The sequence below is a fragment of the Bdellovibrio reynosensis genome (assembly GCF_022814725.1).
Lineage (GTDB): Bacteria > Bdellovibrionota > Bdellovibrionia > Bdellovibrionales > Bdellovibrionaceae > Bdellovibrio > Bdellovibrio reynosensis.
This window is the reverse complement of the sequence record NZ_CP093442.1, coordinates 1,092,872-1,208,214: the sequence shown is the minus strand read 5'-3', so window position 1 is coordinate 1,208,214 and position 115,343 is coordinate 1,092,872. Positions and strand designations below refer to the sequence as shown.

106 protein-coding genes and 1 tRNA gene (2 of these 107 running past the window's edge) are annotated in these 115,343 nt (G+C 43.5%); 59 read left to right on the top strand and 48 right to left on the bottom strand.

The genetic code is table 11. From position 1 onward, the window contains the following. The 8 genes from MNR06_RS05620 to mazG all read right to left on the bottom strand — a co-directional run. A protein-coding gene (locus MNR06_RS05620) for a tetratricopeptide repeat protein (RefSeq protein WP_243539861.1) crosses the window boundary here: on the bottom strand, window positions 1-1,580 show its beginning. The gene continues 2,128 nt to the left of window position 1, outside the view; 1,580 of the gene's 3,708 nt are visible here — the first part of the coding sequence; the start codon lies at window positions 1,578-1,580; its stop codon lies off the left edge, out of view. A gap of 4 nt (window positions 1,581-1,584) precedes the next feature. Next, the gene (locus tag MNR06_RS05615; protein WP_243539859.1) at window positions 1,585-2,079 is read right to left on the bottom strand and encodes an ExbD/TolR family protein; all 495 of its coding nucleotides are present in this window, start codon (window positions 2,077-2,079) and stop codon (window positions 1,585-1,587) included. 4 nt (window positions 2,080-2,083) lie between these two features. Further along, complete coding sequence (locus MNR06_RS05610) at window positions 2,084-2,629, bottom strand: ExbD/TolR family protein (protein WP_243539857.1); 546 nt, start codon at window positions 2,627-2,629, stop codon at window positions 2,084-2,086. Window positions 2,630-2,702: 73 nt separating this feature from the next. Continuing rightward, window positions 2,703-3,407 carry a MotA/TolQ/ExbB proton channel family protein gene (locus MNR06_RS05605; RefSeq protein ID WP_243539855.1) on the bottom strand — a complete coding sequence of 235 codons (705 nt, stop codon included), beginning with the start codon at window positions 3,405-3,407 and terminating at the stop codon, window positions 2,703-2,705. Continuing rightward, the gene (locus MNR06_RS05600) at window positions 3,382-3,999 is read right to left on the bottom strand and encodes a PilZ domain-containing protein (protein ID WP_243539853.1); all 618 of its coding nucleotides are present in this window, start codon (window positions 3,997-3,999) and stop codon (window positions 3,382-3,384) included. The genes MNR06_RS05605 and MNR06_RS05600 overlap by 26 nt, the downstream gene beginning before the upstream one ends. An 11-nt stretch (window positions 4,000-4,010) precedes the next feature. Continuing rightward, window positions 4,011-5,084: a hypothetical protein gene (locus MNR06_RS05595; RefSeq protein WP_243539838.1), complete on the bottom strand. Its 1,074-nt coding sequence runs from the start codon at window positions 5,082-5,084 to the stop codon at window positions 4,011-4,013. A 363-nt stretch (window positions 5,085-5,447) separates the two neighbouring features. Then, window positions 5,448-7,568: a zinc-dependent metalloprotease gene (locus MNR06_RS05590; protein WP_243539836.1), complete on the bottom strand. Its 2,121-nt coding sequence runs from the start codon at window positions 7,566-7,568 to the stop codon at window positions 5,448-5,450. Between the two features lie 135 nt (window positions 7,569-7,703). Beyond that, window positions 7,704-8,522, bottom strand: a complete 819-nt coding sequence (mazG, locus tag MNR06_RS05585; RefSeq protein WP_243539822.1) for a nucleoside triphosphate pyrophosphohydrolase — start codon at window positions 8,520-8,522, stop codon at window positions 7,704-7,706. 98 nt (window positions 8,523-8,620) lie between these two features. On the opposite strand from mazG, the gene MNR06_RS05580 reads away from it, so the two are divergent. From MNR06_RS05580 to MNR06_RS05515, 14 genes are all read left to right on the top strand, one after another. Then, window positions 8,621-11,026 carry an HD family phosphohydrolase gene (locus tag MNR06_RS05580; RefSeq protein WP_243539820.1) on the top strand — a complete coding sequence of 802 codons (2,406 nt, stop codon included), beginning with the start codon at window positions 8,621-8,623 and terminating at the stop codon, window positions 11,024-11,026. Between the two features lie 9 nt (window positions 11,027-11,035). Further along, the gene (gene ybeY / locus MNR06_RS05575; RefSeq protein WP_243539817.1) at window positions 11,036-11,473 is read left to right on the top strand and encodes an rRNA maturation RNase YbeY; all 438 of its coding nucleotides are present in this window, start codon (window positions 11,036-11,038) and stop codon (window positions 11,471-11,473) included. Window positions 11,474-11,814: 341 nt separating this feature from the next. Then, a complete protein-coding gene (locus MNR06_RS05570) occupies window positions 11,815-12,792 on the top strand; it encodes an HNH endonuclease (RefSeq protein WP_243539809.1) in 978 nt (325 codons plus the stop codon). 215 nt (window positions 12,793-13,007) lie between these two features. Further along, a protein-coding gene (gene prfB / locus MNR06_RS05565; protein ID WP_243539808.1) for a peptide chain release factor 2 occupies window positions 13,008-14,139 on the top strand; the annotation gives its coding sequence in 2 pieces (ribosomal slippage) (window positions 13,008-13,088 and window positions 13,090-14,139; 1,131 coding nt in all). Next, window positions 14,136-15,365 (top strand): ABC transporter permease, encoded by a 1,230-nt coding sequence (locus MNR06_RS05560; RefSeq protein ID WP_243539806.1) that lies wholly within the window; start codon window positions 14,136-14,138, stop codon window positions 15,363-15,365. The genes prfB and MNR06_RS05560 overlap by 4 nt, the downstream gene beginning before the upstream one ends. After that, the gene (locus MNR06_RS05555) at window positions 15,358-16,038 is read left to right on the top strand and encodes an ABC transporter ATP-binding protein (protein ID WP_243539804.1); all 681 of its coding nucleotides are present in this window, start codon (window positions 15,358-15,360) and stop codon (window positions 16,036-16,038) included. The genes MNR06_RS05560 and MNR06_RS05555 overlap by 8 nt, the downstream gene beginning before the upstream one ends. A 273-nt stretch (window positions 16,039-16,311) precedes the next feature. Next, a complete protein-coding gene (gene bamA / locus MNR06_RS05550; RefSeq protein ID WP_243539802.1) occupies window positions 16,312-18,717 on the top strand; it encodes an outer membrane protein assembly factor BamA in 2,406 nt (801 codons plus the stop codon). Between the two features lie 78 nt (window positions 18,718-18,795). Next, entirely contained in the window at window positions 18,796-19,299 is a 504-nt protein-coding gene (locus MNR06_RS05545; protein WP_243539799.1) for an OmpH family outer membrane protein, read from the top strand. 91 nt (window positions 19,300-19,390) lie between these two features. Continuing rightward, complete coding sequence (lpxA, locus tag MNR06_RS05540) at window positions 19,391-20,215, top strand: acyl-ACP--UDP-N-acetylglucosamine O-acyltransferase (RefSeq protein WP_243539797.1); 825 nt, start codon at window positions 19,391-19,393, stop codon at window positions 20,213-20,215. Beyond that, the gene (locus MNR06_RS05535) at window positions 20,208-21,134 is read left to right on the top strand and encodes a Gfo/Idh/MocA family protein (RefSeq protein ID WP_243539790.1); all 927 of its coding nucleotides are present in this window, start codon (window positions 20,208-20,210) and stop codon (window positions 21,132-21,134) included. The genes lpxA and MNR06_RS05535 overlap by 8 nt, the downstream gene beginning before the upstream one ends. After that, window positions 21,134-22,279, top strand: a complete 1,146-nt coding sequence (lpxB, locus tag MNR06_RS05530; protein ID WP_243539788.1) for a lipid-A-disaccharide synthase — start codon at window positions 21,134-21,136, stop codon at window positions 22,277-22,279. Before MNR06_RS05535 ends, lpxB begins: the two co-directional genes overlap by 1 nt. Then, a complete protein-coding gene (lpxK, locus tag MNR06_RS05525; protein ID WP_243539774.1) occupies window positions 22,276-23,295 on the top strand; it encodes a tetraacyldisaccharide 4'-kinase in 1,020 nt (339 codons plus the stop codon). Before lpxB ends, lpxK begins: the two co-directional genes overlap by 4 nt. Continuing rightward, on the top strand, window positions 23,267-24,148 hold the full coding sequence (locus MNR06_RS05520) for a lysophospholipid acyltransferase family protein (RefSeq protein WP_243539772.1): 882 nt from the start codon (window positions 23,267-23,269) through the stop codon (window positions 24,146-24,148). The genes lpxK and MNR06_RS05520 overlap by 29 nt, the downstream gene beginning before the upstream one ends. Further along, a complete protein-coding gene (locus MNR06_RS05515; RefSeq protein WP_243539769.1) occupies window positions 24,133-25,242 on the top strand; it encodes a DUF3108 domain-containing protein in 1,110 nt (369 codons plus the stop codon). The genes MNR06_RS05520 and MNR06_RS05515 overlap by 16 nt, the downstream gene beginning before the upstream one ends. On the opposite strand, the gene MNR06_RS05510 is transcribed toward MNR06_RS05515, so the two are convergent. After that, a complete protein-coding gene (locus MNR06_RS05510; protein WP_243539767.1) occupies window positions 25,239-26,366 on the bottom strand; it encodes a cyclic nucleotide-binding domain-containing protein in 1,128 nt (375 codons plus the stop codon). The two genes, MNR06_RS05515 and MNR06_RS05510, sit on opposite strands and share 4 nt — an antisense overlap. A gap of 105 nt (window positions 26,367-26,471) precedes the next feature. Between MNR06_RS05510 and MNR06_RS05505 the strand changes: the two genes are divergently transcribed. Together MNR06_RS05505 and MNR06_RS05500 are read left to right on the top strand one after the other, a co-directional pair. Continuing rightward, entirely contained in the window at window positions 26,472-27,629 is a 1,158-nt protein-coding gene (locus MNR06_RS05505; protein ID WP_243539764.1) for a glycosyltransferase family 9 protein, read from the top strand. Then, the gene (locus tag MNR06_RS05500) at window positions 27,550-28,641 is read left to right on the top strand and encodes a glycosyltransferase family 9 protein (RefSeq protein ID WP_243539756.1); all 1,092 of its coding nucleotides are present in this window, start codon (window positions 27,550-27,552) and stop codon (window positions 28,639-28,641) included. Before MNR06_RS05505 ends, MNR06_RS05500 begins: the two co-directional genes overlap by 80 nt. On the opposite strand, the gene MNR06_RS05495 is transcribed toward MNR06_RS05500, so the two are convergent. Both MNR06_RS05495 and MNR06_RS05490 read right to left on the bottom strand, forming a co-directional pair. Continuing rightward, window positions 28,628-30,040 (bottom strand): sigma-54-dependent transcriptional regulator, encoded by a 1,413-nt coding sequence (locus MNR06_RS05495; RefSeq protein WP_243539754.1) that lies wholly within the window; start codon window positions 30,038-30,040, stop codon window positions 28,628-28,630. The genes MNR06_RS05500 and MNR06_RS05495 overlap by 14 nt on opposite strands. After that, window positions 30,037-31,911, bottom strand: coding sequence for a CHASE2 and HATPase_c domain-containing protein (locus tag MNR06_RS05490; protein WP_243539752.1), 1,875 nt, complete (start codon window positions 31,909-31,911; stop codon window positions 30,037-30,039). The genes MNR06_RS05495 and MNR06_RS05490 overlap by 4 nt, the downstream gene beginning before the upstream one ends. A 72-nt stretch (window positions 31,912-31,983) precedes the next feature. Between MNR06_RS05490 and MNR06_RS05485 the strand changes: the two genes are divergently transcribed. The 8 genes from MNR06_RS05485 to MNR06_RS05450 all read left to right on the top strand — a co-directional run bounded on the left by MNR06_RS05485 (window position 31,984) and on the right by MNR06_RS05450 (window position 41,470). Next, window positions 31,984-32,931, top strand: a complete 948-nt coding sequence (locus MNR06_RS05485) for a bifunctional riboflavin kinase/FAD synthetase (RefSeq protein ID WP_243540780.1) — start codon at window positions 31,984-31,986, stop codon at window positions 32,929-32,931. Next, complete coding sequence (locus MNR06_RS05480) at window positions 32,909-33,742, top strand: Rossmann-fold NAD(P)-binding domain-containing protein (RefSeq protein WP_243539750.1); 834 nt, start codon at window positions 32,909-32,911, stop codon at window positions 33,740-33,742. Before MNR06_RS05485 ends, MNR06_RS05480 begins: the two co-directional genes overlap by 23 nt. A 47-nt stretch (window positions 33,743-33,789) precedes the next feature. Next, complete coding sequence (gene pilB / locus MNR06_RS05475; protein WP_243539748.1) at window positions 33,790-35,490, top strand: type IV-A pilus assembly ATPase PilB; 1,701 nt, start codon at window positions 33,790-33,792, stop codon at window positions 35,488-35,490. Then, the gene (locus MNR06_RS05470) at window positions 35,490-36,533 is read left to right on the top strand and encodes a type IV pilus twitching motility protein PilT (RefSeq protein ID WP_243539746.1); all 1,044 of its coding nucleotides are present in this window, start codon (window positions 35,490-35,492) and stop codon (window positions 36,531-36,533) included. Before pilB ends, MNR06_RS05470 begins: the two co-directional genes overlap by 1 nt. 1 nt (window position 36,534) lies before the next feature. Then, the gene (locus MNR06_RS05465) at window positions 36,535-37,752 is read left to right on the top strand and encodes a type II secretion system F family protein (protein WP_243539743.1); all 1,218 of its coding nucleotides are present in this window, start codon (window positions 36,535-36,537) and stop codon (window positions 37,750-37,752) included. After that, window positions 37,753-39,321, top strand: a complete 1,569-nt coding sequence (locus tag MNR06_RS05460) for a two-component system sensor histidine kinase NtrB (RefSeq protein WP_243539741.1) — start codon at window positions 37,753-37,755, stop codon at window positions 39,319-39,321. 35 nt (window positions 39,322-39,356) lie between these two features. Then, window positions 39,357-40,763, top strand: a complete 1,407-nt coding sequence (locus tag MNR06_RS05455; RefSeq protein WP_243539733.1) for a sigma-54-dependent transcriptional regulator — start codon at window positions 39,357-39,359, stop codon at window positions 40,761-40,763. 278 nt (window positions 40,764-41,041) lie between these two features. Further along, on the top strand, window positions 41,042-41,470 hold the full coding sequence (locus tag MNR06_RS05450) for a ferritin-like domain-containing protein (RefSeq protein ID WP_243539731.1): 429 nt from the start codon (window positions 41,042-41,044) through the stop codon (window positions 41,468-41,470). 124 nt (window positions 41,471-41,594) lie between these two features. On the opposite strand, the gene MNR06_RS05445 is transcribed toward MNR06_RS05450, so the two are convergent. The 4 genes from MNR06_RS05445 to MNR06_RS05430 all read right to left on the bottom strand — a co-directional run bounded on the left by MNR06_RS05445 (window position 41,595) and on the right by MNR06_RS05430 (window position 46,083). Further along, the gene (locus MNR06_RS05445; RefSeq protein WP_243539729.1) at window positions 41,595-41,987 is read right to left on the bottom strand and encodes a hypothetical protein; all 393 of its coding nucleotides are present in this window, start codon (window positions 41,985-41,987) and stop codon (window positions 41,595-41,597) included. A 105-nt stretch (window positions 41,988-42,092) separates the two neighbouring features. Beyond that, window positions 42,093-43,523, bottom strand: a complete 1,431-nt coding sequence (hflX, locus tag MNR06_RS05440; protein ID WP_243539727.1) for a GTPase HflX — start codon at window positions 43,521-43,523, stop codon at window positions 42,093-42,095. After that, window positions 43,523-45,130 (bottom strand): ABC-F family ATP-binding cassette domain-containing protein, encoded by a 1,608-nt coding sequence (locus tag MNR06_RS05435; protein ID WP_243539725.1) that lies wholly within the window; start codon window positions 45,128-45,130, stop codon window positions 43,523-43,525. Before MNR06_RS05435 ends, hflX begins: the two co-directional genes overlap by 1 nt. A 116-nt stretch (window positions 45,131-45,246) precedes the next feature. Continuing rightward, on the bottom strand, window positions 45,247-46,083 hold the full coding sequence (locus tag MNR06_RS05430; RefSeq protein ID WP_243539717.1) for an SdiA-regulated domain-containing protein: 837 nt from the start codon (window positions 46,081-46,083) through the stop codon (window positions 45,247-45,249). Window positions 46,084-46,302: 219 nt separating this feature from the next. On the opposite strand from MNR06_RS05430, the gene MNR06_RS05425 reads away from it, so the two are divergent. Then, window positions 46,303-48,174: a lipoprotein N-acyltransferase Lnb domain-containing protein gene (locus tag MNR06_RS05425; RefSeq protein WP_243539708.1), complete on the top strand. Its 1,872-nt coding sequence runs from the start codon at window positions 46,303-46,305 to the stop codon at window positions 48,172-48,174. Further along, complete coding sequence (locus MNR06_RS05420) at window positions 48,174-48,554, top strand: hypothetical protein (RefSeq protein WP_243539706.1); 381 nt, start codon at window positions 48,174-48,176, stop codon at window positions 48,552-48,554. Before MNR06_RS05425 ends, MNR06_RS05420 begins: the two co-directional genes overlap by 1 nt. Before the next feature lie 214 nt (window positions 48,555-48,768). Here MNR06_RS05420 and MNR06_RS05415 read toward each other — a convergent pair whose 3' ends face one another. The 5 genes from MNR06_RS05415 to MNR06_RS05395 form a co-directional block, all read right to left on the bottom strand. Then, a complete protein-coding gene (locus MNR06_RS05415) occupies window positions 48,769-49,227 on the bottom strand; it encodes a hypothetical protein (RefSeq protein WP_243539703.1) in 459 nt (152 codons plus the stop codon). A gap of 530 nt (window positions 49,228-49,757) precedes the next feature. Further along, window positions 49,758-51,830, bottom strand: a complete 2,073-nt coding sequence (locus MNR06_RS05410) for a M1 family metallopeptidase (RefSeq protein WP_243539702.1) — start codon at window positions 51,828-51,830, stop codon at window positions 49,758-49,760. Window positions 51,831-51,878: 48 nt separating this feature from the next. Next, window positions 51,879-52,568 (bottom strand): pseudouridine synthase, encoded by a 690-nt coding sequence (locus MNR06_RS05405; RefSeq protein ID WP_243539700.1) that lies wholly within the window; start codon window positions 52,566-52,568, stop codon window positions 51,879-51,881. Between the two features lie 39 nt (window positions 52,569-52,607). Further along, window positions 52,608-53,228 (bottom strand): murein L,D-transpeptidase catalytic domain family protein, encoded by a 621-nt coding sequence (locus MNR06_RS05400; protein WP_243539698.1) that lies wholly within the window; start codon window positions 53,226-53,228, stop codon window positions 52,608-52,610. 197 nt (window positions 53,229-53,425) lie between these two features. Continuing rightward, the gene (locus MNR06_RS05395; protein ID WP_243539696.1) at window positions 53,426-54,175 is read right to left on the bottom strand and encodes a class I SAM-dependent methyltransferase; all 750 of its coding nucleotides are present in this window, start codon (window positions 54,173-54,175) and stop codon (window positions 53,426-53,428) included. Window positions 54,176-54,286: 111 nt separating this feature from the next. Between MNR06_RS05395 and MNR06_RS05390 the strand changes: the two genes are divergently transcribed. Together MNR06_RS05390 and MNR06_RS05385 are read left to right on the top strand one after the other, a co-directional pair. Beyond that, window positions 54,287-55,039: a type 1 glutamine amidotransferase domain-containing protein gene (locus tag MNR06_RS05390; protein WP_243539694.1), complete on the top strand. Its 753-nt coding sequence runs from the start codon at window positions 54,287-54,289 to the stop codon at window positions 55,037-55,039. Then, window positions 55,040-55,990, top strand: coding sequence for a sigma-54 interaction domain-containing protein (locus MNR06_RS05385; RefSeq protein ID WP_243539692.1), 951 nt, complete (start codon window positions 55,040-55,042; stop codon window positions 55,988-55,990). On the opposite strand, the gene MNR06_RS05380 is transcribed toward MNR06_RS05385, so the two are convergent. Then, complete coding sequence (locus MNR06_RS05380) at window positions 55,984-56,577, bottom strand: hypothetical protein (protein WP_243539690.1); 594 nt, start codon at window positions 56,575-56,577, stop codon at window positions 55,984-55,986. The genes MNR06_RS05385 and MNR06_RS05380 overlap by 7 nt on opposite strands. 90 nt (window positions 56,578-56,667) lie before the next feature. After that, entirely contained in the window at window positions 56,668-56,946 is a 279-nt protein-coding gene (locus MNR06_RS05375; protein WP_243539688.1) for a DUF883 family protein, read from the bottom strand. A 185-nt stretch (window positions 56,947-57,131) separates the two neighbouring features. Between MNR06_RS05375 and MNR06_RS05370 the strand changes: the two genes are divergently transcribed. Further along, on the top strand, window positions 57,132-57,671 hold the full coding sequence (locus MNR06_RS05370) for an NAD(P)H-dependent oxidoreductase (protein ID WP_243539686.1): 540 nt from the start codon (window positions 57,132-57,134) through the stop codon (window positions 57,669-57,671). Beyond that, complete coding sequence (locus tag MNR06_RS05365) at window positions 57,668-59,485, top strand: monovalent cation:proton antiporter-2 (CPA2) family protein (RefSeq protein WP_243539683.1); 1,818 nt, start codon at window positions 57,668-57,670, stop codon at window positions 59,483-59,485. The genes MNR06_RS05370 and MNR06_RS05365 overlap by 4 nt, the downstream gene beginning before the upstream one ends. Here MNR06_RS05365 and MNR06_RS05360 read toward each other — a convergent pair. After that, a complete protein-coding gene (locus MNR06_RS05360) occupies window positions 59,479-60,624 on the bottom strand; it encodes a baeRF3 domain-containing protein (RefSeq protein ID WP_243539674.1) in 1,146 nt (381 codons plus the stop codon). The two genes, MNR06_RS05365 and MNR06_RS05360, sit on opposite strands and share 7 nt — an antisense overlap. A 153-nt stretch (window positions 60,625-60,777) precedes the next feature. On the opposite strand from MNR06_RS05360, the gene MNR06_RS05355 reads away from it, so the two are divergent. Continuing rightward, on the top strand, window positions 60,778-61,251 hold the full coding sequence (locus MNR06_RS05355) for a host attachment protein (protein WP_243539673.1): 474 nt from the start codon (window positions 60,778-60,780) through the stop codon (window positions 61,249-61,251). Between the two features lie 58 nt (window positions 61,252-61,309). On the opposite strand, the gene MNR06_RS05350 is transcribed toward MNR06_RS05355, so the two are convergent. Beyond that, window positions 61,310-61,531, bottom strand: a complete 222-nt coding sequence (locus MNR06_RS05350; protein ID WP_243539671.1) for a hypothetical protein — start codon at window positions 61,529-61,531, stop codon at window positions 61,310-61,312. 394 nt (window positions 61,532-61,925) lie between these two features. On the opposite strand from MNR06_RS05350, the gene MNR06_RS05345 reads away from it, so the two are divergent. Then, entirely contained in the window at window positions 61,926-62,417 is a 492-nt protein-coding gene (locus tag MNR06_RS05345) for a hypothetical protein (protein WP_243539669.1), read from the top strand. A gap of 72 nt (window positions 62,418-62,489) precedes the next feature. Here the strand turns inward: MNR06_RS05345 and MNR06_RS05340 are convergent, their stop codons facing one another. Further along, entirely contained in the window at window positions 62,490-62,930 is a 441-nt protein-coding gene (locus tag MNR06_RS05340) for a hypothetical protein (protein WP_243539667.1), read from the bottom strand. Window positions 62,931-62,932: 2 nt separating this feature from the next. Then, on the bottom strand, window positions 62,933-63,721 hold the full coding sequence (locus MNR06_RS05335) for an extensin family protein (RefSeq protein ID WP_243539665.1): 789 nt from the start codon (window positions 63,719-63,721) through the stop codon (window positions 62,933-62,935). A 274-nt stretch (window positions 63,722-63,995) separates the two neighbouring features. On the opposite strand from MNR06_RS05335, the gene MNR06_RS05330 reads away from it, so the two are divergent. Then, window positions 63,996-65,828 carry an NHL repeat-containing protein gene (locus tag MNR06_RS05330; protein WP_243539663.1) on the top strand — a complete coding sequence of 611 codons (1,833 nt, stop codon included), beginning with the start codon at window positions 63,996-63,998 and terminating at the stop codon, window positions 65,826-65,828. 38 nt (window positions 65,829-65,866) lie between these two features. Continuing rightward, on the top strand, window positions 65,867-67,120 hold the full coding sequence (locus MNR06_RS05325) for a hemoblobin-interacting domain-containing protein (protein ID WP_243539654.1): 1,254 nt from the start codon (window positions 65,867-65,869) through the stop codon (window positions 67,118-67,120). A gap of 53 nt (window positions 67,121-67,173) precedes the next feature. Here MNR06_RS05325 and MNR06_RS05320 read toward each other — a convergent pair whose 3' ends face one another. From MNR06_RS05320 to MNR06_RS05310, 3 genes are all read right to left on the bottom strand, one after another. After that, complete coding sequence (locus MNR06_RS05320; protein ID WP_243539652.1) at window positions 67,174-67,536, bottom strand: hypothetical protein; 363 nt, start codon at window positions 67,534-67,536, stop codon at window positions 67,174-67,176. Window positions 67,537-67,834: 298 nt separating this feature from the next. Further along, window positions 67,835-67,920 (bottom strand) — tRNA-Leu (locus MNR06_RS05315). An 82-nt stretch (window positions 67,921-68,002) separates the two neighbouring features. Continuing rightward, window positions 68,003-68,896 carry a S1 family peptidase gene (locus MNR06_RS05310; protein WP_243539650.1) on the bottom strand — a complete coding sequence of 298 codons (894 nt, stop codon included), beginning with the start codon at window positions 68,894-68,896 and terminating at the stop codon, window positions 68,003-68,005. Between the two features lie 278 nt (window positions 68,897-69,174). On the opposite strand from MNR06_RS05310, the gene MNR06_RS05305 reads away from it, so the two are divergent. From MNR06_RS05305 to dut, 12 genes are all read left to right on the top strand, one after another. Next, window positions 69,175-70,368, top strand: a complete 1,194-nt coding sequence (locus MNR06_RS05305) for a hypothetical protein (protein ID WP_243539642.1) — start codon at window positions 69,175-69,177, stop codon at window positions 70,366-70,368. A 274-nt stretch (window positions 70,369-70,642) separates the two neighbouring features. Continuing rightward, window positions 70,643-71,266, top strand: coding sequence for a hypothetical protein (locus MNR06_RS05300; protein WP_243539639.1), 624 nt, complete (start codon window positions 70,643-70,645; stop codon window positions 71,264-71,266). Then, window positions 71,266-71,703 carry a GNAT family N-acetyltransferase gene (locus MNR06_RS05295; RefSeq protein ID WP_243539637.1) on the top strand — a complete coding sequence of 146 codons (438 nt, stop codon included), beginning with the start codon at window positions 71,266-71,268 and terminating at the stop codon, window positions 71,701-71,703. The genes MNR06_RS05300 and MNR06_RS05295 overlap by 1 nt, the downstream gene beginning before the upstream one ends. A gap of 216 nt (window positions 71,704-71,919) precedes the next feature. Next, the gene (locus tag MNR06_RS05290; RefSeq protein WP_243539629.1) at window positions 71,920-72,441 is read left to right on the top strand and encodes a ribosome maturation factor RimP; all 522 of its coding nucleotides are present in this window, start codon (window positions 71,920-71,922) and stop codon (window positions 72,439-72,441) included. A gap of 13 nt (window positions 72,442-72,454) precedes the next feature. Beyond that, complete coding sequence (gene nusA, locus MNR06_RS05285) at window positions 72,455-73,852, top strand: transcription termination factor NusA (RefSeq protein WP_243539628.1); 1,398 nt, start codon at window positions 72,455-72,457, stop codon at window positions 73,850-73,852. A gap of 14 nt (window positions 73,853-73,866) precedes the next feature. Beyond that, window positions 73,867-76,818, top strand: coding sequence for a translation initiation factor IF-2 (infB, locus tag MNR06_RS05280; protein ID WP_243539627.1), 2,952 nt, complete (start codon window positions 73,867-73,869; stop codon window positions 76,816-76,818). After that, window positions 76,818-77,219 carry a 30S ribosome-binding factor RbfA gene (gene rbfA, locus MNR06_RS05275; protein ID WP_243539626.1) on the top strand — a complete coding sequence of 134 codons (402 nt, stop codon included), beginning with the start codon at window positions 76,818-76,820 and terminating at the stop codon, window positions 77,217-77,219. The genes infB and rbfA overlap by 1 nt, the downstream gene beginning before the upstream one ends. Next, window positions 77,167-78,129, top strand: a complete 963-nt coding sequence (gene truB, locus MNR06_RS05270; protein ID WP_243539621.1) for a tRNA pseudouridine(55) synthase TruB — start codon at window positions 77,167-77,169, stop codon at window positions 78,127-78,129. Before rbfA ends, truB begins: the two co-directional genes overlap by 53 nt. Window positions 78,130-78,302: 173 nt before the next feature. Further along, window positions 78,303-78,572, top strand: a complete 270-nt coding sequence (gene rpsO / locus MNR06_RS05265) for a 30S ribosomal protein S15 (RefSeq protein WP_243539613.1) — start codon at window positions 78,303-78,305, stop codon at window positions 78,570-78,572. A gap of 152 nt (window positions 78,573-78,724) precedes the next feature. Further along, window positions 78,725-80,818: a polyribonucleotide nucleotidyltransferase gene (gene pnp / locus MNR06_RS05260; RefSeq protein ID WP_243539610.1), complete on the top strand. Its 2,094-nt coding sequence runs from the start codon at window positions 78,725-78,727 to the stop codon at window positions 80,816-80,818. A gap of 59 nt (window positions 80,819-80,877) precedes the next feature. Next, window positions 80,878-82,146 (top strand): M16 family metallopeptidase, encoded by a 1,269-nt coding sequence (locus MNR06_RS05255; protein WP_243539608.1) that lies wholly within the window; start codon window positions 80,878-80,880, stop codon window positions 82,144-82,146. A 22-nt stretch (window positions 82,147-82,168) separates the two neighbouring features. After that, window positions 82,169-82,618 (top strand): dUTP diphosphatase, encoded by a 450-nt coding sequence (gene dut / locus MNR06_RS05250; protein ID WP_243539606.1) that lies wholly within the window; start codon window positions 82,169-82,171, stop codon window positions 82,616-82,618. A 191-nt stretch (window positions 82,619-82,809) separates the two neighbouring features. On the opposite strand, the gene MNR06_RS05245 is transcribed toward dut, so the two are convergent. The 3 genes from MNR06_RS05245 to MNR06_RS05235 form a co-directional block, all read right to left on the bottom strand. After that, a complete protein-coding gene (locus tag MNR06_RS05245) occupies window positions 82,810-83,385 on the bottom strand; it encodes a Yip1 family protein (protein WP_243539604.1) in 576 nt (191 codons plus the stop codon). Window positions 83,386-83,462: 77 nt separating this feature from the next. Continuing rightward, a complete protein-coding gene (locus MNR06_RS05240; RefSeq protein ID WP_243539602.1) occupies window positions 83,463-84,131 on the bottom strand; it encodes a hypothetical protein in 669 nt (222 codons plus the stop codon). A 7-nt stretch (window positions 84,132-84,138) separates the two neighbouring features. After that, entirely contained in the window at window positions 84,139-84,804 is a 666-nt protein-coding gene (locus MNR06_RS05235; RefSeq protein ID WP_243539600.1) for a hypothetical protein, read from the bottom strand. A gap of 169 nt (window positions 84,805-84,973) precedes the next feature. Here MNR06_RS05235 and MNR06_RS05230 point away from each other — a divergent pair, with 169 nt between their 5' ends. From MNR06_RS05230 to MNR06_RS05180, 11 genes are all read left to right on the top strand, one after another. Further along, entirely contained in the window at window positions 84,974-85,324 is a 351-nt protein-coding gene (locus MNR06_RS05230; RefSeq protein ID WP_243539598.1) for a hypothetical protein, read from the top strand. A 68-nt stretch (window positions 85,325-85,392) separates the two neighbouring features. After that, window positions 85,393-86,088 (top strand): polyprenol monophosphomannose synthase, encoded by a 696-nt coding sequence (locus MNR06_RS05225; protein WP_243539596.1) that lies wholly within the window; start codon window positions 85,393-85,395, stop codon window positions 86,086-86,088. Then, window positions 86,063-86,905 (top strand): SH3 domain-containing protein, encoded by an 843-nt coding sequence (locus MNR06_RS05220; RefSeq protein WP_243539589.1) that lies wholly within the window; start codon window positions 86,063-86,065, stop codon window positions 86,903-86,905. The genes MNR06_RS05225 and MNR06_RS05220 overlap by 26 nt, the downstream gene beginning before the upstream one ends. Before the next feature lie 67 nt (window positions 86,906-86,972). Continuing rightward, window positions 86,973-87,548, top strand: coding sequence for a hypothetical protein (locus MNR06_RS05215; RefSeq protein WP_243539587.1), 576 nt, complete (start codon window positions 86,973-86,975; stop codon window positions 87,546-87,548). A gap of 38 nt (window positions 87,549-87,586) precedes the next feature. After that, the gene (gene mutL / locus MNR06_RS05210) at window positions 87,587-89,467 is read left to right on the top strand and encodes a DNA mismatch repair endonuclease MutL (protein ID WP_243539585.1); all 1,881 of its coding nucleotides are present in this window, start codon (window positions 87,587-87,589) and stop codon (window positions 89,465-89,467) included. Beyond that, window positions 89,467-90,396 carry a tRNA (adenosine(37)-N6)-dimethylallyltransferase MiaA gene (gene miaA, locus MNR06_RS05205; protein WP_243540779.1) on the top strand — a complete coding sequence of 310 codons (930 nt, stop codon included), beginning with the start codon at window positions 89,467-89,469 and terminating at the stop codon, window positions 90,394-90,396. The genes mutL and miaA overlap by 1 nt, the downstream gene beginning before the upstream one ends. A 35-nt stretch (window positions 90,397-90,431) precedes the next feature. Next, a complete protein-coding gene (locus MNR06_RS05200) occupies window positions 90,432-91,310 on the top strand; it encodes a YicC/YloC family endoribonuclease (RefSeq protein WP_243539583.1) in 879 nt (292 codons plus the stop codon). Beyond that, entirely contained in the window at window positions 91,307-91,867 is a 561-nt protein-coding gene (gene gmk, locus MNR06_RS05195) for a guanylate kinase (protein ID WP_243539581.1), read from the top strand. The genes MNR06_RS05200 and gmk overlap by 4 nt, the downstream gene beginning before the upstream one ends. Window positions 91,868-91,906: 39 nt before the next feature. Continuing rightward, the gene (rpoZ, locus tag MNR06_RS05190; RefSeq protein WP_243539579.1) at window positions 91,907-92,146 is read left to right on the top strand and encodes a DNA-directed RNA polymerase subunit omega; all 240 of its coding nucleotides are present in this window, start codon (window positions 91,907-91,909) and stop codon (window positions 92,144-92,146) included. A 241-nt stretch (window positions 92,147-92,387) separates the two neighbouring features. Further along, complete coding sequence (locus MNR06_RS05185) at window positions 92,388-94,601, top strand: RelA/SpoT family protein (protein WP_243539577.1); 2,214 nt, start codon at window positions 92,388-92,390, stop codon at window positions 94,599-94,601. Continuing rightward, window positions 94,588-97,200, top strand: a complete 2,613-nt coding sequence (locus MNR06_RS05180) for an ATP-binding protein (RefSeq protein WP_243539575.1) — start codon at window positions 94,588-94,590, stop codon at window positions 97,198-97,200. The genes MNR06_RS05185 and MNR06_RS05180 overlap by 14 nt, the downstream gene beginning before the upstream one ends. Before the next feature lies 1 nt (window position 97,201). On the opposite strand, the gene MNR06_RS05175 is transcribed toward MNR06_RS05180, so the two are convergent. The 15 genes from MNR06_RS05175 to gspC form a co-directional block, all read right to left on the bottom strand. Next, the gene (locus MNR06_RS05175; RefSeq protein ID WP_243539566.1) at window positions 97,202-98,101 is read right to left on the bottom strand and encodes a hypothetical protein; all 900 of its coding nucleotides are present in this window, start codon (window positions 98,099-98,101) and stop codon (window positions 97,202-97,204) included. A 7-nt stretch (window positions 98,102-98,108) separates the two neighbouring features. Further along, window positions 98,109-98,498: a hypothetical protein gene (locus MNR06_RS05170; protein WP_243539558.1), complete on the bottom strand. Its 390-nt coding sequence runs from the start codon at window positions 98,496-98,498 to the stop codon at window positions 98,109-98,111. A 138-nt stretch (window positions 98,499-98,636) separates the two neighbouring features. After that, the gene (locus tag MNR06_RS05165; RefSeq protein ID WP_243539556.1) at window positions 98,637-99,077 is read right to left on the bottom strand and encodes a single-stranded DNA-binding protein; all 441 of its coding nucleotides are present in this window, start codon (window positions 99,075-99,077) and stop codon (window positions 98,637-98,639) included. A gap of 183 nt (window positions 99,078-99,260) precedes the next feature. Continuing rightward, complete coding sequence (gspN, locus tag MNR06_RS05160; protein ID WP_243539554.1) at window positions 99,261-100,226, bottom strand: type II secretion system protein GspN; 966 nt, start codon at window positions 100,224-100,226, stop codon at window positions 99,261-99,263. Continuing rightward, window positions 100,226-100,930, bottom strand: coding sequence for a hypothetical protein (locus MNR06_RS05155; protein ID WP_243539552.1), 705 nt, complete (start codon window positions 100,928-100,930; stop codon window positions 100,226-100,228). Before MNR06_RS05155 ends, gspN begins: the two co-directional genes overlap by 1 nt. Then, window positions 100,927-102,597, bottom strand: coding sequence for a pilus assembly protein PilM (pilM, locus tag MNR06_RS05150; RefSeq protein ID WP_243539544.1), 1,671 nt, complete (start codon window positions 102,595-102,597; stop codon window positions 100,927-100,929). The genes MNR06_RS05155 and pilM overlap by 4 nt, the downstream gene beginning before the upstream one ends. Window positions 102,598-102,708: 111 nt before the next feature. Next, window positions 102,709-103,962, bottom strand: coding sequence for a type II secretion system minor pseudopilin (locus MNR06_RS05145; protein ID WP_243539543.1), 1,254 nt, complete (start codon window positions 103,960-103,962; stop codon window positions 102,709-102,711). Beyond that, complete coding sequence (locus MNR06_RS05140) at window positions 103,928-104,770, bottom strand: type II secretion system protein GspJ (RefSeq protein ID WP_243539541.1); 843 nt, start codon at window positions 104,768-104,770, stop codon at window positions 103,928-103,930. The genes MNR06_RS05145 and MNR06_RS05140 overlap by 35 nt, the downstream gene beginning before the upstream one ends. After that, window positions 104,767-105,282, bottom strand: coding sequence for a type II secretion system protein (locus MNR06_RS05135; protein WP_243539538.1), 516 nt, complete (start codon window positions 105,280-105,282; stop codon window positions 104,767-104,769). The genes MNR06_RS05140 and MNR06_RS05135 overlap by 4 nt, the downstream gene beginning before the upstream one ends. After that, on the bottom strand, window positions 105,279-105,866 hold the full coding sequence (locus MNR06_RS05130; protein WP_243539537.1) for a pilus assembly FimT family protein: 588 nt from the start codon (window positions 105,864-105,866) through the stop codon (window positions 105,279-105,281). The genes MNR06_RS05135 and MNR06_RS05130 overlap by 4 nt, the downstream gene beginning before the upstream one ends. Before the next feature lie 6 nt (window positions 105,867-105,872). After that, entirely contained in the window at window positions 105,873-106,283 is a 411-nt protein-coding gene (gene gspG, locus MNR06_RS05125; RefSeq protein ID WP_243539535.1) for a type II secretion system major pseudopilin GspG, read from the bottom strand. Window positions 106,284-106,450: 167 nt separating this feature from the next. Further along, window positions 106,451-107,671 carry a type II secretion system inner membrane protein GspF gene (gene gspF / locus MNR06_RS05120; RefSeq protein ID WP_243539533.1) on the bottom strand — a complete coding sequence of 407 codons (1,221 nt, stop codon included), beginning with the start codon at window positions 107,669-107,671 and terminating at the stop codon, window positions 106,451-106,453. A gap of 14 nt (window positions 107,672-107,685) precedes the next feature. Further along, window positions 107,686-109,377 carry a type II secretion system ATPase GspE gene (gspE, locus tag MNR06_RS05115; RefSeq protein ID WP_243539531.1) on the bottom strand — a complete coding sequence of 564 codons (1,692 nt, stop codon included), beginning with the start codon at window positions 109,375-109,377 and terminating at the stop codon, window positions 107,686-107,688. 4 nt (window positions 109,378-109,381) lie between these two features. Beyond that, a complete protein-coding gene (gene gspD / locus MNR06_RS05110) occupies window positions 109,382-111,718 on the bottom strand; it encodes a type II secretion system secretin GspD (RefSeq protein ID WP_243539529.1) in 2,337 nt (778 codons plus the stop codon). A 91-nt stretch (window positions 111,719-111,809) separates the two neighbouring features. Continuing rightward, on the bottom strand, window positions 111,810-112,730 hold the full coding sequence (gene gspC, locus MNR06_RS05105; RefSeq protein ID WP_243539527.1) for a type II secretion system protein GspC: 921 nt from the start codon (window positions 112,728-112,730) through the stop codon (window positions 111,810-111,812). A 178-nt stretch (window positions 112,731-112,908) separates the two neighbouring features. Between gspC and MNR06_RS05100 the strand changes: the two genes are divergently transcribed. After that, the gene (locus MNR06_RS05100) at window positions 112,909-113,478 is read left to right on the top strand and encodes a hypothetical protein (protein WP_243539525.1); all 570 of its coding nucleotides are present in this window, start codon (window positions 112,909-112,911) and stop codon (window positions 113,476-113,478) included. Here the strand turns inward: MNR06_RS05100 and MNR06_RS05095 are convergent. After that, window positions 113,471-114,922 (bottom strand): hypothetical protein, encoded by a 1,452-nt coding sequence (locus MNR06_RS05095; RefSeq protein WP_243539524.1) that lies wholly within the window; start codon window positions 114,920-114,922, stop codon window positions 113,471-113,473. The genes MNR06_RS05100 and MNR06_RS05095 overlap by 8 nt on opposite strands. A gap of 172 nt (window positions 114,923-115,094) precedes the next feature. On the opposite strand from MNR06_RS05095, the gene MNR06_RS05090 reads away from it, so the two are divergent. Further along, window positions 115,095-115,343: the start of a hypothetical protein gene (locus MNR06_RS05090; RefSeq protein WP_243539522.1), read on the top strand. 321 nt of this gene lie beyond the right edge of the window; 249 of the gene's 570 nt are visible here — the first part of the coding sequence; it begins with the start codon at window positions 115,095-115,097; its stop codon lies off the right edge, out of view.

The window sequence follows — 115,343 nt, the reverse complement described above, 5'->3', positions numbered from 1 at the left end:
TCTTCGTAAGCGATATGGCCCATTTTAAATTTAACCAATGTCGCAAACTTACCAGTAGGGTGCAAAGTCAAGTAACGAGTTGCAAGTTCCTTACGTTCAGCTTCTTTCAATGGAGTTTTAGCTTTTTCTAAGCTTTTCTCTTTTGAATAAAGGGAAGCGTAGTTTGAATCATGGCGCATTGTCGGTTCAGAAGCTTTATCGCCCACCATTTTGTATTGAACGCTGGCTTCGTCATACTTTTGCAATTGGAATAAAAGCTCTGCATAAGCATAACGGGTTTTTAAGTCCGGTTTTGATGCATCTTCGTTAGCAAGGATCAATCCGAATAACTGTTGAGTTAGATCAGAGAACTCCATGTTTTGTTTGTTCTTAAGCCAGATCTCCCACCATTTTTTAGCCATATCAAGGCTGACACGGCGGAAATCTTCTTCACAGGCAACTTTTGCTTCAACAGGTTTTTGCAAAGTTCTCCAAGTAGAGTCTTTGCGGCACAGGTCGCTAGCTGTTTGCATGTGGGAAATGACCTTGTCTCTTTTCTTTAGGCTTTCATTGGCGCTAACCAATAGCAGGTGAGACTTAACAACATCAGATCCAGTAGGACGTCTTTCAAGGTAGTCACCCAAGAAAATATTCATTTCTTTATATTTACTGTGGGAATCATAAAGTTTCGCTAGATCAGTCATCGCCTGACCAAGTTCTTCTTCATTAGTGATTTCTTCAAAGAAAGAATACAATTTATCAGCTTCGTAAGTGTCGCCAAGGAACACAGTCAAATCGCGAAGTGCTTCGCGGCGTAGGTTGTGGCGATTATTTGGAACTTCACCATCTTGAAGAGGCGGGTTTGATTTTACGACCGTAACTAATTTGCGGATCCCGTTTTCAGAGTCGCGCATGTTGTAATAACTCCAAGCGGCTTTATACATACCGTAAGAGTAAACGCGGCTGTGGGGGAATTTTTCTACTTTTAGGAAATGTTCCAAGGCTTCTTTAAATTTACCTTGGTCATAAAGAAGTTCACCCACTGCCAAAGTACCATCGGCAATCAATGGTGACTTAGGAAAGCGGTTTAGAAGTTTGTAGTAAAGAACTTCAGAGGCTTTGTATTGAGAGATTTGTTGATTCGCGAAGGCGTTATTAAATAAAACGGCATCCATTTGTCTGAAAGACGGGAATTCCATTTCAATCTTAGTATAGATTTTAATAGCGCGTTTTACCGCGTCAGATCCTCTTTCGTTAGGAACTGGAAACGGCGAAAGCTTCATCAGCTTTGTATCCTGATGAAGGTCAAAGAAGCGGCCTGATTTTGAGCGGCGCATGTAAAGCTCCGCCAAACGGTACCAAAGATCCACTTCTTCAGGGGATCCTTTTTTCTTTTTTAAGATCCCTTGCAGTGATTCGATAGCCTTGTTTTCAGAGCGAGTGATCATAATCTCACTGCTGAAAGCTTTCTTTTCATTATCCTGTTCGCTACCTGAGTTCATGCGCACTTCAGGTAAAAGTCCTTTGGCATTTTTATCAGCAGCAAGACAGTAAATGGAAAAAAGATGAAATGCTAGAAGCAGAATCACTGTTCTGATCATAAACTTATTCTCCGACCATGGTGACAAGTTTCAACTGCGGGAAGCCGGCCATTGATGCTGTGTACATCACTTTACGTAAAGTCGCATAAGGAAGATCCTTATCCGCTTGAAGTAAGATTTTTCCATCCTTCACATGTTTTTCTGTGGAGGTTTTAGCAAGCTTATCGAGTTCGTCAAATAACGGCTTAATGAAGTTAGTGTCTGAAGACTCTAGATCTTGTGGAAGGAAGTCTGCGTTTTTAACGTCAGCAATCTTCGTTTGATCGATCTTTAAAGCATCTTCGGACAATGAAAGTTTAATTGATTCCGTCGGATTCGTCATCGAAGCCGAAGTAGGCAATCTTACTTTGTCTGCAGGAATGATTTGTACATCTGCAGTAGAGTAGGTTTGTAATAGGAACACCAACATGATCGTAAACATGTCCGTCATTGACGTGATGTTTAAGGTGAAGGTTGAGTTCTTATTTAAGTTCGGTTCAAAGCGTGTACGGCGTGACATAGAACTAACCTTCCATAGTGTTGGTGAAAATAATTTCCGGGAACATGTAGTTTGTTTCCACGTTCTTACCTTGTTTGGTATCAAACACTGGGAACTTCACTTTCATGTCGCGGGCCTGGCGGGCTTCATCCATGATTTTTACGATCTCGTTGTAAGGAACCTTGCCATCCGGATTAAGCTCAAGCTTAAAAATTTCAGGATGTGCTGATTTTACCGCCACCAATTTCTGGTGAAGAGTTTCAAAATCAAATGCGCCATTTTTTAGTGGAATAGTTTCCACTTTTTCCTGACCTTTTTCAGTGATCACGATGCGAATGCCGTCTTTAGCATCAACTTCTAAAGCCACATTGGTCGGAAGTGGAGTTTGTTCCTGGCGTTGGATAGCTTCGTTCACAACTTGAGGTAATTCAGTTTCGATCACCATCATTTGCACGAAGGCCGAAGATACAAGTAGTACTGGTACTAGTTTAACCATAACCGCAAGTAACGGAGCTAAATCGAGCTCGAACTCACTGTGATGATTAATTTTAATTTTTTTTGCGCGTCTCATAGTCCCACCCATCCATTTGGTGAACACTCCGGTTTTGCAGTCCGGAGTGTCTTCAATCAATTCCTGCTTAAGATTAAGAAACCTTAGAGCCTGGAGTTGGAGGCGTCATTGGCGCCTTTGCTTGATCAGGGAATACGTTTTGACGAGTCAAGTTCGGGATATGTGCGCTAGTTAGAAGCTCTGTTAATTTAGAGCACTTCTCTTGCAATTGCTCGATCAATTGGTTTTGACGGGCAGTCAAGAAAGAGAAGAACACCATCGCAGGGATTGCCACCGCAAGACCCAATGCTGTTGTATACATCGATACCGAGATACCATGCGCAAGCAAAGCTTGTTTTTGTGCAGGATCGGCAGTCGCCACCGCTTGGAACGAAAGGATAAGACCGTGGATCGTACCAAGAAGACCTAACAACGTTGCTACGTTCGCAAGCATTGAAAGATAGTGAAGACGTTTAGTATAGAACGGCACGTTTTCGCTTAACGCGATATCGTGAGCTTGGAAAATCGTATCGTCATCGCGATCCGCTTTTTCAATGATAGTTTTGAAAGCGCGAGCCAAAGGCTTGCTTTCTAACTGAGCGCAAAGCAAAAGAGCTTCATCTGTTTTCTTAGCAAGGATCAAGTTTTGAACTTTGCTAGTGAACTCTTCCACATTCATTCCGTAAAGCTTATAAAGAGCGCGTGCGCGTTCCCCAATAAGCACTAGCGAGCCGATCCCTACCATAAGGATCAACCAACCGACGAACCCGGAATCATTCATGAAGTTTAAGAATGCCATTTTTTGTTTCCTCCTTGGAAACGCCACCGCGTGTCCATTTTGTTAACTGAGTGATGCCATGGTCTTGCACTTGGAGGAAACGAACAGCATAGTGCAGCCCTGATTTTACATTGAGTCTTTGCTTAGAGAAATTCTTACGAATAACCTCGCAAAGAACATTGAATCCTTGAGGATTAACCTCAGAGGCTCTGAAATGAAGAAGAATTTTTTGACCTGGTTGAAGCAAAGGATCATTTAAAAGAACCAAAGCTCCGTTTTCACTCACGCTGAGTGTGTGGCCGTCAAAACAAGCCTGCTCATTATGAGCATAAACCGGTGTTTCAAGATTCACGCGTGGGTGTTTTCTTTCTAGAAAAGCACCAGACAAGTGGTCTTGAGTTTCGATCAAACGGCACAAACGGTCTTTAGAGAACTCTTGAAGATCTCCCACCTGTGTCCAATTTTCTAAATGAGCAGCCCAGACATAGTTGTAGTCTTGCAGCTCACTCATCTGAATCATGCGGATCAGGGCACTGTATTCGTAGGGACCGTATTTCATTTCCCCACGAAGAATGTACCATTGCTCCGAATTGACTGTTTGTACCCCACCCATACTAAGTCCCTTTAGAGTTTGACCGACGTCGGATAGTAGTCGATCTGAATGTTTGAGTTAGCTCCCGGCACCGAACTTCCATGGAAGGTGATCGTCAGGTCGCTAGCGTTGTAAGTCCATCCATTGGTAGCATCGTTAGGAATTTCAGCTCCATCGACGATAACTTTGATTGTATCTACTTGTGGTTCACGAGCTAATTTGAAGACTGCAGAAAGTTGGATGATAGAATCAGAGATCAACTCTAAAGTATCACCGAAGTTACTGCACAAAGATCCTTTTACACCCGAAGTTAGATCCGCCAATTGTGGCAGACGGGTAGAGATCTTACGTTGGAAACCATCAGAAGAAAGCGCATCACGACAAGCTGTATCCGGAACAGTGATAACACTGACTGAATAGTTTTTACCGTTAACTGCTGCATTTGTATAAGTATCCAAGAAGTCTACATAGCTTTGAACTGTGTAAAGGTTTGGATTGTTATAATCTTCCTTGAAGCTTGAAGTAGAGTGAGAGAAATCTTCTTCGTCACTCACCAAGATAACAGCTAAGAAAGCGTCATCACGACGGAATGCCACATTCCATGGTTCTTTCAAGGCTTGCTTGAAGCTTTCAAAAGCTCTTTCGTCACCATTACCAAGCGTTCCTTGCTTAATATTAGTAGCGAATACGTTGTTCAAATCAGGAGTGTTCTTATCCATAACAAACACGCCTGAATGAGTTTCGATTCTTGGACTGTTTTGAAGAACCGCACCATCCTTGATACGGGCCTTTAAACTATTAGCATTAAATTGTTTTTCCCAAGCTTCAGTTGTCGTAACCGCCATATGGAAGTCGTAATTCTGTTGATTGAAGCGAGAGATAAAAGACTGGAAATTAGATACTAAGTTATTTTGCGAAGTATCCATTGAGCCTGAATTATCGATCACCCAGAGAATATCAATCTTCTTAGGAATGAAGACAGCTTGTTGCTTATAATCAGAGCCATCTTTTAAGAGCGTGAAAGAATCCGTGCTCTTCTGGCATCCTGCTAGAAGCGTTACCGCGGAAGCGAATGTAACTGCTTTGCGTGCAACATGATTAAACATACGGTTTGCCCTCCCTGAGCCCCACCAGCTTTGTGTGAAGTCAGTTTCGTTCAAACTGTGTGAAAAATGAAATTTGGGGTAAGTACCTAAAATTGCTTTTTTATTTCAAACGAGTCTTAAAATGAAGCAATGTAAGTGGCTGAAAGTACTGATGTTTGCTAAATCACACTATTTTTTAAAAAAATTCTTCTGGCAAGACTTTTGACAATATTTTCGAACTTGGATCTCAAAAAACTCGCTAACTATGCGCAACTCTGAGAACTTGCTCGATTGCGAAAAACTTTTTGTCATCTCAAAGTTAATCTTTTGTCGAGTTGAGACAGGTCTTCGCAGTCAATTTGAATCAACTGCGAAGTTTGATTTTTATTTAAAAGAAGAGCGAAGTTCATCGCGCTTAATAAGCTTTTCTATTTTTTCCTGCGCTTCATTTTCTAAATTCGCTGCAGCTTCAAGAAGGTTTTCAACCACAAGCGCCTTTTCAAATCCCGTCAAATTCTCTAGCTGTTCGCTACTTACGATTTCCATCGTGAGTTTCGTAAAATCGGGTTTTAACGAATTCAGATATCCTGAAAGTCCACCCAATTCATTAAGCTGAGAAAGATATAAATTGTCCGTCAATTCAGGACTGTATTCTGTAAATGAAGGACCGTCTCTTCTCCACAGCATGTAGGAGCTAAGATAGTTGTCGATGATAAAGTCTATGGTTACAGGAATTTTTTCTTCTTTATTTTTATACAGAATTTCAATGAATGAAAATTCTGGATTCCAAGTTAGTTGCACTTGCTCTTTGTACTTAAGTGGAAAACCTGTGCCTTTATAAGCAAGAAAGACCTCTACTGAACTCAGTAATTGTGCCTTGGCTGCTTCTAAAAACTCTTTTCGGGGAGCAAAAAAGATATTGCCGTAAAGATCAAAACGATTGCAGCCCACAATTTCTCTACCTTCTGAGTGGGCTTCAAGCCAATGTTCATCAGAGCAATAACTATGTTCTGTTCGAGGACTGTCGATATTAGCATAGCCCCATTCAATAGCTTTTTTGTCGTAAGATAGCAGAGCATTTTTAATAGCACCGCCCGAAACCATTGTCGGTTCAGCAGTCATATAATCCATCACAGAGCTTGAGACTGGAACAGGTTTTGAGTTGTCACCTTTTGCAGCTCTTTCAACGGCAGCATGAATTTCTTCATCCGTGGCTTCGGCATTAAAGCTTCCTGCAAAATTATGGCGTAGCCCCATAATGTGTCCCATTTCGTGGGCGATCACTTCGCGCACATAATCTTCTTGTTCAATCAAAGGGCGATCTACAATCAACCCACATAGATTTCCAGCTGCGAAGCCGCTGTTTTTTTGCCAATCATCTGACACTTCTTTTTTAGTAAAAGAGGATGTCATGTAAACGTAACCGCGAATGGCTTCCCCAGTCAGAGGGTCCGTTTGAACATTGGCGTAGGCGCTAAATGAATCATCCCACTTAATCCAATTAATGACGATGGTTCGATCCTGCTGGGGCTCTTTGATATCATGGTTGAAAGTGACTTTAAGAACATCGCGGCCTAAAGCGCGATTCCAGTAGTGAACTCCATCAGCTACGGCTGTTTTCATTTTCTCTGGGACATTCTTATCGACCAAGACTCGAATGTCTCCGTCTTTAGGATCGACACTCCAGCGTGTGATCACGGCCTTCATGTCAGATTCGCCGACGCCACCGAAAGTGTTGTTCACGAAAAATCCAAAACGATTTTCTGCATCATAGGTCTTAGATTTAAAATTTTTATTGGGCACGTAGGGTTTAATTTCGAAAAAGACCGTTTTGCTGCTTTCGACTTTTTCAGGTCTGCGGATAGCCATTTTTTCTAATTTTTCTTTTTCTTCCTTCGTAATTTCGACCATGGGATTTACAAAGTCTTCAACAACGCGAATGACTTGTTTCATGCGAATTGCATTACCGGCAACCGACAAAGTGCTAATATAGGCGTCTTTCAGCACCAGATGGGATTCTTTTCTATTTTGATTGTTAAATTCGATATCAGTATAGATCTGAGGAATCAAAATTTCTAAACCCGCTTCATAGTTCATTGATAAAAAGCCTTGGGCCATATCAAAAACGATTTTGTCAGAGGTTTCTTGAACTACTGCAAACGTTTGCAATAGTTGATCTGCTGTGACTGAGTCGACATTGTTTTGAATTGTCTGGTTGAAGACGGCGACGCGATCGCCATTTTTTTCGAAAGTAATCAGTTGGGGCTTGTGCAGATTAGGCGCTGCAGATCGAGAGTTATCAATCACCGTCGGGATCAGCATAAAAAGCTTTCCTAAAGAGGCTTTTTCAAAGGTCACGAGGTTCTTATTGACAGTGGCTGAAGCTTCGATTTTAGCCGGCGGAAGGGCTTCTTTTATAACGATAGTCTCTTTTTCCTGGGTGCAGGAAATAAGGAATAAAGAGCTTAAAATCACGTATGCAGAGGTACGATTCCAGATACTCACGTTTTCTCCTAAATAGGGGCAACTGTCTAAAATTAGAGATTTTAGGCGAAAACGGGATCCGATTTACGGCTCAAATCCAGCCTATTGCCTCTCAGTTTCAGGAGAGTTTTAAGAGCAAGGGGCGTACCAGGAATCTTAGGTTTTGGCTTTAAGCAATTCCTTCGCTTTTTGCCAGTATTGCTCTTTTTCTTCGAGCTTTAGTTGCGACCAGTCTTTTTGATCTTGGGTGGCAAGTTCGACCATTTTTGCGAAGCGGGATTCAAAACGGGAGTTGGCTTTTCTTAAGACTTGTTCGGGTTCCATTTCTAAGTGACGTCCCAGTTGCGCTAAAGAAAAAAGAACATCCCCCAGTTCGTGTTCAATTTCTTTTTCACTGCCTTCTTCCAAGGCTTCTCTCAGTTCTTCGAATTCTTCTTCGACTTTAACCATGACTCCTTCAGCATCGTCCCAATCGAATTGCAATTTCTCTGTTCGCTTACCGATTTTATAGGCGCGCTGCAAGGCCGGCAGAGGAGGAACATCAAGCGAATAGGGGGAAGATTGCGAAAGAGCTTTTTCTTGTTTTTTAATGACGTCGTAGTTTTTGATAACTTCGGCAGTATCTGCAACCTTCGTATCACCGAAGACATGGGGATGACGGCGAATTAATTTTTCTGAAATAGATTCGATCACGTCTTCAATGCCAAAAGCGCCACGTTCTTTTGAAAGTTGTGAGTGCAAGATCACTTGGAAAAGCACGTCCCCAAGCTCTTCCTTAATTTTTTGGTCTTTATTGCTTTGGCTTTGCGGTAATTCTAAGGCTTCTACAAGTTCGTGGGTTTCTTCAATTGCGTACTGAGTCAAACTTTCGTGGGTTTGCTCTTTGTCCCAAGGGCATCCGTCAGGGCCGCGTAATCGCGATACGATCTCGACTAAGGACTCAATTTGACGTAAGTTGCTTGGAGTTTGTGCCATGCGGAGCCTCGACTTTCTGATGGAAACTCTTTATTGCTAGCACAATTGCAGAGTGATTTCGACAACTTTTGCAAAACTTGATACGGTAGATAACTGATATGCAGCGAGGAAAAAACACAAAAAAAGGCGAGAGTCCCGCGACTCGCGTTAACTATGAAGATCACAGTTTAAAATTCTTGGACTGGGTTGATTCCATTGGTTTGGAAAAGACTTTTTTCGGGCGTGCTGTGCAGTTCATGGAAGAAAAGTTTTTCATCCGTCGCGCTGCTTTGATCTTTCTTTATTGCGTTCTTTTATCCTACACAATTTTCTATGAATTAGATGTTCCTTATAACTTCGCCGTTGGGGATGTGGCGCAATTTGATGTCAGCTCTCCGTTGGCATTTGAAATGATCGATGAAGTTACTACGGAAGAAAAGCGTCTTAAGTCAGAGTTTTCTGTTCCGGTGGTTTACGACTATGACACTGGTGTGTTTGAGCGTGTGTCGACAAACTTAATGCATGCTTTCCGTTCAATGCGCGCCTATTACCGTGAAACTCAGTGGCCTAAAAATGCGGCTGAACATCGCGCGAAGGTGAAAGACTTCTTTCAGCATAAAAAGCAGTTTGAAAAAGAACTGGGTGTAGGCGTTTCTGATTTCATGTTTGAGTGGCTGATTGATCTTAAGTTCAGTCCCAAGGTTGAATTCATAGTGATGCGCAATCTAGAAAACTGGTACAACGGCAAAATTGCTGAGGCTCCGGATCGTTTTATTCCAATAAACCAAATGAATGTCCTGGGCCGAGTTGTCCATAAGAACAATCTGGGTCGAGAGTTTCCCATTTCTCGCAGCGAGATTTTAGATCTACAAGTTCCAGAGAATTTTGAATTCACTGATAAGAAAGATCTAAATCGTTTTTCTGAAAGCGATCAAGCGAACTTATTATATTTTGCTCGTTCGTTGATGGTTCCTAATTTAACTTTAAATAAGCAAGAAACAGCTTCCCGTCGTCAAGCGGCTAGGGATGCGGTTATCCCTGTGACGATCACGATTAAGAAGAATCAGAGCATTATTTCTCAAGGGTCTGTGGTTCAGCCCTTTCAGATGGCCGTGATTCGCGAGATCGAGAATATTCGTACAGACAAGCGTAAGGACCTGATGGCTTTATCGATGGCTCTGATGTTGTCGGTGGCGATTATGGTGTTCTTTTCGTACTTGAAGCGTTTTACTATCAACAAAGTGCGTATCGAGTTTAAAGACGTTTCAGTCATGATGTTGATCGCCTTTGGGGTTGTCTTCTTCACGAAGATTTATCTTTTCATGATTGATGCCGCTTTTGCTTCTAAGCTAGGGCATTTGATTCCGCCGACGGCATTCTTGTTTGCGGCTCCGGTAGCGGCGGCTCCGATGCTGGTGGGTCTTTTAATTTCTTACGGCGAAATCGTGTGGCTTTTCACGGCCTTTATGTCGGTGTGCCTAGGGATCATGGTTGATTATAATTTCAGTTTTATGTTTATCAGTCTTGTGGGCGGTATCGCTGCAGCCCGCGGGGTTTATAACTGCAAAACGCGTAATGATCTTTATTTTGCTGGGGTAAGAACGGGTGCGATCAATGCTTTAATGATTGCATTTATTCTGACTATGACGAAGTACGATCAGGCGGGTGGGTTAAAAGAGATTTTGTTCTCGATTCCGCTGGGTTTCTTGGGTGGTATTTTCAGCGCTTTGGTAGCAATGATGTTTATTCCTTTATTGGAAACAGTATTTAACTATACGACGGACGTTAAGCTTCTTGAGCTAAGTAATTTGAACCATCCTTTACTGAAAGAAATGATTGTGAAGGCGCCGGGGACTTATCATCACTCAATGATGGTCGGTTCGATGGTGGAAGCTGCCGCGGAAGAGATCGGTGCAAATCCATTGCTTGGTAAAGTAATGTGCTATTATCACGACATCGGTAAAATGGAGCACGCGAATTACTTTATCGAGAATCAAAAACCAGGCCAGAATCCTCATGATCATATTTCGCCGTTCATGAGTAAAACGTTGCTTGTTGCCCACGTTAAAGATGGGGTGGAAATGGGTACGACGTTTAAGCTGGGTAAGCCGATCATTGATGGGATCATTCAGCATCACGGGACCACGTTGATTTCTTATTTCTATAACAAGGCATTAGATCTTAAAAAAGAAGACGATCCAGAGATTGCCGACGATGACTTCCGTTATCCAGGCCCGAAACCTCAGTTCCGTGAATCTGCTTTATGTATGTTGGCCGATAGTATCGAGGCGGCTGCCCGTTCGTTAGATGAACCAACACCAGCGCGTTTGCAAAATATCGTTCGTAACATCATTCAGCGTAAGTTTTCAGATGCTCAGCTGGATGAGTGTAATTTAACTCTGAAAGACATTTCAAAAGTAGAAGCGGCCTTCGTGCGCATTTTACTTGGTATTTACCATCAACGCATCGACTATCCACGCAGTGCCGGCGGTGGTTTGGGCGATGTGGGTCACACTCCTTCGTAGTAGGTTTCTATGTTGCAGCTGCAGATTGTGAATGAAGCAAAAGTTCCTGTGCCTCGTAAGTTTATTGCGGGGTTCTGTGATGCTGTGGTTAAGGAGCTGAAGAAGAAGAAGATCTTTAAGTCTTCGGCGCAAGAATTAACTTTGGTGTTCTTAGAACCCAAAGCTGCGAAGAAACTGAATAAAGAATTCCGTGATAAGGATTATGCCACTGACGTTTTGAGTTTTGCTTCAATGGATCCCAGCTCTTTAGGAGAGTTGGTGATGTGTCCGGCTGTGCTGAAACGCCAGTCAAAAGAACACGGACTTACTTATCAGCTGGAGCTTGGGTATATGCTCCTTCATGGGATCTTGCACTTACTTGGTTATGATCATGAAACGAGTGAGAAAGATGCCGCGGAGATGTTTGGAATTCAAGATGCGGTGTTTGAGAAGTTGGTAGGGAAGTAGGGGGGGCCAGGTTACCTCCTGCTCACATTTTTTTTAAAGCATGATCTATCTTTTGTCTGGTGATAATCGTTCTTCACTTTAAACTACCACCGCATCGGTTTCTCATGGTGTCATATCTTTTTTGTCATGCGTGAAAAGCTTGACGGGTTTTTCTAATCAACGGAATGGCGCTGTTTCTTTTAATTTCATTCTAAATTTTCAAAATTCGTTTTGAGCGAGATCACTAAATGTAGGCTGGATTAGAGCGTTTAGTGCTTAATTAAGTCTACATTCGTAGAGCTTCGAAAATTTCACTCTGAAAACTCATGATATACCTTCCTTACTTCTTGAGGAGGTTTCTTATGGATTCACTTTCACGATTATCAAATATGGAACTTGAAGTTCGTCTTAAGGATCTTGTTCATAAAGAGCGTAAGCTTTTGCATGTGATTCTTGAGCACATTCGTGAATTTGATGCTCGTAAGCTTTACCTTGGGAAAGCGTATTCTTCTATTTATGAGTATCTGACAAAAGAACTTGGCTATTCTGGTTCGGCTGCAATGCGCAGACTTGAAGCAGCTCGTTTGCTTCGTGATGTTCCTCAGGTTGCAGAGCTTATTCAGGAAGGGTCGTTGAATCTTTCGCAGATCGGTGAGTTGTCTCGTTCTATCAAAGAAAAAGAAAAAATTTCCGGCGAAAAAGTGTGCGCGTCGCAAAAGCAGGAATTAATAGAAGTAGTTATTGGCAAAACCACGCAAGAAACTCAGCATGAACTTGCTAGAGTTCTGGATTTGCCACTTAAAGAATATGATTTTCAGCGCATGCAAAAAGATGAGTCCGTCCGTTTGGAAGTTACGCCTTCTAAAGCACAATATGAAAAGCTTCTTCAATGTAAAGACCTTGCTGCTCATATTCTTTTGCAAGGAGGTGGAACTGCATCTATGACGGATGTAATTGAGTTCCTAGCTGATCAATACTTAAATGAAAAGTTCAAGCCGACTAAAATTAAAGATAAATCTCAGGCGATCTCAAAAGATCAGAGTTTAATTAAAACAAAAGATTCAAAACCAGCAATGATTACCACCGATGCGGTGGTGGATAGAAAATCAGTTACTCCGAAGCTTCGCGGTTTAATTTTAAAAAGGGATAAGTGTTGTCAGTTCATTAATTATAAAACCGGGAGGAAATGTGGAAGTACGTTTGCTCTGCAAATAGACCATAAAATGCCTAAGTGGGTTGGAGGCATGAACTCAATGTCTAATCTCCAGGTTCTATGCGGCGAGCATAATCGATACAAATATAAAACTGAGAAAAATTTAAAATCTTTCGGTGTAAATTAGCGTTAACGGCAAGCTCCAACCAGATTGTAGTGATCAAAAAATAAGCGTTTTGGGAATCAGACCGATGAAATTTGCTGCTGACTAAGACGCTAATCTTTACTTCGATATTTCATACCGCAAATAGTCGAAAGAAATCCCAAGCTCTCTTTCATTGAGCCGAATCCCCCTAAGGCGTTTTCCTTGACAGCCCGACACTCCCAGCTAAACTAACCCCCATGTCGATCATTACGGAATCTTCCGAAGTTAAAAGCCGCATTAATGCCCTAGAAAGTTTCTCAAAGGAACTTCGGGGGTATCTTTGACCTTGATAAAAAGAAAAAACGCTTAGACGAGCTTGCTATCCAAGCCGAAAACCCGGCGCTGTGGGAAAAGCCCGCAGAGATGCAGAAAATCAATAAAGAAAAAACCCTGCTTGAAAGAGCCGTGGGAGAGTTTGATGGTTTCGCAAACCGCCTAAGTGACGCCAATGTTCTTCTTGAAATGGCGATGGAAGCCCAAGACGAACAAAGCTTCACCGAAGTAAAATCCGAAGTCGCAGGTCTTGAAAAACTTGGACAAGAGTTAGAACTTAAAAGAGTCCTTGCCGGTGAGCTTGATGCTAACAGCGCCTATGTTTCCATCAACTCCGGAGCCGGCGGAACAGAATCCTGCGACTGGGCGCAAATGCTTCTGCGCATGTACACGCGCTACGCTGATAAACAAGGATACAAGGTTTCTGTGGTCGAGATGACCGAGGGCGAAGGTGCTGGAATCAAATCCTGTACACTGTTAGTTGAAGGCCCTTATGCTTACGGTTACCTGAAAGCTGAATCCGGGGTACATAGACTGGTGCGCATTTCACCATTTGATTCCAATGCCCGAAGGCACACTTCATTTGCATCTGTGTTCGCATGGGCCGAAGTCGACGATGACATCAATATCGAAGTTAGAACCGAAGACATCCGCGTAGAAACTTTCCGCTCCAGCGGAGCCGGCGGTCAGCACGTCAATAAAACGGACTCTGCCGTGCGCATGTATCACATCCCCACTGGCGTGGTTGTATCCTGCCAAATGGAACGCTCGCAGATTCAAAACCGTGAAAAGGCGATGAAGATGCTTAAGGCCCGTCTTTATGAGATGGAAATCGAAAAGCGCAACGCCGAAAAAGACGCCATGAATGCCTCTAAGAAAGCCAACGAGTGGGGATCGCAAATCCGCTCGTATGTCATGCATCCGTATCAAATGGTGAAAGACCATCGAACTGATTTTGAAACCAATCAAGTCGATGACGTCATGGATGGGGACTTAAACGGCTTCATCATGGCCTACCTAAAATCGCAAATCACCACCGAAGGTCAACCTTCATGAATAAATCCCTAGCATGGATAGCATGGAGACTTCTGATTTCCCGAAAAACTCTTTTCGGGGGATCTGCTCCGTTGTCTATGCTGGGCTTAATTCTTGGTGTGGCGGCTCTGGTGGCTTCAATGGCCGTGATGAGTGGTTTTGAATCTACACTTAAGCACGCCATGGCCGATGTTTCAGGCCACGCCCAGGTTGTTAAACGTTCAAGATTCGTCGATGACTGGAAAGAACTTGAAGACCGCATCAAAGTCGCAGAGCCGACGTTAGAAAGCAGCACAAGATTTGTTTTCATCGAAGCAGTCCTAGCGCATTCAGGAAAGATCTCTGGCGTATTAATTCAAGGTGTGGATAAAGACCGCGTAAACCGAGTTCTTAATTTCAAAAGCCGGATTGTGAGTGGTACAGACAATCTGCAAGTAGAAAGCGAAACGCCATTAGCCTTGATCGGCAAAGGCCTGGCAAATAAAATGGGACTGAAAGTGGGCGATCATTTCCGTGTCGTAGTCCCAGTCGCCGATGCAGTAGACCCATCAAAATTCCAACGCCGCTTAGGCGAATTCAAAGTTCAAGGGATTCTTGATTTAGGCAAATACGACTGGAATGAAAGATTCATCATCAGCGATCTGAAAGCCAGTCAAACCATCGCCGATATCGGTGATAGATACTCTGGCCTTATCCTAAAATTCCAAGACGTCGATTACGCAAGAACTGCAGCCTTCAATCTAAGCGCAGTTTTAGGAACCCCATACTGGATCCGCGACTGGCGCGATGCGAACGAAAATCTTTTTGAAGCCGTCAGTGTAGAACGCCCCGGCATTTTCATGGTCGTGCTAGTGATCACTTTCGTAGCAGCCTTCAACGTTTCATCAACACTTTTTGTTAACGTCGTTAGAAGATATAAAGACATCGCAATTCTAAAAACCGTGGGGCTTTCCCGTAAAGACATTATCAAGATCTTCGCCCTTCAAGGCCTCTTCATGGGCGTGATCGGCATCGTCTTCGGCTTCGTCCTTGGCCTTATTCTTTGTGTCGCTTTCAGTTTTGCGCAAAGTCGCTTAGGTCTTATTTCAGGTGAGGTTTATCGCATCGATTCTATCGAAGTGAACGTGCGATTGATCGACTCCATCGCGATTATGATTGCGACTTTATTGATTTGTTTCATCGCCACTTTGGCTCCAGCGCGCCGAGGTGGAAAGCTTAACCCCGTAGAAGGTCTTCGCAATGAGTGATAGCAATGTTTTTTTAAAAGCGGTTGATATCCATAAATCCTACACCCAGGGAACAGGCGAGTTAGAAATCCTTCGTGGAATCAGTATGGAAATCAAAGAAGGCGAAGCTCTTGCGATCTTAGGATCTAGCGGAGCAGGCAAAAGTACGCTTCTGCACATCATGGGAACTTTGGATCGCCCCGATCGTGGAGAGCTCTTCTGCGAAGGCCGAAATATTTTAGCCATGGACGACGAAGAACTGTCGCGTTTTCGCAACAGCGAAATGGGTTTCGTGTTTCAGTTCCATCATTTGTTAAGTGAATTTTCAGCAGTTGAAAACGTAATGATTCCTTGCCGCGTTGCTGGGGAGTCAACCAAGGCGGCTCAAGAAAAAGCCATGCACTTGTTAAATTTTATGGGGCTTGCTGAGCGCGCAAACCATTACCCAAGTCAGCTTTCAGGTGGGGAGTTGCAGCGCGTGGCCATTGCCCGTGCCCTGGTGCGACATCCAAAAGTTCTTTTCGCCGATGAGCCCACAGGAAATTTGGATTCACATACGAGTTTGAAAATTCAGGATCTCTTTTTCCGACTGAAAGAAGAGATGAAATTAGCCCTGGTGATCGTCACCCATGACTTAACTTTTGCGACAAGATTTCCAAAAGTATACCGAATGAAAGACGGTCAGTGGGCTTAACCCGAACACTTGCAAATCCGCCAGCTCTTCGTTGGACTTATCCAAAAATCGCTCCGACGTACTTTTAGTACGCCTGCGCGCTTTTTGGACAAGTCCGCCTTGATCTGACGAATTTTCAAGCGTTCTAGAAGTTGGGTTTGCGGCGTACGCAGCGCGTCTCCTTTGACAGGACCTTAGTCTTAAGTTACGATTCCCCAATAAAATTGTAAGTATTGAGAAATCTTATAGATTTTTAAAAATCCGGGCGCTGCCTGATGATGGGGAATCAAAACTTTGAGTAAGCTTCTTTGTGCCTTGTTAATTACCTCTTTAAGTTCGTCGCTTTGTTTTGCCCAAGCAAAAAAGAAATCACCTCGTCGCAATCAAAAAGCGCCAACGGTTCAAGCGGCTTCAGTTGAAACAGCAACTTCTTCTTTGATTGTTAAAAAAATCGAAGTCGTCGGAAATCGCAAAATTGAACGTGATGCAATTCTTAGTAAGATCACGACAAAAGTGGGCGAGGCTTATTCGTCGGATCATATCCGCGAAGACGTTGAAGCCCTTTTTAGACTTGGATTTTTTAATAACATCGAAGTGGATCGCGAAGTTTCAGGTAAAGACGCGACGTTAACTTATAAAGTTCTAGAAAAACCTTCGATTACTGAAATCACTTATGAAGGTAACAGCGAAGTTAAGTCTGAAGACATTGCCGATGCAACCGGTTTAAAAGCCTATCAGTTGCTGAACATGACGAAAGTTAAAGAAGCGGTTGAAAAAGTTCAAAAGCTTTATGAAGACAAAGGTTTTTTCTTAGCGAAAGTCGAAGCTGAAGTTCAGAACCTGACTAAAGATGAAACGGTTCGCTTGGTTTTTAAAATCCGCGAAAACGATAAGGTCAAAGTTAAGAAGATCACGTTCCTAGGAAATAAAAATCTTGGTGACAGCTCCCTAAAATCAAAGATGCTGACTCAAGAGGGTGGCTTTTTCTCGGGCCTGAGCGGTTCTGGTCAGTACAAACAAGAGATGTTTGAACGGGACGTGCAAATTCTAAGATTCCTGTACTGGAATCAAGGTTACGTTCAAGCCAAGGTCGATCGTCCGCAAGTGACGGTGACTCCAGATAAGAAAAATATTTATATCACCATCCGCATCGAGGAAGGTGAGCAGTATCACGTTGGCGAAGTTGATTTTGCTGGTGATATCTTGTTTCCAAAGCAAGAACTTCATGAAGCCATCAAAATTGATGATAACGACGTTTTTGCGTATGATATTTTGCAGAAAGATATCAGTGAGCTGACAGCAAAGTACGGCGACCTTGGATACGCTTATGCCAACGTAATCCCAAGAACCGCCTTTAATGCCAAAGAGAAAAAAGTCAGTTTGGTTTTTGAATTCGACAAGGGTTCAAAAGTTTACTTCGGTAAAATTAACGTGATCGGGAACTCTAAAACCCGTGATAAGGTTTTGCGTCGTGAACTGAAGGTTCGCGAAGGCGAACTTTACAATGAAACTCGCCGCCGTCAGTCCTTAGAAAACATCCAGCGTCTGGGCTTCTTTGAAGAAGTGAATTTCAAAACTTCCATCGATCCAGAAAATACCGAAATCATGAATGTGGATATTGCGGTTAAAGAGCGTAACACGGGTCAGATTCAGTTGGGTGCGGGTTACGGAACATCTCAAGGATTCACGTTGCAAGGTTCTGTGAACCAAGCAAACTTCCTGGGGCGCGGGCAAAACTTAGGTGCCTCGTTGAATCTAAGTAATACCGGAAGTTACTACAGTCTTTCTTTCACCGAGCCTTATTTCAGAGACACGTTGTGGTCAGTAGGTGCGGACGTTTATCAAAGTGCGAACTCGGCCCGTGCGGACTATAATGAAAACCATCAGGGTGGAGCTATTCGTTTCGGTCATCCTTTGGCAGAGTACACTCGCGGTTACATTCGCTATAAATACGATGATACAGAATTAGCGACCAAATACGACAGTGCAGGTCAGCCGATCACGGACACGGACTTGTTCCCATTGAACACAGCTTCGGGAGTAACAAGCTCTGTGACGGGAACTGTTGATTACGATACTCGTAACGACCGTCAAATGCCGATCAAAGGTATCTACACCAGTGCGTCTTTTGAATACGCAGGTTTGGGTGGAGATCTTAAGTACACTCGCATGAACGGGTCCTTCCGTTTTTATAAAAATATTTTCTGGGATGTGGTGTGGAGAAATAACCTGCAGTACGCGCGCATCGATTCCTTAGAGGGTCAAGATGTTCCGTTTAGTGAGCTTTACTTGCTTGGTGGACCTTATTCTTTACGTGGGTATCGTTCTTATCGCGTAGGTAAGATGAAATTTTCTCAAAAGATTTTCAATGAGATCAAAGCTGAAACGCCGACGATTTCAGATGAAGAAGCTCGTCGCAGATCTATGCGTTTCTATGGCGGAACTCAACAGGCCATGTATCAAACAGAATTACAGTTCCCTTTGGTAAAAGAAGCTGGCATCATGGGTGCTGGATTCTTTGACGTCGGTGCGGCTGAAGATGAATTATCGGAAACAGATTTCTTTGCCGATATCGGATTTGGAATTCGCTGGTATTCGCCAATCGGTGTATTGCGCTTTGAATGGGGATTCCCTTTAAACCGCGATCCGCTTTACCAAGATGCGACTGTCTTCGAATTCTCGATCGGTCCTAGCTTCTAGCGGCGGATGCCGAGGAGGCCGAAGCGGCTGGACTTATTTTGTTCGATTGAATTTTAAAACCTTTAAGGAGGATTATTAATGAAGAACCTATTAATCGTGCTAAGCATGCTCATGACGGCATCATTCGCACACGCTGCTGACGCTAAAGTTGGATACGTTGATATGCAAAAAGCTATTCAGTCTACTTCTGCTGGTAAAAAAGCAAAGACTGAACTTGAAGGCGAATTCAACAAAAAGAAAAAAGAGCTAGAAAAGAAAGAAGCTGATTTGAAAAAAATGGGCGAAGACTTAGAAAAGAAAAAGTCTGTTCTTTCTGAAGAAGCTCTTGGTAAAAAACAAGCTGAATTCCAAGAAGAAATGCTTCGCTACCGTGACGTCGTTGGTAAAAGCCAACTTGAAATCCAAAAGAAAGAGCGTGAACTCACTGCTCCGATCTTGGAAAAAATGAAAAAAGTGATCGCTAAACTTGCAAAAGACAAAGGCTACACAATGGTCATCGAAAATTCGCAAATGGTGCTTTATGCAACACCAGATGCTGATTTGACAGAGCAAGTGATCAAGGCCTATGAAAGCGAAAAGTAAGAATCTCTAGGGGCCTTCAAAGGCCCCTTGTTGTTTCAGTCCCGACAAAGTTCAAAAGTATTCTCATAATATCCGTTAAGGTAAATCAAAAATGGCAAAATATATTATCCATCCAAGCAGTGTTATCTCTCCAGACGTAGAAATCGCCGATGACGTAGAAATCGGTCCTTATTGCTTGATTCAAGGTAAAGTAAAGATTGGCAAAGGTACTTTCATCGAAGGTCACGTGACCCTCGGCTCTCGCTACGGCATCGTAGAAATCGGGGAAAATAATCGTTTCTCTCCTGGCGCTGTTATCGGCGGCCCCCCGCAAGATCACTCTTATAAAACAGAACCTACAAAACTTATCATTGGTAACAACAACACTTTTCGTGAATTTTCGACAGCGAACTTGGCAACTAGCAAAGCGGATATGATCACTGAAATCAAAGATAACTGCTATTTCATGGCGTACACTCACGTGGGTCATGATTGCAAAATCGGTAACAACGTGACGATTGCCAATGACTCCCATTTAGGTGGTCACTGTGAAATCGAAGATGGTGTAACCATTGGTGGTGTGTGCGCCTTTAACCAGTTCACAAAAGTGGGCCGTGGCGCTTTCATCGCGGGTTCTTCTGTAGTTAATAAAGACATTCTGCCGTTCTCTCGTGCCCAAGGTACCTACGCAACGATTCGTGCGACTAACAAAATCGGACTTGCCCGTAAAGGTTTCCCGCGCGAAGAGATTGTGAACGTGCATAAAGCAATTCGCATCATCATCATGGGTTCACACACGGTGGACGAGGGTATTGAGCGCATCAAAGCCGAATGCACTATGAGCCCTAACATCGAGTACTTTATTAATTTCATTAAGAGCTCAAAACGCGGTATCGCTGTCGACAGAAGCCCGAAAGGTTGGCAGGACGATGACTAAGCTTAGAGGTGCGGTAATCGGGGTGGGTTACCTAGGTAATTTCCACGCGCAAAAATATAAAAACAACCCGAACGTAGAATTAGTCGGGGTGTGTGACCACTTTCCAGCGCAAGCTGATAAAATCGCAGCGGACTTAGGGGTTAAGAGCTTCCACAAGCCAGAAGATCTTATCGGCCAAGTGGATCTAGTTACCATTGCGGCAAGCACATTAAGCCACTACGAACTGGCGAAAATGTTTTTGCAAAACGGCGTTCACGTAAACGTTGAAAAGCCAATCACAGCCACTGTTCCTCAAGCTGAAGAGCTTGTGGCGTTTGCACAAAAAAACAATCTAAAACTAGCCGTGGGCCATATCGAAAGATTCAACCCATCAGTTTTAGAAGTAAAAAAGCATCTTAAAAATCCAAAAGTGATCGAACTTAATCGCATGGCGACTTATAAAACTCGCGGTGCGGATGTCAGCGTTTTGCATGATCTTATGATCCACGACATCGATATGTTATTCTTCCTTTCTGGCAGCGAAATTGAAAGCATGATTGGAACTGGTTCTAAACTTGTTTCTAAAGAACTTGATACAGCGTCTGTGACTTTCAAAATGAAAAACGGCGTGGTTGGGATTATTAACGTTTCTCGCGTCTCTTCAGGCATGCAGCGCTCGGTGCGCGTAATTCAAGAAGACAACACGATCTTTGCGCTGACAGGTACCCATGAACTTGAAAAAGTGGAAAAGGGTAACGGCACACCAGACGAACTAGTGAAAATCACAAAATGGACCGTGAATAAAGAAGACGCTCTTCAAAAAGAGACAGACGCCTTTATCGATGCCGTTTTAAATAATAAAAATCCAGTAGTGACTGGCCTTGATGGTTTAAAAGCATTGAAAGCCATCGAAGACGTGGAAAAATTGATTGAGGGTTGATGGATCAAGTTTTGATGATCGCCGCAGAGGCATCTAGTGTTACCTATGCACAAAGAATCCTAGAGCTTTGGAAAAAACAAGGCCGCAAGATTCATGCTTTCGGTGTCGGCAGCCAAGAAATGGAAGACCTGGGCTTTGAACGCTTTGGTAAATCTGAAGAAATGGCTGTGGTCGGTGCAGCTGAGGTGATCTCTCACTACAGTGATCTTAAAAAAGTATTTAACCGCATCGTTGATGAGTGCGAAAAGCGCCGTCCTAAAGTGGCGGTGGTGATGGACTATCCTGGTTTTAATCTGATGCTTGCTAAAAAGCTGCATGAGATGAAAATTCCGGTGGTTTATTATATTTCTCCGCAAGTATGGGCCTGGAAAAAGGGGCGCGTAAAAACGATTAAACAATACTGCGAAAAAGTTCTGGTTCTTTTTCCATTTGAAACAAAATTCTATGAAGAACACCAAGTTCCCGTAGAATTTGTTGGTCATCCCTTATTAGATGAAATGGATGAAAAGCTTTTAGATCCAACGTACTTAAAAACTCACCGTAACCAATGCGGTATCCGTGACGACGAAATCGTTTTAGGCCTTATGCCAGGCAGTCGTCGTCAGGAATTAAAGCAACACTTTCAAGTGCAGCTGGATACCGCAAGAATCCTGGCAAAAAAGCACAAGAACCTTAAAGTTGTCATCTTAACAGCGCCGAATTTTAGCAAAGATAAAATGCTAGATTACCTAGAAGATTTCCGTCTGCCATACATCCTACTTAAGGATGAACCATTCCGCATGATTCATCTTGTGGACATGATGCTTGTGGCATCTGGGACTGCGACATTACAAGTGGGCTTGCTGCATAAACCGATGGTTATCATGTACCGCGTGAACTGGTTAACAGCTTTGATCGCGCGTATGATTGTGACTTCTAAATTCTTTGGTCTTGTGAATTTGATTTTAAATAAATTCGCAGTGCCAGAAAATTTCCAAGGTCAGGCCAATCCTGAAAACTTAGCAAAACAACTGGATCGCTACATTACGGATTCTCAGCATAAGGCCAGTGTCGTTAATGACCTTGCTCAACTTCGCCAGCACTTAGGTGACAAAGGTGTTACTGAACGCGTGGTGAAGTCCTTGGATGAGTATCTGACGAAATGAAGTTTTACCTAAAGCCTCTTTCATTTCTCTATGATCGATTGGTAGAGACAAAGAATCATCTCTATGACAGAGGCATTATTAAATCCTATCAAGCTCCGGTGCCGGTGGTAAGCATTGGCAATTTGACAGTGGGCGGGACGGGGAAAACTCCGATCACCGATTTGTGCTTAAAACATTTAAGTTCTAACGGCAAAAAAGTGGCCGTGATCAGTCGGTCATATCGTGCTGACGCTGAAAGCGCCTGCCAAGTGGATGTCTCCCACCCTTTTGCTGCAAGATATTTCGGCGATGAACCCGTGTTATTAGCCCAAGCCAATCCTGCCGTGTCTGTTTTCGTAGGGCCCAAAAAATGGGCGACAGCGCAATACGCGGTGGCGAAAGATGAATTTGATCTTTTGATTGTCGATGATGGTTTTCAACATCGTAAACTTCACCGCGATTTAAATATCGTGATTTTAGATGCTACGGAAAACATCGAAAACTACCACGTCCTTCCTGAAGGCAGAGCCCGTGAATCCTGGGACCGTTTAGATCGCTCTGATCTTATTATTGTGTCAAAAGCAAACTTAGCCTCACAAGCGGATCTTAAAAATTTAGAAGCTCGCCTGCCAAAAAATAAAGAAGTGCTTTATTGCGGATACGGCATTCATAAGATTCACAATCTGCAAACGGCAGAAGTGAAAGAAACGGCATCCTTGGCTGGCAAAAAGTTATTCCTAGTTTCCGCCATCGCCAGACCTGATGTGTTTGAAAAGATGATGGGCGAAATGGGCGAGGTCAGCGAAGACAGTCTTCATTACCGCGACCATCATCAGTACACAGAATCCGATATTAAAAATATTCTAACCCAGTTCAAAAAATCCCAGGCTGACTTTTTAATTACAACAGAAAAGGATGCAGTGAAATTGCGCCCTCTTTTTGAAGACGCCTCACTGCTGTGGAGTGCCCCACTTGAAGTTTCAGAGTTAGGGAAGAAGGGACGATTGCATGAGATTATTAATCAAGTACTTCGTTAAATTCATGGTTTTCATCAGTGGTCTATTGCCACGCCAAGTATTGCGTAAGTCGGCCGCGTGGTTGGGTTTTTTGTGGTACGACCTTTTTGGTTTTCGCAAAAAAATCATCAACGGAAATTTAGAAATTGCTTTTCCGGAATGGGATGAAAAAAGAAAACATCAGGTGGGTAGGGATTCGGTTTATAATCTTGCCTACAACTTCGGTGAGTTCTTCCATATTCCCCACATGAATGGACAATGGCTAAAAGAACACGTGGTTTTTGAAGGTTGGGAAAATGTCGAACAAGCCCGCGCCGCTGGAAAAGGAATGTTCTTTCTTAGTCTTCATTTAGGGAACGCCGATGTGGCGACAAATTCAATTGCACTTAATGGCCAAGAACTTTATTTGATCTCAAAGCGCTTTAAGACCAAATGGTTTGATGACTTGTGGTTTTCTATCCGTGGGGCAAAAGGTGTCAAATACATCGATGCCCATGCTGCTAATAACGCCTTTGAAATTCTAAAAGCCCTGAAAAAAAATGCCGCCGTAGTTTTTGTGTTAGATCAATATATGGGAAAACCCTTCGGTATCGCCTCTACCTTTTTTGGCAAACGCACGGGTACAGCCTATGGTCTAGCTCTGTTCGTGCAAAAGTCAAAAGCTCCGGTGCTTCCGGTTTATACGTTTGAAGGAAAAGATAAAAAACTTCATGTCGTTGTCGAGCCAGCTATAGACACTTCACGTTATGTGACTGAAGATAAAGATGAAACAACCTTAAATTTAACCCAATCCTTCAATGACAAACTTGAAGAGATTGTGCGCAAACACCCCGAACAATGGATGTGGGTGCATCGAAGGTGGAAGGACTTTTAGTGAAATTCCCAAGCTTACTCTGCTCTCTTGTTTTTTTGTCTCTGTTAGCTTGTTCCTCTTCGTTAAAGTATGAAAAGTCAGGCGAACTAAAAAAAATAGACGAGTTTGATAAAGCGGTTGAAATCATTAAACCGGGACAGACCGGAACGACGTCTCCCTCTCCAGTTCCTACTGAAATTCCAGCGGCCACAGCTCCAACTCCTACAGCCGCTCCGGAAGTAAAAGAAGAAAAAAAGCCAGCTAAGAAGACAGCAGCCAAAGTAAAGCCTGCTGCTAAAAAAACGGAAAAGAAAAAAGAAGAAGCCAAGGTCGAAACACCAAAAGTGCCAGAACGTCGTCAACCTGATATTGAAGACACCACAGGCTTTGGTATTTCACGCCGTCCGCTTGCGGACCCGTTCCGTGTCGGCGAAGAAGTCCTTCATGATGTGCATTACTTTAAAGTTTCAGCAGGAACGTTGAAATTCAAAGTAGAAGATTTCGCCCAAGTAAATGGTAGAAAGTCTTATACCTTTGCCATTGAGATCGCGACAAGCTCTTTGTTTTCAAGCTTCTATAGTGTTGAAGATCGTGCTGAAACTTTTGTTGATTTCGAAGATTTAGTGCCTCGTGTTTATCAGCTTCACGTTAAAGAAACCAATCAACTTAGAGAAGCAAAAATGCTTTTTGACGTAGAAAAAAACACCGCTACTTTCTGGGAAAAGAAAGTCACTAAAGACGACGGTGAAGAAGAAAAGAAACAACATTGGGAAATTTTACCGTATTCGCAAAACGTTTATAGCATCATTTATTATATGCGAAACTTTGCTTGGGAAACGGGGAAAGAGTATTCCTTCCGCGTTGCTAACGACAATGAAAACCTTGTGTTTTCAGGTAAAGCTTTACGCCGTGAAGTCTTGCAAACTAAGTTAGGTCCGATGAAAGCCATCGTGGTACAACCGAACATTGTGCTTAAAGGTAAGTTCAAACCTATTGGTGATAACTTCATTTGGCTTTCTGATGATGATCGCAAATATATTTTAAGAATCGAATCAAAAATTAAAATCGGAACTTTAATTTCAGAAGTGGTCTCAATCAAACCCGGTAAGCCTTAGTTCCGTTTCTGATCGTTCATCAAACGTTGCGCCGCCAGATTTTCTAATTCCTTAGCCAAGAAAAGATTTTGGCTAAGGATGCGGTAAAAATCCTGCTGTTGAATTTCTAACAGAATTGAATCCTGTTGAGTTTTAATAGTGGCCGTTCTTTTTCCGCTGCTCATTAGCAGACTGATTTCACCAAAACAGCTGCCTTGATTTAAAACATTGATGTTGTGACCTCGTTGACTGATCACGACGTTTCCTTGCACTAAGATGTAACAGGTCGTGCCCGGCTGTCCTTCTTGAAACAAAACTTGGTTCGCAGCGGCTTGGCACAGTTTCCCTGAAAAAATTAGACTGTCGAGGCTGTCCCCCGGGAAGTCTTTAAAGAAGTTTGAACTTTGCAAAGCTTGTAAAACCCAGAAGCGATGCTGCAAGCTGTGGGCTTTATCTGACTTAATAAGCTGATCAAAATCGGGAAGGTGTTTTACGCGCAAAACTTCACAAGGGGCGGTCGTGACCACATCCGCAGTGCGGGCTTGATTTAATAAAAATCCACGTTCGCCGCAAATGGCACCGGCTCCTAATGAAGAAACCAGCTGACGTCTTTTTTCATCATACACCTTATAAACCGCAGCACCACCTTGAAGCAGAATATAAAGGTCGCGGTCCTTGTTTCCGGCTTGTATCAAACGAACACCTGCAGGGACTTTTAGGCATTCCGCCTTTTGCAGTAAGTACTGGGCAAGTTGCGGTTCTAAAGAACGAAAAAAGGGCAGTGAAGAAGCGCTGGGAATCTTTGCTTGGCCCGGGGAAAAAGTAAGACTGTGCTGAAAATGCACGCCAGAGATTTCTTTTTTAGAAAAGTAACTGCGAATAGAAGGGTTTAATAATATATCTTCGTCCACTAGGAAATCTATTAATGTCCAAAGCTCGCGAAAACTGATCAGCCAGCCCTGTCCCATGAAAAAGTTAACGACACCTTCAATGCTTCCGGCAGTTTGTAAGACTTCGAAATAAGAATATTGCAGGCCTTGCAGCTGATAAGTTTTGTTAGTCCCAAGGATCTTAATCACCCCACCATATTGTTGGGGCTGATGTTGAAGTGCTTTAAGCTGGACCTGTTCTTTTTCTATTTTCATAACCAGAAGTAATATCGGAAATTTTTGCCTGTAGATACACCGGGCCTTGGTCCTAAAAGGGACGTTTCGCTCTATCAAAAAAGTACATTGTTCTACAATAGATCCATGGCCATCACTGCATGCCGACACTTTTCTGGTTATAAACCCTGCGCTAAAAATAGCAGCTGCGACTCTTTATGTCCTAGTAAGGATATTCCGCAAAGTTCTTTATTGATTGTGCATTTAGGTGCTTTAGGTGCTGTGGTTCGCAGTACTTCGCTACTTAAAGCTATTAAACGAAAATTTCCACAAAGTATGATCACCTGGGTGACGGATGCTCCAGCCCATCACCTTTTAAAAAATCATCCTGGAATTGATCGGGTGCTGACCACCGCTGAAAGTGACCTTTTGCAACTTTCAGCATTAGAATTTGAAGCGGCCTTCGTTATAGATAAATCTTTAAAGGCCGCCGGGGTTCTTAAAAAAACCACCGTGGATTTTATTTATGGATTCGTCAATGATCCCCGCACCGGCGCAATTCTTCCAGCAACTTCTGCCGCAGACGAACTGTGGTCATTAGGCCTAGATAACCACAAAAAATTTTTCGTAAATGTGAAGCCAGAAACTCAGTTAATGATCGAAGCCCTTGAATTGGGCGGGTATCAGCGCGACGAATATTGGCTTCCGCTTACAGAGAGCGAAGAATCCCAGGCACAAAACCGTCGTGCCCATTGGCTAGAAAAAAAAGAAATTCTTATTGGTTTAAATACGGGTTGCAGCAATGTGATTGCCCATAAAAAATGGACGGTGGAATATTATCGCCTTTTAATTAAGCAAATTCATAAAGCCCATCCCAACGCGGCGATTGTGTTATTGGGAGGCCCAGAAGACACTGAGCGCAACCAGGCCATAGCTCAGGATCTCAATGTGATTTCATCTGAAACGCAGTCGGGATTGCGCGACGGACTTGTTAGCATTGCGGCTTGCGATGTTGTCGTTACAGGGGACAGCTTAGGAATGCACATGGCGATTTCTCAGAAAAAACAAGTCATCGCTTGGTTTGGGCCCACTTGTGCTCATGAAATAGATTTATATGACAGAGGCTTTAAAATTTTAACAAAAAGCCCCTGCAGCCCTTGCTGGAAGAGGACTTGTGAAAAAAGCATTATGTGCTACGATCAGGTTTCTTTAGAGGAAGTCCTTCATGCCCTTAAATCTTGTTGTGCAAACAGCCTTTCTGGGAGACCTGCTGCTCTCAATCCCACTGCTGAAAAAATGCCGTGAGATGTGGCCTGAACATCAGCTGGGACTTGTTTGCAGAAAAGGTTTCGGTGATTTCTTCTTAAAAACGGGTCTTGTTCATCATGTTTTTGAAATCGAAAAAGGCAAAGCCGACACTTACCAAAAAATAGCAGAGAATTTAAAATCCTTTGAAGTCGATCATTTGATTTCGCCCCATGAATCTTTGCGAACGGCATTTTTGGTTTCAAAAATCAAAGCCCGTCAAAAAATCAGTTTTGCAAAACCATGGAATTTTATTTTTTATAATTCCCGGGTTGAAAAGGATCTTAAACTTCCAGATCCGATTCGCCAGATCAGCCTATTAAAAAATATCAATCCCCATGTGACGAAAGATATCGAAACTTTTCGCACACAAGAAAAACCTTATCTTCCTGATGCCCACGGAAAGCTTTCAGCGCCGCCGGTGTGGGCCTCTATGAGTTTACGTTCCCAAGTTCTTAGTTTGCCGGGGGTTTATGATTCCCTTAAAGCACGCTTCCCATTGCCAGGATTTGATGAAGGCAAGGCTGTTCTACTTTTCCCAGGCAGTGTGTGGGCAACCAAACGCTGGACCGCTGAAGGCTTTATAAACGCGGGTATAGCATTGCAGGAAAAAGGCTATCAGGTCTATGTCATGGGTGGCCCTGGGGAAGAAGTTTTAGCTGAATCGGTAGCTAAAGAAATTCCCGGTTCCATTTGTCTTGCAGGAAAAACCAAAGTTATTGAATCCACGCAACTGATCGCACGTGCAGCTTTAGTGATTGGTAATGACTCGGCTTCGACTCACTTGGCAGCTGTGTGTGAAACTCCGCTCATTGCCGTGTTTGGTCCGACTATTATCGAATTTGGATTCCGCCCGTGGTCCGCAGAAAGTTATATCGTTCACCAAGCGGGATTAAAGTGTCGTCCGTGCGGGAAGCATGGGCACCATCATTGTCCGATTGGCACCCATGTCTGTATGAAGAATATCTCTGCAGAAGAAGTGCTTAAAACTGCGGGATTTATTCTTCGGTAAAGTCTTTAACGTTAATGCCGTACTTACGAATCTTACGTAGCAAAGTGTTCTTAGGAATATTCGCCTGAGCCACAGTTTGATTGATACGACCGTTGTTAGCCTTCAATGCGCTGACGATAAATTCTTTTTCCATTTCTTCTTTAAAGGCATCAAAATCCAAAGGACCTGAATAACCCACATGGGCTGTCTTTTCAGGACTTTCTTTGGCGGCAGCTGCTTTTAAAGAATCTGGTAACGAATCCGCAGTGATCTGATTTGAGTTTTCTACGATGAACGTGCGTTCAATCATGTTTTCAAGCTCACGGATATTTCCGGGCCAACGGTAGCTTTTTAATAACTGCAAAGCTTCCGGCGTCACACCGTTAATCACGCGACCATGCTGTTTAGAGAATTTTTTAATGAAGTTTGAAGCAAGAGCTTCAATATCATCTGTACGTTCACGCAATGGTGGTAAGAAGATCGGCATCACATTTAAGCGATAGAATAAGTCCTCGCGGAAGGTGCCTTCTTCCATCATCTTTTCTAAGTTTCTGTTGGTTGCAGCAATAATGCGTGTTGTGGTTTTCACTTCACGAGTTCCACCCACCGGGGTGAATTTACGTTCTTGCAGGACACGCAATAATTTTACCTGCATGTCAGGGCGAAGTTCCCCAATTTCGTCCAAGAAAAGGGTGCCGTTGTTCGCCATTTGAAATTTGCCGATTTTACGTTCATGGGCGCCCGTGAAAGCCCCTTTTTCATGGCCGAACAATTCACTTTCCATCAAGCTTTCAGGGATCGCGCCACAGTTAATGGCCACAAAGCTTCCTGATTTGCGAGGGGAGTTGAAGTGAATCGCGCGGGCTACAAGTTCTTTACCTGTTCCATTTTCACCGCGAACAAGAACTGTCGTGTCCACTTTGCACAGACGATAGATCAAATTAAACACTTCACGCATTTTAGAATTGTCACCGACAAATTCACTTTCGATATCGTCATCGAAGACAGGATTGGACATCGCAAGACTTGAAACCAAGTCACGAGCTTCTAAGCTTTTACGCACAATTTCAGTCAATAGCTGTGGGTTCACTGGCTTTTCAACATAGTCGTAGGCGCCTTCTTTAATCGCTAAAACCGCATCAGTTAAGTTTGAATGCGCTGTCATCAAAACCACGAAAGTTCTGGGATCGTGTTCTTTAATAGCGGTCAATGCTTCTAGACCGTTCATTTCTGGCATCTTTACGTCCATAAGGACTAGATCCCACTGTTGTTGCTTCACTTTATCTAAGGCTTCTTTGCCAGTAGAAGCTTCATCAATGGTGAAATCAATTTCAGGCATTGTTGACTTTAAAATAGAAATGACCGAACGGCGTAATTCCGCTTCGTCATCAACAATAAGTGTGTGGAGTTTGTTCATCATGCTAACACCTCTGATTCACTTTCTGTATCCAGTGGCAGTGTAAATGAAACTGTGGTGCCAGTGCCGACAACACTTTCCATTTTTACTTTACCGCCATGCAGTTCAATAAAATATTTTACTAAATAAAGACCTAAACCAGTTCCCTTGGTTTTCATATCTTGATCACTACCACGGGTGAATTTCCCCCAAACCTTTTCCATGTCTTCAGGCTTAATGCCTTCACCGGTATCTTTTACGATCACATGGACTAAATCATCTTCTTCTTGCGAGATCACTTCAATGCTTCCACCGTGGGGCGTGTACTTAATTGCATTTTCAACCAGATTGATAACCACCTCTTTGATCAAGGTGGTGTCAAATTCTAAAGAAAACATCGGCTCTAAACTGGTATTAATAGTGATGTGTTTTTCTCGGGCCAAGGGGCGAAGCTGTTGCAAAGCTTCTTCAACAACTTCGTTAATATCACCCACCTCGGTATTGATCTTAAAGTCACGGGATTCAACACGTAGAACTTTAAGAATCGACTGAATGTAGCGATTCAGTTCGTCGCCGAATAAACGCAAGGACTGCAAGTCTTGGCTTAAGCTTTCATCTTTGCTTTGATGTTCAACCAACAATCGATCTACGATGGCTTGGATCTTTGCAATAGGCGTTTTTAAGTCATGGGAAATCAAACTTACGAAATTATTTTTAAGCTGTTCAAGTTCCTGCAAGTACTGCTGTTCTTGCTGTAAACGGAAGTTCTTTCTTTCGACTTTGCTTGCTTGGTAGCCGATAAAGATAATCCACGACGCACCTAAAAGCACAAAAGGTGAAAATGCCGGGGACCAGAAGTAAAAAGTATCAAACACCCATGCCGATAAGGCGGCTAGCAACGTTCCGATCCACAAAATAAAGAAGAGCGCCACCGACTGCGGGTAGGTCGTGATTAGGAAAACCGCAATCAACATCAAAACAAAAAATCCAGCCGCATACCAGCTGTTTGAAAGCCGCTGGATCCACTTATTGCCTAAAACAGTGTCGGTTGTATGGGCTAAGATTTCAGTGCGCGAAATAGTTCCCATCGGGGTGATGTAAACCGGGCCTGAAGAAGTCTCTGCACCGATCAGAATGATTTTATTGGTAAAGGCATCAAACGGCACTTCGTCGTACATAATTTCGCTGAATGAATATTGTGTGAATACCTTGTTAGAGCCGCGGAAGTTTATCGGAAGACCTGCTTGGGTCGTCGGAAACTTCTTACCCGTGATTTTCTCTACAAGGTGCGGAAGCTCGGCTCTTTGGGGAAAGACTCTGCGAACAACGCCATCTTCATCACGGCGCACTTCATTGCTTCCGATGTTGTTAAGGTCGCGACTTGTGAAGGCCGGATTCAAAACTCGATCTAAGTTATTTGTGGTCGCGGACCAAAAGACTCGCATGTCATAGAAAAGTTTTTGCTCTTCTTGGGTCAGGGCTACTTTGCCGATATTATCGCCAAAATAAAGTGTCACACCGACGGCTTTTGGATTTTGTCGTAAAATTCTAATAAGCAACTCAGACCAAATGCGCTTGTTCCAAAAATAACTATCGGTGATGTCTGTGACCTCACTCATGTTATCTAAAAAGTTTGTGCGCGTATCATAGATCGTCGCAAAGTCGCTTTGGCGAATGGTCACTAAAACGATTTGTGAAGAAGCCTTTTGGTCCCCGCGCAGGTGAAAGCGCTGGTCATAGGCATTGATTTCATCGTTGGAAAGGGCAAGACAACCAATCCCCCAACACAATAAACAACGAAGCCAAAATCCCCGGCGTCGGGAAAAGAATCGAAGCAGGACTTCAAGGCGCAGTTTAAGGTGTTGAAAAGAGGCTTTTTGCACGCGTTGCAACATAGCAAATTTATTAAAAATATCAACTATTAAAAGCACTTACGGTGGCGCGAAGAATTAGGTATATTGAAAAATATGCACGTCTATAAAGGTATTAAACAGATGGACTCCTCTTTGACCTCTTCGGTGGTCACTATTGGGAATTTCGATGGGGTTCATCTAGGTCATCAGCAGTTGGTTGATAACGTTGTTCGTGAAGCTCAATTTCTAGGCGTACCGTCAGTGGTTTATACATTTCATCCCCATCCTGTGAAGGTTTTGCATCCTGAACGGGCGACCTACCGACTGTTTGACCTCAAAGACCAGCAAGAGCGTTTTGCTGAACGGGGTGTAGAAAATGTTATCATCGAAGAATTTACTAAGGAGTTTTCTAAGGTCACTCCGCAAGAATTTTTGGATCGATATATCTTTAATCAGCTTCACCCAAGAACTTTGGTAGTCGGCCATGATTTTTCATTCGGAGCTGATCGCTCTGGCAACATTCCATTTTTAGAAAAGTACTGTGCGCAAAAAGGTATCAAACTGATTATTATTCCACCGTTTCAATATCAGGGGACTGTGGTTTCTTCTACGCGCATCAGGGAAAGCTTAAAAAATGGGGATGTGGAATCAGCCAATGAACTTTTAGGCAGAACCTACTACTTGCGCGGGCACGTGGAAAAAGGATTTCAGCGCGGACGTACAATTGGTGTGCCGACTGCGAATATTCATCCTGATGTTGAATTCATGCCAAGACTTGGAGTGTATTGCACGCTTACTAAATTTGGTGGACACATGCATCCTTCAATTACCAACATTGGTGTGAATCCTACGTTCACTGAAAATGGAAAAGGTCCCATCAAAATTGAAACACACTTGTTTGATTTTGATGCTCATCTGTACGGGGTTGAAGTGGAAGTTTATCTTTTGCACTTCATCCGCGATGAAATGAAATTTTCAGGAATTGAAGAGCTGAAAAAACAAATCCTTCAGGACGTCACTGAAGCACGCAGGTACTTTCATGAAAAACCACAAAATCGTTGAGTTTACTTCCTCTGAGCCAGGCCTGTTTGTGGGTTTTTTGCAATTCCTAGCCCGGGAACAAAACTGGGACTGGCAGTTTGAAACTTTAACTGATTTTTCGCTCGATGCTTTGCAAGGGGCGTCAGCTGCCTACGTTGATACAAGATTATCTAAAGAAATTCTGCCGCAGTTAAAAATGCATTCTACGGAATCGCGCAGTTCCCTTTGTGTGGATTCTTTTTTTAAAGAGGAAAATACGTGGTACCCGCGCTTACTGATTGCTGAATCTTTGCGCTTGATCTTGGTTCAAGAGGCTCGGGATCTGAATAATCGCGCCCCCGGTTTTGTCGTCGGTACGGGGGAGCTTGCGCGCGTCGCGGCCAATGTCTTAGCGGAAGTCGGTGTTTCCGAAATTTATCTGGTAGGTGAAAGCGACGAAGGGCAAGAGCTGCGTGCGGGTTTAATGCGCGCCTTATTAGGAATTAAAATTCATTCAGTGGTGCCTGAAGATCTAACGGTGCAAGCAATCAGTGCTGGGATCATTATCAACACTGTAGATCTTTCTGATAACGAAGAACTGATGCGCGACCTGACTTATTTCAATTTTATGCGTAACGATGGCTATGTTTTGGATTTCAATTTATTGCCGGTGCAAAATCCACTTTTGCTTGAAGCAACCAAAGCTGAACTTAAAACTCTCATTCCGCAAGCTTTGTATGCCCAGGTGGCAAAGTTGTGGTTAGAACGCTTGGAAGTCGGAAGTTACTTATCCGTGGAAGATCTTCGTGAAAGTTGGATGCAGTTTTTGAAAGAAAACTCTTCTTCGGTCTAGTTACAAAAAATGGCACCCTAGAGTAAAGTGAGTCTAGGGGAGCCACAATGTCTTCACTCAAAATAGGTGAAATCTTAGTTAAGCAGGGTTTGCTAAAACCTGATCAGTTATCTTTGGCTGTTGAAGAACAAAAAAAGACGGGTCAGAAGCTGACGTCGTCAATCATTCAATTGGGTTTTCTTAAAGATACTCAAATACTTCGCGCACTTGAAAAACATTTTGCGGTTCCGGGGGTGGAAGTTAATACCTTTGAAATCGATCAAAGTGTTATCTCTCTTATTCCAAAAGATGTGTGTGAAAAGAACACTTTAATACCTTTGCAAAAAGCCGGAACTACTTTGGTAGTGGCCTTTGCTGATCCTAGTAACATCATTGTTAAAGAAGACTTACGCTTCATCACGCGCTGTCGTATACAGGCGGTCGTCGGGACTGAAAGTGCCATCGTTTCGGGTATTGAAAAATACTATGGCGGAAGCATCAGTACGAAAAGTTTAAATAGCATGAGTGCGGATGCTGACGAAGAATTCAGTGTCGGTACTCCATCAGCAGAAGTCATTGACCAAGATGGCGTGATGGATGATGCGCCCATCGTAAAATTCGTGAATTCGATTTTAACAGATGCCATTCGAAAAAAAGTATCCGATATCCACTTTGAGCCCTATGAAAAAAGATACCGCGTGCGGTTCCGCCTGGATGGTAACTTGCAAGAAGCAACAGCTCCTCCGGCAGGAACGGGTGCCGCCATTGCTTCACGTATTAAAATCATGTCTAAGCTTGATATCGCGGAAAAACGCCGTCCCCAAGATGGTCGTTTGAAAGTTCGTACTTCCAAAGGGAAGGAAATGGATTTTCGTGTCAGCGTTCTGCCAACTTTATGGGGCGAAAAAGTTGTTCTTCGTCTATTAGATAAATCCAATCTTCAGTTAGATATGACGAAGCTTGGTTTTGAAGAAGACGACTTAAAATTATTTAAATCCAATATCAATCTGCCCCAAGGCATGGTGCTTATTACCGGTCCAACGGGATCTGGTAAAACGACGACGATTTATTCTGCTTTGGCCGAACTAAATCAACCCGACACGAATATTTCGACAGCAGAAGATCCGGTAGAGTTCAACTTAGAAGGTATTAATCAGGTGCAGATGAATCCTGATATTGATTTGACCTTCGCAAGTGCCCTGAAATCTTTCCTTCGTCAGGACCCGGATGTGGTCATGGTGGGAGAGATTCGTGACTATGAAACTGCAGAGATTGCATTTAAAGCCGCGTCGACAGGTCACTTGGTTGTTAGTACTTTGCATACCAACGATGCGCCGTCGACCGTGATTCGTTTAACAGAGATGGGTGTTGCTCCGTATATTATTACTTCGACTGTGAATCTTATCGTAGCCCAGCGTCTTGTGGGTAAAATCTGTGAATCATGTAAAGCACAGATCGAAGTTCCCCCGCAAACTTTGTTGAATTTGGGTGTGCCGCCGAATGAAGTGCCGGACTACAAGGTCTGTCATGGTAAGGGGTGTGCTAACTGCAACAATACAGGCATCAAAGGCCGTGCTGCGATTTACGAGCTTATGTACATGAGCGAGAAAATGAAAGAGGCGATTTTAAAGGGAGCTTCCACAGGACAGCTTCGTTATCTTGCCCGGGAACAGGGGATGAGAACCCTGCGCCGAAGTGCTTTGTTGAAATTAAAGCGTGGTATCACCACAATTGAAGAAGTACTCAATGCATCAGTGAAGGACACATAATGAGTTTGACGGAACTTCTTTTAAGCGCGAAAGCAAAAAAAGCAGAAGAATTTTTATTCGTCGTCGGCAGTGAGCCACGCATTCGTCTTCCTTCGGGATGGACAAGCTTGCGAGAGTCGCCAGCACTGATGACTGAATGGAACCTGTTGCAACAAAGTTTATTAAGCACCCAACAAAAAACGCAGTTAGATGCGCGGGGTGTGGTCAGTGGTGAAGCATCCTTTGAAAGCGTGCGCATCGGTTTTTCATTCTTTCAACAAGACAGCACCATGAAAGCTGTACTTGATATGAACCTTGATGGTGGCAAACAGGAAGTGCAACTTCCGCCATCACTTTTAGAAACATGCTTACGCATGAAAGGTTTGGTTTTGCTTTCAGGTCCTGGCGAAGCAGGACAGGTATGGGCCTTACACCGAATTCTTCAGAAAATGAGTGAAGAAAAATCCTTTGTCGGTGTCGTTTATTCCCGCAAAGCGTTCCCGCAAGTCAAAGAATCTAAAGCTGTTTATTTGTATCACAACCATGAATTTGCCAGAGCTGAAGATCAGGAAAACCTGATGGCCGGCGTAGACATGGTCGTATTTGATGGATTTTCTGATGAACAGTCTTTCTGTGAAGCGATGGCTTTAGCAGAAAGAGGTTTATTTGTTATTTATTCTATGAAAGCGCCGTCAGTGACGAATGCTTTAAGACGTTGCATGTCGGTTTTAAGCGAGCGTTACGCTGAGCATGGAGCTGCTCGCTTTGCTGAAGTTCTAAGTCTGGCTGCTGGTCAATATCCGGTCGCGAGCCTTGCGGGGGAAAAAATCTTTGCCCACGAAGTCTTGCTGATGAAACCCCAAGTTCGTCAGTTAATAGAACAAGAAGATATTAAAAACATCGATGTCTTATTAACGGGCTCTTTGGAAAATTCAGGAATTTTGACACTTAATCAATCTTTGTTACAGCATTTGATTCGACGTCGCGTAGATCTGAAAACCGCTTTTGAGGTTTCTCGGGATCCAGATTCTCTTGATCAGCTTCTTAAGAAGGTAGGTATCTAAGATGGCAAAGTTCCAGTATCAGGCCAAAAATTCCACCGGCCAAATGGTGCAAGGGGAAATTGAAGCTGCAAATCAGCAAGAAGCTATCATCCGCTTGCGTGCTCAGCAGTTATTGCCAGTTCGTGTGGTTCAATTTGGGTCTTCGCGAGCAGCGGCAGGTAAAAGCGCCAGTCTTTTTGCGCCGCGAGTGAAGGGCAAGGACTTACAGGTTTTCACTCGTCAGTTTGCGACTTTGATCAACGCCGGTATTCCGGTTGTGGATTCATTAAAAATTCTTTCTGAAGGTTTACGCCCAGGCTTATTAAAAGAAGCATCAGCGCAGGTTAAAACTTCTATTGAAGGTGGACGTCGTCTGGCTGATTCAATGGCGCAGGTGCCAAACGTTTTTGATAAACTTTATGTGAATATGATTCAAGCCGGTGAGGAAGCCGGTATCTTAGATGGAATCTTGCAACGTCTTGCAAGTTACATGGAAAAATCTGAAAAACTAAAAGCCCAAGTGAAGGGTGCGTTGGTTTATCCCGTCGTTATCATCATTGTTGCTTTGATCGTTATTGCCGGTATCTTGGTTTTCATTATTCCTAAGTTCATGGAATTTTTTTCGTCATCAGGTAAAGAACCACCTGCTTTAACAGCGGCGGTTGTAGCTTTAAGTAATTCCATGATTGCGAATTGGTATTTATATGTCGGGGCTGCGGTTCTTGGGCCCATCGCCTTCAAACAATGGCTGAATACTGAATCGGGAAAAGATTCCTTTGATCGTTTTATTATGCGTGCGCCGGTGTTTGGTGAAGTTGTCCAGAAATCAGCTATCGCTAGGTTGACAAGAACTCTATCAACCCTATTGGGTTCAGGTGTGGGTTTGATTGATGCCATTGAGATTTCATCTAAAACAGCAGGCAATATCGTGATCGAGCAGGCGTTGCTTCGTTCCAAGGAATCAGTAACTCAAGGTCGTACATTCGCGGCACCTTTGGGTAAAGAAAAAGCTTTTCCAGACATGGTCGTGCAGATGATTTCTATCGGGGAACAATCCGGTACTTTAGATATCATGTTGGGTAAGATCGCAGACTTCTATGAAGATGAAGTTGAAACAGCGGTGAAGGCCATGACATCGCTGTTAGAGCCACTATTAATGGTGGTCCTAGGCGGTATCATCGCCGTCCTAGTAATTGCAATGTACTTACCAATCTTCAGCATGGCGGACGTGGTTCAATAGATGCGCTTAAGCTTTGCTTTGCAGAATAATAGACAAAATGGACTGTTGGTGGAATTTGTCCGCCTCAGTCTTTTTGTTTTAGTTCTTCTTATCAGTGTCGTATCAAGTGTCGCCCAAGAAGGTTTCGTAAATTGGTCTATCCTAGGGCCTTTTTATACGATTTTAACAATAGCTTTTACGTTTCATTTATTTTGGTTCACAAAGTGGGAACAAGTTTTAGAACATCCCACCTTGTTGTTATCGGGCTTCGTTCTAGATTCATTATTTATCTCGTTATTGATTTATTATTCAGGGATTAACCAATCCCTTTTTATGTTCTTACACCTTGTGAACATTCTTCTGGCGGGCATCGCTTGTCGCAGTGTGGGTGCAGTGACGGTGGCCTTTTTCACAAGCATTTTCTTTTCTGGGGCAGCTTTGTTTTCACCTGAAATGAAGGCGCTGAATTTCTTTTTCCTTTTAGCTTTAAACAACGTCGCTTTCTTTTCTGTCGCCGGGCTTGCTGGTTATCTTAGCGAGCAGTTACAGACGGTGGGCAGCGAGCTTAAGAAAACTGGTCTTAGTCTTCGTTCCGCGCAAGAGCTTAACAATATTTTAGTTGAAAACATTCCTTCAGGAATGATGTCTTTCACTGAAGCGGGCGAAGTCATTCGTGCTAATGCGGCAGCTTCTGATATTTTAGCGCAGCATGATTTTTCAAACTTTGAGCCTTTGAAAGTGTTTAACGTCAGTGGTGATCAGAAATTGACCAAAGGGGATGTAAAAGTATCTGCCGATGGCGCTGAAAAGATTCTGGGCGTGACAGTTTCAAAGATTTATAGTCCTGAATTTCAAGAGCAACTTTACATTGCTTTATTTGAAGATCTTACCCGCATTCGCCAATTAGAATTCGCGGCACGCCAACATGAAAAATTGGCGGCAGTGGGTGGTCTTGCCGCGGGTATTGCCCACGAAATTCGCAACCCGCTAGCGGGAATTAGCGGCAGTATCGAGATGCTTTCGCAAACTGTGAACAATGATGATGATCGTAAACTGATGAAGATCGTTTTACGAGAGATCGATCGCTTAAATAACTTGATCACAGAATTCTTGGATTATGCGCGTCCTGAAACTCCTCCGACGGATCCTGTGGATCTAAGTTCACTGTTAACAGAAGTACTTGATTCGATGCTCGTTAACAATCAGGTGAGAAAAGATATCGAACAGGTGCGTGAATTTGAATCCAGTCTTAAAATTCTGGGTCGCAGAGACAAGCTGAAACAAGCCTTTCTAAATATTGTGATCAATTCCTATCAAGCCATGAATGAAGCCGCAAAGCCGCGGTTGGCAGTAAAAGCTGTCACTTCAGAAAAAGAGATTGAAATTCGCATTCGTGATGCGGGTTGTGGAATGAATGAAACTACCAAAAGAAAAATGTTTGAACCATTTCATACAACGAAGCCAAAGGGCACAGGCCTTGGTCTAGCTGTGACTCATAAGATTTTGGAAGGCCATGGTGCGCGCGTTTTTGTCGAAAGTGAAGTAGGCGTGGGCACTGAGTTTATTTTGACTTTCCCAAGAGCAACTTGAGAGAATAGTTTAACACAGGACGTGGGAGCGTATACATGAAGTCGAGAATTCTTGTTGTCGATGACGAAGAATCAATTCGCGAGTTTTTAGAGATTATGTTGAAGAAAGAAGGTTACGAGATTACTTTGGCCGAAGACGGTCAAAAGGCTAAAGATCTTCTAGCTAAGAAATCATTCGACATGATTATCTCTGATCTTCAGATGCCCCATGTGACTGGTATTGAGCTTTTAAAGCACGTCAAAGAATCTTACCCAGATATCGTATTCATGCTTATTACTGCATTTGGTACCACGGAAACCGCTGTAGAAGCGATGAAGATGGGTGCCTATGACTATTTGACGAAGCCATTTAAAATCGATGAAGTTCGTTTGAACATTCAAAATGCTCTTCGTTCCCGCAACTTAGAAGTTGAAAATAGATCTCTTAAAAAAGAACTTGTTAAGGAATATTCATTCCAAAACATGATCGGTAATTCGCAGGCGATGCACACTATTTTTGATATGGTGAAACGCGTTTCGCAAACTCCGACAAACGTTCTTATCACTGGGGAATCTGGTACGGGTAAAGAGGTTGTTGCAAAAGCGATTCACTATAACGGTCCATTGAAAGATCGTCCGTTTGTAACCGTGAACTGCGGTGCGATTCCTGAAAACTTGATGGAATCAGAAATGTTCGGTCATAAAAAAGGTTCCTTCACGGGGGCCGTTGCTGATAAAGCCGGTCTTTTTGAAGTGGCTGACGGCGGAACATTGTTTCTAGATGAAGTGGGTGAGTTGCCTTTAACTATCCAGGTAAAATTACTTCGCGCGATTCAAGAACGCGTGATCCGCAGAGTCGGTGCCACGGAAGACCATAAGGTTGATGTGCGTATCATCGCGGCGACAAATAGAAATCTTGAAGAGATGGTGCAAAAGGGCGGTTTCCGTCAAGATTTGTTCTATCGCTTAAACGTAATCAATATTAAAACTCCAGGCTTGCGTGAGCGTCGCGACGACATTCCGTTATTAGCGAATCACTTCCTTAAAAAGTACAATGAGCGTCTGAATAAAAACATCGGTGCTATCAGTGCTGAGGCTATGGAGATCTTAAAAAAATACGATTACCCAGGTAACGTGCGTGAGCTTGAAAACTTAATCGAACGCACCGTGGCCCTTGAAGGTGGCGCAACAATTCTGCCAGAGTCTTTACCGCCAATGGTAAACACTTCTTCAGGCAGAAAAATGGCTTCATCAAACGAAATCGAGATCGGCGATGACGGTGTTGATTTAGATAAAGTCATGGGACAGATCGAAAAAGAATTGCTAATCAAAGCGATTCATTCAGCCGGCGGAGTAAAGAAAAGAGCTGCGAAGTTGCTTCATATCTCTTTCCGATCTATGCGATATCGCATAGAAAAATACAACCTCGGCGTTGTCGGTGATGATGAATTAGATGATGAGTAGGCCGTACGGCCGCAGTGCCGGAACGACAGAGTACTCCGACGAAGTCGGAGTGTGGACCAGTCGGGCAGGCTGGAGCAGCAGCAATTAGATTAAAGCAATTAGATTAAAAAGAGGAGCCAATGGCTCCTCTTTCTTTTTTTGAGATACCACACAGTACACACAGTTCAACTCCTCGCTCCAAGGCTGGAAATTAGCAGTTTTGACTTGAGGTAATCACAACTAAGTGGTCTGCTTAAGGGGTAATTGAAAACCAATTGATTGTGACCCTGGAGAACCACATGGCAAATGATAATGAAAAAGTCGTCGCTCTTTTAAATGAGATCCTTGAAATGGAAGCATCTGGAGTTATTCGTTACCTTCACTATGCTTTAATGATTAAAGGTCCTAACCGTATTCCAATTGTTAAATGGTTCCATGAGCAAGCTAACGAAGGTTATCAACACGCTTCAATTATCGGTGAAAAGATCACGGCATTAGGTGGACATCCATCACTAAAAACAGCGCCGGTTCCAGAGACTAAAACCCACAAAGTTTTAGATATTCTTAAAGAAAGCTTGGATTTCGAACAAGCAGCTTTAGGGAAATATAAAGAAGTACTTAAACACTGTGGTGACGATGTGGCTTTAGAAGAATTAATCCGTTCTATGGTTAGAATGGAAACAGAACACATCGAAGAAGTTGTTAAGATGTTGGATACGACACACTAAAGGCCTTGAGGCCCCAGAGCCGGAGCGGCGGCAGTCGCTCAGGCTAGAGCAGTTTCTTGATACCAGTAAAGAATAGAGAGTCCCCTAGGGACTCTCTTCTATTTTAAATTTGCAGCTTTATTTTTTATTTACAGCTCAAACGGCTCACTAAGGCACTAGCGTCACCGCTCGACATGTCTTCATTTCCTGCAGAATTGAAATTTCCAAGTATTAGACGTTGTGTAAGGGTGCGGGGAGTGTAAGTTAATTTCGCGAAGTCCTGCAGTTTTGTATTATAGACTTTGTAAACGCCAGTTTCTTGCGCACCAAGTTTTAACTTCGGTTCATTACCAATGCTTTCATCAGCTTGTTTTACGTAATCTTTATTCGCTAGAGAGATAAGAATATCATCATTTACTTGTTCTAAAGTGAGCTTGTAAATATCGTATTCAGACTCACAAGAGCTAATTGCAACCGCATAAGCGTTTGCAGAAAATGAAACTAAAAGAGCGAACATAGCGCCAAGACAGAATTTCATAAGACCTCCAGTTGATATAGAAGGTCTCTTTTTATCAGAAGCAAAGGTTCCGAATCCACGGTTCTTTGCTTCCTTTCTGACTATTAACGTTTGATTTGCTAACTATTAAATTCCGAAGCGAGTTTTGATGCGTTTAATGTCATCTTGATGAGCACGGACTTTCAAAGTCACCCCACGCTCGTCATATTCTTCACCTAAAACCTTTAATTTCGCACGAATTTCGCCGACAGCACCTTGAACGTCATAAGGAATAAATACGTCGGTATCGACCATGGCTGTTTCAAAGTGTTTTACTAAGCGTAAACGCAAATTAGCTACGTCTTCAGGATTCAAGGCGGATAAGTAAATCGCGTCTGGGAATTCTGCTTTTAAGGCATCAAGTTCCTCAAGCGCCAAACGATCCACTTTATTTAGCACTAAAAGACTTTCAACTTCACCAGCGCCAACTTCACGCAAGACAGAGCGCGTGACTTCTAATTGCGCACGGAAGGTCGAATCAGCCGCATCCACCACATACAATAATAAAGAAGCATTGCAGGCTTCATCTAGCGTGGATTTGAAGGACGCGACCAATGAATGCGGAAGCTTTTTAATAAATCCCACAGTATCAGAAATCAAAATTTTCGGTTTCGTTTCTGGGTAAAGTACACGCACTGTCGTGTCTAAGGTCGCAAACAACTTATCAGCGATATAAACATCACTGCTAGTCAGCGCACGCATCAAAGAAGATTTACCAGCATTCGTATAACCAACCAATGCTACAGAAATTTCCTGTTCGCGGCGGGCGCGGCGAGTGTCATGTTCACGAGCAATAGAGGCAAATTCTTGCTTCAGTTCTTTAATACGATCACGGATTTTACGCTTATCTAGTTCAACAGTAGTTTCACCGGCACCTTTACCACCGATTCCGCCACCGCCGCGGTCTTCACCACCACCGGTTTCACGCAAACGAGGGGCGACATACATCAAACGCGCAATTTCAACTTGCAAACGTGCAGCCCTAGTGCGCGCATGGCGACTGAAGATCTCAATGATCACGCCAGTTCGGTCTAAAACCGGAACTCCTGTCGCACTTTCTAAGTTACGCAATTGTGAAGGGGAAAGATCACAATCAACGATCACGATCTGAGCTTTTTCAGCATGGGATTCATGAGTGATAGTCGAAGTATCTTCAGGAGCGGTTTCTTCAATGAACTCTTCACTGATTTCTTCGAAATCGATGTCATCTTCTTCTTCAGTTTTGTTTTTTTCAAATCGTAATGCCGCTTTGTGCTTCTTTTTAGCTTCAAAACGTTGAACTTCGCCAGTTCCGCCAGTCCACTCAGCTAAATCTTTAAGTTTACCATCACCTAAAACGTTAGCACTGCGTTCAGAGCTGCGACGTTGCGAGGTGCGGCCGATAACATTATAGCCTAAGGTGGTCACAAGGCGTGCAAGTTCATCTAAAGAAGCTTCACGATCAGCATCAGAAACTCTGGGAAGTTGAACGTTTACAAGAACAGCGTTTAAGGGTTTAGCTTCGTTAAGATCTTCCACTAGCGAGCTCCCTCTAGCTGATTCTTTTTAAGTTCAAGGTATTCATCATAAGTAACGCTAAGGTCTTCTTTTACGCCGCCATCAATTTCAATAATACGATTGGCAACGGTTTGTACGAACTCATGGTCATGGGAAGTAAATAGCACTGTTCCCTTAAAGCGTTTCACGCCTTCATTTACAGCAGAAATACTTTCTAAATCCAAATGCGCTGTAGGTCCGTCTAACAACAAAACGTTAGCGCCAGACAACATCATTTTAGAAAGCATGCAGCGGACCTTTTCGCCCCCTGATAGCACGCGGGGCTTTTTTAAAGCGTCTTCGCCACTGAATAACATTTTACCTAAGAAGCCCCGTAAGAAGGATTCATCTTTGTCGTCTGAATATTCACGCAGCCACTCCACAAGACTTCCCGCATCTGTATCAAAGTATTTTGAATTATCAGTAGGGAAGTAGCTGCGAGTAGTTGTAATACCCCACGCGAAACTTCCAGAGTCTGGTTCCATCTCGCCAGCTAGGATTTCAAGCAACACCGTTTTAGCTACGTCGTTACGACCCACTAAAGCAACTTTGTCGCCTTTTTTAATTGTGAAGCTAAGATTTTTTAATAGCACTTCACCATTGATGGTTTTTGAAAGGCCTTGCACGGTCAAAAGATCGTTACCAGCTTCACGTTTTGGATCAAAACCCACAAACGGAATACGGCGAGTTGAAACTGGAAGATCGCCAAGATCTAGCTTTTCTAACTGTTTTTGACGGGAAGAAGCCTGACGAGACTTAGAAGCATTGGCACTGAAGCGTGCAATGAAGCTTTTAAGCTCTTCCGCTTTATCTGAATTTTTCTTGGCTTGATCAGAACGTAAGCGCTGCGCAAGTTCAGTGGATTGACGCCAGAACTCATAGTTTCCAGAATATATCGTCACTTTACCAAAATCGATATCAGCCATGTGAGTGCACACTTTGTTTAAGAAGTGGCGATCATGGGATACAACGATAACGGTGTTTTGAAAGTTATAAAGAAATTCTTCAAGCCATTGGATTGCGTAAATATCCAAGTGATTCGTTGGCTCATCCAGTAACAAGATATCGGGTTGGCCAAACAGGGCTTGGGCTAAAAGTACTTTCACTTTGTCGCCGGGATCTAATTCTTTCATTAATTTTTGATGAAGCTCATCTTTGATGCCAAGGCCTGCAAGCATGACTCCTGCTTCGGATTCTGCTTCCCAGCCGTTAAGCTCTGCAAATTCAGATTCTAAGACAGAAGCTCTTTCACCATCGGCTTCAGAAAAATCAGGCTTTGCGTAAAGCGCATCTTTTTCTTCCATCACTTTGAATAGGCGCTGATTACCCATCAACACGGTTTTTAGGACCGAGATTTCGTCAAAGGCATAGTGATCTTGTTTTAGTACGGAAAGGCGTAAGTTGCCGGGAATAATTACTTCACCGGTATTAGGCTCGATTTCTTTTGAAAGAACTTTTAGGAAAGTGGTTTTGCCAGCACCGTTAGCGCCAATAAGGCCATAACAGTTGCCCGGAGTAAACTTCACATTTACGTCCTCAAATAGCTTTTTTCCACCGAATCTTAAACTGACATTTGAAGTGCTAATCATGGGTGATTAGATACTCTGAATGGGGACAAATATCAACAGGACCCTCGAGGGAAGCCGGGCAGAGAGGCTTATAAACTCTCTGCCTTATCGAGGGTGTAAGGGATACAGGCTTTTGCCTATTTCATGATCACGATGCTGTTAGGCTCGCTGACTAGGATCAGCTCTTTTTGGGGGCCAATGGTCATTCCCTCATATTGGGGAACCACTGTCGAAAGGTCCAAAGTTCTAACAATAGAGCCCTTCGCATCTAATTCCATTAGGCGGGACGATTCATGGCTCATAAGGATCAGGTGCCCTGTGCGCTCATCAAACAGGCATGAAGAAAGATCTGCCATTTTACTTTTAAAAATATCGAAGAAGCCAGATTTATTAAACGCATCGAAAGGCTCATCAAAGTTGAGATCGTTAGCATCACGGTAGTCTAAATTATCGTGGGGTTTTGTGAAGCGGAATAGACGTTTTGGTTTGTCTTCTTGAACGGCAAAAAATTGATTGGTTCGTTTTGAATAACAAACGCCTTCAAGGCCCAGATTTTTTTTGTTTGGTTCCGGAAGTTGAAAAAGTTGAACGTCTTCACGAGCCGCATCCAAGTCGATTTCAGTTTGGCCTGCTTTGATAGTTACGATCAAAATCTTATTGGTTTCAGATGCAATAGCATACTGTTCTTGCCCCAAGTAAACGATATCTTCAGTGTCTTTGTCTTCAAGATTGTTCATCGCGATGACACGCAAAGGTTTTGAAAACGAACTGTCATATTCAAAAATATGTCCGTAATTGTTTTGAATTAAAAAATAAGTTTGAGTGTCGTAGTTGTAGGTAATGCCTGAAAGGTTGCCACCGATTTCAGTCAAATCAATGACCTTTTCAACTTTGCTGTAACCCTCTAACGATGATGTCGGAGCAAAGCCTAATAAAAGTGGGAGGAATACTAGAACGAGTAAAAAATGTGTCATTTCTTAATTCTCCAAGGTGGGAAGTAGGTATAGCCCCAAAGAACCTATAAAGTCTATTCTGAGATTTAAATTGCAAAAATATCTTAACCACTTAGGCATTTTGGCCCCGACGACTTTTTTCATAGAAATTCAGCAGCATTACAGGTGAAAAAACCTTATTAATTTGGTGTTGTTTCCGTCTGTAAACACGCATATATCAAATTCCTTCCCGGGGGAGACATGCCTTACAAATTCTCGTTCCTAGTGATGACCCTAGTATTTACAATGAGCACCCATGCACAGACGTTGTCGGCAGGTCCAAAATCAGCTTCGGCGTCCTTTACTCAATTCATCAAAGACGTGGATTCAAGAATTCCAACCTCAGTTAAAGCAGCCATTAAAACCTACAAAGTGGAGTATGTTGAAAGGGAATTACCTGCTGATATCTGTAATACTCATGTGAATTTAGACGGCCTGGTAAGGACTGACTTCTTAGGGTTAAGAAAACGCATTTACTTGAAAGTTTACCCCGAACAAAAGCTTTCATGCCCACATACGACGGCTTCAGAGCTAGCAAAGAAAGCATTGCTCTTCCAAGTAGCAAGTCTTTATGATCAATCGCCAGGACATTGGCAAAACAAAGCCGATCAAGCGGCCTTAGCGCAATGTGAAAGCGAACATCAACAAGATCGAAAAGCACCGCTTTCACCGCGCTGCCAATATTATCTAGAAAACCGCTTTCGAGTTTCAGGCTCTGCCAATTATCGCAATCTTTCTGATTACAAAGGACAAAGGCTACACAGTAAAAATAAATTAGATCTGCGTTTGCTTAACGAGCACGAAACGGATTCAGCAAGTGAACACTTTGCCATCCATTTTTCAGAATTTTTATTAAACCCAGATTTTGAATGCCGTAAACCAGCATTTCATTCTTACTTCGTGGCTTTGACGGGACGTCGGCCGTTCCCAGCAGGAAGCTGCCAAGGGGTTTCCCACATTTTCACTAGCACCGGTGCTTGGAAGATCGATATCGCGCCAGAAAAGGTTTACCAAGTCCACTTCCTTTATGCATCAAAGGGTGAAGAAATGATGAGCCGCTGGGGCCACTCGATGTTGCGACTGGTGGTGTGTGCTCCATTCCGCACCGTTGTCGGCCCTGAGTGTTTAACCGACGTCGCATTTCATTTAGTTTTAAGTTATCGCGCCAACATCGATGATGTGATCATCAATTACTGGGATGGCCTCACCGGAAAATACCCTTCGCAGCTGATGGCTTTTTCAATGCCTGAAGTGATTGATGAATATACCCGCGGGCAGTGGCGTGATCTGATCAGCTTGCCGTTAAGAATCAGTGAAGCACAGAAAAATCTTTTAGTACAAAGCGCGTTGGAACATTATTGGAGTTATGCTGGGGATTATAAATTCTTAACGAATAATTGTGCCTCTGAAACCGATCAACTGGTGCGGGCTGCCTTAACTAAAAATCATTCTTACCAAGATAGTTTTGCAGCAAGTCCAAAGGGAATGTACAAAAATCTAATTCGCTATGGCGTGGTTGATTCGCAATTAGTGATCGATCCTAAAGAGGCACAGCGAAAAGGTTACTTCTTTCCATCGCAAAAAGAATCTTTAGATCGTGCCTTCAGCAAAATGAATGATCACTTTTCTAACTACGCATCACTTGCCGAGTTCGCAGAATATTCATCAGCCTTAGAGCGAAGAAGTGTCTATGCAGAGCTAGAGTCTTTTGAAGAAATTGGACGCGCTTACTTGATCGAAAAATATGTGGCCTTGGTGCAGCAAAGAAAGCAGCAGAAATTAATCTCAACTAGTTTGCAAAATAACCAGGATCACTCTCTTTCAGAAGTGATTGACAAGCTTGTGGAAGCTTCACAAGATCGTCTGCCATGGCGTTTGGCCCATGGTGGTTACGGGGTTCCTTTGCAAACAGAAGTTCTTACTGATGAAGCAGTGGGATTGAAAGTGCAAGAGGGCAGAAAGTGGGGAGGTCAATATCAAGATCTTCTGCTTAAAAAATTCCCCGAGGTTGACGAAGAATTAAAAGGTATCAAACAGAATCTAGAATTATTAACAAACCGTAGGAGGTTATGATGAAAAATTTTGTAATGGCAGCGTTGTTACTTGTGAGCTTTTGCGCATCTTCAGCAATGGCTGGTCGCGGTCACCACCGTGGTGGCGGACATCATAGAGGCGGTGACGATTTCGGCGAAGGCCTTATCGCAGGTTTGTTGCTTTCAACAGCAACATTATTCTTCAGCGATCTAACAGCTCATCACGCAGAAGCTGTTTACTTAAACGCTGACGAAGACGCAGCGATCTTCCTAGCAGAAGGCGGCGAACCAACTCCGGCACTTGCTCAAGCAATGAACTATGAAAGAAATTTCTTAGCAAGAGCGCAAGTAGCTGAAGCAGCTTCTTTGAATGACCAGCAAGTGGCATACATGGTTATGAAAAGAGCAGAAGCTTTATAAGGCGGTCGCCGATAAGCGGCCAATCGACTGCGTTGTGCGGTCTTTCGCTTCTCTCCGACGTACCTTCCAGGTACGCCTGCGTTTCGCGAAAGATCCTCTGCCTTGCGCTTGACCACTTCTCGCCAACCTTGGTTCTCGGTTGGGGGGACTTCTGGCTTAAAATGCAAAAAGGAGCTCGTTTCGAGCTCCTTTTTTATTTTTTCGCTTTGGGGTTTTATTTTGGTTTTGGGATGAATTTGCTTCCCGATTTTCCGACCATTTTCTTTTTTGGTTTGTGTTTTTTGGCTCTTAGGTCAGCGAATTCGCCTTCGCCTGGTTCGTCGAAGATTAAGACTGTTCCTTCTGGAATGTCATCAGGAATTTCGATTTCTTCTTCTACTACTACTTTCAGAGCTCTAGGCTTTGTGTGACGTTCAGTCTTAGGTTTTGCTTTTTCAAAAGATTCAATTTCAGAAAATTTAATTAAAGAAACTTTGTTAACGTTAACGACCTTTACGCCATCATCAGTGACCGCTTTTACAACGCCAGTAAATCCAAGATACCCTAAAGACTTACCCATAATTTTAAACTTTACAGTGGCGTTCTCTTTAGCCTTTAGAGCCTTATTAACTTCATCAACCGAAGTAGCACCAAGAACCGAACCCAAAACTTTAACAACATCAGTCTGTTTCACAAAAATTTCCTCTAAGACCTAACTTATGCAAAACCCCAAGTGATAAAACCAGCAAAGAAACAAAACAAGAAAAATTTCCCCAAACCAAAGCGAAAAAAGAGAAAGGAGCTCAAAGAGCTCCTTTCGAATTTTAAGCCAAATTCCCTGAAATGAGGGACCAGGTTGGCGAGAAGGATCCATATGCAAGGCGGAGGATTCCTCGTGCAGCGGAGGCGTACCCGTAGGGTACGTCGGAGTGAAGCGAGGAACCGCACAACGCAGTCAGATGGGTCCTTATCGACGACCGCCCTAGGTGCAGCCGCGGATTAGGTACAGGACGATTAGAATCGGAATCGGAACTCCTAAGGCCCACAATAAGATCCAGCCGATCTTCCCTGCTTCGTCTTTTAGGCGTTGCATATTTCCTCCCTCTTTAGTGACTACGGGGCATAAATCCTCCCATTTTCTCATCCTTGAAAAAATAAAGAGGACCTACTCCCTATGATCATTAAGAAAGCAAGATTGGCGCCAACAAGAGGGAATGTGTGGTTTTACAAAGCTTTTTGCAGCTCTCGTTGCAGAGGTGAATTCAGTGTGGGCCAATGACTTTTTAGAACTGCAGGGCGTCCTCTAAAAATCACCAAACCAAAACTTCCGTAATGGGTCAAACGCTGGGCCCATTCGGCGGGATTGTTATCGGGGCTCCAGCGCACCCAAACCAGGGTTTGCTTAGAGTTTTGTTTTAAGCGCTGGGTGATTACGGAACTTGCTTCACTAAGGTTGTATTTTTGACCTTCAACAGTGATGGTTTGATGGGTCAGCTCAAAGTTTTGACCTTGCAGTTCGTTCTTCACGAAATTTTGAAAAGCTTCTTTTTCGCCAACAAAAACGATGGCGCCCGTTTTTTCAATCTGAAACGAATCCTTCACTGGATGAAGGTGCTTTTTTCCTTCCAAAGAATTTTGCCATACTTGGATAAAGTCATTCACACCCTTTTGACTAGGATCAAAATAAAAGTGAACGTCCGAACTTCCAAAAACCGCTGATAACGTAGCTGGGCGTTCTTCGGTATAGATCTTTCTAAATAAATTAAATTCTGGATCTACTGAAATTTTTGTCGGGCGGAACTTAGTAACTAAGGAATAGATTTGGGAGGCTTGGTTTAATTGAATAAGCTGTTTAACCAGTTCACCATTTTCTAAAGTCCACACCACGGGGATCTGTAAATCATAGATTGATTTCTGAGTTTGAGAAATTAGATACGTGCTGCTGTAAGAGCCATCCAACCACCGCATGACTTTCACATCATTCAGTTCAATTTGTGGCGCACCACTTTGATCAAGCCACTGTTTAAAGAAGACTTCTAAGTTTTGGCCCGTGGTTTTTTCAAAGCCTGTTTGAATTTCAGCAAACGTGGCGCGGGTAAAAAGATTTTCCTTATAAAAGCTTTGCAAGGACTTTAAAAATAAATCTTTACCGAACCGTTTTTCAAGCATGTGAAAGATCATCATTGTCTTGCCATAGCCCACAGCCTGGGAACTTTGGTTGTGTCGTCCTTTAAAATCTTTGAGTGGGAAATCTCGTTCTGGATTTGCTGTCACAAAATCTTCATAGTTTGTAAGTACGGTGCGACGGTAGTCTTTGTCTTTACCCAGCTTTTCTTGCTGATAATAATCAGCCATGTAAGTTGTAAGCCCTTCGCTCCAGTTGCCTTTGTCATAATCAACGTAAACACTGTTTCCCCACCAGTTGTGTAAAACTTCATGGGGCAGGGAAGAGTTTAAAATGAACGGCAATCGCAAAACCGAAGGACCTAAGAGGGTAAAGCTAGGCATTCCATAACCCGTCTCCCAAAAGTTTTCTACCACAGCGAAACTGGAATACGGATAGTCGCCAATCAGATTTGAATACTCTTCGATATAAGCGGGGACAGTAGAAAGAAAAGTCTGCGCTAGTGAAGGATCATCCTTACGAAGTAAAACTTGGATTTTTTTGCCACCCTTAGATTCAGTTTCATATGAAAATAACGGACCTGCCACAAGATAGATTTCGTCTTGGGGATAGATTTCAACAAAACGCGTGATGCGAGCATTGCCGCGAACTTCGGTGGAAGTGATTTGACCCTGGGATAATGAACGCCATTCTGCCGGCGTTTGAATAGTTAGATCAAAACTTTTTGGAGCATCTAAAAATACGGGATACCAATAAGAACTTCCGAATAAAACTGCACCCTCTGGATCAATCAAACCGTCAGACTTTTGTTGTTTCACCGGGTCGTGGATGATCCCCTGATAGTGAAAACTCGCTGCAGAATCTTGGCTTCCTAATGCCAAACCATATTCAGAGTAAGGCGCGCTTGTGGTTGGGCCATGCAGTAAAACCAAAGTATCATCTTTGCTTGTTAAAGTAATTTGCAGATCTTTATGAATTAAAAAACTTAGTTTGCGCGGAGTGGTTTTCGGAAAGTTCACAGTGACCGTGGCTTTGATCATCTTTAAACCCGGATGAACTTCCACTTGCATCTTGTGATGCATCGGAGCGCCGTGGGATTGCATCGTCACGAGCAAAATCAATAGCAAACCAACAACAATCATCAACTTGTGCATTGCTTGGGACTTGGACATGAATAACCTCTAAAGCGGGACTTTTTTTACGCCCGACGCCCTTACAGGTCAAACCCTGAACAGATCTTGAATTTTATTCCATTTTTCACAGTCAGGAGCAGTTATAGAGACATTTTCGCCACTCCACGGATGGGTGAATTCTAGCTTAAGCGCCTTTAGGCAAAGGCCTTCAATACCTACTTCGTTTCTAAAGAAACGATTGTGGTGGGAATCACCATGAACAGCATCCCCTAAAAGCGGGTGTGAGATACGATTAAAGTGGCGACGGATCTGATGGTAACGGCCAGTGTGGGGGGTGGCTTCAATTAAAGAATAGCGAGCCGTCGGAAAACGCTTCCCTACGGCAATCGGGAACTCTTTGGTTCCTAAACGGCGGTAAGAGGTACTGGCTTCAACCAGGTCCCCCGTGGAATCAAGCTCTAAAGGAATGTCAATTTTATCACTTTCCTTCACATACCCGCGAACCACGGCTTGATAGGTTTTTTGCGGGGATCGCTCAGAAAATAGTTTACAGATACGGCTTGCTGATTCGGAAGACAGTGCAAAAAGCAAGACGCCGCTAGTAGCGGCATCCAACCGGTGCACAGGATAAACATGTTGTTTCATCATGCGCCGAGCGTGGTAAAGGCAGATTTTGTCGCGAGAAACGCGATGTTGAACATTTTCATGGGGATGAACGTGAAAACCCGATGGTTTATTCACAGCTATAAAGTATTCATCCCGATAAATCAGTTCCATTTGATCACTCCGGCTTTCACCGGAATTGATTCCAGTGGCCTATTGTTGCCCAGCCCAAATATAATAAACGCTGCCGCCCTTAAGCTGGCTAACGACGGTGTTGATGTATTTCTGTTCCACCGCGGGGCAGCCCTGACTGCGACCCAGGGGCTTATACTGAGGGTCTACATACCAGGCTCCATGCACAACGATCGCGCGACTCATCGCTTGATCATTGGATTTTTCTAATCCCACTAAGCGCATAGAGCGACCGTGTTTACCACTGTATTCCGGGCCAGTCACGTACATACCATAAGAGGACATTTGCGAACCTTCGATATTAGAAAATTTTTTCGCCATCCCACTGTGTTTTGGATCTGAGCCTTTGCCGTGCGCAACCAAGTAACGCGTCACTAAGCCTGTTTTCATATCCACAATGAACATGCGCTTTTGATCTGACGTCTTAGTAAAGTCGATCACCGTAAGATAGTTCTTATTGGCAATACGATTGTAATACACATCATAGTAGGTCAAAGCTTTGGTCAAAGCTTGCGTTGGAATTTCTCTTTTTGGATCTACGTAGTCGTACTTAGTAAGATCCACCGGCGGCGCTTGGTTCTGAGCGAATGCAGGGGCGATGAAGAATAAACTAGCGATGGCTGACAATAGCTTTATTGTCATGAAAACTCCCTTGTCAAATTGTTGGCGGTGGTAGTTTTCAGATCGGTTTTCTAAATGCTGACTTTATGAAGGTTGATTTGATTCTAGACCTTTAAGAGGACCTGTTCCGTAAAATGTAATGCGAGGAACTGTGTTCCGTATGCAGAACGTCTCATATCGAATTACTTTTTTGGATTTTTTAAATGGCTGCCGAAGCTTTATCGCTGGCGGAAAAGGCGGGGATGGATCTGCCACTGGATCTTAAGAACTTCCTTTTCGGGCCAATATTTTTTTAGTTCTTCGCGAAGCTTTGTTAAGGGATTGTGGCTCGTTGATTTTTGATAATGTTTCAAAGCCGACCAGGTAGAAAGGTAACCAAGAAAATAATCAAGGCTCCAGTTTTTTTCCATCAAAAAACTTTGCGATGAAATTTCATCAAAGGGAAATTTGATATTCTTAAAATTTTCTTCAAGCAAGCGGCGTTCTGGTTCCCAGTAGGCGCCCAAGGTTTCTTCGTAAAGTCTTAATACAGGTTTATCAATTTCGGCAGTGATTGAACATAAACCATAAACCCAGATAGCTAAAATGCCTTCGGGTTTTAAAACTCTTTGCACTTCTTTAAAAAAAAGATCGTGCTTAAACCAGTGAAAGGCTTGGGCGACGGTGATTAAGTCAGCACTGTTATCAGCAGCATTTATTTGTTCAGCAGTTCCTACTTCAAATTTAATTTTGTTGTGCGAAGAAGCTTCAGCAATTTGCTGAGCGCTAGGATCCGTGGCCAACACTTTGTTAAAATGTTTTGTTAATTCCATCGCGGCTTGTCCGTTACCAGTGCCGATATCAATGGCTAATGCATGTTCGTGAACCAAACCTGCCAAATAATCAAAAAGCTGTGCAGGATATGTTGGGCGAAAGTTTTTATAGTCATTTGATTTCTCAGAAAAGAGATCTTTAAATTCTTTGCTCATGAAGAAAGTCTAGTCAGCCCTGATGTTGATTTGCAAATGAAGTTTCAAAAATTTGAGTTCACGGTTTGATTAGTCCATTCTGAAAGTGCCTATACACCAAAAGGGGAAATTATGCCCAGTCGTAAGGTGCTTTTTGTCCTGACCAGTACCAATACCTTAGGAACTTCCGGTCATAAAACCGGCGCCTATCTTTCTGAAATCACCCATCCTTATGAAGAACTTACCAAAGCCGGATATTCTATCGATATGGTCAGTCCCCAAGGGGGAAAAGTTCCCTTAGACGGGGTGAAAATGGATGATCCCATTAACGCCACCTGGATGAATGATGAAGAGTTTTTAGAAAAAATCGAAAAAACTTTAAAGCCCGCGCAAGTTAAAGCACAAGATTATTCCGCTATATTTTTTGCTGGTGGCCACGGGACTATGTTTGATTTCCCAGAAAATAGAGACCTTCAAAAAATCACAAAAGATATTTATGAAGCCAACGGCATTGTCGCAGCTGTTTGTCATGGTCCTGCCGGACTAGTGAACATCAAGCTTAAAGACGGTGATTACCTCGTCAGCGGGCATGAGGTTTCGTCATTCACAGATGAAGAAGAAGAAACCGTAGGAATGGAACGAATAGTTCCGTTTCTATTAGAAACAAAACTAAAAGAACGGGGTGCCCACCATACGTCAGCGCCTAAATTCACTTGTCACGTCGTAAAAAGTGGCCGGTTGATCACCGGGCAAAATCCAGCTTCCGCGCAAGCATTAGGGCAGGCGCTGGTTGAAGTGTTACAGTTTCAAGAAGAAGGCCGCAGTCTGCCTGAACAAAATTGGTGTGATTGGAAAAGCTCTAGCCAAGAACATCGAGGTCTGTAGATGGATTCATCGCAAATTATCGCGCACAATGGACGCTTTAAAGATGTATTGAATGTGGCAAAACGAGTGGCCGCTAGTTCAGCCAATGTGTTAATTACCGGTGAAAGCGGCACAGGAAAAGAAATCGTTGCCCGCTACATTCATGATTTAAGCCCGCGCAGCAAAGATGTTTTTGTCCCAATCAATTGTTCTGCAATCCCTGATCAGTTGCTTGAATCAGAGCTTTTCGGTTTTGCTAGGGGTGCCTTTACCGGTGCCGCGGTCGCAAAAGCTGGGCTTTTTGAAGAAGCCAACGGTGGCACTTTGTTTTTGGATGAAATCGGCGACCTAGATTTACATCTGCAGGCAAAACTTTTAAGAGTGCTTCAGGAAAAAAAAGTGAAGCGTGTGGGGGAAAATCATTATCGCCCACTTAACATTCGCATTTTGGCTGCGACCCACAATGATTTAAGCGAAGATGTGCAGCACAAAAAATTTAGGGAAGACTTATATTTTAGACTCAATGTGGTTCCGATCGCGATCCCGCCATTAAGGGAGCGTACCGAAGACATCATGCCGTTAGCTCATTATTTTTTAAAAAAATATTCATTGAAGCATCATGCGAGCGAAAAAAGATTTGCGGATGATGTTCCGGCTTATTTGCTTTCTCATTCATGGTTAGGAAATGTGCGAGAGTTAGAAAATACCATTGAACGGTCTGTGGTTCTGTCGATGAGTGATGTTATCTCGGTCAATGACTTAGATGGTGGCCAACGAAGATTTGTGAATATGGAATCAATTTTTGAAAGAATCTGTCAAAAAGAAGGGCGACTGCTATCTTTAGAAGAAGTTTGTAATCACTATATCGAATACGCTTTGCAGGTTAATAACGGTGCCCGCGAAAAAACGGCAAAGGATCTTGGAATTGATCGCAAGACCCTTTATCGCAAAATTCAGTGCCGGGTTCAGTGAATTGAATCAGGAGAGTTGCGGTGCGGCTCTCTTTCAATGCCTGGTTCTTCATGAATATTCATGCGCTCTTCAGCAGACAGCGTTGAAACTCTGGAAGCGCGAGCGGCAGCATACATATCGCGTTTTTCTTGGCGTTCTTTGACGTAATCAAGTACTAGCAAAGATATAGCGCCTTCCAAGGTATTCGGTGTTTCAGCAGCTCTGTCTTTAAAATCTTTGACTTCTTTTTTCGCTTTTTTCACAGCCTTTCTTGTGTCCGAAGCGCCAGGCCACGCGCCTAAGAAAATCCACGCAAACATAGCTGCAGCAACAACCATTAAGCCCACGCCAGCACCTAGGGTCGCTGTGAAGCTCACATAACCGACACGGTCATATTGCATGGTTAGATTCAGTAGCGCGATGAAAAAGCCAGCAACGAAAAGCAATACACCGCCAATCGCCATAATAGAAAGCGTGACAATTTTTCGGCTTTTTTTGCTTATTTCCTCAAAGACTTCAACAGCTGAATCTTTTAAGGATTTATGGGGGCGGTTACTGCTGCTCATACGTGAAAAAAGAAACTTCGCAATCATTCCTAACCAATGCATGTTCCGGTACTCCTCAAAGATGAAAAGGAGATCTTTGTTACAAGACCTCCTGATTGTTAAACGACCGCAGCCTGCGCACGCAGATCTGCATTAATCTCTGCCACCACGAATCAACAATCCTGCAACCAATCCCACTGCTGCAGCACCTAAGACTGTATAAAAAGGATGCTCTTTAATAAAGTCTTCAGAAGCATCAACCGCATCGCTAGCGCGTGATTGAATTTGTTCTTGGAGATCTTCATATTTCTCTCTCCAGTTCGTTTCTTCAATCCCTTGTTTTACGTTTTTTCGCACATTTTCTGCGCCTGATTTTAGATTGTCTTTGATGTTGCCAAGGTCGCGCTTGAAATCATTGGGTGTTGGTTCCATGTTTCCACTCCTTTTTGTATTTTGTTGGGAAGCAATTAAGTTTCTGAATGATATAGAAGCATAAATGGTGCCAACGCCATCACTCACTTGCTTGAAAAAAGAAATGGGCACAGGTCAAATTGCCCATACACGTTGGGAAGATTGCCCCATTTGACCTCGGTGACACAGTCATCTAGGATCAAGTGATGAAAAAAGTGTTAGTTATCTTTGCCCATCCATTATCCAAAAAATCTCGAGTACATAGAGTCATCATGGACCAACTTAAGGGGCTGGAAAATATTTATATCCACGACCTTTATGAAGAATACCCGTACTTTCACATAAACATAGAGCAAGAACAGCGCCTGCTTTTAGAACACGATTTGATTGTGTGGCAACATCCCCTTTACTGGTTCAGCATGCCGGCGTTGATGAAACAATGGTGCGACGAAGTTTTGCGCAGAGGCTTTGCCTACGGGCCCAATGGATCTAAGCTTCAGGGCAAAGACTTTTTGTTATCAGTCACAACGGGTGGCATCGGTGATCCCGGCGGAGTTCCTGGTTTAGATTTGTATTTCACGCCCTATCAACGAACCATTTCATTGTGTGGAATGGATTGGTTAGAGCCCATGGTGCTTGAAGGAACAGGACGCGCAGGCAACGAAGAGATTCTTCGTCATGCTGAAAAGATCAAGCAGACACTGATTGATTATACTTCTGAATCCCTGGGAGAGGTTTATCCATGAACGAAAGTTATTTATTCACCGGCACAGTCATATTGTTAACGGCCTTAGTCTGCGTGCCTATTTGTAAGCGCTTGGGGTTTGGTTCTGTGCTTGGTTATCTTTTAGCCGGATTAATTTTAGGACCCTTTGGTTTAAAGATTATCACCCGGGTCGAAGACCTAATGCACCTTTCAGAGTTTGGTGTGGTCTTTCTGATGTTCATCATCGGTTTAGAGCTTGAACCGCGTAAACTATGGGATCTGCGTACCAGCATCTTTGCTTTAGGTGGAATGCAAGTTTTATTGGGCGGTTTGCTGTTAGCCTTTGTTGCAAGTCTTTATTTTGGCAGCAATATTGGTGCTGCGATCATCGTCGGAATGTCGTTTGTACTGTCATCAACCGCAATGGGCTTACAAATCTTAGCGGAACGCGGGCAGATGAACACGAGTGGCGGGCGTTCTGCGTTTTCTATTTTATTATTCCAAGACATTGCTGTGATCGTGATGATCGCGCTGTTGCCATTGCTTGCAAAAACGTCGGTGGACACGTCTTCAAAAAATAATTTTTTAGAGTTTTCTAAGATCGTTTTGATTTTATCAGCATTAGTTGTCGGCGGAAGATTCTTATTAAGACCGGTGTTAAGATGGATCGCCACCCAACACTTACGAGATATTTTCACGGCCTTTGCGTTATTCTTAGTCATCGGTATGTCCTACGTGATGCACGAACTGGGAGTTTCGATGGCTCTAGGAGCCTTTATCGCCGGCGTCCTTTTGGCAGACAGTGAATATCGCCATGCTTTAGAAGCCGATATCGAGCCGTTTAAGGGTTTGCTGATGGGTTTATTTTTCATTTCGGTGGGAACGTCCGTGAATATCACGCGTGTATTAAATGAGCCTGGATTATTTGTTGGCGCAGCTGTCTTAGTTTATATTTTAAAATCACTTTTACACGTGGGACTTGGATTTCTATTTAAGATTCCGCGAAACCAGATACTATTTTTTGCCCTGTTATTATCTCAAGTAGGGGAGTTTGCCTTTGTCCTTGTAGGTACAGCGCTCGCTTTACGTATTTTAGAGCCAAGCACTTCCGAGTTTTTGGTGGGGGTTGTGGCTTTATCTTTGTTAATGACACCCATTGTGATGCTTCTTTATGACAAGTTGGTTTTGCCGTTCATGGATCGCAAACCAAAACAAGTCCCTGACAAGATTGAATCAGAAGAGCACTCTGTGATCATCGCAGGGTTTGGTCGATTTGGCCAAATCATAGGTCGCCTGCTTTATGCCAATGGTGTTTCAGCTACAGTTCTTGATCATGAGCCTGGTCAGATCGAAATGCTGCGTAAATTTGGATTTAAAGTTTATTACGGCGATGCGACCCGTATTGATTTACTGATCGCTGCCGGAGCTGAGAAGGCCAGCATCCTTATTGTTGCCATTGATAATGTCGAAGACAGCTTGCGCTTAGTCGAAGAAGCCAGAAGAGCCTTTCCTCATTTGCAGATTTTCGCTAGAGCTAGAAACTTAGCCCACATGCATTCTTTGATGGAATTAAAAGTTGATGTGATTGAGCGTGAAACATTTGAGTCTTCTTTGCGCATGGGCTCTCAGGTTTTGCGTAAATTGGGGTGGCCTGCGTATCAAAGTGTGGTTGCAGCAAATATTTTCCGCGATCACAATATTAAAATGGTCGAAGATCTGTTTTCAACCAGGGGAAATCAGGATGAAACGATATCCCGTGCAAAACAGGCCCGCGCCGATTTGGAGCAGATGCTTCAAAAAGAAAACGAATACCTAGAGCGTTCTGAGGAAGCCTGGGACTTTGAACACTACTGATTTAAAATGGCTGCAGCAGGTGAAGCTGAAGGCATGTCCTTATCATTAACGACAATGACTTCGCCTCCATGGCGGATCACTTCACAGGCGATGTCATCTAAGATGTCATCATCCTTAGCATCCATTTGTTTTGGATGCAGCGTGAACTGCGCACTTTGACGATGGAACTGCCCCCATAACTCTATATTATTTCGTAAAAACAGAGTTCGCACCTGGCCACTTAAGGCAGCTCGCGAGATCTTTACTAAATCATCAATAACTCGACGCTGGCGAGCCATTTCATCAATTTCTTGGGCAGAATGATGTTTGTGCTGGGCAATGTTCTTTTTAATATGATCGTTGGCCTGATGGATCAATGCATCTGTGCGCGGCACTCCCTTGCTAGGATCTATCTTACAAAGTACGGGAGCAGGGTGAGAAGAGATTTCCTTATAAGCATGAAACATCGTTTCGTTAGTAAAAATCAATAGCGGATGGGTTTTATACCCAGGCTCTTTACTGATTTTAGCTTCGATCCAACGCAAGAAAAGCTTCACACTGGTTTTCTTTTTAAATTTATTATCGTCAGCCCCACGTCCACGCAGGGTCGATTTTAAATGAGGAATTTGCGCAGTTTCGCTGTCATCACCATGTTTCCAGTGGATGCTGCTGCTATGGGATCCTTGATGAAATAGGAAAGTGTGCACATCATTTCCAGTATCGCCGTCACAGGCAAGCAGGACAGCTTCTTCCCCGGTCAAAGTTAGAATATGGTAAATGTGTTCGCCCTGAATGTCTTCGATAAGCGGTTTTAAGTGAAAGGATTCTGCAACCACCACTTTAGATGGAAGTTCATGCCCTGCTAAAAAGTAACTGCGCCAATGCTTATTCACAAATAGTGCAAGTCCTTGTTCACGTCCCCCCAGAAGTTCAGTGGGATCAAAATTATAAAGAGTCTCTAACAAAGTTTTACGCATCTCTTCGCGCTGCTGGTCTTTGCGCGGGTCGCAACTTAGAAGGTAGCTCGCACGACGGACCAAGGCCTCATACTCTAGCTCTAAGGTTTTAGCAGGCATAGAGGGAATATAAATAGAGATGCAAGGGCCGTCCTGGACAGAGGTGAGTCGTAATAGATCCTCGTGAGTCATTTTTTCGAGCATACATACCTCATAGGAAAAAATAATCATCTCTCGATGCTTTGGTGAACTCAAAAAGTCATTTAACAGTCTAGTGTGAGGGGTCATGTTGCGAGCAGTTAGGAAGCCTCGATATCATAAAGAAGTAATATTAACCCGACGCGAAGAGAGGCTTACATGAAAACCTGGATTGTTGTCGTTAATAGAACTCAAGCGAAGGTATTTGCATGCACAAACAAGCGAGGTGATGGCATCGAGTTTGTGACAAAACTAGATAATCCCCGTGGGCGCTTAAGAGCGCAAGATATCAATGCTGATAAATGGGGAGTGTTCGCAACCTTGATGTCCCATGGCTCAAGACAAGAAAAAAAAGAGGGGCCAACGGATCGCGTGGCGCAAGAATTTGCAATTAAGGTTTCGGACTTTTTAGATGAATGCCTTTTACAAAAAAACTTTGATGATTTGATTTTAATCGCGGAACCTCAATTTTTAGGACGCTTGCGCAACCTTCTTGGAAGAGAAGTCAAAGCGTTAATATCGCAAGAAATTGCTAAGGATTTAAATTTAGTCAGCGTCGATGATTTGCGTAGCCGACTTTATCCCGAAGTTCCATCTATGCCAGCTGAGCGTCCTCAACAGCCTTTTCCATAAATATGGAATTATGGCCTTAAGAGGAGAAAGCCACCTTCTAATAAGGTGGCTTTTCTTTTTAGTGATATTTAGAAGGGTCTTTTGAAGACGGAGTCCAACTGGGTGGATCGCTTGCCGGGAACGATTCCATAGAACTTTCTTCGATTAAGTCAGAAGCTTCATCGAAATTTTCAACGCGGCCGCGTCGTTCTTTAGTCATGGTTTTTTTAGACGTGGCTGCAGCGATAACGCCGATGCCAACGCCAGCAGAAATTAAAAGAATAGCTCTTAGAAATCCCATACGCCTCCTTGCTTCGTGGGCGACTATTTGTTCACAACAAAAGTGAAGTACCCTAGAACGGCTAAAATTATTCCTAGGATAAATAATCCCAGACTTCCCCCTAAAAAGTGCTTTACTGGTTTTGGGATATCCTTCTGGTTTTTATCTTTTTCTTCGGGCATTTTGGCTCCTTCCAGAGAGTTCAAAATAAACCTTATTAAGGGCCTTGTAAAAATGGGAGCTTGAGTTTTGCGGGGATACATCCGTGGGCGAGGGCTTTGGCAGTCCCGTGTTTGGCGACAACCAGGAAAAATCTCCAGTATTCATTTTATGCATATCAAATTAACTGTCTTAAGTTTTGCTTTATGGGCCAAATGCGCTAAAAGCTCGTTCATACAACTAACAAGGAATCATTATGAAAAACGTAGTTCTGGCATGTGCTCTTATCCTGACTTCTTTAGCGGCTAACGCAAACTCTTTAAATGATGTCGTTGCTGATATTTCCAAAAACCCTGGTAAGTATTCTCTTGTTGAAGTTCCTCAGACTTCTTTCTCAGCTAAACAGTGGACTCAATTATCTGCTTTGGCTGAAAAAGAATCATGGATTTGGGGCGATACTATTCTTGAAGGCGATTATATTTCTAGCAATGAGCCTGTGGTTTTAGACCTGGTAGAGGCTGTTTATTCTGGGAAGTCGTTAGTAGCTTATAAAATCGTTTATTCAGCAAAAGCTTGGGATACAGGTGCTTGTGAAGTTGATTACGATGCCTTGGAAGATGAAAACGCAAACCTTGATGAAGTTCTAGCAGAGTGCACCGTAGGCAAAATCGTTGGAAATTCCTATGTGAACGTGACTTTGACTGAAGCAGAGCGCGATTGGGATAACGGCGAATCTTTCGAAGAATAGTTTTAATAGTTTCTTAAAACAAAAAGCCCCATCCTTAAAAAGGTGGGGCTTTTTGTTTTTCTAGTTAGTTGATTATTTTTTGCAATGACCTTCTAAAGAAAAGCGAAGCTCTTTAGCGGCCTTTTTACAGATAGGTTTCATTTCACCCAGTGCTGCTGGATCCATAGTCTTAGATAAACGGTTGTATTCATCTGAATCCGTTTCACGAATCATGATCGCAACGCTTTTACCGTCGCCAGTCAATCTTGCTGAACGAGGTTTCACGTCGCACACTGATTCAGACTCAACCACAGGAAGTGTTTCCCACTTGGTTTTCGATCCGGTGCAATTCACACGCAATTCAATAGTGTAGGGACGTCCCATACCTTCTTCATTTTCGCGAGAAATAACAATGGCCTCGCCCTTGTTATCTTTAAGTTGAATGGTTTTTTCACCAACAACGTCCGTCGCCGCGAAAGCTTGAGATGAAACTGCTAATAAGATTCCTGCTAAAAAGATATTTTTATTTTTCATAATTACCCCGCACACAGTGGAAATGAAAGATGGATGTGATCATTGTGAAGGCTGTTACCGCCCATCGCTGATCCTGGAATACCTATAGAACCACTATACTCTCTTTGCCCTGGACGGCACTTCGAGGGCAGAGTGTCCTTCCAACATTGCCTAAAAGCATTGTAGAACTTCGCAGTGGTGCCTTTAAAGTCTTTTACGTTCGTGCTGACTTTCGTCGTTTTTTTGTCGCGATCATAAAGAATAAAATCTTTGATATCAATCGCACGGGCATAGGCATGCATGCTTAACTTTGAAGAATTTCTAGCGTTGCGGTTGGCGTAAGTCCCATAGTGAGAGATGAAGACTCTTTCTGGTTGGGCGTATCCAGCGACTCTGGCGCTTTTTTCTACGCAGCCAAAAAAGTACTTATTTAAATGTTCCGCATAGTTCGGGTGAACAGTTCCGTTACCACACTTCGTACTATTATAGCCTCCGCGAACCATAGCCAACGGATCGCAGCCATTCCAGGTCTTCCCAGGACCATGGGCTAACTTCACGGTTTTTTCAAAGAATGAAAAGTGCAGGGTATGGTCAGGCGCAATGATTGCAGCCGCTGCATCCTCTTCAGAAGGGCTTGTGTCCTGTGGAGTTTCAGTTATTGCTTCTGTTGAATCGGGCTCTCCTGAGGCCCATTCTCCGTCATCAGCGCCGGCACAGCTTACTAAGAAAGCTAGACTAAGAAGTCCAGCCACATGTTTAAGGTTAAGGTTTCCAACGAATAAAAAAGGTTTTTGTCTTTTGTATTTTGTCATCCCTCGAGTGTTAGGTGACTCGTGTGTAACATAAAAGACCGTTCGCCCAGTTCTAGACTTAATTAAGACCATTGTTGGCAAAGATTTCTTGTTTACAAAGAGATGTTTCGCGAGAAAAGGCTAACTTTTTACAAGAATCACTTCGATTCGACAGCAAAAAATCTCAAAGTGAAACACGCAAATTGTTTCTCAATTAAGAAGTTTTGATAAGGAAGGTAAATGGTCCTGTAGGGAATTATTAAAATCCCGATAGTTTGTACCAGGAAGGTTTTTTATGGGAACACTTTATAAGTCACTACTCGCGATCCTACTACTCACACAGACAGCATGCTCATTCAACGCCGCACTTTTTGGCTGGTCTGACGATTCATCGAAGACACCTGCTACTGACCCGGGTACGGGTGCTGCTAAGGTCAAAGGTTCCTTTCCTTTAGGCGCTTTTGGTTTTACTACTGAACATAAAATGTTTTTAAAGTCGACTGCCGACGGTAAATTTGTTTTCAAAACCTTCACTAATGAAATTGTTGTTACTGACAGTTTGGGAGCGGTTTTACATCGCTTTACTCCTGCAGTCGGTGAGGTGACTGGTATCGCTGTTGATTCTAATAATAAACTTTATATCACCTGTACAGATTCAGTTCTTCCTAACTTTACTAGATACCTTAAGAAATTCGAACTAGATGGTACAGTGATAGGAAACCTTGTAACCTATGGTGACGAAGATGGAAATCCTTCAGATGCTGATCCTAATGACTCTAACACTTATGTGGTCGGACGCCCTTCGTCACCTTTCGTTACGAGTGATGGTACAGTTTATGTCGCAATTTTTAGTGAAATTAGAAAATACAACGCAGCTGGGGTCTTACAAGATACGATAGGTTTGGGCCATGGCGCAGCTGATGGTTTTATTCAAGGAAATCCTGTCTACTACGTAGAATCGGATGGCGCAGTTTACGTTGTTGATGACTACACGACACGTTTGCAAAAGTTTGATTCAAACGGTGATTTTGTAAGTAAAATTACCTGGCCAAAACAAATTGATTATATTGATAACACCAGCGGGATTCCAGTTAACATTCAAGGTATTCCTGGAAGCATTATTAGAAATACAGATGGAAGTTTTGTGTTAACAGAGTACATGGGTAATGAAGGCTTCGTTGTCGCATTCAGCTCAGCGGGTACCTTTTTATGGGCAAAAGACGGGAGCGACCGAAACGACGCAGATTATCCAGTTTTCAACGGCAACCTTATGTATGTCTCAAAGTATAATAATAAGTATTACGTAGGCTTCCGAGATGAAGTTGCTATTTATAATAGTGATGGCACATATGCCGGAAATCATAAGCAAAGAATGACAGGTGCAGCTTCAGTTGTTCGACTTGCGAACGGAACCTTTTATGTGGGTTCTGGAAATGGAATTCACAGATATAATGCTAAAGGTGAATGGCAAGAGTCCTTTGCAGCAGGTCGGATGATTTATGGCTTAGCGGCTTCTGACTCGGTACTTTATGCAGTGGATCCTACGACATCGGGGTTAATTTATAAATATAGTTTCGATGGAACTGCGCAAGGCACGATTACTTTCGCGGGTCCCGGTGCGCAACCTATGGGACTATCTATCGATAAAGATAAAACAACCCTGTATGTCGCAGATGGTGCATCTGTGTATAAAATACCGTTGTCAACCGAAGTGGCGGCTGCATTCGGTACAGGTAATTACGACGTCCCTGCTGCGGTTTCGGCACAAAAAGATGGAACTGTTATAGTGATAGATATCGTTGGTGGAACGACCACGACACCTAAACGTTTTAATGCTGACGGAACGTTAGCATCCACAAATTTTGACCTAGCAACTTCAGGTGCTATTGGCATGTCTCTTGGTGTAGCGACGGATTCAAAAGGACGCATTTACGTTTCTGCAGCTCTTGGAAATAAGGTATATGTTTTCGAAGCCAATGGAACTTTCGTCACAACATACACTTCGGGAAGCTTAAGTATGCCGTTCGGCATGACCATAGATCAACATGATGACCTCTTTGTGGCTGATTCTGGGAATAGTGTTGTTAAAAAATTTAGTACGACAGATGGAAGTATTCAGGCTGAATAGTTTTTAGTTAAAAGGCTTTCTTGAACGTATAGGAAAATATGAAAACACACATTGCCTTTGTTGTGCTAGCTCTTTGTTTATCTTTATTCTTTCAAAACTGCGCTCCGTCGAATCCTGAAGAGGATGCGACGGAGGTTCTCACGCCCGCATCGCTTACAGCAGAACAGCCTGCGCAAAGCAACGCCTCAAACTTACCAGCAGCTTCGTCATCATCAGCGGTCAGTACGTCAATGAGTTCCTCAACCAGTCCCGGTGCGGTTGATAGCACAGTTGCATCTTCATCTTTGTCTGATCCGAATTCGGTTAAAGAAACGCCCGAAGGCAGTACTTCGCAGGGAAATTTAGTTGTATCTAATGATTCGAAATCTTCCGATTCTGATAAGACAAACAAAGATGGTTTAAGTTCTAAAGATTCAGGCGCAACTACAAATGCACCAGCGCCTATTAAGAAGACCGATAGTTTCAACGTTGAGATCACTTCCAGATCTGTAGATATGGTTTGGGTCGTAGATAATTCTGGTGGAATGGCAGCCAGTGCTGAAATTTTGCGTAAGAACTTTGGGCCTTTTGCTAAGGATCTTGCGAAGAAAAGTGATTTAAGAATCGCGCTAATCACAAGATACGGAACAAGTGGAACAGGTATCTCCTTCTCTGCCGAATTAAAAAATGCAGTGCAAGTTTCCCATAACGTTCAAAGCTCAGAGCCGTTACTACTTGCCGCAGTAGCAATGTGCGGTATTCAAACAAACGATGCTTTTTGTTCTAGTTTTGCAGGCGGGAAGTATCAAGAGGTCTTCGGTTCATTAAAATCATTTTTGAGACCAGGATCTGAAAAGGTTTTCGTTTTTGTAAGTGATGATGACTCTACAGGAACAGCGGTGAACGAAAATAAAACCTTTATCACTGCAGCGACATTCACTCAAAGAATGCTAATGGCTTTTCCCACGGACAGTGGTTTCAAAACCTACGGGATCATTTCAGGATCAAGCACCTGTGGAGTACAAAAGGGAACTGCATACCTAAGCCTGGTAAAAGAAACCGCAGGATTGGCTTTTGATATCTGCGCAACTGACTGGTCGGCCTATTTCTCAAGGCTAACATCAGATTTAAGCCAAGAAGTGGCAAACTCGTTTTTAATCGATAAGTCAGCGAAAGAAATAGTTAGCATCACACTAAATGGTAAGACCTTGTCACCAGCCGATTATAACTTTTCAGTAGGCAAGATTACTATCGACTCTGATTTACTAAAGGCTGCAGGTAAATACATTGTCGACATAAGTTATCTCAATTAAAGAAGTTGGCACCGAAAAAATCAGTGCCTTCATTGCTTCAAAAAATAAAACACTTAGTCTTGATTCGAAGTGCAACTCAACTCCGCCTGAACATCGCTAACAACCGGCGCTTGTTCTGACCCAGAACGAGTGAAAGTCAAAGAAGACCAGCAGACTTCCTTAGCACTTTCAGATTCAAAACGATGGAAGGTATAAACCACAGAACCATCGTCCTTCACCGAAGCGCCATTAAAGGTAAGTTTACCTAATTCAGCAGAAGACACTTTAGAAAATTCAGTCTGCAAAACACCCAAGTTAGAAAAGTAGTTCGCAGTAGCAGGTCCTGAAGCGAGGTAAACATTAGGATGAACAAAAACATTCGCAGCAGAAGCGGAAACACCAATAGATAAAATAGAAGCAACCAATACCGTTTTCATAAGAAGTTCCTTTCAAAGAGGCTTCTTATAAGTGAACAAATCAATCCCACTCAAGTTAGGCTTAAGTTAAGAGATACCAACAAATTAAAAACAAAATATTACTACCGCATCGGTATCGCATCGCAGAACCGATTCGGTAGTAAAATAAGCCAAAAAAAACTGGGGAGTTTTCTGCCGGCGGCAGAAAACGACAAAACAAAAGCTAACGAACAAGGCGGGAAACTTCAGAACCCACTTCGGCAAAGCCGAAGTGCAGACAGGCAAAATAAAAAAACCGCCAGAAGGGCGGTTTTTTATTTGGTGCGGGTGGAGGGACTTGAACCCCCACGGACGTGAATCCAAGAGATTTTGAGTCTCTCGTGGCTACCATTACACCACACCCGCGTGAGGAACTTTTTTAAAGAAATTGTGGCTAATACTCAAGGTCTTTTTTTAAAAAAGTTAATTATGCCCAAGAAATGACCAATTATAGCTCTTTTAATTGTTTATTAATCCAATCCAGATGATGCCTTACGTCCGCAAAAAGAGAGATCCCGTTGCACGTTTTCGTAGAATCCTCGGAATCGGGATTAAATCCCATCGAAGTAATTCCATATAAGACAAGCCCTTCATAAGTCTTCACATACAAAGGACCGCCTGAATCTCCAACGCAGACACCTTTTTCAGGCTGCAAAACAATATGGGTATTCAAAACTGCAAAATAGTCCTTGTTTCTAGGGTCATAAAAGCTCTTCACTAACTGCTTTCCTGGAACGGTCACGTGGCGCAGAAGTCCGCCATCAGCGTTGGCCATTCCCGTGGTCCCATAACCAGCCATCACTAACTCTTCACCTTCAGTGGCGGTGAATTGCTCCCCAGGTAAAGGACGAATCGTCGTGCCTTTCGGAGCTTTGCCTTCAAAACGAACGACAGCCAAATCATCTTGAGCTTTATCGATGGGCACACTTTGGGTAAAATCGTGATCGGTTTTTAAGGCCTTATGGGTCACTTCTCTCAAAGTCTTTAAAGAGTTGATACAAGCAGAGTTTTTAACAAATGAAGCATACATTTTCTTGCTAGTTTTCTTAATACAATGAGCAGCCGTTAGGACTTTATTTTCCGCAATCAAAGTTCCTGTGCAAATACTCGAAGTGCCATCATCAAGTTCGGTAATCAGTAAAACCGTCGAAGAACTTAGATCTCCGTCAGTAAGAACGGATCCGCCGACGATACCATTGCGAATGGAAGCCTCTGCCTGGCATTTTGGGGCGTTGGCTGCTTCCGCATTCAAACCCATGGCGTTTTGAGATCTTTCCGCACAGGCCGCTAATAGGCTCGCAAAAACCAATGTCATAGAGATTTTAATAGCGGAAGAGGTCACAGCGGCTCCTTATATATAGACAATCTTCTTAGACAATTTTCCCAACTATCGGCGTTTAGGGGCAAAATGGCTCCGCTTTGTAAGGCTTTCATAAAGCGTCTTGTAAGTTGTCACAATCGGGCTTGCACGGGGGATGCCATGGCTAAGGGGTCAATCCCAGGACCGTTTAGATATCAAGGACTTAGACAGTGAGGACGAAATTTGGCGTTCTTGGCATCAGGCTTGCTCTAAGCGCCAGGGTGACTAAAGGTTTTAAACCAGAACCCTGAGGAGACTTTATGAAAAAGTATATCTATATCCTTGCGGCTTTAAGCATGGCGCCTAACTTCGCCCTTGCTCAAAGCATCGAAAGCGATGTTGATGCAGAGTTGGATCAAATGTATTCCAACGTACAAGCTCAACCTGTGGCGCAACCACAAGCTCAAGCAGCTATCGCTTCATCAGCCCCAGTGAGCGGTCAGCCGATTTATATTTTAAATCAGGCGACTCCAACTTCAACTGCTCAACTGCAACAATCACAAATTCAAAAACAGCCAACGACTGTTATTGAAGCTTCGCCATTGACAGAGTCTCGCGCAGAACAAATCCGCCGTGCTCGTCAAGATGCGGAAGTGGCGACTGAACAAAGAATCGTTGAAAAACTAGAACACTCTCGTATGGAAGATGAAAAGAAAAGAGCGAGTGTTCTTTTTGGCGATAAATTCAATGAATTAAACAACCAACAAGTTCAACAACAACCTGTACAAGCTATGCCTGTTCAACAGGTACAAGTTCAACAAGTTGAAGAACCAAAAGAAAACACACGCGACATCGTTCGTGAAGAAATCGCTGCGGCGATGAAAGTTGAAGAAGAAACAGCTATTCTTCCGATCGAAACTAAATATGTTGGTGGTATCCTTGGAATCGGAGACTATCCAGATGTTATCAACGTAAAAGGTAACTATGCCTTGGGTGTGGCTTTCGGTAATAAATATGACAACTTCGTGATCGAAGGTTCATTCCTTTATTCAAACTACACTTTGGATAACAATGGTTATTATTCAAACATCAATAATAACAACTACTATCCAAATGCTTACAACGGTGGTTACTACATCCCGAACAATATCGACGTAAACCAATACACAGGTTCATTGGCTGCGAAGGTTCAATTGTTCAGCGGTATCGTAAAACCAGTTATCGGTGGTGTGGTTGCTTACTCTTACAGAACATTTGCTTGGGCTAACGACAACTATAGCTATGCAAATAACAGCAACACTGCAAACTCTCATGCGATCGATATCGGTACAATCGTGGGTGCTGACCTAGAGTTCTCTCCAAAGTACTCTTTAGGTTTGGATTTCCGTTATATGTTCAATCTTTCCAGCCGTGTGAATGCTTCCAACAACTGGATGACTGGACCTCAGTATGGAACTCCGATCGAAAAGCTTCAGTATTATGTGATGTCGCTTGTAGCTCGCGCGAACTTCTAACATAATCAAAACAAGTTAATAATTCCTCAAGTGGTTTACAAACCCCAGTTCAGAAATGACCTGGGGTTTGTTTTTTTCGGAAACTGATGAAAAGGGCCCATCTGACTGCGTTGTGCGGTCTTTTGCTTCTCTCCGACGTGGCGCTGCCACGCCTCCGTTTCGCAAAAGATCCTCCGCCTTGCATATGGACCCTTTTGATCAGTCTCCTGCAGACGACGTTTTGTGGTGTGGGGGAATGCTTTACTTCGTGGTTTGATTGCTTCATAGTTTTTTTATGGGGATTATCTTAAGTCTGATTTTTTCTTTGAATGCATATGCTGCGACTATTGTTACTGAGACGGTGGGGCAGGTTTCTGAGTATGTTATTACTTCTCGGGAAGTGCAGATTGCTGTGGTGGCAGAGCATATTCTTTTCCCGGCAAAGGGTGTTGCTCCTAAGATTTATGAAATTAGGCCGGGGGCTCCGGAATTTCAGGGGGCTGTGACTAATATTTTATTAGAAACAGTGGTTGCTCTTGAAGCTGAAAACTTTAATGTGGCGAACGTAACCCCGGAAGAAATCAAGAATGCTATGACGACGGTGCAAAGAGCGGTGGCGGGAAAGGCCTATTGGGCATCTTTGGAAGTTTCAGAAGCGGAACTTCAAAAAATTCTTTCTCGCAAACTGACTTCCAAGGCTTTCTTAAAGTTTAAGACGAACTCTATGTCGGGGATTATCACGGACCAAGAAGCACAAATGTACTACGAAAGAAACCGCGTGAAGTTCGGAAGTCTTCCGTTTGCCTCGTTCAAAGATAATATTAAAACCTACTTGGCGCAGCAGCAGTTGGAAGAGCGAATTCGCTCTTGGTTTGAAGTGATCATGCGCAAATACAAAGTTCGCAATTTTACTAACTAATGCATATCGAAGCTCTTTTTAGTCCACATAAACCGGCGATGCGCGCTTTAGTTGAAGCGATCCATGAGGCCCAAGGGCTTTTGCCGCAGTTTTATTGGCCGAAGGAACTTTTGGGGGCTGAGCTTGCCACCGCAGAAGCTGTCGGTATTTTTGAAGGGGAGCTGCTCTTAGGTTTCGTTCTTTATCGTGATTTACCCCAAGCTTGGGAAATTTCTTTGGTCGCAAGTCATCCCGATCACCGCCGCAAAGGTGCCATGGTGGAGCTCTTTCAGTATTTAATTGCCGCTAAGGGTCAGGATAAGGAGCTTTGGCTTGAAGTTCATGAGGAGAACGTTGCCGCCCAAAAACTTTATGAAAAGTTGGGTTTTAAAGAAACTAGAAGGCGACCTCGTTATTATAAGGACGGGGCGACTGCAGTTTTGTACTCACATTCTTAAAAGCCATCGGTCACCGGTGCTTTAAGCGGATAAACCCTTGCCATGGTTGATTTTTCTTGCTAGCTTCAGGTCGTTCCATGGGCCTAACAAGGCCCATTTTTTTTGCTACCCGGACGGGTTGCAATGCCGAATGATCCGGCAAACATGCAGTGCTCTCGAAGCTCGAGAAACTGGACCCCGTCCAGGAGCAGTGTATGTTATAAAGGATTGTCTTAAATGTCAGAGACCCCATCGTGGATGGAAACAGTAAAAAATATGGCACAAACAGCAGCAACCGAACAAGGTTGTCTACTGTATGACGTTGAATTTGTCGGACTTGGAAAAGGCCGTACCTTGCGTGTTTTCATTGATAGAGAAGATGGCAACGTCACGATTGATGATTGTTCAAATGTTTCAAAGGCATTGAACGAAGTTCTTGATGCTGATGAAAATCTTATTCCTGGTGAAGCGTACAATTTAGAAGTTTCAACTCCAGGTCTTGAGCGCCATTTAAAACAACCTTGGCACTTTCAAAAAGCAGTGGGTAAGAAAATTTACGTTAAAACTACCAAGGCTTTTGAAAGCGCAGGCGTAACAGACAAAAAGTGGAAAGCCGGTAAAACAGTCGAGGACGTATTAGAGTCGGCTGATGAAAAGGGCATCCGATTTGTCATCAAAGGCGTAGAGCTGAATGTGCCTTACGAAATGATCGACAAAGCTAAAGTAATTTTTGAAATGACCAAAGGTCAGAAAAAGTAACGAGAGGTAAATCATGGCTGAAAATATGTTTTCAGATCTTTCCAAAGTGATTGATCAAGTCGGAAAAGACAAAGGAATCGATAAGCAAGTAGTTATCGATGCAATCACTCAAGGTATGCTTGTAGCTGCTCGTAAAAAATACGGTACTTACCGTGAAATTGAAGCTGCTTATAACGAAGAAACTGGCGAAGTTGAACTTTTTGAGTTCAAAGAAGTTGTTCCTCGTGAAAAATTCATCGATGAAGAAGTTGAAATTCCTTACGACGAAGCTGTGAAGTTGGATCCAAACGTTCAACTTGATGACTCTGTAGGTATCAAGCTTGAAGCCTCTGATCTTGGTCGTATCGCTGCACAAACAGCAAAACAAATCATCATGCAAAAAGTCCGTGATGCTGAACGCTCTATCATCTTCAATGAGTTTGAAGAAAGAAAAGGCGAGATCGCATCTGGTATCGCTCGTCGCGTGGAAAAAGGCGCGATCGTTGTCGATTTGGGCCGTACTGAAGCGTACATCCCACCTCGTGAACAAATCCCTGGTGAACAATACAAACCAGGTGACCGTTTGCAAGGTTACTTGTCTGAAGTTCGTCAAACCACTCGTGGTCCGCAAATCATCATGTCTCGCGCGGACGAGCGATATTTGATGAAACTTTTTGAAATGGAAGTTCCAGAAATCTATGACGGTGTTGTTGAAATCATGGCTGCCGCTCGTGAGCCAGGTCAACGCGCTAAAATCGCAGTTCGTTCTAAGGACAACTCTGTTGATCCAGTGGGTGCTTGCGTTGGTATGAAGGGTTCTCGTGTACAAAACATCGTACAAGAACTTCGTGGCGAAAAAATCGATATCGTTCCTTGGGATGAAGACGTAACACGTTTTGCGTGTAACGCTTTGGCTCCAGCGGAAATTTCTCGCGTATTCTTGGATGATGCGAACCGTGAAATGGAAATCGTAGTGCCTGACAGTCAATTAAGTTTGGCAATCGGCAAACGCGGTCAAAACGTTCGTTTAGCTGCTAAACTTACAGGCTGGAAATTAGACATTATTTCTGAGTCTTCAGCGGCGTCTCGTACTGCAGAATCAATTTTCAACTTGATGTTGATTCCAGGCATGAGCGAAACTATGGCCCAAAATATTTTCCAATCTGGTTTCGGTTCATTCCAATCTGTTGCTAACTCTTCAGTGGAAGAGTTGATGACAATCCCTGGATATGACGATCCAGATAAAGCTGAAAAATTAATGAAAGAAGCAAAAGCCCTTGTTGCTAAATATGAAGCTGACGGAGTGCCAGTACCAACTGCACCTACGGCTTCTAAAGACAAAGGTTCCAATGTTTCTGCAAAAGAACAAGCTGATTTACTTCTGAAACAAGAGTTGAAAAAACTCGACGCTCAAGAAGCGGACGAAGAATAATAACAGGAGACTGAGTGAGTAATCCAAAGGTTTTTGAATTTGCAAAAGAGATCGGGATGACCCCGCTAGCCCTCATGGATAAAATCCGTGAATGGCATTTGCCGGTGAAAAGTCATATGGCTGAGCTTGAGCCAGAAATGCTTGCGCAAATTAAAATTAAACTTAGCGGTGGTTCAGCTCCAGCTGAAGAGGCTAAGCCTAAAAAAGCAGCGACTCGTAAAGCGCCAGCGAAAAAAGCGGCGGCTCCAGTAGCTGAAGGTGAAGCAGCGCCAGCTCCTCAGGCTAAAGCTCCTGTTATTCGCCGTAAAAAAGAAGAAGAAGCTCCTAAGGCTAAAGCTGCAACAGCGGAAGCTGGTGAAGAAGCTGCAGCTCCAAAGGCTCGCGTAGTTGTTAAAAAGACAGCTCCGAAAGCCGAGGAAGAAGCAGCTCCAGCACCTGCAGTTGAAGCGGCTCCGGTTGAAGAAAAAGCTCCGGCAGCAAAAGTAAAAGAAGCGCCAGCGGCTCCTGCGGAAGTGAAAGAAACTCCAGCAGCTGCAGCAGCTCCAGTTGAAGCTAAAAAAGCGGAACCAGCAGTAGCAAAAGAAATTCCTGCAGCGGCTCCGGCTCAAGCAGCAGCACCTGCAGCTCCAGCACCACAAGCTCGTAAAAAAGAAGTTGTGGTTGGTACGAGCGGTGTTGCAAGTTCTTCAACTCCGGCGACAACACCAAAAAGAAATATTATCGGTCGTATGGACCTTTCTCGTGTGCAGCCACAAACTCCGCAACGTCAACAAGGTGATCGTCCACAAGGTGGCGGTTATCAAGGCGGCGGCGGATATCAACGTGGTCAAGGTGGTGGTGATCGCCCTCAAGGACAAGGCACTGGTTTCGGTGGACCTCGTCCGGGTGGTTTCAACCGTCCAGCGGGTGGTGCGCCAACACGTAACATTCGTACTGGTTTCGTAGCATCAGCACCTCCAGAGCCAATGCCGGATACTGGTTTCCGTTCTGATTTTGATCGTCGTAAAAAAGCCGGTCCTGCACCAGTTGCTGGTCCTGGCAGAGGTGGCGAGAAAGAAAAAGAGAAGGAAGAAGAAGTAGCGGTATTCAACGCGGTTGAATTCCGTAAACGTGAAATGGTCTTCCAACCTAAAAAGAAAAAGGGAATGCTTGATCGCGAAGCGATGAAGACCCAAATCACAACACCATCAGCGCATAAACGCGTGGTGAAAGTGAATAACACCATGAAAGTATCAGACTTGGCGATGGAGATGGGCTTGAAAGCTCCTCAATTGGTTAAAGTTTTGATGAAGAATGGTGTTATGGCCAACATGAACATGGATCTTGATTTCGATACGATCGCTTTGATCGTTCCAGAGTTCGGTTGGGAAGCGCAAAACGTATTCAAAACTGCGGATGCCGTTGCAGAAGAAACCGCGTTCGGTGAATTGAATGCAGAAGCTGTGATTCGTCCTCCAGTTGTGACTGTTATGGGTCACGTTGACCATGGTAAAACATCACTTCTTGATGCTATCCGCAATGCCGATGTGGCAGCGGGCGAGGCTGGCGGTATCACTCAGCACATTGGTGCTTACAGTGTTAAAATTGAAGACGGTAACCTGATTACATTCCTAGATACTCCGGGCCATGAGGCTTTCACAGCTATGCGTGCCCGTGGTGCGAATGCTACTGACATCGCGATCATCGTGGTGGCAGCAGATGACGGTATGATGCCGCAAACACAAGAGGCCGTGAACCATGCGAAAGCAGCGGGCGTGCCGATGATCGTTGCGGTCAACAAAATGGATAAGCCAGGCGCAAATCCAGACCGTATTAAACAACAATTAACTGAACTTGAAGTCGTCCCAGAAGAATGGGGCGGTAACACGATTTTCTGTGAAGTTTCCGCTTTAAAGAAAACCGGTATCAAAGAAATGCTAGAGCAAGTAAAACTTCTTGCGGAAGTGGCTGAACTTAAAGCCAATCCGAAACGCTCTGGTACAGGTATCGTTATCGAAGCGAAAATGGAAAAAGGAAAAGGACCTGTTGCTACACTTCTAGTGAAAGACGGAACAGTTGAAGTAGGTCAGTACATCGTTGCTGGTACTATGAAAGGCCGCGTTCGTTCATTGACAAATGATAAAGGCGAAAGAATCCAATCTGTCGGTCCTGGTTTGCCAGCCGAAGTTTTGGGTCTTGAAGCAGTACCTGCTGCCGGTGATAAGTTCGACATCGTTAAAGATGAAGACACGGCAAATGAAGTTTCGACTTTAAGAAAAGAACAAGCTGAAAAAGCGGCTACGACTCCGAACGCGAAAATGTCTTTAGAAGACATCTTTGCGAAAGTGAAGTCAGGTGACGTGAAAGAACTTGCGATCGTGCTTAAAGCCGACGTGCATGGTTCTTTGGAAGCGATCAACGGCATGCTTTCTAAGATCTCTACTCCGGAAGTGAAGGCGAAAGTTATTCACTCTGCAGTGGGTGGTATTAACGAAGGTGATATTACTCTTGCGCACACAGCAAAAGGTATCGTTCTTGGTTTCAACGTACGTCCTGACTTGGGCGCACAGGCTAAGGCGAAACAAATGGGTGTGGATGTAAGAACATACTCCATCGTTTACGAATTGATTGATCAAATGAAATTGGCAATGGGTGGTCTATTAAGTCCAGACGTTGTTGAAGAAGTTATGGGTCGCGTGGAAGTACGTAACACCTTCAACGTTCCTAAAGTGGGAACTATTGCAGGTTGCTTCGTGATCGACGGTAAGATCCAACGTAACAATATGATCCGTCTTCTTCGTGAAAATAAAATCGTTTACGAAGGTAAGATCGCTTCCCTTAAACGTTTCAAAGATGATGCTAAAGAAGTGGCGCAAGGCTACGAGTGCGGTATCGGCATTGAAAACTACAACGACGTTAAAGTCGGCGATATGATGGAAGCTTATATTAAAAAAGAAGTAGCTCGCGAATTGGATGCAGGTCGCTAATGAAAAATATGGGTGATGGGCGCAGAGTCGCTCGCGTAGAAAGAGAGATTCAAGCAACTGTTGCCCAGTTTTTGATTCGTGGATTTAAATCACCATTGCCAGGTCTTGTGACGGTGGCATCGGTGAGAATGCCTGCGGATTTGCGTACTGCAAAAGTGTACATCAGCGTTCTTGGCTCTGATGAACAAAAAGAAGAAGCTATTGAACTTCTGCAAGAACGCGCTTTTGAAATTCAAAACTTTATCGGTAAAGAATTGAAAATGCGCTACTGCCCTAAACTGACTTTCTATGCGGATCACACGACGGATCAGGTTTTGAAAGTAGAAAAAATTCTTCATGAGCTAGAGATTGAACGAAAAGCTCATGGTGAAAGTACCGACGACGAATCTGATGACGAATAACTCTACATTTAACGGTCTTTTGTTGGTTGATAAACCTTCAGGGATTTCCAGTCACGACGTGGTGGCGCGTTTGCGTCGCATTTTGCAAACCAAAGCCGTGGGCCACTCGGGAACTTTGGATCCTTTGGCTTCAGGCTTGATGGTTTGCTTAATCAACGAAGGTACGAAACTTAGCCAATACATTTTAGAAGGTGATAAGGGTTATCGCGTGCGCGCTCAGTTTGGCGTTCGCACTGATACCTTAGATACCACCGGGCAAGTTTTAGAAACCAAGCCAGTCGATTTAACTAAAGAAATGATTCTAGCTGAAGCTGCGAAACTGCATGGCGAAATGGAAGTGGAAGTTCCCATCTATTCCGCGATCAAGGTTCAAGGTAAAAAGCTTTACGAATACGCCCGTGGGGAAGAGGAAGTTCAAGTCCCTAAAAAGGTCATGAAGTTCTGGGATATTTCCCCTGTGGATGTCGGCCCTGATTGGGCTGAATTTGATATTAAATGCTCTAAAGGCAGCTACATCCGTACTTGGGTAGATCTTTTAGGGAAAGCGCTGGGGTGTGGGGCCGCGATGAGTTCATTGCGGCGCACATGGTCAGCTCCCTATTTAATTCCCCAGGCTCAAACCCTTGAGCAGATCGAAACCACTGTAAAAGGTGGGAGCGCGGGGGCGGCTTTCGTTCCTATGGATTTGGCTTTGCCCCAGGTAAAAAGAATCAGGGTTAAAGGGCAGGATCGCGTCCTTTTAACGAATGGGCAGATTAGCCATGACCTGCGCAGCCAGCTTATAACCGCTTTTAAGCCTGCTGAGGATCAATATATTCAAGTTATTGACCAAGATGGCGGTCAGTTATTGGCTTTGATTGGCCTTGATCCGGGCAAGGGCTTTGCTCTTAAAAGGGTCTTTAAGTATTAGGGGCCCGGAGGGCGGAGAGCGAAGACCGGGGCTTCGCTGAACCAGCTTGACGTGCTACCCAATTATAGATAGAAGTTTAGAACTTTAAAAAACTCTGCGGTTTGTCAGCCATGACGGCCGATGGGGTGATGATAAAAACCGAGTTTAAGAGACTCAAAAATAAGGAGACTTTAATGGCAGTCACTAAAGATACTAAAGGGCAAATCGTTAAAAAATTCCAAACTGCGGATCTAGATACTGGATCTCCAGAAGTTCAAGTTGCTCTTTTGACAGCTAAAATCAATGATTTGACAACTCACTTTGCGACTCACAAAAAAGACCACCACGGTCGTCGCGGTCTTGTAACAATGGTTAACAAAAGAAGAAAACTTTTGGACTACTTGCATCGTAAAGATGGTACTCGTTACCAAGCGCTTATTAAAGCTCTTGATATCCGTAAGTAATGCAGTTGCGAAGGGGCCACAAGGCCCCTTCAGCTTTTTAAGGCGGTTGTTGCAATAACAGCCATCCTGATTCAGAATCAAAAAAAATAAATAAGTAAAAATATATAAAAGAACAGAGCAAAAAAGCTCTGTGCACACTTCAAGGAGATTTAATGAAAACGACTGTAACTACTTCGGTGGGCGGAAAACAAATCACCATCGAAACAGGCCGTTTGGCAAAACAAGCAGATGGATCAGTGCTTGTCTCTAGTGGTAACAACATGGTTCTTGTTACTGCAGTTTGTTCTAAGAAAGCATCAGAACTGGATTTCTTTCCTCTGACTGTTGAATACATCGAAAAATTCTATGCAACTGGTAAAATTCCGGGTGGCTACTTCAAACGTGAAGGTAAGCCGACAACAGATGCAGTTTTAACTGCACGTTTAATCGACCGTCCAATTCGTCCCTCTTTCCCAGAAGGTTTCAGAAACGAAACTCAAGTTGTGGCGACGGTTCTTTCTGCCGATGGCGCTTTCCCATTGGAAATTTTGGCAAGCTTAGGTGCTTCTGCCGCGCTTCATGTTTCTGATATTCCGTTCAATGGCCCAACAGCTGCTGTACAAGTGGCTCGCGTTGACGGTCAATTCGTAGCAAATCCAACTCCACAACAACTTGAAAAATCAGACATGGACATCATCGTTGCTGGTACTCGCAATGGTTTGTTGATGGTTGAAGGTGAAACGAAATTCATCTCTGAGGCTGACGTTTTGGCAGCATTGAAATTCGGTCACCAATCAATGATGCCTTTGTTGAATGCGCAAGATGAACTTCGTGAAAAAACTGGTTCTGCTGCGAAACGTGCTTTCACGGCGCCATCTATTGATGCAGATTTCAAAGCGCAAGCTGTGAGCATGCTTCAATCTAAGATTGCACAAGCATTGTCTATCAAAGTTAAGCAAGACCGTTACGCAGCTGTAGCTGCTGCTTCTGCTGAAGCGGAAACGGCTTTATTGGGTTCAATCACTGATAAAGACCTTGCTAAACAACGTAAAAAAGAACTTTCTGCAATTGTTGAAGAAATCAAATATCAAGAAGCTCGTTCAATGATCCTTGATAAAAAAGTTCGTATCGATGGCCGTGATGTAAAAACGGTTCGTTCTATCGCCAACGAAGTCGGTTTCCTTCCTCGCGCCCATGGTTCTGGTCTTTTCACTCGTGGTGAGACTCAGTGCTTGGGTACTGTAACTTTGGGTACTGGTGATGATGAACAAATGGTTGATGCTCTACTGGGCACACAAAAACGCCGTTTCATGCTTCACTACAACTTCCCTCCATTCTCTGTAGGTGAAGTGGGTCGTTTCGGTGGTCAAGGTCGTCGTGAAATCGGCCACGGTAACTTGGCAGAGCGCGCTCTTAAAGCTGTTCTTCCTGACCATGAAAAATTCCCTTACACAATCCGTGTAGTTTCTGAAGTTCTTGAATCAAACGGTTCTTCATCAATGGGTTCTGTTTGTGCTGGTACTTTATCAATGCTTGATGCTGGTGTGCCTATTAAAGGAAACGTTGCGGGTATCGCGATGGGTCTTATTAAAGAAGGCGACCGTGTAGCTGTATTGACGGACATCCTTGGTGACGAAGATCACTTGGGTGACATGGACTTTAAAGTGGCTGGTACAACTACTGGTATCACAGCTCTTCAAATGGATATCAAAATCGACTCTGTTTCTTTTGAAGTGATGGAACAAGCTTTGGCGCAAGCTAAAGATGGTCGTAATCACATTCTAGCTGAAATGGAAAAAGTGATCAGAACGGCACGTGGTCAAATCTCTGAATTTGCTCCGCGAATCGAGACGATCAAAATTAAACCAGATAAAATCCGTGAAGTTATCGGTTCTGGCGGTAAAGTTATCCGCGGAATCACTGAAGCTACGGGTGTTAAAATCGAAATCGAAGATGACGGTACAATCCACATCGCGTCTGCAGATCCAGAAGCTACTAAAAAAGCTATCGGCATGATCAATGACATCGTTGCTGAAGCTGAAGTGGGTAAGACTTATAAAGGTCGTGTTGTTAAGATCGCTGAATTCGGAGCATTCGTTGAAATCCTTCCGAACACGCAAGGTCTTCTACACATCTCTGAAATCTCTAACGAGAGAGTGCGTGCAGTGACTGACGTGCTTAAAGAGGGCGAGTTCATCGACGTGAAAGTTCTTGAAGTTGACCGTTCTGGTCGCGTGAAACTTTCTCGTAAAGCTCTATTGCAGTAGTTTTCAATTTTAAGGGGCGCATCTTACCATAGATGCGCCTTTTTTTTATCCGGAGCACAATGAGCACTCAGTTCAATAAAACTGAATTATCTAACGGAATCCGCGTTGTCAGTGAACTTCATCCAGCGTCTCGCGCGGTTTCATTAAGTATCTGGGTTTTGACTGGAACCCGTGACGAAACTCCTGATGTCGCAGGTATTTCCCATCTTTTAGAACATCTTGTTTTTAAAGGAACGAAGACTCGTTCGGCCTATCAGATTGCTAAGTCCTTGGAAGCCCTTGGTGGTGATTTGAATGCTTACACGACCCGCGAGTACACGGTTTATACCGCGATGGTTTTAAAAGACCATTGGGAAAAAGCCTTAGATGTACTTTCTGATTTAGTTTCCAACATGCATCTGACACAAAAAGAGTTCGCTTTAGAAAAAAGCGTGATCTTGCAAGAAATCGCCATGTCAGAAGATAGCCATGAAGAAATCGTGTACGATCTTTTCTATGACCAAGTGTATGGAAAACATCCCATTGGTCGTTCGATCTTAGGGACACCTGAATCCATCGCCGTGATGAAACAAAATCAGGTGATGGACTATTATAAACAGACCTACACCGGCAAAAACATCATCGTCAGTGCGGCGGGATGTTTGGATCATGATGAGCTTATGAAGGGCATTGAAAAGCGCCTGGCCCACAAGAAAAAGTCCAATCTTAAATCTAAAAGAAAAGTGCCGCGTTGGTTAGAGCGCCGCCATGTCGTTGAAAAACAAGCTGAACAAGTGCACATGTTGATGGGATTTGAAACAGCGAGCTTTAAAGACAAATATCGCTTTGAAGCTGTGATCACGAACACACTTTTAGGCGGAGGCATGACCTCGAAGCTTTATCAAAGTGTGCGTGAAAAAAGAGGCTTGGTTTACACCATTGGCTCTAGTCTTAATACCCACATTGATTCCGGCATGATGACTATTTATGCGGGAACAGAAGCTAAGAATGCGCGTAAAGTGGGGGATTTGATTTCTAAAGAGTTTAAAAAGATCCGCAAACAAGGTGTTTCAAAACACGATGTGGAAATGTTTAAAACCCAAGTTATCGGTAGCATCTTGTTAGGTTCTGATGATCTTGATAATCGTATGACTTCGTTGGCTGTGAATGAAATGGTCTTTGGCCGTTTTAGATCTGTTGAGTCAGTGATTGATGAAATCAAGAAAGTATCGGTAGATTCAGTAAATCATTATATCCGCCATGAGATTAACTTGGATAAAACTTCCGGCGTTCTTTTAGGACCTGGAGTGACCGAGTTAAAACACTGGTGGGAAAATCTTTCTTTATAAGAAGTTAGTACAAGGAATTGTGATGCAAACACTTAAAGTAAAAATCAAAAAACTAGAAAACTTCCACGGCGAATTGCCAGCTTACCAATCTGCAGGCGCCAGCGGCTTTGACGTTCGTGCGCAACTTTCAGGTCCCGTGGTTTTAAACCCAGGTGAAAAGGCAATGATCCCAACAGGGTTGTCTTTCGAAATCCCATTGGGTTACGAAATCCAAGCACGTCCTCGTTCGGGTTTGGCAGCAAAAAATGGTCTGACAGTATTAAATACTCCAGGAACCATCGATGCTGACTATCGTGGTGAAGTAAAAATCATCTTAATCAACCTTGGCAACGAACCATTCACAATCAACGATCAAGAACGCTGCGCTCAATTGGTGATTGCACCAGTTTATCAAGCGATCTTTGAAGTTGTGAATGAACTAGGAAGCACAGAAAGAGGAGCTGGCGGATTTGGCTCAACCGGCCGCGCTTAAGTCGGCGAATGAAAAGGGCCCAATCGACTGCGTTGTCGGGCCTTTCGCTTCTCTCCGACGTACTAGGAGTACGCCTCCGTTTCGCGAAAAACCCTCCGCCTTGCGCTTGGACCCTTTTGATTCGCCTTGGTTCTGGGTAGAAGGGGAATAAAAAAAGCCTGCTTATCGCAGGCTTTTTTATTCGTAAATTTTCAGCCTAGGCGTTCTAGGCGACTGATATCAATTCTGTTCCATAGCCACAATAAGAATACGATGGCGAAGATGATTGATACCAAGCGGATCGCTCTTCTTTTTTGCATTTGGAAGTTTTCAGTTAGTCCTACGGCCATCAACATGCTTGTGAATGCAAAGCCTACCAAGCTGATGGGTGGGATGATTTCTGAACCAATTTGGAAAATGAAGAAAGGGATGTTCGCAAGTAAGATCAATGTGAAAAGCTTGCGAAGTGAACACGTTCTTTTTTCGAAGACTTGGAAGTAATAATAAATAAACAGAGCGCCGATGCAGGTAGTAGCTACGCCTACGATCGGAGAGATGATAATGCCGCCCATGATTCTAAAAAAGTTGGGGGGTACTAATCCAGTCGCTACACCTGAAATTATGGAAACTGCAACTAGAGTTATGATTAGAACTGGCCAGCTCCAATCAGGAAGGTGTTTGATTTTTTCAATCGGGTGTTTCAAGAAGTTGAATAAATATTTAACAACTTCTTTGGCAGTGTCTTGGTGAGTTTTCGCTGAATTCGTAACGTCTCTATAGTCTGTCATGGGACCATTTCAACATTAGTCCAGGTTAGAGGCAACACTTCAATTTTAGCGTGAATAATTTCGCTAAAGCGTGTGTTTTAAGTTTCGTCGCGCAAATCCATTTCAGCAAGGTTGCTCGCTCTTTCCAAAAGCAGCTGGCAATTTTGGATAGCAGTTTCATCTATCGCACCCAAGGTGCTTAGGCTTGCGGGACGAATGGGTTTCACCATGTATTTATGAAGTCGGTAAGAGAGTTTTAAAAGTTTCGGTTCTGCTTTTGATAGGCGGCATTCGATCGTGGCAAAGGGAACGGGCAGGGCAAAAAGTGACTTTGACTCTTGCTTTGAAGAATCGTCGGTCATTTCGGTGATGCTTTTTATCGCGCTAGAGCGACGTCCGCGCAAAACAGATTCTAGTTCAGTGAAAGTTGGGCTATCCACCACAAGATGAAAATGTCTTTTATGATTTTCCTGCTGAGATAGGAATTCCTCAAATCGTTGGCGACGTTGATCGGCATTCTTCCAGGGCAAATGCACGGTGAAGACTTCATAGCCATGCTCAGTTAAAAACACCGGATGCAGATTCCAGAATTTACTAAAATAAAAAATAGAACGAGGCCCGGTAACAAAAAGAATTGGCCAACGGGTCAGCAAACAGTTCGGTGTCAATTCAAACGGAATGTCTTTGCGGGCTCGAGCGCGGTTTGCAAAAACCGCGAGGCCTAAAATAAAAACGGATAGACTAAGAGCGAAGACAATTAAATCCACTTCCCAATTATAGGGAAGTGTTTAAGCGAAAAGCAAAGTCAAAGCTGTTTTTATCTGCCGTACGACTGATGACAGCGTTGCGGGCGCTAACCTCGGCGCCTAAAGAAAGGTTTTTATGAACTTGGGCATGAAAGCCCGTCGAGATCACCAAGGAAGGAGTCGTGTCATTCACATCAATATTTTTGGCAGGATCTTGGAATTTCATAAAGCGGTTTGATAGACCCGCGCTGACTGAATAATTCCAAATAGACTCTAACAAATTCGAATGACCGATTTTTAAGTCAATCTCTCGCATGGTCAGTTCTTCAGAACCTGTGTCTGTGACTCCATAGTTTCTAAACACACCTTCAGCAAACCAGTGTGGTGAAAATAAATCCATGCCCATCGAAAGCTGAATTCCGCTAGCGTGACGATTGAAGTTTCGATTGTTCGTGGCAATATTCATAAAAGAATTTACGTAGCCAATTCCCGCATGCAAACGAACGTCATCAAACGAACTGGTAGAAGTTTTCACCAAGTTCTTTTTCTTGGCATTGAGCTCGTTAAGGAGGTCGTCATAGCTGACTTCTTCATAATCTCCATCGCGATCCGTGCCTGCGGCCTGGACCAAAGTGGGAGCGGAAAGTAAGCTTAAAAAGATCAGAACGAATTGGATTGTTTTTGATATTTGCATTTCTTAATTCTAGCAAGGCAATGTCATTTTTCAAAAATTCATCTTTCGTTCTAGACCTCAAATCCGGCACACTAGATATATGTTTGCCATGTTTAAAGAACGTCACAACTGTTATTGCGCCTTTTGTAAAAGTCCTCGCCGTATTTATCGTAAACGAAGCGTTTCGTTTATGAATATTATTGCCAGTGCCTTTGCTTCGGTGGTCGTGATGTTCGCGATTTGGCAGCAGTATGATCCGCGGGTGATGATTGCTTTTGTGGTGTGCTTAGCAATTTCTGAAGTCTTCGTGAAAATTCGCTGGCGCCTTTCTGTTGTATGCCGTTCTTGTGGATTTGATCCGGTGTTGTATCTTAAAGATCCTGAATCTGCGGCGCAGAAGGTGAAAGAGCAATTAGACATCCGCAAGCAAGATCCTAAATATCTATTGGCGAAACCGCTTAATTTGCCTGCAATTCCAAAGCAAAAAGCAGAGGCTTTGCAATCTAAAGGCAAGGGTAAGCTCGTTTCTCGTTCCATCTAATTTTCTAATCTCGTAATCAAGGCCATCTTTCTTGCCTATCGGCTGGGTTTATGTCAGTCTAACCCGGCATGAAAACACTTATAGTGATCCCGACGTATAACGAAAAAGAAAATATCCAAGCTATTGTTCCAGCGGTTTTGGCGCAAAATCTAAGCGTGGATATTCTTGTCGTTGATGACAACTCTCCGGATGGAACGGGTGCTATTGTACGCGAAATGCAAAAATCAATTCCTCAGCTGCATTTGCTTTCTCGCCCCGGAAAACAGGGGTTGGGCAAAGCTTATATTGCGGGTTTCCGCTGGGGAATGGATCATGGATACGAAGCGATTACAGAGATGGATGCGGACTTTTCCCACCGTCCCGAAGATTTGGGTCCCTTGCTTTCAAAACTTCAAACCCATGACTTCGCAGTAGGATCTCGCTATATTTCTGGTGGCAGAACTGTTAACTGGGGCCTTATTCGTAAGATCATTTCTCGTGGTGGCGGCATTTATGCTCGCATGATTTTGGGCTTTCCATTAAATGATTGGACGGGTGGATTTAATGCCTGGAAAAAAGAAGTTCTCATTGGCATTGATTTATCGACTGTCGAATCTAACGGTTATAGTTTTCAAATCGAATTAAAATACAAAGCGCTTAAAAAAGGCTTCAAAGGTGCAGAGTCTCCGATAGTGTTTGAAGACCGTCGCGTTGGCCAAAGTAAAATGTCATTAAAAATCGTCATCGAGGCCTTCTATCGTGTTTGGATCATGCGTTTTAAATAAAACGGCGGCGGCCCTTTTACTTACATTTCTATTTCCACTCCTATGCTGGGCGCAGTCCCAGCAAGCGACTGTGGTTCTTGATGGCGCCTTGATTTATCAAGATGCTGATTTTGATTCGCCCGTAATTAACACCGTGAAAAGGGGAGCTGTTTACAGCATCTCTAAGAATAAAAAAGGCGCGTTTTATAAAATTCGCTTAAAGCCTGGCAGCCTTGGTTGGATTTCCGACACCGATGTGCAATTGGGTGTAGTGAAATTAGAAAAACCTAAAGAGGCAAAAAAAGATAAAAAGGACACACGAAAAAAACCTTTTCATGCGACTCGCTATCGTGGGCCGGTCTTAGATTTTATTAACTATACCGAGGATACGCTGGGATCCGAACGCGCGAAATTTTTAACTTTCTATGGTTTTAAATTCAGTGGCGAAAACACTTTGTTTGACGGTGAAATCTACACTGACGCCAGCATCCTTTTCCATTTCGGTGCTCCTGGATATTATCAAGATTATACTGGCAAACCCGCTGACGGTTACATTTTCATGGCAAACTTCCTTCTGCAGACCGTTCTACCACAAAGTAAAACCCATTTATTTTATTATGGTTTCGGTCCGATGTTTCGCTACTCTCACTTCAATATTGACGTTCCAGATGGTACCGAAACAATCACATATTCTGCTGATGATATGACTTTGGGAGCTGTATTTGATGTGGGATTGGCTTTCCGCTTCGGTGCTTTTTCTTTAAAAACGGACGCTCGTTATTATTGGGAACGCACCAAGTATTATGGCTATGGTCTTAGTTTAGGTTACGAATTCTAACGCAGCGCGATTTTCTTAGAATCAAGACAAGTTCTGTTGTAGATCTGGCCCCGTACAAGGGGTGTCGATGCGTTTTCTAATTTCGCTAACTGTATTGTTTATTTCATTCACTGCCTCTGCTGCCGACATCGAACCCTACTTTGAAGCCTTAAAACAATCCCGCGTTAATTACGAACCCGATGGGGCTATCTGCGAAATGGTGGGCCTGTTGCAATATGCGCAAGATTATCCCTCTAGTGATTACATTCTTGCTTCAGGGATTGAATATTCAACCGGGGAGCTGACCTTGGGGGAGCTTGATATTGTTATCATCGACCGTAATACAGCAAAAGTCGTCTTAGTTTCCGAAGTCAAATGCTGGAAAAATCAAAAGCAAGCGTTGGAAAAAGTGAAATCCCAACGTCAGCGTTTTTTATATAACCTGGCGAAGTTTCCAAGGAAGATGAACTTTGAAACCTTTTCGGATTTACGACTAAGACCAGATCAATTCGACAGTAAAACTCTGTATAAATCCCTCTCAGATTTTGGAGGCGTGCGCCATGGTTTTGATGAGGAAATGGAGCTTACTCTTTCAGAATTAAAACAGCTTAGAATGAAGCTGCTAAAATGCCAGCAGTTTGAGGACTGCGCGCAGCCTGAATAACAGTGGACTTGCGGGGTTCCTTCCGGCAAATTCCCTCTATGTCAATCCATGTCTTGCCTCCTGAAGTAGTCGATCAAATCGCCGCTGGCGAAGTCGTAGAGCGTCCCGCGCATCTGGTAAAAGAACTTGTCGAAAACAGCATCGATGCTGGTGCCACACGCGTGCACATTGAATTTTTTGACGGCGGACGAATCGTCAAAGTGATCGACAACGGAAAAGGCATGGCCCCTGAAGATTTGCCAAAATCTTTAGAGCGATTCGCGACCAGTAAAATTTCAAAAACCGATGACCTGTGGAGTTTAAAAACTTTCGGATTCCGAGGTGAAGCCTTAGCGAGTATCTCTGCGGTTAGTAAGCTTACCATCACTTCGCGCCGTGAAGGTGATGAGCAGGCTCACCAGTTGATTTGCGAATACGGCAAGAAACGTGACATCGACAAGGTTGGTGGTTCCCAAGGGACCACGATCTTAATGGAAAATCTTTTTGATAATACGCCAGCACGTTTAAAGTTTTTAAAATCCGATGCGGCTGAAAATGGGGCGATTAAAACCACGCTTAAAGCCATGGCGTTATCTCACTATAACGTAGAAATTCGTATTCAGGAAAACGGGAAGCTTGTTAGTTTCTGGCCAGCTTGCAAAACCCGCAAAGATCGTGTTGAACAAATTTTAGAGATCAAACCGTTGTTTGAAGGGGAAGCTTCCCGCGAAAACGTAAAAGCGTATGCGGTGTTCGCAGATCCACACAATGTCGCAAAGACCGCTAAAAATATTTGGCTTTTTGCCCAGAATCGTTGGATCCAAGATCGCAGTTTGCAAGCGGCAGTGAATGAAGCTTATCGCAGTTTACTAATGCACGGCGAATATCCTATCGCTGTGGTGTGGGTTGAAACGGATCCAGATTGCGTTGACGTGAACATTCACCCAACGAAATCCCAGGTGAAATTTCAAAACGCGTCCTTGGCTTTTAGAGCTGTTGCAGCGTCGTTGCGCGGAACTTTAGAGCAAGCACCGTGGTTGGGAGCAAACGCACCTAAACCAGGACCGGCGCCTTTAGAAGGCGTTTCTGCCGGCGATTATAAATCAACTCAAGGTCTTCCAAATTTCGCAGCGGTGACGCCAAAAGAAAATCTAACTTTCCAAGATTCTTCGTTAAACACAACGACGTTTCAAAAGAAGGATTTTCATTTCCCATCAGCGAACTTGCAGCAACCAAAGTTGAACTATCAGTGTTTGGCGGATGCGGCTGCTTCAAGAGATAATTTTGAAACACCACCCGCCCATCAACAGTCTGTCCCGCAATATCAACCTGAAAAAAATCAGGAACCGCAAGGCTACTGGTCTTCGCTGGAAGTTCTAGGTCAGGCCAATCTTACTTACATCGTCACCCAAAGCCGCGATAAAATTATTTTCGTCGATCAACACGCGGCCCACGAACGCGTCGTTTTTGAAAAACTGATGAGTGCGTGGAAGGGCGGAAAAGTTGATGTGCAGGATTTTTTATTCCCTCTGGCAATCGATATGTCGCCAGAAAAAGTCGAAGCGATTTTGACTTTAGGAAAAGAAATCGAACGGCTGGGAGTTTTCATTGAAGCTCTAGGCCCAGGAACGATCGGTGTTAAAGCAGCACCTTTGATGATTAAAGAATCCATCTTAGGCAGTGTCCTAGATAAAATGGCCCACGAGATTGTCGAACAAGGCGGAAGCTTTTCATTAGAGCGTGTCGTTGGTGATATCTGCGCCACTATGGCCTGCCACTCAGTGGTTCGTGCCGGCCAAGCATTAGGCTTGGACCAAATGAAAACATTGCTGCGTGATATGGATACATTCCCACTTTCTAGCTTCTGCCCTCATGGCAGACCTGTCAGCGTGGAATATCCATTTTATAAATTAGAAAAAGATTTCGGACGAATCGTGTGATGGTGGCTTCTAGAAAAGTGATTTTTGTCGTCGGAGCAACGGCCACTGGAAAATCCGAGTGGGCACTAAAGCTTGCGCAAGAATTCAACGGCGTCATCGTTAACTGTGATTCCATTCAGCTTTATAAGCATGTTGATATCGGTGCGGCGAAGCCTTCAAAAGAAGAAATGAAGTTAGTGCCGCACTATTTGTTTGATTACGTTCTGCCTCCGCACGAGATGACTGCGGGGAAGTATCATCGTGATTTTTTTAATTGTTTAAAAGAAATTCCCGAAGATAAGGCCGTGTTTGTGGTGGGTGGCACAGGCTTTTATTTTATGGCTATTGAAAAAGGCATGTATCCTGTTTTACCAATGCCTGCAGAAATTCAAAAGCAGGTCGCTGATGAATTAGCGGCTGATGGTGGCGCAGAAAAACTTCATCAAGAATTATTAGTAAAAGATCCAGAGTACGGCGCAAAAATTCATCTTTCCGATCACTATCGTATCGGTCGCGCTATCGAACTGATGCGTTCACAAAACAAAACCGTCACGCAAATTCAAAAAGAATTCGCAGATGTTCAGGAAAAATTCCCTTATCCACTTTTAAAAATCGGACCAAGTTGGGATCGTGAAGTTTTAAAAGACCGCATTCATTTGCGAACGGAAAAAATGTTGCAGCAGGGGTTACTGGAAGAAGTGAAATCCCTTCTGGACCAAGGTTTGGAAACTTGGGCGCCAATGAGCAGTGTCGGATACAAGGAAAGCATTGCGCACTTAAAGGGTGAGTTAACTTCCCAGGATTTGCTCCAAGAAATTTCGAAAAACACACGACAGCTAGCAAAAAGACAGCGCACTTGGTTTCAACGTGACAAAGATATTCACTGGTTTGCAGGCGCAACCGGTTTCCCTGAAGCAAGAGATATGGTCGAGAAATTTCTGAACTCTTGACCCCAGAATAGGGCGTTAAGCACAATGGAGAGACTATGAGAAGCATGACTGGTTACGGCACCGCGAGAGTTCAAGCAAAAGACGTTACTGTTGAAGTGAGTATTCGTGCAGTGAATGGACGCTTTTTGGAAACTCGCTTTCATTTGCCGCGTGAATTCGTCGCCCATGAAGGGGAGCTTAAAAAAACCCTTGGTCAAAGCTTGCACCGCGGAACGATTGATATCTTCGTTTCCCGTCGAGTGAAAAGTTCCGCAGCAAAAGCTGTGATGACTGTGAATGACGGTTTAGCGAAGAAATACGTTAGCGCCTACAAGCATCTATCTAAAGAACTTTCACTGCCATATCAAGTTCACCTTGAAGCTTTAGCCCGTCTGCCTGACGTAATTAAAGTCGAAGACACTTACGAACTTCTTCCAGGTGAAGAAAAGATCTTAAAGAAAGCCTTCACGGAAGCTTGTAAAAATTGTGACCGTGAACGCGTGCGTGAAGGTAAAGCTTTAAGAAAAGATCTGGAAAAGCTTTTGATCTCGTTAGAAAAACAAGTGAAGACCATCAGCGAGTTGCGCGAAGAAGCTAATACTCAGCTTCAAGAAAAGTTCGAGCAAAAGATCCGCGCTCGCCTTAAAGGCAATGATCTTGATCCGGCTCGTTTGTCCCAGGAAATTGTGATTCAGCTTGAAAAAGCAGATATCAACGAAGAACTAAGCCGCTTAAGTGAGCATATTAAAAACTACCGCCAATTGGTGGGCTCTCAGCAGGCGGAAGGTAAGAAGTTAGATTTTTACACTCAAGAGCTGCTGCGCGAAGTGAATACGATTGGCTCAAAGTCTCAGGTAGCCAAGATCACCCAGGCTGTGGTAGAAGCTAAAACCCTTATTGAAAGACTTAGAGAACAGGTACAAAACGTACAATGAAGACTCGGTTGATTATTGTCGCCGCTCCAAGTGGCGCAGGAAAAAGTAGCTTTGTCGAAAAGATTAGCAAGGAAGATCCTCGCTTAGTCGACGTCATTACTTTTACTACCCGGGAAATGCGTAAAGGGGAGTCTGAAGGCCACCCGTACCACTTCATCGATTCTGAAGACTTCCAAAAAAAGGTCAAAGAGGGCTTTTTCGTAGAATGGGCCAAAGTTCACACGAACTATTACGGAACTTCCTATAAATCCATCAATGATACTTGGGAGCAGGGTAAGTGCGCGATCATGGATATTGATATCCAGGGTGTCGTGACCTTTAAAACCAAGTTCCCAGAGGACGCAAAGACGATTTTTATCCTTCCCCCGTCGATTGATGAGCTGCGTCGCCGCATTGAAAAGCGTGACGGCAAGGTTCCTAAAGATATCGAAGTTCGTATGGCGAACGCCGAAAAAGAGATCAAAGAGGCCTCAAAGTTCGATTATCAGATCGTGAATGATAACTTTGAACATTCCTACGCCCAATTTAAAAAAATCGTTGAAGAATTGCTAGCTTAGCGGTAATTTAGCCGGATTAGATATCTGCCTGGAGGCGAAATGGCTCGTGTAACTGTTGAAGATTGCTTGGAAAAAGTCCCTAATAGATTTGCTCTAGTTTTGATGGTTTCTAAAAGAGCTAAGCAACTTCTTAAAGGTGCAGAAGCGACAGTTTCTACTCGCAGTAATAAATATATTGTGAGCGCTCTTCGCGAAGTAGCTATCGGAAACGTGGGATACCAAGAAGCTATGGCTAATGAAGAAGCTATTAAGCAAATCGAGAAAGACCTTAATAAATAATTGAGTCGTTTTTCAGATTGAATAAAAGGAGGCTATAGGCCTCCTTTTTTATTTTAAAATGAGAATGCTGCTCCAGCTTTCCTCCTCCGCTCCTGCGGAGCTACGGCGTGACAGGCCTCCTTCCGCCGAGAACTTGTCAAATAGCGGACCTTGGTCCAAGTAACTAGAATCATTAAGAAATTTGAGTCCATTTTGAAATGCTCCTTGGAGACCGCAGGGTCTTTCGGGTATCCTTTAAGGAATGGAGTTTATTAAAGAAACCGCTGTAAGCCAAAAACCTGTAAAAACGTGCGAGGATCTTTTGAATCGCATTCGTAGCTTTTATCCAAATGCGGATTTAAAAGTGATCGAAAAGGCTTACCTTTTTTCTGAAAAAGCCCATGAAGGTCAAATCCGTCGCAGTGGTGAGCCTTATATTTCTCATCCACTTTCTGTAGCAGCAATTCTTGCGGATCTTCATTTAGATTTAGATACCATCGCCTGCGGTTTACTTCATGACACTGTTGAAGATACAGCGGCAACGCTTGAAGATATTCGCCGTGAATTTGGTGACGTCATCGCGCACTTGGTGGATGGTGTTACTAAAATCGGTCAGATGAAATTTAAAAACAGTCATGAAAAACAAGGCGAAAATATTCGCAAGATGATCGTGGCGATGGGTAAAGATGTGCGCGTGGTGCTGGTGAAACTAGCAGACCGTTTGCACAATATGCGCACATTGAATTTCATGCCATTTGAAAAGCAAGAGCGTATTGCCCTTGAGACTTTAGAAATTTACACTCCTCTTGCAGGTCGCATGGGTATCAGTTCGTTAAAGACGGAACTTGAAGACCTGTGCTTCCGTTATTATCGCCCTGACATGTACTACCAACTTGTTCAGCAAATTAAGAAAACCGAAGCTGAACAAAATCGCTATATCGATGAAGTTAAAAGTTTAATTGCTAAAGAGTTGAATAAAGCAGGCTTCAAATACGAAGTGTTCGGCCGTTCAAAACACTTATGGTCCATCTATCGTAAAATGCAATCCCGTAACATCGATTACGATCAAGTTTATGACGTTCTTGCATTCCGCGTACTTGTAGGGAATGTGGCTGAATGTTACGCCGTACTTGGTTTAGTCCACTCTTTATGGAAGCCAATTCCGGGAAGATTTAAAGACTTCATCGCCATGCCGAAAGCCAATAACTATCAGTCTCTGCATACGACAGTGATCGGGCCTGGCGGCGAGCGTATCGAAATTCAAATTCGAACTTCTGAAATGCATTTGGTTGCAGAGCGCGGTATCGCGGCTCACTGGAAGTATAAAGAGCGCGGGAAAATGGGTGATGAATCCGATTTCCAACAAGCCAACTGGCTGCGCGATCTAGTGACCTTGCATCAGCAGACTCGCAATCCTGATGAGTTTCTTGATACCGTTAAGACCGACTTATTTGAAACGGAAATTTACGTATTCACTCCGACAGGGGACGTGCGCGAATTCCCAGAGGGTGCAACACCCGTAGATTTTGCTTACGCAGTTCACACCGAATTAGGGAACCGCATCGTCGGGGCCCGCGTGAATGGCAAAATGGTTCCATTAAAATATCAACTTCAAAACGGTGACACCGTTGAAGTGATGACATCTAAAACACAAGTCCCTTCCAAAGATTGGCTGAAGTTCGTTGTTACCAATAAAGCCAAATCAAAAATCCGTGCGTTTGTGAAAGAAGAGCAGCGTCGCCGCGCGATCATGCTTGGAAAAGAATTGGTTGAAAAAGAATTCCGTAAATTCGGAATGGCTGCAGTCAAATACATGAAAGGCCCGGCATTTGAGCAATATCTCAAAGATCATGGTCTTTCTGATGTCGATGAACTGTACGTCAACGTCGGATATGGAAAGGTTGAAACTCGCGTTTTAGTTGAAAGACTGACGCCAGAAAATATCGCTAAAGAAGCTGCGAAAACCGATGACACCACCTTTATGGAAAGGGTCATGCGCGCAGCCACTCAAAAAACACGGAAGACAAATTCCCTGATCAGTGTCGATGGCATGGATGACGTACTTGTGCATTATGCAAAATGCTGCCATCCGATTCCAGGGGATCCTATTGTTGGCTTTATCAGTCGCGGTCGTGGGATTACCATTCACCGCAGTGACTGCCGTAAAGCGTTTGAATTCGATCAACTTCGCAAAGTAGATGTGAATTGGAACGTGAAACAGGCCGGTGACGGACAAGAGCGCGTGGTGCGCTTAAAAATTATTTCTCAGGATATTCCAGGCCTATTGAAATCAATGTCTGAGGCTTTTGCTCAGCAGGGGATTAATATTCAAACAGCCCAAATCCGCACCACCAAAGATAAAAAAGCCGTCTGTCATTTTGAAGTGAGCGTTAAAGATGCGAGCCAACTCAACCAAGCTATCTATGAGATTCAAAAAATCAAAGGTATCATTGGTGTGACCCGTGTTATTCATTAATAGCAAACTAAAACTGCCAGATAAATTCCCGTTGATCTTCCCAGGTCTTACGCTGTTATTTAGTTTGCTGACGATGACGGGGTGGGTTTCTCATTCGCCACAACTGATACAGTGGACGTCAGACATGGGGTTGATGAAGTTCAACACTGCAATGGCTTTAGCACTTCTTTCCGTCACATATTTTTTAAAATGCAGTAATACGCGTATTTTATTTCATGGATTAGTTCTAATTTTAGCTTTGACGACAGGTTTGCAAATACCTTTAGGCATTGATGTCGGGATTGATACTTTATTTATTAATCCATTTACCTCTGACAGCTCAATCTATCCAGGTAGAATGGCAGCTAGTACAGTACTTTGTCTGACTTTGCTTTCTTTGGCGGGACTATTTTCTGGCGCAGGAATTGTTCGACAAATGTTGCGACTTGGATTTAGTTCCGGGGTTTTAGGGGTAAGCCTGATCTGCGCCTTTAGCTATGTATTTGACTACAACCCTGAATATGGTTGGGGCAGCTTTGGCCGAATATCAATGCAAGTTGCGGTTTGTCTTTTCTTTCTAGCTCTTGCAAACCTATGGATGATTAGGGGTGAGGTTCGCAGAAAATCTTCTAAAAAACTCGCGTTATTTCCAGGCTATGTTTTATGGTTTGGTGTCATTATCAGCGTACTCATTTGGCAGCTATTAGTTCTTCGTGATCAAGAGCGCAGCCGGGAGATGATTGACCACCAGGCGGAACAACTTAAATCTAATATCGATAAAACCCTGATTCCGATCGAAAAAGGGTTAGAGCATCTTGCGCGCCATGTTTCCAATGAAAGGGATAGAACTCATTGGAACTCTGAAGCCTTGCATTTTGTGAAAGATTTTAAGGGCGTTGTAAGAGTGTTCTTTGCGGATAAGGATTCTGTAATTCGGTGGAGATATCCAGACGAGAATAATACACCCAAAAATGTGAACCTTAATGAACGCCATTTAGCCTTAAAGGAACAAATCGAAAACATACAAAACTACAAATCGGCTTTCATTACAGAGGTTTTCGCGCGCAACACGGGTGAAAAAATTTCTGTGCTTTTCGTTCCGGTGTATAGAAATAACCACTATGTCGGCGCAGTAGGTGCGACTATTTTAACAGATATATTCTTCTCGCATCTTTATCCAGCAAATGGATATAACTTTTCAATTCTTGAAAATAACGCTGTCGTATTTAACCAGGGCACTATCGAGTCAGTCTTTCAACGAGAGTGGCAAGAACAAAGTGAGTATCGCAACTTCGGTGCTAATTGGACTATTATGGTTGTCCCTTCCCCGGCTGTCTTACGTCAGCATCTGTCGGCGCTGCCAATGGCTGTTTTAGTATTTGGTTTTTCGATTTCCATCTTATTGGCCATTGCTTTAAATTTTTACTATTTATCAAAAGAAGCAGAGCAAAAATCAAGAGCAGCTTTTGAATGGACCAAGGCGGGTATGGATAGCATGCCAATGCTTATTATTTTTACGGATGAAAAAACCATTATTCGCGAAATTAACGAAACCGCATTAAAGATTTTGGAATACACGGCTGAAGAATTAAAGGGTAAAAAGTCCTTCTTTACGTTCTTAGATCCTGCAGAAGTAAAAGCTTTTCAAGATAGAATGGAAAAAGAAAAGAACGTAAAATTAGTGATCGATACTGACGCTGCAAACTATAATCCGGTTTTGCTAGAAACAGGCTTCCGTCATAGGTATCACAAAACCACCGAATGGACGTTCATTTCTAAATCCGGCAAACGCTATAACATGGTCGCAGCCGCAAGTGAAATTCTTGACGAAAACGGAAAAACTACGGGTTATCTTTCAGTCTGCGAAGACGTAACGCTTTTGCGTGAAAAAGAACGAATAGTTAAAGAACAAGAGCGTAAGATTTTAACTTCTTCCCGTATGGCTTCCCTAGGAGAGATGGCTGCGGGTATAGCTCATGAAATTAATAACCCACTAACAATCATGTCAGGTCACTTAGGGATGATTCGTCGTTTGATGAATCGAAAAGGAATTGCGGATCAAGATATTTACCAAAAAGTCGAATCTATGGAAATCGTGATTCACAGAATCGCAAAGATCATTCGCGGTATGCGCAGTTACGTGCATGACTCCGATGATGCGCAGTCCGAGATAACAAGAATTGAAACTTTAATCGAGGATACCTTGGTGTTCTGTCAGGATCGGTTTAAAAGTGAAGGTATTGATCTTTCAATACTTATAGAGCCTGATTTAACTTTAAAAATTCGTCCGGTTCAAATCACTCAAGTTTTGATTAATTTATTGAATAACGCCTCAGATGCGTTGGGCGAGCAAGAACATAAAAAAATCAGTATCAGCGCACAAAGAACAGTGGGCGGTATTGAAATCACTGTGACAGATAACGGCCCTGGAATTCCTGAGGATATCCGCCGTAAAATCATGGAGCCATTTTTTACTACTAAAGAAGTAGGAAAAGGTGTGGGCTTAGGTTTAAGCATCAGCCAAAGCATAATGCAGGCTCATAAAGGCGAGTTCTACTTAGACGAAAAACACCACGAGACTAAGTTTGTATTGTGGTTCCCAGATCACGAAAGTGCGTAAATTAAAGATTCCAAGCAAAGCCAGCACGAATCACAATCATGTGTGCTTTCACTGTCGAAGAAGGCGGGAACATGCTGTATTCCATACTGACGGGAATATAGTTTTTGCGATCCATTTGAATGTCGGTTCCGATGGCCGCGGTGCCGACTTGATTTGTAGAAATAGCACCTTCATCCAAAGCCGTGCTGGATTTTGAAATGGCCAAAAGATATCCCATGCCGCCGCCCAACCAAATACGGTATTTACCTTGAACCGGGTACCATTTAATCATGCCATAAAGGGAAAGATAGTTGATGTTGGCATCGCAGGCTGTGCTGGCTTCACAGGCCGCAGCGTTGGCTGTTCCTGCAACATTAAACTGTTCGATGGCTGCAGAGCCTCTGCCGATAAAATCCCTGGCAAAGACGTAGTCATAAAAGCTTCCGATACCGAAACCGTTACCGACCATGGCGGCAGAGGCCGTCACTGGAATTCCTAAGACCGTCGAAGAAACTTCAGCATCCATGGAATTTAAATGATAACTTCCTAAAACTCCGAACGAATCTTTTAAAGTGCGGTGAAAGCTTGTATCGCGGCTAGGGCGATCTTCTGTGTTTGTTTCATCAGTGGGATCCGCAGACATCTGTGAAGGCGCTTTGGCTTGCAAGGTGAAGCCGCTAGCGGCCTTTCCTTTTAAGATTTCCGCTAGGGCTTTGCTTCCTTTGATTTGCTTAATACGAATGATCCCTGTGCGTTTTTTAGAACCAGAATTAATAAGGTAAAATTCATCACCTTCAGTGACATCATCCCCTTGCAGGTCGATAAGAACTTTTTGTCCTTTCACGGCACTGACTGAAGCGGCAAAGCTTGAAAAACTCCAAAAGACCAATGCTGCAATTAAAAGGGGAGTTTTGAAATTCATCTTTTTCCTATTCTGCGGTCATGATGTTGTTTTCCAGTTCACGGATAAATTGTTCCTTGTACTGGTTCCAAACAGCTTCATCAGCAAATTCGTAAATGCAAGAGTGGGTTGATTTTTCAGAACGTTGAATGGCCTTAACTTCGATTTTATTATTTCTGTTTGTGCGCCAAATCTCTAAATCTGAATCAGCAACGATCAGTTCATAACTGTGATTGGGAAATTCTTCGTTCAGCCAGCTTTCAAGTTTGTTTTCTTTTTTGCAGCTAAGAAGTTGAAAAGAGGCGGCGGCGACTTTTCCTGGAGCGGCAGTTTCAAATTGTTTACGGCCATCAGATCGATATACGGTACAGCCGCTTAATAAAATTCCTAAAAGTGTTGGTACTAAAATGCACTTCATAGGTATTTAGTATAGGGGAAGCTTGATTGGATTTTAAATAAATAAAAAGCCCCGAAGATCTTTCGGGGCTTTGGACGCGCCCATGCTGCTTCAGCTTACGCGCCTGCCGGCGCTACAGCTCTGCCGGCTGCCGCCGACTTAGAACGGAATTTCGTCGTTAGAATCGAAGCTTGGTTCCGGGCCGAAATCTTGGAAGCCGTAATCATCGTTACCGCCACCAGAGTTCGAACGGCCTTGACCGCTTTCCGCTCCAGCAGAACCCAAGAATTGAACAGTGCTTGCTACGATTTCTGTCGTATAACGTTTTTGACCTTGTTGATCTTCCCAAGAACGAGTTTGAAGTTTACCTTCAACGTACACTTGGCGACCTTTTGAAAGATGTTTACCGCAGATCTCAGCAAGTTTGCCCCACACAGTAACTCTGTGCCATTCAGTGCGCTCTTGTCTTTGGCCATCTTTTACCCAAGATTCACTAGTTGCTAGGTTCAATCGCGCTACAGTACTGCCACTTCCGATAGCTTTAACCTCAGGATCAGCGCCTAAGCGGCCCACTAGGATAACTTTATTTACTCCAGACATATTTCCCTCCAAATCACTCCAACACCTTCGTTGGAGTACAAGGTGACTAACCTATTAAGTTTAAGAGTGAAGTCAATAAACTTCAGACTCGATTTATTTTGGTAGGGAAGGTGAGCAATTCTTAGGCAGACCCCTGATTCTATTTAAATTAACAGGGGTCTTAACAGCGATGCTGGAATCGGACTAACGCGCGGCCCCAATACTGGGTGGCATCATTGGATTTGTCGCAGAAACTTTAAACTTGTACTGAGCACCGTCAGTCGTCGGCGTTTTATAGCCATCGATGAAAGTTAAAAACAAAGCAGCTCTTTCTTGAAAGCTGCGTTTGGTTTTTAAATCCACTTCAAAATTATAAGCGCCGATTTGTTGGCCAAAACCGTTACCACGGTTCACGATAGTTAAACCGATATTGCCTTTGATGGTCCCGTAAACTTCATCACCGGGTTTGCCGATTGTTCCGTTTTCAATGACGAAACGGCCTGCGGCTAAGCGACCTTTAAGTTCAACGCTGCTTAACTTTAAATCCGGTAAAGTCAAAGGACCCATCGGCGTATTCACGTTCGATGGGGGTAGCTCAAACTTATTGATCGTCATATCAACTTCAACATCAGGTTGTTCTTGAAATGAAAGATCCGCAAGAGCGGTTGTTTGAAGATCTAATTGTCCTTTAAGTAAAACAGGCAGATTCGCCATCTCGCGAAGGTCATGTAATGAAATTTTCTTCGCAGTGACTTCAATCTTATGACGTTCAACGCCGTTTTCAGTTTTCGTGCCTTTGCCAACTTGAACGTCGACATCGCCTTTTAATAAACCTTTAGCAACAACATGACCGTAAGGCTTTTGCTGAATAAGACCCGTAACAGAAGGAGTAATAACAAGCTCTTCTGCTGACAATGCCGGGGTGCGAATGGATTCTATATAAACTTGGTCCATCTTCACGCCAGGAGTCGGGAACAGGCTCATTTTCAAGCGTTCAAATTGCACGTAAACGGTGTTGTTTGAAAATTTCGCCACTTGCGAAGAAATCAAATCACTTAAATCATCAAACGGAAAAAGAAAGAATAAAAATACCAAAGCTGAAAAGACCATCACAAAGATTTTGCCTTTTCCTTCTCTGATAATTTTTAAAAGACAGCGCAGTTGTTCCATTATTCTTCTCCGCCTTCGCTTTCTTGGTTGCGTTTTTTTAGACGGTCACGAAGTGAACCGCGTGAAGAAGGCGGTTCTGGAGCCACTTCCGGCGCCGCAGGAACAGCTAATGAAACAAGCTTATAAACCACATCAAAATAACGGCTGTCTTCGCGGTTTGCAGTGATCGCAAGATCTTTCAGTTTTACACTTGGATTGATGCTTTGAAACTGATAACCCAAATCTAAAACTTGGCGCAGGTTTAATTTAGCAAGACTTACTTGCACTGCACCTTCAGTCAGATTTTGCGGAATAACCTTAGAATCACTGTCTTGAACCTCGGTGCCTTTAATTTGTTCAGGCAAAAGATTCGCTGCACGCAATTGGTTATCTATATTAGAACGAATCATCTCTAACGGTGGCGCTTGGGGGATTTGCGGAACGTCTGAAGATTCACGGCTGACTTTTAAAAGTTCGCGAATCGTCATACGTTTGCTTTCGAATTCGCCAACTAAATCTTGAGACGTTGAAAAAGCACCGTAGGGGATTGATAGAATCGAAAACGCTACGACTGCAATCACTCCAGCGATTGTCACTTTTTGCATCACCGGAGTCATATTTTCGTAACGATCACGCAACTGATTATAAACGCTGCTATCCTGGATTCGATCCCAGGTGTTACGCGCATCAGAGATAAATCTATCTTTTAAATCGTCAAAATTCATCGTGTCACCTTTTGAATACCGCGATCGACATTAAAGCTGAAAGAAAATGCTGTTTTCCCTGGCAAGGCAGAAAGAGACGAGCGGCCTGCACTCACTTTCCCGTCGGAAGTAATATTAGCCAAGGCCTGCTGAAGAACGCTCAGCTCTTGCGCAGAATTAACATAACCTTGCATGGAAACTTGCGCATCTTGCACGTTTAACTGGTGGATATCCAGGGTCACTGCATTTTTAGCTGGGGTCGCATCATTGATTTTTTTAACGATATCAAGTGCCGAGTTCATATTCGCAACACTTGCTAAGGTTTTTAAATCCGACGCTCTTTTTTTATTTTCACGGATGTATTTACGAATACCATTTTCAGAAGCGTTTCGCCCCTTAAGACCGGCCACAGACTTAGCTTGGCTTTTTAAAACTTCTTGAGTGCGATCAGCAAGACTTACAGAAAAGGTTTCACGTAAGGAAGTGTAAACGAAAAGGACCACTAAAGCCGCTGTTGCTACTTTGATGGTGTGATTCCATTTTTCCCAGAAAAGCTTGAACTGTTGATTTTCTTTTGCGAACTCAGCGCGTAAGAAGTTGATAGGCGGGTTGCGGGGTTTTTTGAAACCTTCAAAGGCAAGACCCAAGGCAACGCCGGCCTTCGCTCCATTTGCAGCACTTCGTTCAAATTGAACGTTCGGTACTAAATCAAGAGTAGAAATTCGATTGACCGGAACTTCAAGAGCTTGGGTTAGGAAAGGTCCCACATTCTGAATTTGTGAAACGCCACCAGTTAAGCCAATGCTATCGATGTGGGCATTGAATTCACTTTTTAGTTCTAAAATAGAAAGTTGCAAATCGCGGGACATTTCACGAACACTTTTAGAAATCGTGTCTGAAAATGTCACTTGATCAAAAGTAGCACCTTGTTTGTTAGTCAGAATGAAGGCTTTGGTTTCTAATTCTCTAACCGCATCTAAGAAAGGGATTTCGTATTTTTTTGAAATCGCTTCGATGATGTTTTTGCCACCCCATAAAATGGATCTCACGGCGATTAAAGTGTTACCTTCAAAAGCGCTGACCAGGGTGCGGGTGTGCCCCATGTTCAAAACTAAGTTGATATGGCGAACTGGTTTATTTTCTTCATCATCTAACGAAATTGCTGGAGGAGTGATTGCCGGAGGAGCGTCATTCCAACGTTCAAAAACATTGGCTAAAGCAGTTCCCTCTGCAGAGATAATAAATGGATCAATTCCAGCATCGCCCGCACGTTGAATGGCATTAGCCACATGAACCTTCGGAGCAGCACAAGCTAGGACTTCTGCGCCACCGCCCACGGTACGAATGATTTTTGCGTCGAAGATCGCATTGTCAGATGAAAACGGAAGGTCTTCTTCTAATTCAAAAGCCAAACTTTTAGCGATTTTATTGCGGTCATTAAACGGGAAGAACTTATTACGAATGGCAACTCGGTCTTGGCGTAAAGCTAAGTTGATGCGTGTCTGATTTGGATCATAGTGAAGTAAAAAGTCGCGAAGGAATTCAATGATTTCAAGTTCTTGATCAGCGCCAGGAACGATGTTCAATGGTTTTTCGAAATATTGAGAGACAATGAATCCCTTTGAAGTGCTTTGCACCTCGACAATCTTAATGCTGCTTGAACCAATGTCGATACCGAGAGATTTCACTAACTTACTCCTCCATCCATAGAACGAGCTGTACGTCTGATTTTAGACGAGCCCGTCACGTAAGTATAGTTGAAACTGAAATCTCGGCGTCTTGGATGTTGGTCTAGGTGGTTATCTTTCGTTCCAGAAAACAATGCGCGGCGGCCCCTTGGCAATAGGGTCGGCTTTTTTGTTTTCGTCTTTTTTCTCGGGGGCCCCGCCCGGATTGCCTTCTTGATCCTTCTTTTCTTTATCGGTGAAGGTTTTGATTTTTGTGGCGGCTTTGTTTAAATCCATCACAATGGCAGTGATTTCTCTGGTAGAGCCTGCGAATTCCCCTGTGCTGATGATTTTAAAGTTCATCACTGTGTCGCACGTCATAGGGATGTCTTGAGGGCTCCCGACCAGTCTTGCGTTGCGGCCTTGTACGAAGCTCCAGAAATCTTGGCTGCCGCCGCTTGCGTCGCATTTAAAAGGGCCGCCTTCAGCTTCAGTTTCTCTGCGTTTGATAATGTCGCTAACGATTTCTTCCGTCATGCCGGGATCTAATGATTTTAGAACTTCTTTAGTCGCAAGGTTGGGATTGATGCCCTTCATGCCATAGATAGTGACCCTGGGAAGCATTAAGTTGTAAAGATCATCCGTCATGCCTGGGATCATGTGCAGTTCGCCCAGGGTTCTAAAGTTTCTATTCGGAGGGAAGTAATCAGTTTGAGCTTGGTTGTTCAGCTCGTTGAACTTAGATCTTTTATCGCCGCCATTAAATGATTGTGACTTCGGACTCATCCAATCGGCGATGCTATTTACTAATTCTTCAAAGCGATAATTGCCATAGGCGCGGCCGAACTCTTCATCTTCTAATTTTTTTTGCTCAAAGATGTTGATCAGCTGTTTTTTTGTGGATTCTTGTAAAACTTTGGAAGGGGAGTTTAAGTCGTTTAAATCGATCTTAGAACCTTCGTCTTCAATCGTCACAAGATAGCTTGAATCCATACTGGATTCGCTGAAGATTTTTTTGAAGCTGTCTTTGTCGACAGCATTCAGTTCGGCTGGAATTGGCAAAGGCCAGGCGAAGGGGAATTTCCAAATTTGGTCTAATAAAGGACTGTTGCCAAGTTGTGCGCCAAATTTACTTTGCGCTTGCTGATAAATCTTAATTCTCAGAAGACTTAGTTGCATTCCGGATTTTGCCGCATAATAAGCTTTCACGCGGTTTACGCCGGCAGAGTTTACTAGGTACTCAACACTGGAATCATAGCTCACTTCCATTGCGAAATACATGATCAGCATTAAGCAGGCGATGGCGATCATCAAAGCTATGCCGCGTTCGTTTTTTACAGGGCGTTGCAGATTATTGGAAATTGTTTTGAGTGCCTTGTAATCCATTTGATGATCCTCCTTCCTCAGGGTTGTTAGTGAAATGAATTGGAGCTACGACTTGCATTGAATATTTTTTTGCTTTGGCTTTTTGTTTTTTCTCTACCGTGATGGAAACTTCAACAGCCTGTGGGAATTTTCCTTTGGTCGCACCGTCACCTTGGGCATCGGTGCGCCAAGAATTGACCCAATCTTGTTTTCCTTTGCCGATATATTTTAATTTAAATTCAGTGACGTTTTCTAAAAGCACCACTTCATCGCCACCTTTGGTGACATCTAGATCAGCAAATGGTGAACTTCTGCGCCAAAGGCATTTCGACGAACCACCATCTTCCCTGACAGATTTACATTCTTTAAGGGAATAGCCCACTTCAACAAAGTCGGCTTGTTGCACGTTTCTTACTGTTCGAGCATTGTTCATAGTAACGAAACTGACGTTGTCTTCGTTGCCAATGAAATGAGTCACGGGATCCCGGCGTGGAACTTCGCGACGTTCCACCGCCTCTTGTGTTGGATCTATCGGAACGGGGGGAGTTCCCGGGGGATTTGTTGTCGTAGATTTTTTCTTAATGATTTGTTCAAGCTCTTTTTCAATATCGCGATAATGGAATGCCAAATTAATATCTCGCTCAACCAAGCGGACCGCATCACGCATTCTGGAAACATCATCGATTTGATCTTGAAGTTTGACCTTAGCTTTGATCGCTTGAGAAATAGATTGGGCCGTCAGGATCGTCAGTGTACTTAAGATCGCAATCACGATCATAAGCTCGATCATCGTAAAGCCTCTGGCGCGAGGGGAAGTGAAGCGAATCACATTCCAACTCCCCCTGGGATGCCAGGCATAGGAAGTTCTTTATTGTAATCTACAAAGTATTGGGTTGCGGAAAATTCTAAAGGTTTTTTCGCGCCCTTATAGATGATAGTCACCTTAACTTCTTTGATGGATTTGCTAAGATGCTCTGTCAATGCCTTCATGATTGTCATCGTCAGTTCATCGGTGTTTTCAGTTTGTGCCGCAAGGGTCGCTGAAAAATCGGGGACTTCAAATTCCTTGGAAGTCATCTTCCAAGAATATTGGGAATACTGTTCGCCGAAATCGTCTTCTTTTTCTTCCGGAATAGAATCCAGCGGTTTTCCCGCATACTCCATTTCTACTTCAATCATTTTTCGTTCTAAAAGGGCAGCGACTTCGGTAGAAAGCTGGGTTTTCTTTACGCGCATGAAACTGCCGCTCCAGGAATTTGACAAAAGCAAAAGTCCCGACGCTAGGATGACCATGGCCATCACTGTTTCTACTAACGTAAATCCATTATTCTTTCTAATCACCGTTGAATGTCCTTTAACGATTGAGCTTTCTCTATGATATCAGCTTGACCCGTTAAAGGATTAAAAACAAGAGTCCATGTTAATTTATTTCCATCGGTGATTTGTATGGCAGCGGCTTCTACAAAACCTTCCGGGAAAAAGTGGACATAGGCTGTGCCCGATGTCATAGGACTTTTCATATTGATGGTTTCTACAGAGCCAAATCGTAAACCACGCGGCAAAGTTTTTTCTTTTCCGATGGATTTATCGATTTGAAAAAGCGGAGGTGGAGCATCCTCATCTTTGTCTTCACTTTTTTCTTGGGCTTTTTCGTAGGCCTCAGGATCTACAGGCTGTGGACCACTGGCGCGTTCGACCCAATATTTTTCATCTTGGGGATCCATATTAATAACGATGCGATAAGTGGAATTTGTAAGGCGGGCTTTGTTGCGAACTTCTTTACTTAAAACAATGAAGCTGCGAGCGACATTTTTGATATTGCCTTCTTTTCGCAAAAGGCGGGGGGCCCCGACAACGATCAGTGCTGCTAGAATTGCCAGCACGATCATGATTTCAATCAACGTGAAGCCCCGATTCGATCTCATTTAGACCTACTGAACGTCGTCTAAAGTGATGTCCTTATCGTTTCCAGAACCACCTTCGCGTCCATCCTTACCGAAAGACTTAAGGTCGTATTCAGAACCTTCAACGCTGTAAACAAGTTCGTTTCCGAATGGATCTTTAAGATCTTTTTTGTAGTAAGGTTCTGGTCCCCAGTTCGAGCAATCAGCGTCTGCTTTTGATAGACCTTCAAGGCTTTGTGGGTATTTACCGCAATCAGTGTAATACATTGAAAGTGCATTCACGATTTGAGTCATTTGAATTTTAGCTTCTTTCACTTTGGATTTATCCAATTGTCCCGTGATGTTGGGAAGAAGAAGAGCTGCGATACTGCCGATGATCGCAAGTACGATCATGATCTCGATAAGAGTCATACCCTTGCGGTTTCTAAGAACAAACATGTGTACTCCTTAGTTAAGTCACTAAATCAGGCTTAAAGCGTAGCAGGGAACTATGAGGAGGTAAAGAATTGTGCCTGTAATGACGTGCGTAATCTGCTTTAGCTTCCGACGCTGGCCTACACTCCGACTTCGTCGGAGTACATTCGTCGCTCCAGCTCTGCCGGCGACTAGCCGGCAATGTTAGCCATTTCAAACATAGGTACCATGACCGCAACCACGATCATGCCGATTGCAAAACCCATAAGAACGATGACCACAGGACCCATTAAACTTGTTAGACCTTCTAACTTGGTTTTCACTTGGAAATCATAGGCGTCAGAAACCTGTGAAAGCATATTTTCAAGTTCGCCTGTTTTTTCGCCAATGTTCACCATGTGGATAACGATGGGCGGGAATTGTCCTGATTTTTTTAATGGACCTGCAATGGATTCACCTTCAGAGATATTGCTGCGCGCTTCATCAATAGCTTTAGCAAGCACATGGTTAGAAACTACGTTACGCACGATATCTAATGCGGCTAACATGGGGACGCCACCGTTTAATAAAGTTGCAAGGGTGCGAGTAAAACGAGACACCGCGACCATTCTTACGGTCGGACCCACAATCGGAAGCTTCAAAGAAATTGCATCCCACTGTTTTGCACCAGCCGGGGTGTTCTTCCAATTTTTGAACATTAAATATGTAATCAAAACTACACCGACAACCAAGTACCAATAGTTCACCATGAACTGGCTGGCATCAATGATCATGACTGTATACCAAGGAAGTTCCAGATTTGGCGCTGATTCAAACACCGTCACCATTTTTGGAATCAAGAAGATGAATAAGAAACCAAGAAGACCAATCGTCACTGTCATCATGATGATCGGGTAAGTCATAGCACTGCTGACTTTGGCCTTCAAATCTGCTTGGGCCTCAGTGAACTCTGCAAGACGCATTAAGATAACGTCCAAGCTTCCTGACATTTCACCGGCTTCCACCATTGAAACATATATATTGGTGAAAATGTTTGGATACTTTGCTAAGGACTTGTGCAAAGTCGCCCCTTCGTTGACCATGTTTTTACAGTCAGCCAAAGCTTCAGACAAAACAGGATTTTCAACTTGTTCAGAAACCGCAGTTAAAGCATCAACTAAAGGAATGTTGGCTTTAACTAAAGTCGCCAACTGACGGGTCATCAAAGAAAGTTCCTTCACTCCGACTTTTTTAGTCGTGCGAACCGAACCTGCTTTCTTCTTGGGGTCTGTTTTCTTTTTATCGCGGATATCGATGACGTAGATATTGTCTTTTTTGAGCTTAGTTCTAGCCGTACGCAAATTATCGGCGTCAACGACGCCTTTTACGTTTTTTCCATCTCGGGTAAGGCCTTTGTACTCAAAAATCGGCATTTTCTTTTTCTATCCTAAATATCTAACTGAGTGTTTGAAGTCAGTTCTTCAATTGTAGTAATACCAGCTAAAACTTTTTGTACCCCATGATCACGGAATGTTTTCATTCCATTTTGCACGGCTTGTTTTTTAATAGTGTTACCATCTTTTCGTTGCATGATCAAAGAGCGGATGTCGTCTGTCACAATTAAAAGTTCACTGATCGTGGTACGCCCTGAATAACCTTTTTGATTGCAGTGATTGCAACCCATCGCGCGACAGATATGTCCGTTCTTAGCTTCTTCGCGAGTCACGCCTAATAATTGGATTTCAAAATCAGAAGGCTCATACGGAGCTTTACAGTGCGGGCACAATACACGCACAAGGCGTTGTGCCACCACCCCTTGAATTGACGTCGCAATTAAGAAAGGTTCCACGCCGAAATCAATAAGACGGGGAAATGCACCGGCAGAGTCATTGGTATGCAGTGTAGATAAAACCAAGTGACCTGTTAGTGAAGCCTGAATAGCAAGTTCCGCAGTTTCTAAGTCGCGGACCTCACCCACCATGATGATGTCAGGGTCTTGACGAAGAAACGATCTTAAGCCAGCTGCGAAAGTTAATCCAATTTTAGCATTTACTTGTACCTGACCGACGCCGTGAATACGCTGCTCCACAGGATCTTCTACCGTCAGAATGTTCACGTCTGGTTTGTTTAATTTAGTTAAAGCGCCGTACAAAGTGGTGGATTTACCTGAACCTGTTGGCCCTGTAACAAGAAAGATTCCGTAGCTGCGTGCTAAAAGATCATCAAGTCTATCAAGATTTTCGCCAGAAAATCCAAGTTGAGTCAGCTCAAGAACGATGGAAGATCTATCTTGAATACGCATGACCAGGCGTTCTCCGTAAGGAGTAGGCACTGTAGATAAACGGATATCGATATCTTTACCACCCACCTTCAAAGGAATACGACCGTCTTGAGGCAAACGCTTTTCAGCGATATTTAAGTTCGCCATAACTTTGATACGGGAGGTGATCGCGTTTTGAAGTTTTTTAGGTGGTTTAAACACGTCAAACAAAATACCGTCTGTACGGAAACGCACGGCCATATCTTTTTCATAGGGTTCAACGTGGATATCAGATGCTTTTTCTTTTACAGCGCGAAACAGAAGGCTATTCACCATCTTGATCACTGGCGCATCATCTTCGCCAGCTTCTAAAAGATCTACGATAGGATCATCTAAGTCATAATCTTCTTGGTCGATTTCATCTAAACCAGAAAGATTCGCGGTGCTTTTTTCATAAACTTTATTGATTGCATCCTGCACACGGCTGGATGTTGTGACAAGCGGGCGAACACGCTTACCGAATAACACTTTTAAATCATCCAGTGCTTTTAAGTTCACCGGATTGCTGGTCAGTGCCACAAGGTTTTCCTGATCTTCTTTGTAAGGCAGGATGTTGTGTTGTTTTGCGTAGTTGATCGGAATGTCACGGATCAAGTCGACGGAGATATCGCTGACGGGGATGTCTCTAATAAAATCCAAACCCAGTTCTTTGCACAAATCTGCGACGACTTCATCCGCCGTGGAAAATTCTTTCGAAGCTAAAGCTTCACCGACGGTGATAGGTCTTACCACCGATTGGTTATTGAGTACGGATCTGATTTGATCTTTCGTCAAAGAAGTTGCTTTAGATAAAATCGTTTGAATATCCACGGACGCCATTACTTTATTCCTCTTCTACAGTAGGGGCTGAAGTGTCTACCGCTGCAGTTCCCTTGGCTTTACGATGAATCTCATCCATCTTCTTACCAAATGGGTCAATTCCGCCTTGAGACTTCACGAATTCGATACGTTCGTCCAGTTTTTTTGAAGTAATCGAATTGGTATCCGTATTATTTCTAATGATTTTCGGAGTTAAGAACACAACCATATTCGTTTTATCTTTTACGATCGTGCGGGACTTAAATAGCCAACCCAAGATTGGAATATCACCCAGTAATGGAACTTTCGTGATTGATTCCACATCTTGTTCCTTCATCAATCCCCCCAGAACCGCTGTGTCGCCATCATTCACATTAATAACTGTCTTAATGTTACGACTTGCCAAAGGCTGAGTCGAATCTTGGAACGCCTTCGGCGTACTTGCAGTTGAAAGCTGTTTAACTTGCTGTTTGATCTCCATACGAATTGTTTTATTCGTAGGGGAGATGAACGGTTTCAAAGTCAGCTTAATAGTCGCATCATCAAACGTTGGCGTCGTGATAGGCGAACCATTTGTTGGCGTAGTTGTCTGCGAACCAGTAACAACCTTATCACCCACTTCGATTTCACCTTCTTGGTTATCCAAGGTCATGATTTGTGGAGTTGAAAGGATGTTGGCTTTTTTGGTTGTTTTTAAGAAGTTGATGAAACCAATCAAGCTTGGAATTTCAAGCGACGTCTTAGAAACCGGATCTGTCACAGTCACTTTGCTGCCTTGACCAAAACCGATCACCGCACCAGTACCGCCAGTAGGGCTTAGGAAGTCATTGATGTTAACACCACCATTGAAGCCCACTTTGCCGTAACCTGAATCACCGTATTGATAGTAACCAATACCCCAAGTATTACCGTCGTTGGCGCTCATTTCCATGATGATCGCTTCAACAAACACTTGGTCACGAGGGATATCGATCTTAGCTAAAAGATTTAAAACCACTTCGTAGTCTTGTTTGCTAGCTGTAATCACCAAGCTATTTGTCGTTTTATCAGCTGTGATTTTAACATCACCACCAAAGATTTCTTGTGGAGCTTGCATCTGACCACCAGCACCGATAGGGGAAAGAATACTTCCGCCCGTAGATGGTTTCGGAGTCGCATCTTTAGTCACACCTTGAAGGGTCGCCGCGATTTTTTCAGCATCGCCATTTTTTACGTAATAAACGTAAACGCCACCAGAATCTTCAGGGCGGATTTTGAAATCCAATTGGCCAATTAGTTTTTTAATACGAACGATACCGCTTTTGTTACCAATAACGATGATCGTGTTTGTTCTGTCATCAGGGATTGCCATAAAGAAGCTTGCACCTTGTTGGCTAGAAGCTCCCGCAGAACGAGAGAATCTTGGAACACCAGCAGTAAATGTGCCTGGAGCACCACCTTGGGTTTTGCTTCCTTTATTTACGATCTTATCAACAAGGTCTGCTAAGTCTTTAGCTTTTGCGTACTTAATAGGGATAACTTCAAGTTGTTCTTCAAATCCAGGAACGTCCAACTGACTGATGATTTTCATAACACGGTCAATGTTTGAACCGTAGTCAGAAATAATGATCGAATTTGTTGGCTCATAAATATTCATTTCACCATCTTTAGACGGCAAAATACGCAGGTCTCTGTTCACTTGAGCGGCACTGATGTGTTTCAAGTGTATGATTCGCGTGATCATCTGATCTGAATTTGGATAGTATGCGCCAGAGAACGTTTCAATATTATCTCTCTGGGCATTTCTAGCTGATTTTACTTTTAAGAAGCTGCCAGAAGGAACCACTGTGAAGCCGTTGATGGCCAAAGCAGAAAGGAACGCTTTGTAAGCCTCTGCCACTGTAATCTTTGAAGGAGCGATGATCGTGATTTTTCCACGAACGCCTGGATCAATAATAAAGTTCTTTCCAGTTAATTCTGAAATCGCTTTGATAACGTCGGTGATTTCCACATTCGGGAAGTCAAAGGATTCAATCGTTTCAGGGAAGTTCTGATTGTTGATGTCTTCAATCGGAGCTTGGGCGAAACGATCTTTAGCTTTTTTATCTAAAACTTCATTGCCACCACGAGGTGCTGAACCTGTTGGGCCAGATGGCGAACCACGCATGGAAGGGGGAGCCGGTGCAGGCATTGATGGAGTTGAAGGAGATTCTTGAGGAACGTCAAAATCTGGCGGCGGAGGATTTGCCATGTCACCACCAGAATCACCAAAATCCGGAGGCGGTGGTGGAGGCGGGAAGTCCTCGAACTGAGCACTGGCGGTATTAGCAACCAACTGCGCTGTCATCAATGAAGCAAGTCCTATGCTGACGGTTTTTTTCATGTGTCCCTCTCCTCTTCTTGAGGAATAATGTCGTACTAAAGCTGTTCCAGCCTGCGCGCCCAAGGGCGCGTCGGCACTGCGACCGCAGGCCCTATTGAATATTGTAAGTCATTGTTTCGTTCTTACCGTTGCGCTCTACTTGCAGAGTCACTTTCGGTGAATTTTTCAATGAATTATAAAGTTCCATTGCTTTTGCTGGGCTGTCTACTGGCGTGCCATCAACTGACTTGATGACATCCATTCGTTGTAAGCCAAGTTGTTCATAGATGCTTCCAGGTTGCATGTCTAAAAGACGGAAGCCGTTGATGTTGCCTGTGCCTGGTTCACGATTGGGAACCGCACGGGCCTGCATCAAAACGCTAGAAAGATCGTTTGTATATTTTAAAAGATCCGCACGTTTGATCACGAAATTGTTATCGCCGGCTTTTTGCACCTCTTTGCCGCCTGCACTGACGGCAGAAGCACCGAAGGCCACTTTATTGCCATCTTTTTTCATCTCAATATATTCCATGCGATTTGAATTAAGATTACGGAAGATAACTTTTTGTCTTTCAACGCGCACGATGGAAGCCATGCCTTCAATTTCTTTTCCTGGAGTGTAAGAAATCACCTGGTTTTTGCCACGAACTTCAATCGCGGCAAGGGATTTATCAGGATTAGAATGAACCAAAGTTCCGATCAAATTTAAAGGCAATTGCGATGGGACTGGGACCTGTTCTTTTTGCGCTTCAGGCCCTTTGGTTTTATCAACTAAAGGATCAGGAATTTCACCATTTGAAGCAAACATATTGCGGGAAGTGATGCTGTTATAAGCTCCGCGGTTTACACTCGTATCAATCGGTGGAGCCTTGGGACGGGCTGCTGGCGCGGATTGTGGAAGCATGCGATCGCGGTAGGCAAGAATGGCAAGATCAGCGATACAGTAGCCAATAAAAACGAAAAGAAGATAGGAATACCATTTTTCAAATGGCGGACGTTGGTTCTTCGAGTTTCGCGAATTCGAGAAAATCACTGCTGTACAATCCTTTGTGTTTTAACCTGGTGTTAACCAGATACGCGCCTAGTCCTTGGGCCTTCTGAAAGCCTATCAAAAAGGCGGGGGGTCTGCACTAAAAAATACAAGCTGGACCATGGTCGTGAACGCGTAAATTTCTGCACACATTCTCGAAACATAGGTCATGATTAGGGATATGAGAATTCTCTACTTCACGGATGGAGCAGGAATCGATCTTCTCGGAATACGCGAATCTTTATTACGTATCCCAGAAGTACTCACCTCCCTTCGTCGCGGCCAGGAACAGGCACGCTACGTTGATTTGATGCAGGTGATGTCGTTGTCAGACGAAGATTTTCGTCTGACTCCTTCTGTATTGAGAAACTTCTTAATCAATCTTGTTCAACGCGGACTTCATCAACGTTGGACAAATCAAGATCACAGAGCAGACTTAATCCTTCGCCGAATCAACCACCGATGTTTTGCTGATATTCAAAACGAAGTGCTAAATTCCATTCGTGCAAAAGGGGAAGGCCGCGCGGTCGCCACCAAAGATTTACACCTTTTGCATTTTTTCAATCAAATCGAAATCACGATTATCGGCCCCGGATACGATGAAATCGAACTGTGGCTTAGAAAAGAAATTTCAGCGCGCGGTGATGTGAAAGTGATTGTGAAAGACGTGATTGCTTCTGATCCGCAACTGGATTGGTTCTGGCCACAAGTGAAAGAGACTTTCACGCATACTGAAAGCCCACTTATTTAGAACAAAAAGAATCCATACTTGAAGTGCCTTTTGCGAGGGGTTTACAAACCTTCGCGGCGAACTGAGCACCAGCAACGTGTTGTGAAACCGTCCAATCAAAATCAACTTCCCAAGCAGTGATGGTTTTCACCGCACGTTTGCAAGATTCCGTGCTTAAACCTTTACCGCAAATATTCAAACTGACATTGGCATTTGCCACGAGCCATTTCATAAACGGATTCGGTCCGAATAATTGTTCGCGAGAGCAGGGAAGACTGATGCCGGCGATTTCGCCGCTGATGTGCCAGCTTGCATAAAGTCCGCTCGCAACCATATTCGCCATATAATTTTCTAATTGGGTTTTCGCGCGGGCTTCTAAGCGAGGCAATGATACATCCATGGGTGCGCCGACGGTTTTTAATAATTCACATAAAGCATCTTTTTTAGAAGCTTCACTAACGCAGGCATTGTTTTTCGCTCTTTCAAGGGCCTTTGTAACAATACGATCTTCGAAACTAACACCCATGGGTCTAAAGATCACATCGCGGTGTCTTTGTAATTTAAAGAATAATTGTGCCGGGATTTCGATATTCTGACAAAGACGGATCCCGCGATACATATTCGCAGCCATCGATTCAACCTTAATGGCTAAAACAGGATTCATGCCGGCTTCAATCATTTGGCAGGTCATAAAAGCAGCACCAAGAACATGATAATTTTTAGCAGCAATTTGTTCAGGTTTTTTACCAGGGTATTGGGTACGTAAGATTTTTCTTTTTAAAGAGTCAGAAATATCCGCTTGTGCCGATAAAGATCCCGGTAAAAAGAAATCCGCTGTTTTAGTAGGGCACAGAGTTTCAGTTTCTCTATCGTCGTTTTCGCCACGAGGTTCAAAAAGTTCACTCCATAGCATGCCTTCGCCAAGAAGTTTGGTTTCAACATCTTGGTTGGTGAATTCACCTTGGCTGACATCATCGTGACCACAAAGGCCAATCAATGAAAGGGCCGCATTGGGATTTCCATTTGTATATTTTAAAGCTTTTTCATACAACCAGCCTGCCGGTAAATCCGTGCGGGTTACTCCTGATTTATCGCCTAACGAAGGACGGTTATTGCGAACTTCCTCTGCAGAAAGTTTTTGTTGGCTGCGGCTGTTTTTACGAACATCCGCATAAAAGCGGTAAGCGGCTTCAGAAAAGCAGGCGTTTTTCTTAAAGTGATGTTGAAAGAAGTTAGCGACACCTGAATTTGAAACAGCGACTTCTTGATCATCAGCGTAAGAACTTGGATCAAGAATTTCATAATACCTTTTAAGTCCATTTTTAGTGCTAGATTCAGGAAGGGTGTTAATCAAAATCGAAGCAATGCGATCCGCAGATGAGATCTGATTTTCAGTGATGTTTTTCTCTGCTGCGCCCACAGAAAAAGTAAATGCTATCCCGCATATAAACAGGACAAGGTTCATGTGTCTAAAAATGAGACGCAGTTTGAAAGGCTTCATAGCAGCTAAAACAAAGCAAGAACGGGACCTGCCCCTTATATATTTAAACGCCTAAACACCTTGTTCTGTCTGGCAAGGGTGACATATTTTGTATTATAAATTGCAAATTAGAGGGTCTTAATTCAAGCTTAAATCCATGGTAACAGCGAAGAAAAAGCCTGCGCATTTAGATCAAAATCTGATGGGTTTTTATTTAAGTTTAAGCGGCTGGCTTGTAGGTTTGATGCTTTCTATGTTCCACTTTGTTTTCGGCGCGGACCTATGGAAGCAGATCGTTTTATTCATTATTTGCTTCATCGGAATCGGTGCAAGTTATCTGTTTTATAAGCGCAGAAATTTTCCCGCTGTCCTTTTGCAAACGATCACTATGTTTGCTTCCGTTGGT

Bases quoted from the DNA above. Each gene is read 5' to 3' on its own strand.
- MNR06_RS05520 (WP_243539772.1), top strand. From the start codon at position 23,267: ATGAGATTATTAATCAAGTACTTCGTTAAATTCATGGTTTTCATCAGT.
- MNR06_RS05200 (WP_243539583.1), top strand. From the start codon at position 90,432: ATGAGAAGCATGACTGGTTACGGCACCGCGAGAGTTCAAGCAAAAGAC.
- MNR06_RS05255 (WP_243539608.1), top strand. From the start codon at position 80,878: ATGAGCACTCAGTTCAATAAAACTGAATTATCTAACGGAATCCGCGTT.
- MNR06_RS05410 (WP_243539702.1), bottom strand. From the start codon at position 51,830: ATGTCCAAGTCCCAAGCAATGCACAAGTTGATGATTGTTGTTGGTTTG.
- MNR06_RS05295 (WP_243539637.1), top strand. From the start codon at position 71,266: ATGCATATCGAAGCTCTTTTTAGTCCACATAAACCGGCGATGCGCGCT.
- MNR06_RS05450 (WP_243539731.1), top strand. From the start codon at position 41,042: ATGGCAAATGATAATGAAAAAGTCGTCGCTCTTTTAAATGAGATCCTT.
- pnp (WP_243539610.1), top strand. From the start codon at position 78,725: ATGAAAACGACTGTAACTACTTCGGTGGGCGGAAAACAAATCACCATC.
- MNR06_RS05365 (WP_243539683.1), top strand. From the start codon at position 57,668: ATGAACGAAAGTTATTTATTCACCGGCACAGTCATATTGTTAACGGCC.
- MNR06_RS05385 (WP_243539692.1), top strand. From the start codon at position 55,040: ATGGATTCATCGCAAATTATCGCGCACAATGGACGCTTTAAAGATGTA.
- MNR06_RS05375 (WP_243539688.1), bottom strand. From the start codon at position 56,946: ATGGAACCAACACCCAATGATTTCAAGCGCGACCTTGGCAACATCAAA.
- MNR06_RS05595 (WP_243539838.1), bottom strand. From the start codon at position 5,084: ATGTTTAATCATGTTGCACGCAAAGCAGTTACATTCGCTTCCGCGGTA.
- MNR06_RS05290 (WP_243539629.1), top strand. From the start codon at position 71,920: ATGTCAGAGACCCCATCGTGGATGGAAACAGTAAAAAATATGGCACAA.
- MNR06_RS05500 (WP_243539756.1), top strand. From the start codon at position 27,550: ATGCCCTTAAATCTTGTTGTGCAAACAGCCTTTCTGGGAGACCTGCTG.
- MNR06_RS05165 (WP_243539556.1), bottom strand. From the start codon at position 99,077: ATGTCTGGAGTAAATAAAGTTATCCTAGTGGGCCGCTTAGGCGCTGAT.
- nusA (WP_243539628.1), top strand. From the start codon at position 72,455: ATGGCTGAAAATATGTTTTCAGATCTTTCCAAAGTGATTGATCAAGTC.
- MNR06_RS05340 (WP_243539667.1), bottom strand. From the start codon at position 62,930: ATGAAAAATAAAAATATCTTTTTAGCAGGAATCTTATTAGCAGTTTCA.
- gmk (WP_243539581.1), top strand. From the start codon at position 91,307: ATGAAGACTCGGTTGATTATTGTCGCCGCTCCAAGTGGCGCAGGAAAA.
- MNR06_RS05390 (WP_243539694.1), top strand. From the start codon at position 54,287: ATGCCCAGTCGTAAGGTGCTTTTTGTCCTGACCAGTACCAATACCTTA.
- lpxK (WP_243539774.1), top strand. From the start codon at position 22,276: ATGAAGTTTTACCTAAAGCCTCTTTCATTTCTCTATGATCGATTGGTA.
- MNR06_RS05335 (WP_243539665.1), bottom strand. From the start codon at position 63,721: ATGACAAAATACAAAAGACAAAAACCTTTTTTATTCGTTGGAAACCTT.
- MNR06_RS05605 (WP_243539855.1), bottom strand. From the start codon at position 3,407: ATGGCATTCTTAAACTTCATGAATGATTCCGGGTTCGTCGGTTGGTTG.
- miaA (WP_243540779.1), top strand. From the start codon at position 89,467: ATGGTGGCTTCTAGAAAAGTGATTTTTGTCGTCGGAGCAACGGCCACT.
- MNR06_RS05510 (WP_243539767.1), bottom strand. From the start codon at position 26,366: ATGAAAATAGAAAAAGAACAGGTCCAGCTTAAAGCACTTCAACATCAG.
- MNR06_RS05555 (WP_243539804.1), top strand. From the start codon at position 15,358: ATGAGTGATAGCAATGTTTTTTTAAAAGCGGTTGATATCCATAAATCC.
- mutL (WP_243539585.1), top strand. From the start codon at position 87,587: ATGTCAATCCATGTCTTGCCTCCTGAAGTAGTCGATCAAATCGCCGCT.
- MNR06_RS05170 (WP_243539558.1), bottom strand. From the start codon at position 98,498: ATGAAGTGCATTTTAGTACCAACACTTTTAGGAATTTTATTAAGCGGC.
- MNR06_RS05245 (WP_243539604.1), bottom strand. From the start codon at position 83,385: ATGACAGACTATAGAGACGTTACGAATTCAGCGAAAACTCACCAAGAC.
- rpsO (WP_243539613.1), top strand. From the start codon at position 78,303: ATGGCAGTCACTAAAGATACTAAAGGGCAAATCGTTAAAAAATTCCAA.
- gspG (WP_243539535.1), bottom strand. From the start codon at position 106,283: ATGTTTGTTCTTAGAAACCGCAAGGGTATGACTCTTATCGAGATCATG.
- MNR06_RS05095 (WP_243539524.1), bottom strand. From the start codon at position 114,922: ATGAACCTTGTCCTGTTTATATGCGGGATAGCATTTACTTTTTCTGTG.
- MNR06_RS05350 (WP_243539671.1), bottom strand. From the start codon at position 61,531: ATGGGATTTCTAAGAGCTATTCTTTTAATTTCTGCTGGCGTTGGCATC.
- MNR06_RS05455 (WP_243539733.1), top strand. From the start codon at position 39,357: ATGAAGTCGAGAATTCTTGTTGTCGATGACGAAGAATCAATTCGCGAG.
- MNR06_RS05430 (WP_243539717.1), bottom strand. From the start codon at position 46,083: ATGACACATTTTTTACTCGTTCTAGTATTCCTCCCACTTTTATTAGGC.
- rpoZ (WP_243539579.1), top strand. From the start codon at position 91,907: ATGGCTCGTGTAACTGTTGAAGATTGCTTGGAAAAAGTCCCTAATAGA.
- MNR06_RS05345 (WP_243539669.1), top strand. From the start codon at position 61,926: ATGAAAAACGTAGTTCTGGCATGTGCTCTTATCCTGACTTCTTTAGCG.
- MNR06_RS05185 (WP_243539577.1), top strand. From the start codon at position 92,388: ATGGAGTTTATTAAAGAAACCGCTGTAAGCCAAAAACCTGTAAAAACG.
- MNR06_RS05225 (WP_243539596.1), top strand. From the start codon at position 85,393: ATGAAAACACTTATAGTGATCCCGACGTATAACGAAAAAGAAAATATC.
- MNR06_RS05470 (WP_243539746.1), top strand. From the start codon at position 35,490: ATGAGTTTGACGGAACTTCTTTTAAGCGCGAAAGCAAAAAAAGCAGAA.
- MNR06_RS05175 (WP_243539566.1), bottom strand. From the start codon at position 98,101: ATGAATTTCAAAACTCCCCTTTTAATTGCAGCATTGGTCTTTTGGAGT.
- lpxA (WP_243539797.1), top strand. From the start codon at position 19,391: ATGGCAAAATATATTATCCATCCAAGCAGTGTTATCTCTCCAGACGTA.
- MNR06_RS05615 (WP_243539859.1), bottom strand. From the start codon at position 2,079: ATGTCACGCCGTACACGCTTTGAACCGAACTTAAATAAGAACTCAACC.
- MNR06_RS05330 (WP_243539663.1), top strand. From the start codon at position 63,996: ATGGGAACACTTTATAAGTCACTACTCGCGATCCTACTACTCACACAG.
- MNR06_RS05370 (WP_243539686.1), top strand. From the start codon at position 57,132: ATGAAAAAAGTGTTAGTTATCTTTGCCCATCCATTATCCAAAAAATCT.
- dut (WP_243539606.1), top strand. From the start codon at position 82,169: ATGCAAACACTTAAAGTAAAAATCAAAAAACTAGAAAACTTCCACGGC.
- MNR06_RS05215 (WP_243539587.1), top strand. From the start codon at position 86,973: ATGCGTTTTCTAATTTCGCTAACTGTATTGTTTATTTCATTCACTGCC.
- MNR06_RS05405 (WP_243539700.1), bottom strand. From the start codon at position 52,568: ATGGAACTGATTTATCGGGATGAATACTTTATAGCTGTGAATAAACCA.
- gspF (WP_243539533.1), bottom strand. From the start codon at position 107,671: ATGCCGATTTTTGAGTACAAAGGCCTTACCCGAGATGGAAAAAACGTA.
- MNR06_RS05480 (WP_243539750.1), top strand. From the start codon at position 32,909: ATGAAAAACCACAAAATCGTTGAGTTTACTTCCTCTGAGCCAGGCCTG.
- MNR06_RS05610 (WP_243539857.1), bottom strand. From the start codon at position 2,629: ATGAGACGCGCAAAAAAAATTAAAATTAATCATCACAGTGAGTTCGAG.
- gspE (WP_243539531.1), bottom strand. From the start codon at position 109,377: ATGGCGTCCGTGGATATTCAAACGATTTTATCTAAAGCAACTTCTTTG.
- mazG (WP_243539822.1), bottom strand. From the start codon at position 8,522: ATGGCACAAACTCCAAGCAACTTACGTCAAATTGAGTCCTTAGTCGAG.
- MNR06_RS05130 (WP_243539537.1), bottom strand. From the start codon at position 105,866: ATGAGATCGAATCGGGGCTTCACGTTGATTGAAATCATGATCGTGCTG.
- MNR06_RS05505 (WP_243539764.1), top strand. From the start codon at position 26,472: ATGGCCATCACTGCATGCCGACACTTTTCTGGTTATAAACCCTGCGCT.
- MNR06_RS05490 (WP_243539752.1), bottom strand. From the start codon at position 31,911: ATGTTGCAACGCGTGCAAAAAGCCTCTTTTCAACACCTTAAACTGCGC.
- MNR06_RS05395 (WP_243539696.1), bottom strand. From the start codon at position 54,175: ATGAGCAAAGAATTTAAAGATCTCTTTTCTGAGAAATCAAATGACTAT.
- MNR06_RS05600 (WP_243539853.1), bottom strand. From the start codon at position 3,999: ATGGGTGGGGTACAAACAGTCAATTCGGAGCAATGGTACATTCTTCGT.
- MNR06_RS05380 (WP_243539690.1), bottom strand. From the start codon at position 56,577: ATGCATTGGTTAGGAATGATTGCGAAGTTTCTTTTTTCACGTATGAGC.
- gspD (WP_243539529.1), bottom strand. From the start codon at position 111,718: ATGAAAAAAACCGTCAGCATAGGACTTGCTTCATTGATGACAGCGCAG.
- MNR06_RS05305 (WP_243539642.1), top strand. From the start codon at position 69,175: ATGAAAAAGTATATCTATATCCTTGCGGCTTTAAGCATGGCGCCTAAC.
- MNR06_RS05360 (WP_243539674.1), bottom strand. From the start codon at position 60,624: ATGCTCGAAAAAATGACTCACGAGGATCTATTACGACTCACCTCTGTC.
- MNR06_RS05420 (WP_243539706.1), top strand. From the start codon at position 48,174: ATGAAAAATTTTGTAATGGCAGCGTTGTTACTTGTGAGCTTTTGCGCA.
- MNR06_RS05300 (WP_243539639.1), top strand. From the start codon at position 70,643: ATGGGGATTATCTTAAGTCTGATTTTTTCTTTGAATGCATATGCTGCG.
- MNR06_RS05495 (WP_243539754.1), bottom strand. From the start codon at position 30,040: ATGATGAACAAACTCCACACACTTATTGTTGATGACGAAGCGGAATTA.
- ybeY (WP_243539817.1), top strand. From the start codon at position 11,036: ATGTTGCAGCTGCAGATTGTGAATGAAGCAAAAGTTCCTGTGCCTCGT.
- MNR06_RS05580 (WP_243539820.1), top strand. From the start codon at position 8,621: ATGCAGCGAGGAAAAAACACAAAAAAAGGCGAGAGTCCCGCGACTCGC.
- MNR06_RS05155 (WP_243539552.1), bottom strand. From the start codon at position 100,930: ATGAATTTTGACGATTTAAAAGATAGATTTATCTCTGATGCGCGTAAC.
- MNR06_RS05560 (WP_243539806.1), top strand. From the start codon at position 14,136: ATGAATAAATCCCTAGCATGGATAGCATGGAGACTTCTGATTTCCCGA.
- MNR06_RS05320 (WP_243539652.1), bottom strand. From the start codon at position 67,536: ATGAAAACGGTATTGGTTGCTTCTATTTTATCTATTGGTGTTTCCGCT.
- MNR06_RS05325 (WP_243539654.1), top strand. From the start codon at position 65,867: ATGAAAACACACATTGCCTTTGTTGTGCTAGCTCTTTGTTTATCTTTA.
- MNR06_RS05460 (WP_243539741.1), top strand. From the start codon at position 37,753: ATGCGCTTAAGCTTTGCTTTGCAGAATAATAGACAAAATGGACTGTTG.
- MNR06_RS05400 (WP_243539698.1), bottom strand. From the start codon at position 53,228: ATGACAATAAAGCTATTGTCAGCCATCGCTAGTTTATTCTTCATCGCC.
- MNR06_RS05485 (WP_243540780.1), top strand. From the start codon at position 31,984: ATGCACGTCTATAAAGGTATTAAACAGATGGACTCCTCTTTGACCTCT.
- MNR06_RS05355 (WP_243539673.1), top strand. From the start codon at position 60,778: ATGAAAACCTGGATTGTTGTCGTTAATAGAACTCAAGCGAAGGTATTT.
- gspN (WP_243539554.1), bottom strand. From the start codon at position 100,226: ATGGAACAACTGCGCTGTCTTTTAAAAATTATCAGAGAAGGAAAAGGC.
- MNR06_RS05445 (WP_243539729.1), bottom strand. From the start codon at position 41,987: ATGAAATTCTGTCTTGGCGCTATGTTCGCTCTTTTAGTTTCATTTTCT.
- pilB (WP_243539748.1), top strand. From the start codon at position 33,790: ATGTCTTCACTCAAAATAGGTGAAATCTTAGTTAAGCAGGGTTTGCTA.
- MNR06_RS05230 (WP_243539598.1), top strand. From the start codon at position 84,974: ATGAATATTATTGCCAGTGCCTTTGCTTCGGTGGTCGTGATGTTCGCG.
- MNR06_RS05545 (WP_243539799.1), top strand. From the start codon at position 18,796: ATGAAGAACCTATTAATCGTGCTAAGCATGCTCATGACGGCATCATTC.
- MNR06_RS05570 (WP_243539809.1), top strand. From the start codon at position 11,815: ATGGATTCACTTTCACGATTATCAAATATGGAACTTGAAGTTCGTCTT.
- MNR06_RS05235 (WP_243539600.1), bottom strand. From the start codon at position 84,804: ATGCAAATATCAAAAACAATCCAATTCGTTCTGATCTTTTTAAGCTTA.
- MNR06_RS05535 (WP_243539790.1), top strand. From the start codon at position 20,208: ATGACTAAGCTTAGAGGTGCGGTAATCGGGGTGGGTTACCTAGGTAAT.
- rbfA (WP_243539626.1), top strand. From the start codon at position 76,818: ATGAAAAATATGGGTGATGGGCGCAGAGTCGCTCGCGTAGAAAGAGAG.
- MNR06_RS05145 (WP_243539543.1), bottom strand. From the start codon at position 103,962: ATGGATTACAAGGCACTCAAAACAATTTCCAATAATCTGCAACGCCCT.
- MNR06_RS05425 (WP_243539708.1), top strand. From the start codon at position 46,303: ATGCCTTACAAATTCTCGTTCCTAGTGATGACCCTAGTATTTACAATG.
- MNR06_RS05465 (WP_243539743.1), top strand. From the start codon at position 36,535: ATGGCAAAGTTCCAGTATCAGGCCAAAAATTCCACCGGCCAAATGGTG.
- lpxB (WP_243539788.1), top strand. From the start codon at position 21,134: ATGGATCAAGTTTTGATGATCGCCGCAGAGGCATCTAGTGTTACCTAT.
- MNR06_RS05100 (WP_243539525.1), top strand. From the start codon at position 112,909: ATGAGAATTCTCTACTTCACGGATGGAGCAGGAATCGATCTTCTCGGA.
- MNR06_RS05435 (WP_243539725.1), bottom strand. From the start codon at position 45,130: ATGATTAGCACTTCAAATGTCAGTTTAAGATTCGGTGGAAAAAAGCTA.